Below are 112,872 nucleotides of genomic sequence, written 5' to 3'. Positions count from 1 at the left end.
CTCCCGAATGCGCGGTATATCTCCTGCCATCTTCTCACGGCTTCCACGGGAAGCGAAAGGGCAATCGCGGCAGATTTATACCCGTGCCCGAGCTCGAAGAGCCCTATGGCCGCCTTCCTGGCCTCGACATCATGCTTCACTCTCAAATCAACGCGCATAAAGAAAGCCTCCCATTTCTCATGTCCAAGAAATGGGAGGCAGTTCAGTCCGTTCTAGCGGGCTTAATCAGGTATTTGGGCCTCGTGCTCGAAAGCTCGGGCAACCTTTAAGCAAACAGGCCGTAGATGCTGATGTTGGCCTTGGCGTAGAGGCCGTTAGCATACTCGGTCCACTTGGAGCTGGCGCTCGAAGCCTGCGAGGAGTACTGCTGATAGGCGGTGTAATAGGCGGTCATGGCCTGCTTATAGGTAGCGCTATCGGCAGTAAAGGCATCGTCGGCAAAGGCCTTAGCGTAGGTGCCATCGGCGTCCTTCCAGGTGCCCTTCTCGCTATCCCACTCGTCGCCGGCAAGGTTGATGATGTAGTCGGCGTAGTCCTTACTCGCGGTCTCCTCGTTGCCGTCAGAAGGCTCGGTCGGGGCGGTCGGCATGCTTGCGGAGCTATCGCCCACCTTCTTCTTGTAGAGCTTCTGCAGCGTCGCGGACTGACGGACGATCTGCTTGGCCTGGTCCTTGGACACGCCATACTGCGTGGCCATGGTTTTGTAGTCGGAGGTGCCGATGGACTCCTCGGCGTACTTCTTCATCTCCTTGGAAGAGACGGTAATGCCCTCGTCCTCGGCAGCGTCCAGCAGAATCTGGTTGCGCACGTAGGACAGGATAACGTCGGCAGACGGAGCGGTGTAGTTGCCATCGCTATCCTTGACGGTGTCGAGGCTGTACTGACTCTCGATGGCCTCGCGCGCGGTGATGTCGCTCTTCTTACCGTTGTAGCTATAGCTTGCTACGGTCGAATCGAGCTGGTCCTCGGTCAGGGTCGCCGAGCCGACACCCTTGCCGCCAAAGCCGCCATTGCCAATAAAGAAGCCGACCACCGCAGCGATCACGACTGCAACCACGAAGGCGGCGATCATCGTCTTCTTGTGCTTGGACGCATGGTCGTCTTCGTCGGAGTCGTCGTCCTCGTCCTGCTCCTCGGGCATGAGGTTCTCGTCGGCGGCATCCGCAGCGATCTTTGCCTCCAGGCGAGCGTCTTCCTCCTCGGCGGTCGTACCGGCGGCAATGTGCTCGGCAGACGTACCGGCGACTAGATCGATCTTCTCGTTCTCGTCACCGTCGGGGCCTTCGCCGCGCTCGATGATCTGGATGCCGTCGATCTCGTCCTTCTCGTCCTTCTTTTGAATCAGACCCATATCAGCTACTCCTTGTTAGGAAACATAGTCCTCAATAGAATACGCCCGACAGAGCGCCGGACGTATTGATTCTTAGGTTATACGCAAACACTTAAGTACTATTTAGGCGTTTGCAGTGTGCATACCTTAGGCCAGGTGCGCGATAACGGCATCGGCAAAGGTCTGCGTGCCCACAGCGCCCTCGACGGAGCCGGTCTGGGCACGACGCACGTCACCGGTAACCTGCTCGCCCTCGTCGAGCGTGGCAGATACGGCGGCACGAATGCGATTGGCAGCGTCGTTCTCGCCCAGGTGATCGAGCATCATCGCAGCAGAGAGGATCTCGGCCGTGGGGTTGGCGATATCCTTGCCCGCGATATCGGGCGCGGAGCCGTGCGTTGCCTCGAAGATGGCGCAGTCGGCACCGATGTTGGAGCCGGGAGCCATGCCCAGACCGCCCACCAGGCCGGCGCACAGGTCGCTCACGATGTCGCCGTACAGGTTGGGCAGCACCAGGACATCGAAGTCGTTGGGGTTCTGGACCAGGCCCATGCAGGTGGCGTCGACAATCTTGTCGTTGAACTCGATATCGGGATAGTTGGCGGCCACCTCGCGCGCCACGCGCAGGAAAAGGCCGTCGGTCGCCTTCATGATGTTGGCCTTGTGCACGGCCGTCACCTTTTTGCGGCCGCAGCGGCGGGCATACTCAAAGGCATACTCCACAATACGGCGGCTCTTGGCGATAGAGATGGGCTTGATCGAGATCGCGGAATCCGCGGCGAAGGCCTTCTGACCCGAGCGCTCGACAAGCTGCGAGAGCTCCTCGACCTCGGCAGTGCCCTCATCGAACTCGATGCCGGCGTAGAGGTCCTCGGTGTTCTCGCGCACGATAACCAGGTCGACATCGCGGAAGCGCGAGCCGTCGCCCGGCTGCGACAGGCAGGGGCGCACGCAGGCGTACAGGTCGAAGTGCTTGCGCAGGGCCACGTTAACGCTGCGGAAACCCGTGCCGACCGGTGTGGTGATGGGACCCTTGATGGCAACCTTGGTCTCGGCGACCGCATCGAGCACGTGCTGGGGCAGCGGCGTGCCAAACTCGTCCATGACGCCGGCGCCGGCCTCCTGGACGTTCCAGTTGATCTGGACACCGGTGGCCTCGACCACGCGGCGCATGGCCTGCGTAATCTCGGGACCGATACCGTCACCGGGAATCAGGACTACATCGTGCGCCATAATCTGTTACTCCTCGTTTTCGGCGTCGTCAGATTTTTTAACGCTAGCACGCTTCTTCTTTTTGGAGAGATCAAGGTCAAAGCGTTTAACAAGCATTTCGCAAATCTCGCTAGAACGGGCTTTGAGATAGCTGCCCTTGCCGTTCTCGGCGTCGAACTTAAGGCGCAGCGCGAGCTTCTCGGCGACCTCGGCGTCAATCTCGCCCTGGCCAAACTCGTACAGGCAACCGAGCATGTCGCGATACTCGAGGTCGCCGTGGTAGCACTGGATGGCCTCGTCCAGGATTGGCCAAGCCTCGCGCGAACGCTCGACGCTCGTGGCGCCCCACACGCACAGCAGGCGGAAGGCAGCATAGCGCAGCGTGGAGGAGATCTCGTCGAACAGTGCGGTCTCGGCACCCTCAAAGGCATCGCCCAGCTGCTCGGGGCAGGTGGTGGCGAGCGCCGTCAGGGCATCGAGGGCCTCCCAGCGGGTCTGAGCCTCGGGGCGGTCGAGCGCCTCGATCAGCGCGGGCACGCAGGGCACGACGCGCTGCGGATCGCGCTCGGCAAGCAGGTGCAGCACGCGGGCGGCAAACTGGCGGATGCGGCGCGTGGGGCAGCCGAGTTCCTTGACCAGACGGTCGACGGCGTTCTCGTTCTCCTCTGCCAGCTGAAGCTGTGCCAGCTCCTCGTCGGTGAGCTGTTCGTCTTTGTTTTCTGCCATAGTTACCTCTTCTTACTATTTCTTAGCGTGCTTGCCAGCACCCTTGCTGTCATCGGTGACCGAGATGAGCTGTCGATCGGCCGCGCCATTGCGACGCGCACGGCGGCGTTCCTCGGCGTCGCCCGCGTCGGCGGCGGCACGGTGAGCCTTGTTGACGTTAAAGACCTCGTCGTGCTTGCGCCACGGACCGACGGACTCGCCAAAGCTCATCTTAAGGCCGGCGATAAAGCCGCCGAGCCAGCCGATCGGCGCAAACTGCACCAGCGGGAACAGTGAGAACACCCAGGTCAGCAGGACGACTGCCGCCGCTCCCGCAAAGTTGGCAATCCAGTAGTCGCGCTTGGTGATGACGCGCTTTTCGCACGCCCACTGGCCGCACAAAAAGCCAATGTAGATCGCAAAGAGAAAGAGCACCAGCGCAAGCACCACGAACGTCCAGCTCATGGGCGCTACTCCCCGTGATGGTGGCCGCAGCAGCACTCGTGGCCGTCATCATGGCCGTGGCCGCCGCAGCACTCGTGGCCCTCGTCGTGGTGGTGGCCACAACCGCACTCGTGATCGTCGCCATGCTCGCCGCAACCGCAGCCTTCCTCGTGAGCGCCATGCTCCTCGGGACGATACTGCGACCAGTCCAGACCGGCGGCGATGGCGTCGGCCTCCTCCTTATAGAGGACCGTGACGGCCTGGGTACCCAGCTTGGCACCACCGATGGCGTCGAGCATGTCGTAGAGCGTAAAGGCCACGTCGGCACCGGGCAGCGCAAGCTCGCGGTCGTCGGCATAGGCGAGCGCCAAGCGCAGGTCCTTGATAAAGTGCTCGACCATAAAGCCGGGCTTGTAGTCGCCGTCGAGCGCCTTGGGAGCCAGGCTCTCCATGGCGCCGGACTTGCCGGTGCCGCCCAGGATCATCTGGCGGGTCTTCTCCAGGTCAAGGCCGCTCAACTCGGCAAATGCCATGGCGTCTGCCATGCCGACCATGCAGGCGCCCAGCGACACCTGGTTGGCGAGCTTGGCAGCCTGGCCCTTGCCGGCGCCGTCGAAGCAGCAGATGTTGGCCGCAAAGGTGGCAAGGATGTCGCGGACCGGCGCGATGTCGCTCTCGGTAGCGCCCACGATAGCCGTGAGCGTACCGGCGATAGCGCCCGACTCGCCGCCGGTGACGGGGCAGTCAAACGCCATGCGACCAGAAACCTGGGCGGCCTCGGCAATGTCACGGGCAAGCTCGGGCGAGCTCGTGGTGAGGTCGATCAAGACCGCGCCGGGCTTAGTGCACGAGAGCAGGCCGTCGCCCGCCAGGTAGAGTTCCTCGACCTCGGAGGGATAGCCCACCATGGTAAAGACGACATCGGCGTTCGCCGCGGCATCGGCCGGCGTATCTGCCCAGACGGCGCCGCGCTCGATAAGCGCCGCCGCCTTGGACTTGGTGCGGTTGTTGACCGTGACGGGATAGCCGGCGTCCAGAATGTGGCCGGCGATGGGGGCACCCATGATTCCGGTGCCAATGAATGCGACGGAGAGCTTGTTTGCCATGAAACCTTTCCTTTTGGGTTGGGTGTTGTTACCAGGTTGAATACTCGGTGCCAGCGTTTGGGCTGTGAGTCGAGGGCGATTACGGACGCAGCGCTTGCCTACTGACCGCGCACGCGGCGGGCGATACGGTCGGAAAGCGACGCCTTGTCGGCGCGGTTCTTACCCCAAAACGCGCAGCCCACCATGCCGGGGCCCACGTGCGAGCCGATGGTGGGACCCACGGAGCCGCGAATGATCGTGACGTCGGCGCAACCCTCCTCCTTGCGGATGGCGGCTTCGAGCCAGTCGCCGTCCTTTTCGGCATCGGCCGTCATAATGGCGATGGGCATGGTGCGATCGGGCACATAGTTCTCGCGGAACGACTTGAGGATGGACTTGAGCGCCTTCTTGCGACCGCGGTTGACGCCGATCAGCGACAGCGAGCCGGCCAGGTCGTAGGACAGCTCGGGTTTGACGTCGAGCTTTGCCGTGAGCTGTGCCGCCGCGGGCGGAATGCGGCCGCCGGCAGCCAGCGCGTCAAAGCTCTCGAGCGTAAAGTAACCGTGGACATAGGTCTTGGCCTCGTTTGCCCAGTCGACCAGCTGCTTGGCGGTCAGTCCCGCCGAACGCTGGCGCACGGCCTCAAGCGCCAAGAGCTCGCCGGTCGCACAGGGCAGAGCGTTGTCGACCACGTACAGCTCAAAGTTGGGATACTCGGCGCGCACGGCGTCCGCCGCCTGGCACGCGGAGTTGTAGCTCGACGACAGTGCCGAGGTAAAGCACAGGTAGACCGTGGGCGTACCCTCTTTGGCGCACTCGGTAAAGAACTCGATATAGCGACCGAGCGACACAGCCGAGGTGGACACGCGGGCACCGGCGCGCATGCGGTCGTAGAACTCCTTGGGTGTGATGCTCGACCAGATGTCATCCGTGCGCTCCTCGCCATCGATAATGAAGGGGAAACCCAAGATATCGACATCGAGGTTCGCGGCGACCTCGGGGCTAAAGTCGCAGCAGGTATCGACGACGATGCGGCAACGGTCCGAATGACCGGCGGATGCGGCCTTGTCCATCAAAGCGACTCCTTACGTAAAAAGGCGGCCACCCGCATGGGATGGCCGCCAACCGTTAACTCATGCAAGTTAACGTATTTTACTCGTCAAGTGTTTCGATGCGGGGCTTGATGATGCCATATCCACCATTCTTACGGTGATACACCACATTGATGAGACCGGTCGTCGCGTTCTCGAACACGTAGAAGTCGTGGCCCAGCAGATCGGTCTGCACCAGCGCCTGCTCCTCAGTCATCGGGGTGACGTCGATAACCTTCTCGCGGACGAGCAGGTCGTCCTCCTCCTCGGGCAGCAGCAGGTCGGCCAGATCCTCGACGCGCTCGACCGGCGCGACATCCGCGGCGCTGGCACCGCCCTGGCGGTTGTCCACGACCTTAGTCTTGAACTTACGCAGCTGGCGGGTGACCTTATCGGCGGAGAGGTCGATGGCGGCGTACATATCTGCACCGTGCTCGGCAACGCGAATCACCGAACCGCGGGCACGAACCGTAACCTCGACGATTGCCGGGTTGGGGTTCGAGGGGTTCTTCTCATAGCGAAGTACAACGTCGACCGTCATGGGCTCGATATCGAAAACCTTGAGCGCCTCGCCGATCTTCTCATCCACATGCGCACGCAGAGCATCGGTTACCGTCGTCTTGCGTCCAGAAACCTTGATATCCATACGTGGCTCCAATCTGCCTCGGGGACTTACTGTACTGGCTATGTACCCATTGCCGTGCATTTAATCACGCGGATTCCCAAAGACCCGAATAACGATTGCTTGATACCGCATACCGAAGTCTCGCACTTTTCTGTGGCAAAGTGCGCTATAGGAGGGAGCCGGCGACTTTGTATTTGGTCCCGAAAATTGGCTTTGACCTGCTGGTTTTATGAAAACGAAAAAGCCGGGCTCCCCTGTTGGAAAAGCCCGGCAATGCGTGTTGAAACCGTGAAGAGGCGTCTCTCCTAGCGCATAGGTGACGCCACCCCTAGCAATAACTAGCTATTGAGCTTGTTAATGTCGTCGTCGGTGATGGTGTCTTCCTGGCTGGACGATTTGTCTTCGGAGGATGCGGTCTCATTGTTGGAATCGGAGGACTCGCTGCCGGAGGATGCGGTCTCACTGGACTCAGAGTCGCCCGGCTGCACGTTAGCGCCCGAAACCGTCTTAGTGGTGAGGTCGTAGGGCATCCTGCCATACCAGACAGAGTGGACCGCCTCGAGCGTGCCGTCGGCCGTAATACCGTCGAGGGCATCGCTCACGGCACGGCACAGTTCGTCATTGGACGAGAGGCCCGCAACACCAAGCGTCGAGGGCGCCTCGAGCGAACCGGCATAGGAGACCTCGCTCATCAGGCGTGCAAGGTAGCCGCCGGCCGTGGAGTCGCAGATTACATAGTCGACCTCGCCGGACTCGAGTGCCTCAAAGCACTCGTTGATGTTGGAGTAGGTCTTTTGGTTGGCGGTGATGCTCTGCTTAGCAAGCGCCTCCTGCGAGGCCGAGGACATCTGGACACCCAGAGTAGACGTGTTAAGGGTATCGGTGGAAACGCTTAGCGACCCACCATCGCTGGTTTTACCGAACACGGAAGCGGCATCGTACAGGCAGGTGCCGAGCGAGCTAACGTCCCCATCCGTGGAGTTGATCTCGCCGATAAAGATATCAGCCTTTTTGTCACCGAGCGCGGAACCTGCCGAGGACGCATCGACAAAGGCGACCTTAAGGCCCATGCGGCTTGCGAGGGCGCGGGCAGCGTCGACTGCATACCCCGTGAGCTCGCCGTCAGCGCCCTGCATGGCCTGCGGCGCATCGGAGGTATCGAGGGCAACCGTCAGGGTACCGGGGGTGACCAGGGCATCATCCGACACCGCGGGCGTGACGGTCTCGTACTCGATCTGGTCGATCGTGGGAGTCGTGAACGTAGACAGCGGGTTGAACGCGCATCCGCTCAGGCCCAAAACGGCGATGACCGCTGCGGTCCCAGCACCTAACCGAGCCGCGTGCATCAAGCTGCCCCTCACCATGTCCACTACCCTGCCTTCTGTGTCGTATACGATCCGTGCGTTGCACGAAATATCAGATTGTTCCCACCAGCTGACCTGGTATTTGACCCCACACTTGCGCACCGGGGTGTTTGCTCGGGAGGCCGCAGCCACCTTCACGACTGGCCCGCTCGCCCGCGAGGCGGTATTGCCCCAAAGAAAGTAGAACGGACGGTGCGGCTTACATCTAGGACGCGCCATGATCGCGCCGCGCGCACGCGGTCGCTTACGTGGATCCCTTTGACCGCGTCTGTCTTGGACTAGGACGGGCATTTCGTCCGTCCGCAACCACAGCCTGGTAGGAACGTAGCGCATTATAGCTAAGTTCAAGCTAAAGTTTAAGGTTAGGGGCGTCATTCGCATCGCGAGTACAGATTTCGCAGGTCGGAGTGGGCTATTCGTGCCTCTGTGAAGCCCGGAGCTCCCCTATGGGGAGCTCCGGGGCACCCTTCCTAGGGTGCCGTGGCCAAAAAATGGCAGATATGAGTACTGTCACCAATTTAGTAACAGGCAATTTTGGCCTCTCGGACAGATTTTGCGCTCAATGTCGCTAACCTGATGCTTAGTTATTCCACATTTGTTTATTATCTTCTTACTTTATGCCGCCTCCGAGTCCTAAATTCCTTGATTTTGCTGTTACTGATTTAGTGACAGTACTCATATTTGCCATATTTTGGCCAGGGCATATGATTAACCCCCTATTTTCGACGTGAATTAGACCGGCTTAAGCCCAAAACACGCCCGCAGCGTGTTAAGCAACGCCTCTTGCTTCTTCCTGCGGGCATCGACACGATTCCGGTACCGCTTTCGCATACGCTGGTGGATGCGCCATGCGAGCGCTTCCATCGCTTCCATGTCGCAGAGCATTTCGTTGTTGACCGTCGCGACCTCGATTCCCATAGTAATCAAGCCCGTGTTGCGTTTTTCATCATGGATACGTCCCCTCCGGGAGGAATGGCCCAGCTCACCGTTGTATTCAAGGTCAAACCGGGCTGCTTCCTGATACGCATCGCAAACTGCATGCGGCATCCCCGAGATTGCCTGCGCGCGGTCATCGAACTCGATCTTGTAGTCGGTCTTAAAGGGACCGCAGTCAAATCCGCCATAGGAAAACGGAAGCGAAAACAGAGCGAGCATGATGCACTCCATGGGCGAGAGCAGGTTTTCTGACAGGTAGGGACACAGACGCAGCAGCTGTTTGGCCACATTCCCCTTGCATGCCGCAAGGTAATCTGCCAGGCGATCGGGCGTCAGCACTGGCTCGACCTCAAAGTAGCCCACATCTGACGGCTGGTCCTTATCCTTTGCAAGCCTGTTCACGGTAGGCGAGCTGTAAGGGGGCAGATACTGCCCGCGATCGCTCAGCGAAATCTTGGAGCACAGCTCCTGGGCCAGGGCAAATGCCTGGATACAGCCGACTTCGCGCGCAACGGCGGCACAGAGGGCCTCGGGAGACAAGCTGTACACTCCCGGCTCCACCTCCAAAATCGAGGCGTCCGGCAGGTCTGTAGAACAAACGGACCAGCTTGCACCAGGCATGCGGCGACGCTGCTTCGCCGACCCCACCAGCAGGCACAAGTCTTCTTGGACCTCGCCACTCACGGCCCCGATCCGCACCAAATCGGGAAGATAAATGTCCTCGGCCGAGGGAGACGATGTATGCAGCACACGGCGCTCTTCATCGGGATCGAGGTCTCTCCAGCTGATGTAACCCATTTGTCGGCGCTCGGCGCGCATCATGCGCAGCGCCGAGGCACCGGTCAGGACTACGGAGGCCGCCAGTTGCTCGCTTGTCGGCTCGATGCGCCGCGCTATCTTCACTGCCACAAAACCACCCCCTACCAAACGCGTGCGATAGCGAGGCCATCGACTGCTGCGGCGCCGGCACGCTTGAGCTCCGCCGAGGCTGCTGCCATGGTCGCGCCCGTGGTAATGACATCATCGATGAGCAGCAGACGGCGGCCGCGCACATCCTCGACCGTCTCGTACATGCCCCGGGCATGCTCCCGGCGCTCATCGCGGCCGAGCTCTCGCTGGTCACCATGACCGTATTTGACCAGGGCGTCCAGCAACGGGACACCCGAAAGATCGCAAAACGAGCGCGCGATTGCTTCCATATGGTCGAATCCACGCCGCCGAAACGCCGCCGCAGTCGCGGGCACAAACACCACCGCGTCCGCACCGGACAACACACCGCCGTAGCGATCGGATGCTGCCACCTGGGCATGCAAGGCAGTGTCGTAGAGCAACTCCGCCAGATACGGTGCCAGACGGCGCTCGCCCGCATCCTTGTACGCCTTGATGATGCGCGGCAGCGGATGTGCATAGACGGCACACGCCAGGCAGCGATCGAGCGCCTCGGCCATTGCCGAAGACGTGCCCTCGACCGAGCACTCGGTACACAGCAAATCCCCAAACGGGGCGCCGCATCGGATGCAACTATGACACGGATCGATGAGCGCGAGCGATGCCAGACAATCCTGGCAGATCAGCGCACCGGAACGCTCGCAGCCAGCGCATCGCGTGGGCGACAACGCCTCGAGCGCCTCATACGTCGCGCGCTCGGCAAGCGGTAGCAATTCGTCCGCAAACGGTAGGACGCCTGCGCCCTGCAAGCGAGTCAATACGTTCAGATGTCTCTTCATGACACAACCCTCCCTACGCGAAGGCGAAGGGAGGGTTGTCGGTGTAGAGCCATGATACCCAGGGGTGCTGGGGTCAGGCGGGTTACATCCGCTTACGGACGTTATTCGCCGGCAGGCGGTTGCGGTACGGACGAGGTGCGGGTCGAGCCTTCGCCACCGTCCTGGCGCGGCTTGCGGGAGCGACGGCGACGGCGACGCTTTTGACCCTGGTCGGTCGAGCCCTCGCCGCCGCGATCCTCACGCGGTTCGCACTCGTCGCGAGCGCCGCCGTGCGAAGCCTTGGCGGCAGCTCCTCCGCCATCGCCGGGGCGACGGCGCGTGACCTTGACTTCGCCATCCGAAACCTGATCGGCCACAGAAGGAATCGAGGGTTTCTGCTGCGCGCCCGAGGAATGGCGACGACGCGGACGTGACGCGCGCTCCTCCTCGCCACGCGGCTTGCCAGCCTTGTCGGCAGGCGCGTCGGAGGCCGAGGCGCCCTTGGGAGCGGCACCGGCCTCGCGAGCAGCTGCGGCGCGGAAGGCGTCCTCGCGCTCCTCGCTCGACAGGTGACGGCGACGACGGCGCGTGGGGTTCATGCCACCGCCGCGATTTTGCTGCTGGGGCTGCTGAGCCTCGCGCTCGCGGGAAGCGTTCTTACCCGCGGCCTCGCCATTGTCGACGGACGCCGTGCGCTTGCGGCGGCGACGGCCATCGGCTGCTCCCTCGGTCTCGGGCGCCTCGGCCTTGCCGCGGCCCTTTCCACGGCCACGGCCCTCGCCCTGGCCCTGAGCGGTGCGAGCATCGGATTCGGCATCGCGACGACGGCGCTTGGGCATCGATGTGCCGGCCAGACGATCGGCGCTCGACAGGCCATCGCCCACGTCGACGCCGTTTTCGCGATCGAGTTCCATGAGCGCCAGACGCATCTCGGGCGACTCGATGCGCTCGAGCACGTCGCGCGTCACGCAGTCGGGGCGGCAGTTGCAGCCCTGCTCGGCGGCCTTCTTTTTGCAACCCTCCGAGCACGTCATATCGGCCAGGTTGACCTTAAAGACTTTGCCGTTCTCCAGGCGCAGCACCAGCTGCTCACGCGGCGTGTCATATTCCTGGATGCGCGCCTTGCCAAGCGGCGTATCGATAAGCGTCTTCTTTTTGGGCGCGCGGCTCTTAAAGTCCTTGTACGCCTCGAACTCGTAGCGCAGGCAGCACATCAGGCGGCCGCAGACGCCACTAATCTTGGACGAGTTGAGCGGCAGGTCCTGCTCCTTTGCCATGCGGATCGAAACCGGCTCAAACTGTCCGCCAAAGCGCGTGCAGCAGAGCTCCTGGCCGCACTGGGCATAGCCGCCCACCAGGCGGGTCTCGTCGCGCACGCCGATCTGGCGCATGTCGACGCGAATGTGCAGCGTCGAGGACAGGTCCTTGACGAGCTGACGGAAATCGACGCGCTCCTCGGCCGCAAAGTAGAACACAGCCTTCTCGCCGCCAAACAGGTACTCGACGCCGACCGGCTTCATCTCGAGGTCGAGCTCTTTGACCAGACGACGGAAATCGACCATGGCCTCGTCGCCCTGGATGGCCAGGTCGTCGGCAAGCTGCAGGTCGATGTCGCTCGCCACGCGCAGCACGGGCTTGAGCGGCTGGCCGATCTCATCTTGCGGCACCTCGAAGGGATCGGCCGTGACCAGGCCGATCTCGGTTCCGCGCTCGGTGGAGCAAATGGCATAATCGGCCTCGAGGATATCCAGATCCTGCGGATCAAACCACAGGTCGCGCGAGGCGTAGGTAAACTTAACGGGTACGACTAACGGCATTTCAGTGCCTTCCTGATATCGAACAGCATGACCTCGATGGCCAGCTGGGGAGTAACGTTTCTGGCGATGTTGCGCTCGGCGGTCGCGACCGCCTCGAGCGCCCGGGTGGCACCCGCAACATTCGTCGCGGCGGCAAGCCGCCCGATCGTGTCGCGCACGTCTTCGTTCACGACGTCGGCCGCCTCGTCCTGAAGTGTCAGCAGCACGTCGCGCATGAGCGTCCGCGCGCTCGCCAGCGCTTCCATGATACCCGAACGCTCGCGCGCGTTGAGTTCGCGCTTGTTGCGGTCCTCAAGCTGCTTCAATGCTCCACGCGACAGGTAGTCGGCGTTTTGCTCGAGCACCTTTTCCTGTGTGGACTTGACCTCGGCGAGCGGCGCCTTAACGGCGACGATGAGCGACTTGGCGCGGCTGAGCACATCAGCCTCGTCGGCAGCGATGAGCGAATCGATGGCGCGGACCATTTGGCGGCGAGCATCCTGGCGCTCGGCACTCTTAAGGAACTCGATGCCGCGTGTGGGGCTTCCCGCCACGGCGACCGCCATGCGGCAACGCGCGAGATCCTGACCCGTCGCGCGGCTCACGGCCTGCGCGGCCACGGTGGGCGACACCAGCCGAAACGGCACGCACTGACAGCGGCTCACGATGGTGGGCAACATCACGTCTGCCGAGGTGCCCAACAAGATGAACATAACGCCCTCGGGCGGCTCCTCGAGTGTCTTGAGCAGCGCGTTGGCGGTGTTAGCGCGCAGTTGCTCGGCACGATCGATGATGTAGACCTTGGCCTTGGCACGGATGGGCGCCAGCGGCACGTCATCGAGCAGCTCGCGGGTCTGGGCAATGAGGTAGCCTGTGGCGCTCTCGGGCGTGTAATAGTGCACGTCAGGATGCGTATGCCGAGCAACGCGTACGCAGCTGTCGCATGCTCCGCAGCCGTCCTGCTCGCACAGGAAGGCCTGGGCGAGCGCCCATGCGGCATCGAGCTTGCCGGCACCGGGAGCGCCCAAAAACAGGTAGGCGTGCGATGCGCGGCCGCTGGCGACGGCGTTGGTCAAAAAATCGCGAACGCGCTCTTGGGTGTCGAGCTTGGCCAGCAGGCTTGCCTGAGCGGGGGCCATGTTACTCGGCCTCCTTGGCAAGCGCGGCGACGACAGCATCTTGCGAAATGACGAGACCGTACGCGCGAATCTGCTCGACCGTCTTCTCGAAGACTTCCTCGACGGTCGCAGTGGCGTCGATGAGCTTTACGCGGTTTGGCTCCTCGGCAGCAATGGCGCAAAATCCCTGGTAAACACGCTCCTGGAATGTCATGCCTTTTGCCTCCATGCGATCTGCCGCGCCACGGGCTGCCATGCGTAGCGCCGCCTGCTCGGGCGTGATGTGGTAGACGAGCGTGAGCGCCGGGTGTGTTCCCGCGACGGCCAGGTTATTGGCATCGCACACTATCTGGCGATCGAGGCCGTCGGCAAATGCCTGGTAGCAGGTCGTGGAATCGTAGAAGCGGTCGCACAGGACCACCTTGCCGGCCGCGAGGGCGGGAGCTATGACCTCGTGCACCAACTGAGCGCGCGCCGCCTCGTAGAGCAGCAACTCGCAGGTGTCGCCCATCGCCGTATTGGCGGGGTCGAGCAGCAGAGCGCGGATCTTTTCGCTGATGGCGGTGCCGCCCGGCTCGCGCAGGCTCACAACCTGGTAGCCAGCGAGTTCGAGCGCGCGGGCAAGCAGACGCGCCTGCGTGGACTTGCCGGCACCATCGACGCCCTCGAGCGTGATAAAGCTATGTTGAGCGGGCTCAAAAGCCATGAGCGCAGCCCCTTCCTATAAGGCGCGTAAATGCAGATATATCAACCAAGCCATGATACCCCAGGGGCAGGCGCGCCCCAAATCGGGCCTAGTCATTGGGTAGTCATTGGGGACGCTCTTAAATGACTAGGCGACAGCTAGGGACGTTCCTAAAGTGCCGGCAGAAAAGGAACGTCCCTAGCTGCCGACTTTTTTGAGCGCTGGGTATAATCGTCGTATTGATTTGAAATGTGGCGAAAGGAGTGGCAATGTCTCGGTATTGCGCCTCGTGCGGCAAACTTCTTGCAGATGATGCCAAGTTCTGCACCTCATGCGGTGCACCCGTTGAGCAGACAACCGCAAGCAATGGCCAACCCGCGTTTGAGCAGACCGGCTTCCTCGATACGCCGCAAGCTAAGCCGGACGACCCCCTCGCCTATCGCCCCGACCCCGCCGCCAGCCCCGCAGCGGTCGAAACGACGCAGCGCATACCCGTCGCGGACACCCCGCCCCAACAGCAACCGGCATCTACGTACGCGCCTGATTCACCGCAGGCCCCCGCCGCCAAAAAGAGCAGCACCAAGGCGCTTATCGCCGTTATCGTTGTGCTCGTGGCAATTATCATCGCCTTGGTCATCTTTTTTGTGATCAAGCCTTTCGACAACGCCGCCACGCAAACGACTGCCGAGATTACTAAGCTGCACCATGATGTTGACGATGATGACCTCAAGCCTCTCGACGACCCCAATAGCCTTTTTGACGATGACGACGATGATGACGAGGATGGCAGCCAGGCGACCCTCTCCGAGCAAAACCTCTACCGTCGCCTGAGCGAATACTACGACCTGCTCGAAGATCTCGATAACCAGGTCCGTGCCTGCGCAGAGGCGTTCAATGGCGGTTATCTGGAAGAGGACCGTACCGCCCGTCAAAATCTCGCCGACGTCGCCGAGCGCACGGAAGACACCATCGAGCAGTACTACGATATCGTCGAGGACCTGGACGTCCCCACAAGCTCTAAGAACTACAGCTCGTGGAAGGACATCATTGCTCTGTACGACGACCTGGATCACCGCATCGATGCGATCTGCGATGCCTGGGAGATCAGCTTAAAGTACGCAAAGCCCGCAGACCATAAGAACGAGATCGTGGCGCCGCTGTCGCGCGACAACGTGGCGGGCACCAATGACAATAAGTACCGCCTAGACTTTGAGGAGCGCTATCCCGGCGCCAAACCCGTCGAAGTGAACTAACGCCTTGTCGTTTCCGAGCCGGCAGTTAGGGACGTTCCTAAACTGCCGGCAGAAAAAGGAATGTCCCTAACTGCCGGTCAAAAAACGAGCGAGGATCATGGGACCCTCGCTCGTTTTTTGGGCAATGTTTCGACTGCGCCGTTACTTGTCGGCGGCTGCTTTCTTGGCAGTCGACTTCTTCGCGGTCGTCTTCTTGGCGGCAGTGGCTTTCTTAGCCGTCGTCTTCTTCGCAGTCGAGGTCTTCTTCGCCGCGCTCGCCTTGGTCGTGGTCTTGCGGCCGCGGGCGGGCTTCTTCTCCTTGGTCGGGCAGTCCATGTTCACGCAGATGCGCCACGGGCCGCGCGCGGTGTTGACCACCACGATGGGGGCGCCGCACTCGGGGCAGGTCTCGCCCGTCGCCTCGAGCTTGCCACGCGCCGGCAGCGGATAGCTCACGCCGCAGTCGTCATAGTTGGTGCAGCGGATAAAGCGCTTGCCGCTCTTCTCGCTCTTGTGTGCGATCAGGTCGCCATGGCGTCCTGCCTCGGCGCACACCTTGCACTCGCCCACCTTAAGGTCGGGCTCGTAGTTGGTGGGGCATGTGGGGTTCACGCAAATCTCGAAAGCCTTTTGGCGGAACGGCTGGCACTTAATGCGCGGCGCACCGCATTCGGGGCACACAGCAGCCTCGCCCTCGAGCGGGCTCACCTTGACGCCGCTCGGCACCGGATAGGTCACATCGCAGTCGGGCCAGCCCATGCAGCCGATAAAGCTGCCGCGGGTCTTGGCGCTCGTCTTCATAACCAAGTCCTTGCCGCACTTGGGGCAGGCGCCCACGCGCGCATCGGCCGTGACGGCGTCGCTGATAGCATCGCCCAGTTCCTGCGTATGCTTGAGCAGCTCGTCGAGCACACCGGCCAGCAGCGCGCGCGAGTGCGTCACGACATGCTCTTCGGTGTCCTCGCCGCGCTCCACGCGGGTCATGTCGCCGTCGAGCTCGCTGGTCATATCGGGGCTCGTGATGCGCGGGGCAAACTGCGACAGTGCATCGATGATGGCGATGCCCAGCTGGCTCGGCTCCACGGGATCGTTTTTGAGATAGCGCACGGCGTACAGGCGCTCGATGATGCTCGCGCGCGTGGACTTGGTGCCCAGGCCGCGCTTTTCCATCTCCTGCACGAGCTTGCCCTGGCTGTAGCGTGCGGGCGGCTCGGTCTGCTTGGCCTCGAGCTTAATGTCGAACACGTCGACCGCATCGCCCTGCTCCAGCGGCGGCATCTGCTCGTCGCGCTTGAGTCCATACGGATACGCCTCACGGAAACCCGGGGTCACGAGCACATCGCCCGAAGCCACGAACGGCTCACCATTGACGTCGAGCTCGAGCTTGGTGTTCTCGATGGTCGCGGGACCCATGAGCGTTGCCAGGAAGCGACGGGCGATGAGGTCGTAGAGCTTGCGCTGGCCACCGTCGAGCGCGGACGGATCGCCCTCGCCCGTGGGATAGATAGGCGGATGGTCGGTGGTTTCGACTTTGCCGCGCGTGGGCTTCATGGGGCCGGCGAGCACCTTTTTGCACACGGGCGTCAGCGCCGGGTTGATCTTTGCCAGGTCGCTCACCACGGCGCCCAGATCGAGCGTCGCAGGGTACACGGTATTGTCGACACGCGGGTAGCTGATGAGACCGGCCATGTAGAGGGACTCGGCGATGCGCATGGTACGCGCAGGTGAGATGCCCTCGGCTGCGGCGGCAGCCTGCAGCGAGGTGGTCGCAAACGGCGTGGGCGGCTGCTGCTTGCGCGAACGCTTGGTCACCGCGGCGACGGTTGCCGTCGCAACGCCGTCAACGTGGCCGTACGCCGCCTCAGCAGCATCCTTGTCGGTAAAGCGCGCCGTCTTGTGCGCAATCTTAAAGCGGTCGTCCTCGGCAGCACCCTGTGCGGCGCCCATGCCGCGGATCTGCCAATAGTCCTCGGGCACAAACGCCATGCGCTCGCGCTCGCGCTCGACCACCAGGGCAAGCGTCGGCGTCTGCACACGGCCGGCAGAGCGCACGTTACCAAAGCCGCCAAACTTGGCGAGCGTCAGGTAGCGCGTGAGCACCGCACCCCAAATGAGGTCGATGTGCTGGCGGCTCTCGCCGGCGTCGGCCAGATTCTGGTCGAGCGAGACGAGATTATCGAAGGCCTGCGTGATCTCGGCCTTGGTAAACGAAGAATACTGGGCGCGGGCGACCGGCAGGTCGGGCGCAACCTCGCGCACCTTGTTGAGGGCGTCCGAACCGATCAGCTCGCCCTCGCGATCGAAGTCCGTGGCGATGATGACACTGTCGGACTTCTTGGCGAGGTTCTTGAGCGAACGAATGAGTTCCTTCTCGGCCGGTAGCTTAATGACGGGCGCCCAGGTGAGGTAAGGCAGGCTCTCGAGTTTCCAGCCCTTGATTGAGATGCCATCGGCAAGAAACGGCTTGCGCTTGGTGTCGTAGGGCGGACGCGCCAGGCCATCGGGTATGTCGGCCGGCAGCATCTCGCCGTCCTCGGTGACCGAATACCAGCCCAGCTTTTTATCGAACAGCACGCTGTCGCAAAAATCGGGCGCTAGGATGTGACCGGCAAGGCCGATGGTCACGCACTCCTCGCCCTTCCACTCAAAACGGTAGATGGCGGTGTTGTACACCTTGTCCTTTTTGGGCTTGCCCGTGGACAGACGCTCGGCAATCTGACGCGCGGCGTCGTTTTTCTCGGCGATGATGAGCTTCAAAAGAGGCTCCTATCTCGTATCTCTGCGGCTACGCCCGCCCGTATGGCGGCCGACTTACGCCCTTGCTTGCTCAATCTGCCCGATGAGCCAATCGCACCAGGCATCCATGCCCTCGCCCTTGCGCGCGCTCACGGCAAACCGCGGCGCCTGCGGATTGAGGTCATCGAGTGTCTTAGTATACCTATCCATGTCAAAATCGAAAGCCGGGGCCACATCGACCTTGTTGAGCAGCTGCGCGCCGGCGTGCTGAAAGATGCCCGGGTACTTGATGGGCTTGTCGTCGCCCTCGGGCACCGAGAGAATCATGATGGACAGGTTTTCGCCCAGGTCAAAGTCGACTGGGCAGACCAGGTTACCCACGTTTTCGATAAAGATGACGTCGATGTTTTCCAGACCCACGGCCTGGTCAAACGCGTCAACGGCCTCCATGATCATGTTGCCCTCGAGGTGGCACAGGCCGCCCGTGTTGATCTGGATGGCAGGCATGCCGGCTTCCTTCATGGTGATGGCGTCGACGTCCGAGGCGATATCGCCTTCGATGACGGCACAGCGCAAGCCGGCCTTGTCGCGCAGGCGCTCGTTGGTGCCCAGAATCGTTGTTGTCTTACCCGAGCCGGGGCTCGACAAGACGTTGATCACGTAGGTGTTTGTCTCATTAAATCGCTGACGCAGCTGATCTGCCAGGCGCTCGTTGCGCGACAGGATCGGCGACGCGATATCAATCGTTTTCTCGGCCATACTCGGCGCTCCTTACTTCTACCATTTATACCCCGTCCCCAGGTTGCTGGCGGGCTAATCGTCGGGGGTCTCGATCTCGATACTTGCGATGTCGAGTTCGCGGCCGTGCAGCAGACGCACGTTGGAGCCGCCACACTGGGGACAGCGACAATGGAAACGGTCGTGATCAAAGACCTCGCCGCAGTCCAGGCACTCGCTTTGTGGATGGACCTCCTCCACGGCAAGCTCGCAGCCGCGCGTGAGCGGGTCCTCGTCGCGAAACGTCTCCCAGGCAAAGTCGAGCGCCTCGCGCACGACCTCGGTCATATCCCCGATACGCAGCGTTACCAAAACGGCGCGCGAGGCCCCCGCCCCACGCGCCGCGCGAATCACTGTATCGAGTATGCCGTTGACAATGCCAACCTCGTGCATACCGATTTACTCCTCGTCGTCCTCTTCGTCGTCCGAAAACAGGTCCAGACGGCTCACAAACAAGCCCTCCTTGCCCTCGCGCGCGGTAATGACCACGCGAGCGATGGCGAGCGAAATCTCGTAGAGCGAGAGCAGGGCGCCATACATGAGCCCCAGCGTAACGGGCGAGCCGTCGGGCGTAATCACAGCCGAGCCCACAAGCAGGCCAACGTATACATAACGCCAGGCACTGCGGAAGGCCGCGTAGGACACGATGTGGAAGACGGACAGGTAGAAGATGATGAGCGGCAGCTCAAACGCCACGCCAAAGCCAATCATAAAGAGCAGCTCCATGTTGACGTAGTTCTCCAGATCGGGCAGCGCCGTAGCGACGGCCGAGGTCTCGCCGATGAGCCACTCAAAGCCCGCAGGAATGATGATGAAATAGCAGAAAATGGCGCCCAGGAAGAACAACACCGTCGAGGCGAGCACCGTGGGCACGACCCACTTGCGCTCGTTGGGGCGAAGCGCCGGCAGGAAAAACGCCAGAATCTGCCAGATGATCATGGGCGTGCACATGACCACGGCCATCTTGATGGCCAGCGAGAAGCGCAAGCCAAAGCCGCCGAGCGTGGTAGTGATGTAGAACTTACCGTCCGGCACAAAGGAGCGGATGGGATCTTCCAGGATGTCGAGCACTACAGGCGTGGCGAAATACAGCACGATAGCGGCGGCAAACACCGACACGACCACGATGGTCAGGCGGCGACGGAGTTCCCCCAGGTGATCGAAAAGCGGCATTCGCGCAGGTCCGATAGGCATTACTCATCGCCTCCCTTCGGGGCGTCGGCGGCAGCAGCGTCGTCCTCGGCCTCGAGCTCGCGAGCGAGCTGGTCGACGACGGCCTTGCGCTTACGGGGACGACGGGCGTAGAGGTCAGCCGTCGTGGGCTCTGCCGGCTCGGGCTTGGGCTCCGGCTCTGCAGCTGGCTCGGGTTCGACGGCGGCAGCAGCAGGCTCGGCCTTGGCGGGCTCGGCGCTCTCGGCCTCATCAGCAGCGCCTTCGCCCTCGGTGGCACCCTCGCTCGCAGCCTTCTCGGCGGCAAGGCGGGCACGGCGCTCGGCAAAGGTCTCCTTCTTTGCGGGTGCAGCCGTCCCGGCGGCATCCTCGTCCGCATCGGAATCGTCATCGACGACAGCCTTCTTGGGCTTGACCGGCGCCGACGCGGCCTCGCTTACCGGATCGATGATCTCGGACTGAACAACGGCCGTCATCTTTTCCTGCGTCTCGCGGAACTGACGGATGGCACGGCCGATCGTGCGGCCCATCTGCGGGAGCTTATCCGGGCCAAACAGCAAAAAGCCGAAGACCACGATGATCGCGAGCTCACCCTCTCCAATACCAAACACACATACCTCCAAGGCTCGATGTGAGTCGAGCCCGCACCGCGCCATTCGGCCGGAACTCGTCTATTCATTCGGTCAAGTATAGCGCCCGGACGCCAAAACGTCCGAGCGCATCACAAACATATGCCAAACGGCACGCCCTTTTGGGGGCAAAGATTATGCAGCGGTGATCGAAATCTCCTGGTCGACGCCCAACAACTGAACCACGCGCATCACCGGGGGCTGCACGTTGACGCAGCTAAAACGCTTACCATGATCAGCTGCGTGGTGCGCGGCGCCCACAAGCACGCCAATGCCCGTCGAATCGATGTAGCTCACCTGGGCAAAATCGAGCTCAACGGCCTCAGTGGGCTGCTCGAGCGCCAGGTCGATGGCATTGCGCAGGCTATCGGCGTTAGAGATATCGATCTCGCCGGTGACCTTAATGGTGTAGAGCTCTGGCGTGGGGTTGGTGGAAATACCCAAATCCATATATACGCTCCTTTACGTATCGAAAGTGCGGATAGTACTGGGCCGGACTTGCGGGGCCATACGCGCTAGGCGCGCTCGGCACGCGCAAGGTCGGCAGCGACGAGCTTGACGGCCAGCACCAGCACATCGAGCGCGGCCTCCAGGTCCTCGACCGTGGGATAGCTCGGCGCGATGCGGATGTTGGTGTCGCGCGGGTCCTTGCCATAGGGCCAGGTAGCACCGGCCGGCGTGAGCTTGACGCCCAAGTCGGCGCAGAGCGCGGCGACCTTTTGGGCCGAGCCCTCGGGACCATCGAAGCTCACAAAGTAGCCGCCGCGGGGATGCGTCCAGGTGGCGCAACCCGTGTCGCCCAGGCCCTCGGTGAGCTTGCGCTCGACGGCCTCAAAGCGCGGGCGCAAGAACTCGGCATGCTTTTTCATGTGCTCCTTGACCGCCTCGATGGTGGGAAGGAAGCGCACGTGACGCAGCTGGTTGAGCTTGTCGGCGCTGATGAGGCCGGCCTTCAGGCGCTTGGAGAACTCGGCGATGACCGCGGGGCTCGCACCGATAAAGCCGATGCCGGCGCCCGGGAAGGTGATCTTGGACGTTGAGGCAAAGGCCACCACACGATCCTCGGTGCCCGCCGCGCGAGCGAGGTCAAAGATGTTGGCGAGCTCGTCGGTCTCGTCGTACAGGTCGTGCACGCAGTAGGCGTTGTCCCAGAAGATGCGGAAATCGGGCGCGGCCGTGGGCATCTCAACCAGGCGGCGCACGGTGTCCTCGCTAAAGGTAATGCCCGTGGGGTTGGAATACTTGGGCACGCACCAGATACCCTTGATGGAATCGTCGGCGGCAACCAGGCGCTCGATCTCGTCCATGTCGGGGCCGTTGTCGGTCATCGCGACGGGGACGTTCTCGATACCCAGGTCGGCGGTAATGCCAAAGTGGCGGTCGTAGCCGGGAACCGGGCATAGGAACTTGACCTTCTTGCCGTCGTGCGCGGCCTCGTAGGCATCCCAGGGCTCGCTGCCGCACGAGCCGCAACGCCAGAACATGCCGGCGATGTCATGCTCAATCAAAAGGCTCGACGAGCCCAGCACGAGCGTCTGCTCGGCGGGGCAGCCCAGGAACTCCCCTGCCAACTTGCGTGCCGAAGGAATACCCTCGAAGCAGCCGTAGTTGGAGCAGTCGACGCTGCCGTCGTGTAGATCGGCGTCGGCATTGAGAATATCGAGCATGGGGCGCGAGATGTCCACCTGGGAAGGCGACGGCTTGCCGCGGGCCATATCGAGCGCCAGGCCCTTGGCCTTGACCTCGGCGACCTCGGCCTTGAGCGCCTCGATGGCGGCATCGAGTTCGGTGGTTTCCATCTTCTGGTAGATCGTCTGCATGGGTGCGACCTTTCGCGAAGCGGGACGTTGCAGTTCGTCTAAGTATAGACCGCCACCGCCGCAACGTTATGAAGCCGTGATAGATTAAGTTCATCGCAATAAATTACGAATCGCCGCGCATGCCGGCGTGGGGCGCCCAAGGAGGCACTATGGAGTACGGATTGTTCCAGGCCGAGGAATTCGGCGACCTGCAGCGCCTGGTCGACGGACTGTTTTACGACCGCCACGCCATCGACCGCCTGGATCTGATCGTACAGGCCGAGATCTTGGACCTGACGCCCGATCTCATGGAAATCGTCAACCTGCTACCGCCCGGCTATTACGACCGCCAGTCACTTTGCGACCAGCTCAACTCGGCCCTAGCCGCCCACGGCTGGGGCGCCGTCTACGGCACCGTGGAATAAACCCACTCATTGGGGACGTACTTAAATGAATAGAACCACTCATTTAAGTACGTCCCCAATGACTATCCAATGACTAAACGCCGCCTGTGATGGTGTTCACAGGCGGCGTTTTTAAACTTGTACAAACTTGTATGTGCTCTTACTCGTCCTTGGGCGCGGGGTGTTTGCAGACCACACTCATGTAGATCATGCCGAGCACGGCAGCGGTGACAGAGCCGGCAAGAATGGCGGCCTTTGCGGCCAGAACCTCAAACTGGGCCGTCGGGAAGGCAAGGCCACTGATGAGAATCGACATGGTAAAGCCGATGCCGCCCAGAATGCCCACACCGGCGATCATGTGCCAGTTAACGTTGTGCGGCAGCTCGGAGATCTTGAGCTTAACCAGGGCAAACGTCATGCCAAAGATACCAATCGGCTTGCCCAGCAACATGCCAAAGTACACGCCGAGCGTCACCGGGTCGGTGAGCAGCGTGCTCATGTCCACGCCCACTAGGCGAACCTGTGCGTTCACGAACGCAAAGATCGGCAGGATCACAAAGTTGACCGGCGTGGAGATCAGGCGCTCCATGCGAATGAGCGGCGGGGTCACGCGGTGCATGACGCGCTCGACCCTGGTGGTCGAGACGGTAAAGTCATGCTGACCCAGGATGTGCGCCTCGTCGTCGTAGCGGTCGTCGAGCAGCGGCAGGCACTCGCCCAGCCAATCGGTGAGACTATCGAGCTTGACGCCGCACTTGGCCGGGATGGTGAAGGCCAGGATGACGCCGGCAAGCGTGGCATGTACGCCGCTCTTGAACATGCAGAACCACAACAGCAGACCCAGTACCGAATACGGGGCAAGGCGGTAATGCTGCGTCTTGTTGAGCCACACGAGCGCGCAGGTCACGAGCGCGGCGGCGCCCAACCAAAACGGATTGGGGCTCTGACCGTAGAAAATGGCGATGGCGGCGATGGAGATGAGGTCGTCGGCGATGGCGAGCGTCGAGAAGAACACGCGCACGCCGTTGGGCACGCGATTGCCCAAAAGCGATAGCACGCCCAGCGCAAAGGCAATATCGGTTGCCATGGGGATGGCCCAACCGTTGCGGGCGCCGGCATGGTTAAAGATGAGGTAGATGCAGGCGGGAACGACGACACCGCCCACGGCTGCCAGCATGGGAAGCATGGCCTGACGCGGGTTTTTGAGCTCGCCGACCGTCATCTCATACTTGAGCTCGATGCCCACCAACAAAAAGAAGATCGCCATGAGGAAGTCGTTGACGAAAAGCTCGACGGTGAGGCCGGCCGTAAAATGTCCCAGGCCCACATACAGCGGGGTCTCCAAAAAGTGATGGATGGCCTCGTAGGCATCGGTATTGGCGCAGATGACGGCGGCGATGGCGGCGAAGACCATGACGGCGGCGGAAATCGTGCCGTTCTCGGCAATGCGCTCCCAGATGTCGTGACGTTCAAAGCGCTTGCGCTCACGAACGTTGAACAGCTGCTCAGTTGCTGCCATGGGCGGCTCCTTTCGCGGGAAGGCTCCCGTCTTAAAAAAGCACGGCCCGCCCAAGTGGCGGCGCCGCGCTCCAACGTATTACGCTTGCATCTAGCCTACCCTGCACGACGAGCACGCAGGCGTGGCCGAAAAGCGGAACCACAGGTTGAACATTATTTGCTCAACGGCACGGGCACGCCTGTCCAAGAGACGACGCGGCACCGTGCACAAAAAACGACCGGAGCGCGGGGCTTCCGCGATCCGGTCGTGGCGTTCGGTCAACTAAACCTAGCAGGCGGCCATGATGGGGGCAGCGACCTGCTTCTTACGGGAGAGGACGCCCGGCATCCAGACGCCGTCGTGCTCGTCGGCAATGCCCAGGCCCTTCTGAGCAGCCTCGGTCTCGCCCTCGAGCAGGACCTGCGAGCCCTCCTCCATGATGTCGGTGATGCACAGGACAATGCCGTCAGCACCCTTCTCGGCGGCGTAGGCGCGCATGGCCTCGCGGATCTCGTCAATCATGCCGAGCGCGCGGCTCTTGTCGACAGTCTCGTACTGGCCGATGAGCAGCTTCTTGCCGGCGGGCTCGAACATCTTGATGTCGTTGCCGACCATCTCGGCTGCGGTGAAGGAGCCGGACGGACGGGTGAGGAAGACCTCCATGCCGAACTTGACCGGGTCGACGCCCACCTGCTCGCCGAGCTTGGCGGCGACGGCGCGGTCGACATCGGTGGTGGTGGGGCTCTTGAGCATGAGCGTATCGGTCATCATGGCCGAGAGCAGCAGCTTGGCCTGGACGTCGGAAAGCTCAACGCCGAGCACGCCGGCGAGCTTGGTGACGATGGTGCAGCTGGAGCCCCAGGGCAGGCAGATGTAGTGCAGCGGGCCGGCGGTCTCGAAGTCGCCAATGCGGTGATGATCGACAACGCCAAAGACCGTGGCATCCTTAAGGCCGGCGACGGACTGGGCAGACTCGTTGTGGTCGGTGAGGACGACGAGCTGACCGGCCTCGACGGACTCGATCACGCGGGGCTCGGCGATGCCGGCGTCGGCGAGCAGCTTGGCGGACTCGGCCGGAAGCTGACCAAGGGCGCAGGCCTCGTAGGTGTTGCCGGCATACTCAACCTGGTTGAGCAGCTGGGACAGGACGACGGCGCTCATGATGGCGTCGTTATCGGGGTTCTGGTGACCAAAGACAAGAACGTTTGCCATGGATATCCTCCACTTGATATGTGTACTTGGACGTAGCTATGGTAGCACGCTGGCGCCGAACCTTATGAGACGCAAGGGCCGCGGCGCAATTTGGGGCGAGCCTGGGGGCGAAGTCTGCCCCCTTGTACCACCGCCCTCCTGCACCGACTATTTACCGGCGGCGCGCAGGGCTACGTAGGCGGCACCGATGATGCCGGCGTCGTTTCCGAGCGAAGCGACCTTAATGGGCGTCTCGCGCGAGGCAGAGAGCGCGTACTGCTTAAAGTGCTCGCGAACCTTGTCGAGATAAACATCGGCCGAAGCGGACGCGCCGCCACCGATCAGGAACATCTCGGGGTCGACCACGTTGGCGATAAGCGCCAGGGCGCGGCCAAGGTAGTCGGCCATGGTGTCGGCTGCGGCCAGCGCGAGCTTGTCGCCCTCGCGGCAGGCCTGGAACACGTCCTTGGAATCGGAGGGGCCGGTGAGCTCAATGGGCTCGACGCCCGCCTTCTTGCACTCGGCAAGGTAGTTGCTCACCACGCCGGTGGCGCTGGAATACTGCTCCAGATGGCCATGGCCGCCACAGCCGCAGGTGCGCTCCTCGGCCGGGTTCAGGCACATGTGGCCAATCTCGCCGCCGGCACCCACAACGCCCGATACCACGTCGCCGTTAACGATAACGCCGCCGCCCACGCCGGTACCGATGGTGACCATCACCACGTTCTGCACGCCCTTGGCAGAACCGAGCCAGGCCTCGCCCATGGCAGCGGCGTTGGCATCGTTCTCATACTTAACGACCGCATCGGGGCAGTGCTCCTGAATGGCGACCCTCAGCTCGGGCAGGTTAATGGCAATGTTGGCCTTGACCTTGGCATCGCCCGACGCCGGGATGGGGCACGGAACGGCCAGGCCAATGCCTGCCACAAAGGCACGCGGAATCTGCGCCTTGGCGACCACCTGGTCGATAGCCTCGGTCACCGCGGCAAAGCCCGCAGCGTCAACGATGGGAGGCGTGGGCACGCTGGCCTTGGCAAGCAGGTTTCCGTCCTCGTCGAACAGGCCCTCCTTAACCGAAGTGCCGCCGACGTCGATGCCGATGTAGTACTGTTTAGGTTCCATGGGAGCCCACCTTTCTCGTTTAAACATTGCCTGTATGGTACCGCTCCCAAGGCAAAAACCTACCAAAAAGAGACAGGTTTGTTTTGGCAGGTTTTATCTGGGAAAACGCAAATGGCTGCCCAACAGGCCACGCAAGACCATTCCCAAAAATAAGGGCGCCGGGAGGCGGTGACTCCCGGCGCCCGTCAAAGGGACTATGTTGTCTGTTGGACCGCACGGTCCATCGCGGCGATAACGCCGACTAGGCCTGAAGTGCCTGCAGCTGCTTGTGAACCTCGATGAGCTCCGTCGCCATGACTCGCATGGTCTCGGTACCGGCCATCTGGTCCTCGGCATGCAGCAGAATCAACGGGGCCTCGCCGTTACGCTCGCCGTTGGCCTCCTTCTTCAGAAGCCCCATGTGAACATCGTGACCACCGTTATAGGCCTCGTCGCCCTGCTTGATAAGCTCCTCGGCGGCGTCAAAATCGCCCTCCTTGGCCTTTTGCACGGCATTGATGTACATGCTCTTGGCGGTACCGACGTAGCTGATGATCTCAAAGCAGGTCATCTGCAGTTCGTTCATATCGTCCATGCGGAGCACCTAGCCCATCACGCTGACGCAGTGGTCGATGATGCCGGCAGCGTTCATGCGGCCGTAGTCGACCATGTTGATGACTTCGACCGGAAAACGACCGGCGGCCTCCTTCTCAAAATCGCCCTTGGTGTAGCCGATCTGCGGGCCAAGCAGCAACATGTCGCACTCGTCCAGGTGATCGTGGGCCTCGTTCATGGGACGAGCCTCGACCTCAATATCCAGACCACGGTTCGCAACCTCGGCCTGCATCTTCTGGACCAGCAGGCTCGTGGACATACCGGCATTGCAGCAGAGCATGATCTTCTTCATGGTTTCCTCCTTATAACTGCGCGGCGCGCAGACGACGACTGGTTGTATTCCTTGCGGTTATTGTGCCCTCCTTCTGCGCCCTTACGCAAAAGAGAGGTGCGGGCACCGGCACCGCGTACCGGCGCCCGCAAAGGTGAAAGGGAAAACGAACGTTTAGGCGTTCTGCTCGGCAAGGGCCTCCTGCTTGGCGATGGCCTTCTCGGAGATCCTCATAAAGGGCAGGTAGACAGCCATACCGATGACAAGCTCGATAGCCTGCCACACGCCGGCGCGCCAGTCAAAGCCCGTAGCGAGCAGGGCATTGATGACGGGAGGCATGGTCCAGGGCACCTGGGCGATGCAGGGGCTGATGATGCCTGCGCAGGTAAGGCCATAGGTGATGCCGATGAACAGATCGGGAAGAAGGACGAACGGGATCATGAGCGGCAGGTTGTACACGATGGGGTAACCGTAGATAACCGGCTCGTTGATGTTGAACAGACCAGGCAGGATAGCCATCTTGGAAACGGTCTCGGAAGCCTTGTTCTTGGAGAACAGGAGCGTGTCGAGCAGAAGCATGAGGGTGCAGCCCGAGCCGCCGATGAGGGCGAAGCTGTTAACGATCTGCATGTTCATGTAGTGATCGGGCTGGATGGTGCCACCGGCGGCAAAGGTAGCCATGTTGTCGACGATGAGCATGGTCAGGATCGGCTCGACGGTAGCGCCAGAGATGGTGGACTGGTGAATACCGACGCAGAACAGCAGGTTAGCAAGGGTGTAGATGAGGATAACAGCCCACGGACCGGCGTTCATGATGCTCTTGAGCGGGTTGGAGATGCACGTGGAGATGATGGTGCACAGATCGGTGCCGGCAAACACGGCGAGCAGAGCCGCGGCAATGGCGAAGATCGAGAGGTTGAGCAGCATCGGGATCATGACGTTAAAGGAGTTGGAGACCGCGGGAGGCACACCCTCGCCCAGCTTGACCTTGAGCTTCTCGACGCCGGAAATCTTAATGAAGAGCGTAACGGAGAGCAGGGCGATGATAATGGCCGCGAACAGACCGTTGGTACCGGTGTTGGCAGTCGAAAGGGCGCCCGTGACCTCGGCAGAGGTAATCTTGTCGGTGAGCAGCGGACTCGTGGCGGCAAGCGTGGCGGTGATCTGCTGCGGCATCATGATGACGAAAGCGGAGATGGCGACGACCACGCAAGCGAGCGGGTTATCGAAGCGCTCGTTCTTAGCGAGGCTGTAGCCAATCAGTCCAGCCAAGATGATGGCAGAGACGTTGAGGGTGCCCAGCGTAATTGCCGAACCCCACGTCTGAAGGTTGGCAAGGCCCGCCGCATCGAGCGGGAACAGAGGGAACACGACGTTGTTAATAAGAACCGCGATACCCGCAAGGATATAGAGCGGCGTGATGGTCGCGAAGGCGTCACGCAGGGAACGCAGGTGAACCTGGTTTCCCACCTTCGCAGAGACCTCGGCAAACTTGTCGAGGAAGCTCTTTCCGTTGTCACTGGCCATGATTGCTCCTAACTTTCAAATCCGGCCTTTTCCTATGCGCACGGTGGTCTGTCGCCCTCTGCCACCAGATGTGCCATGTGTTGCGCGCAGCGGCGCGCGGTCTGGGCGTTCGCCCGTTCGCTAATCAACCACGTGAGTCGTGGCGACCTGCTTGAGCCAAGCTGCCGACTTCTTAAGGCGGCGCTTGTAGCCGTCCATAAGGTCGACCTCGACAAAACCGTAACGGTTCTTAAAGGCATTCGCCCAAGACCAGTTATCGATGACGGCCCAATAATGGTATCCACGACACTTGGCGCCCTCGGCAATTGCCTTGGCAACCCACTCCAGGTGCTGGCGTACAAAGTCGACGCGGTAGTCATCCTGGATGGTTCCTTCGGCGTCTCGGTTCTTGTATTCGTCCATGATGCCGATGCCGTTCTCGGAAACGAACCACTCAAGATCGGGGTAGTTCTTAGCGCAGTCCATGCCAAAGTCGTAGAGGCCCTGCGGGTAGATCTCCCAGCCGCGGCTCTCGTTCATAACGGCGTCGGGCCACACGTACTCGTCGGCAAAGTGCGGCAGACCGTACTGGTCGATCTTGCTCGCCGGCGCCTGAACGCGCGTGGGGTGGTAGTAGTTGCAACCGAGCCAGTCGACAACACCCTGCTTAAGAATCTCTTGGTCGCCGGCACGGAACGGAAGCTTAACGCCGCCCTCGGCCAGGCTGTCGAGCACGTCGGCGGGAAGCTCGCCCTTGGTAATGAGGTCGAGCCACCAGCGGTTGTTGATGCCGCTGGTCATACGCACGGCCTCGAGGTCCGCCTCGCTGGGGTTCTCCTTGGTGTAGACCGGGGTAAAGCAGTTGATCATGCCGATCTTGGCATCGCTGCGAACGGCGCCCTCGTCATAGGCGCGACGGTAGTTGGCCACGGCCAGCGCATGTGCCAGCGAGATGTGATACTGCACGGTGCGAGCGCGGCTAAAGTCGTGGAGCTGCGGGAACCACACGCCCTCCTGATAGCGCTGCTCGGGCTCGACGATGGGCTCGTTAAAGGTGAACCAGTACTTGATCTCCTGGCCAAACTCGTGGAAGGCGACGTCGGCGTAATGTGCGTAAGCCTCGACAACCTCACGGCTCTCCCAGCCGCCACGGTTAAAAAGGTAGGTGGGCATGTCAAAGTGGTACAAGTTGACAAACGGCTCCAGGCCGGCTTCGCGAGAGGCGCGGAACAACTCGTGATACCACGCGGCGCCCTCCTCATTAAGGTTGCCGTCGGCATCGAGCAGACGGCTCCACTGGATGGAAGTGCGATAGGTATCCAGGCCCAAGTCCTTCAAAATGCGAAGGTCTTCCTGGTACTTGGCCATAAAGTCATTGCCGGCGTAAGAGCCAACGCAGTTGTAGAACGAGCCCAGATCCTGGATGGACCAGGTGTCCCACAGGTTCTCGAGCTTGCCGCCCTGGTTCCACTGACCCTCAGTCTGCGGGCCGGACATAGCAGCGCCAAAGAAGAAGTCGTTGGGCAGCTGATACTGTGCCATCAAAGTCCTCGCTTTCGTGTTCTAGAGCTTCCGGTTGGAGACGGGTTTGCTTTGGCAGGTTATCCGGCGCGGGCGCGCACCGGTCATACCGATATCCAACCCGCCAAAACAAAACCGTCCCCAAACGGTCGATCCTGTTCTGCGGAAAGATTCCGTTCGTTGCTTAAACTATAGCGCTCTAATTCTAAAAGTAAAGCGTCTTTTTCTTTTTTCTTTCTCGAGCTTCTTAGATAAAGGTTATATGGGTGCCTTGTTAAAGGTTATACTTACTTGCGTATTGATATATGTCGGAAAGGAGGTTCAATGATTCCCAAATACGAGGCGATAGCTGCAGATATTCATCGAAGCATCGAGGATGGCACTCTTAAACCGGGCGACAAGCTTCCCACCGTCGTTGAGTTCTGCGAGCTCTATAGCGTTTCCAAAATCACCGTCAAACGAGCTATCGAGCAAATCACCAAGGAAGGTCTTATTACCAGCCGACGCGGATCGGGTACCTACGTTAAGGACACGGCGGGACTTCCCGGTCAGGCGTTTTTCCAGGGCAAAAACGACCGTGCCCAGGGCTTTTCGTATGAGCACCGCGGGGAGAAGGTGACCTCGGTGGTCTACGATTTCTCGATTGTTAATCCACCAGCGGACATCGCAGCCCAGCTGGGAATTGCCGAGGATGACTTTGCCTATCACATCGTGCGCGTGCGTCAGGCCGATGTGGGAAGCCCATCGTTATCGAGTACACCTACATGCCCCTCGAGCTGATTCCAGGCCTTAAAAAGAAGGACCTGTACGGATCGGTCTACCACTTCATCCGCGAGCAATGTGGGCTGAAGATTTCGAGCTTCCACCGTACCATTCGCGCCGTGGCAGCAACCGAGGAAGAAGCCGAGCGCTTGGACACCAAGCCTGGCTCTCCCCTGCTCGAGCTCACCCAGATTGGCTTTTTGGACAGCGGCACCGCCTTTGAGTATTCGGTCTCGCGCAACGTTGGCGACCGCTTTGAGTTGCACAACGTAACGTTGGCATAGGTTTTTGTAGTCATCCGGGCGCTCGCTTTGAGCTGTTTTGTGCAGCGCCCGCGCAACACAATGGGGGTATGAACATGTCCGATTTGATTAAGCTGACGCCGATCTTCCACGAGAAGATCTGGGGCGGTCGCCAGCTCGGAACCGTATTTGGCTACGACATTCCCGATGGCCCCATCGGTGAGTGCTGGGCCATCTCGGCCCACCCCAACGGCGACTGCCAGATTGCGGAGGGCCCGTATGCCGGCCACACGCTGTCGTGGCTGTGGGCCGAGCATCGCGAGCTCTTTGGCAACTGCGAGGGCAAGGAGTTCCCGCTGCTCATTAAGATTCTGGACGCCAAGGACGACCTTTCGATCCAGATTCATCCCAACGACGAGTACGCTGCCGAGCACGAGAACGGTAGCCTGGGCAAAACCGAGTGTTGGTATGTGCTGGACTGCGAGCCCGACGCCACGATCATCGTCGGCCAGCGTGCCAAGGACCGCGCCGAGGCCGCACAAATGATCGAGGAAGGACGTTGGGACGACATGCTCAACGTGTTGCCGATTCACAAGGGCGACTTTTTCCAGATTGATTCCGGTACCGTGCACGCCATCAAGACCGGCACGCTCATTTTGGAGACGCAGCAGTCGAGCGACGTGACGTATCGTCTGTACGACTACGACCGTCCCGGCACCGACGGCAACCTGCGCCCGCTGCACATTGAGCAGAGCCTCGACTGCATCGACTTTGATGCTCAGGCTCCGACCGACGGCACGGTGACCGCGCCCGAGGTGGACGGCGTAACCGAGCTCGAGTCCAACCCCTGCTACACCGTCGATCGCGTGCGCGTCGACGGCAGCAAAACCATCGACCAGCGCTGGCCCTTCATGTGCCTGTCGGTCATCGACGGCGAAGGCACCGTCTGCGGCGACCCCGTCCACAAGGGAAGCCACCTGCTAGCTCCGAGCACCGTGGACCAGATCGAACTCGAAGGCAAGATGGAACTGATCGTCTCGCACCTCTAGGTCGCACCAACAACCCAAACGCAACAAGGGGCTCCCCCGTTCTTTAACGGGGGAGCCCCTACTCATATCTATTAATCTATCAGCCCACCCGGCTCTCCAGATCAAAAAGCGAACGAGCAGAGCGACGTTCGCAAGCAACGTTATCTAAGGACCTGGGCGGGCGTATAGGGCAACATCGATCGCGAGTTCCGCACGCAAAGGAGAGCACTTAATGTGCTCTCCGTCTTGCGCAGGACTGTCCGAGCAGGCGATGTTGCCCTATACGCCCGCCCAGGTCCGCCGGAATCACGACAGCTTGACGATCGGCGCAAAGCCCTTCATCAGCTTTTTGGTCTGGCCGGTCTTTTCGAACTGGACCTCGATCATGTCTCCGGCGACCGAGATCACGGTACCCGTGCCAAAGGTCTTATGGCTCACGGTATCGCCCGCGGCAAAGTCCTGCGATGCGCTGGCGCGATCGACCTTGCGCTCCACCGTCGGGGACACCTTGGACGACGGCTTTTTGGCTCGCGGCGCGCCCGAGCCAAAGGTCGATGCAACACGGCCGGCGTCGGGCGAGACCCCACGATGGCGCTCGGTCCCGTAGCTGCTGCCGCCACAGAAATCGTCAAAGCTCGATCCACCGCGCGAACCGGAACCGCCGGTCGAGCGCGTATGCGAGCCAAACACCTTGCCGCCATACATATCCGAACCCATGCCCGAGCCAAAGGTGCCGTGACGGTCGCCGCGCTTCTCCCAGCCCGTGCCTTCAAAACCGGCAGAACCGATACCGCTAAACTCGATATCCTCAAACGGAATCTCATTGAGAAAGCGCGAGCGTGGGTTGGCAGAGGTCGAGCCGTAGGTGCGACGCGTGGCCGCATAGGTCAGGAACAGGCGCTTGCGGGCGCGCGTGATGGCAACGTAGGCCAGGCGACGCTCCTCCTCGAGCTTGCCCGGGTCATCGCTGCCGCCAAAGTCGTGCACGTGCGGGAAGATGCCCTCCTCCATGCCGGCCACGAACACCGCAGGGAACTCCAGGCCCTTGGCGGAGTGGATGGTCATCATGGTGATGGCATGCGTCTCGCCGGCCAGGGAATCCAAGTCGGAGCGCAGGGCCAGCCACTCCATGAGTGCCGGCAGCGCCTTACAGGTGAGCGGACCGTAGGTGCGCTCAATCTCGTCGGCATGCACGGCACCCGCCGGCATCTCCGTCGGCGCGGCATACGCGTTGCCCGCGATGGCAGCAGCCAGGGCATCCTGCGGAGACAGCGCCGGAGCAGCCAGGCTATCGAGCGGATTGGAGCCCGCGGCATCGCGCGCGCCGACGAGTGCCTCAAACGAGGATGCCGGGGCAGATGGCCCCGGTTCGGGCGCAGGCGCGCTCACCACGACGGGCTCGGGCTCGGCGCCGGCAGGCACGTCGGCAACACCGGCTGCGCGCAGCTCTTCCAAGCTCTCGAGCGTACCCTCGATGTCCTCGTGCGTCTCCTCAAATTCGGCAGCGACGCCCAGGAATTCCTGGATGTTCTCGGCGCGGCTCTCGGACTCCATGGTGCCCTCGGCGCGAAACGCCTGCAGCAAGCCCGTCTTATCGACGATCATCTCGACAACGTCCTTGAGCTCGCCGTCCATGCGGCGACCCTCGCGCACCAGCGACACAAAGCTCGACAGGCCGTTGCGCACCTTGGCGCTAAACATGCCGGTTTCGGCACACGCGATCTCGCAAGCCTGGAAGAACGAGCAGCGGTTGTCGCGCGCCAGCTGCTCGATCTTTTGGATCGAGGTGGAACCGATGCCGCGGCGAGGTGTGTTGATGACGCGCTTGACGCTCATCTCGTCGGCCGGGTTCACGATCATCTTAAGGTAGGCCATGACGTCGCGGATCTCGGCACGGTCGAAGAATCGCGTGCCGCCCACGATCTTGTAGGGCACGCCCGCGCGCAGGAACATATCTTCGAGGATACGCGACTGGGCGTTGGTGCGATAGAACACGGCGATGTCGTCGTAGCTCGTGCCTTTGGCATGCAGTTTCTCGATCTCGCCGGCAATCCAGCGACCCTCGTCGCGCTCATCGCTTGCCTGGAAGGCCTGGATCTTCTCGCCATCGCCCTCGGCCGTAAACAGGCGCTTGTCCTTGCGCTGCGAGTTGTGGCGCACCACGGCGTTGGCGGCGCTCAGGATGTGACCCGTAGAGCGATAGTTCTGCTCCAGCTTGACGGTCTTGCAGTTTTTAAAGTCCTTCTCAAAGTCCAGGATGTTGGTGATGTCGGCGCCACGCCAGCTGTAAATGGACTGGTCATCGTCGCCCACGACCATGAGGTTTTGGTACTTAGCGGCCAGCAGGTTGGCGATTTCGTACTGGACGTGGTTGGTGTCCTGATACTCGTCGACGCTAATGTAGCGGAAGCGCTCTTGGTACTTATCGAGCACCTCGGGACGGGTGCGCAGCAGCTCGAGCGCGCGCACGAGCAGGTCGTCAAAGTCCATCGCATTGGCGGCGCGCAGGCGGCGCTCCAGCTCTAGGTAGACCTGCGCGGCCTTTTTGTCGTTGGGGCTATCGGCACTCTTGAGCATGTCCTCGGGGCCGATCATGGCGTTTTTGGCCGAGCTAATCTTGCTGCGGATCATGTTGATGGGGAACTGCTTTTGCTCGATGCCGAGCGCCTGCATAATGTCGCGCACCATGCGCTTTGAGTCATCGTCATCGTAGATGGTGAACTGGCCGGTGTAGCCCAACAGGTCGGCGTCCTCGCGCAGCATGCGCACGCACATAGCATGGAAGGTGCACACCCACATGCCACGGGTGCCGCTGGGAATGAGTGCCGCCAGACGCTCGCGCATCTCTGCCGCGGCCTTGTTGGTAAACGTAATGGCAAGAACCTGCCAAGGCTTAACACCCAGGTCGCCGAGCATATGTGCGATGCGGAAGGTCAAGACGCGGGTCTTGCCCGAGCCGGCGCCGGCGAGCACCAGCAACGGGCCCTCGGTGGACAGGACCGCCTCGCGCTGGGCGGGATTAAGGCTGTCGATGTCGACGAGCGGTTTGGCGGGCTTGGGCGCCGGCGCGGGAGCGTCGTAGATGTCGAGCGGAACGAGCTCGGGCTCCGGCGCAGCAGGGGCGGTGTATGCATCGAGCGGCACGGGTTCCGGCGCGGGCGGTACGGGTACCGCGGCGTTCTTTTCCCAGGGCAGGGGCTGGGTCATGGGCGACTCCTCATCTGACGGACGGCGCGCCTGCGGGCGGCGCCATAGTTTGAGCCGTACCAGTATACCGAGCCGCGCGGACACCGACGCAAATCACACCACGACTCCGTGCGCCACCGTCAGGCCCGCCCCATCGCCCAAAAAAGAGGACGGCATAGACCTTTTGGTCATGCCACCCCCTTTGAATGACAAGTTGTCGCCCTGGCCGCCGCGCAGCGTCGACTAAGTTAAAGGCCGAGCATCGGCTCCAGAACGAAGAAATATGCGAGCACTACGATGCCCAGGATGATGCGGTAAACACCGAAGCACTTAAAGTCGTGACGGCGGACGAAGCCCATGAGCCACTTGATGGCGATGAGCGAAACCACAAAGGCAACAACGCAGCCCACGCCCAAGATGGCGATCTCGTTGGTGCCGAACGTGCCGCCCTTGATGAAGTACTTGACCAGCTTGAGCGCACTCGCGCCAAACATGACAGGGATGGCCAGGAAGAACGTGAACTTGGACGCCACCGAACGCGTGCAGCCCAGCAGCAGGCCGCCGATGATGGTAGAACCGGAGCGAGACGTACCAGGCACCAGCGAAAGCACCTGGAAGCAGCCGATACCCAGCGCAGTCTTCCAGCTTAGATCCTCGAACGTGGCGATGGAACCAAAGTCCAGATTCTCGTCATCGTCCTCATCCTCAGCGGTAGCCGTGGCGGGCGCCGCAAAGTGCGCACCGGCGGGACGTCCACCCGACACCACGGCACGCGAACCAAACGAACCGGCAACGGCCATTTCCTCGCGCTTGCTCGCGCGCCAGTTCTCGATCACGATAAACAGCACGCCGTACACAATGAGCGCCAGCGCCACGACGGGAGCGTTGTAGAAATGCTCCTCCATCCAGTCGTTGAGCGGCAGGCCGATCGCCGCCGCAGGAATGCAACCGAGCACAATCTTGCCCCACAGCACCCAGGTGTCGCGACGGCCCTCCTTGCCCTTGCTGGGCGAGAACGGGTTGAGCTCGTGGAAAAACAGCACGCAGACGGCCAGAATGGCGCCGAGCTGAATCACGACCAGGAACATATTCCAGAACGTCTCGCTCACGTTCATCTTGACGAACTCATCCACCAAGATCATGTGACCGGTCGACGAAACAGGCAGCCATTCGGTGATGCCCTCGACCAGGCCCATGAAGGCAGATTTTAGAAGCTCGATAATATCCAAAGGGACCCCCTCGTTAGACACCCGCCGGTAGATGTTCTGCGGACGATGCGGGCGATGTCCCATTATCAACCGTTGGCGGTGCGACCGCGCCTACCCTTACCAAAAAACTCGCCCGTTCACAGAATTGCGAGCAGTCAAACCCAAATCCTTGGGTATAACTGCAACAAGATAAAGTGTCCGGCGGTCAACGCACCCGCGCCCGCCCGACGCACGAGCCCCGCGCCCGTGCGATAGACCAAGGAGGAAACCATGAACGAGGGCTACACCAAGGTATTTGTTTCACTCGACGGTACTGAGCAGCAGGATTTTGTGCTCGCACGCGCCATCAAGGTCGCCGCGAACAACGGCGCCAAGCTGATTATCGGCCACGTTATCGATTCCACGGCACTCGAGAGCGCCGGCTCCTATCCGGTCGACCTGGTCAACGGCCTAGAGGAGGCATTTAAGAACTCCATCGCCAAGCAGCTCGAAGAGGCCAAGGCCAATCCCGACATTCCCGAGGTCGAGGTCATGATTCGCGCCGGCCGCATTCGCGAGACGCTCAAGGACGAGATGCTCGACGTGGTTAAGCCCGACCTGGTGCTCTGCGGCGCCCGCGGCCTGTCCTCGATCAAGTATGCGCTGCTGGGTTCAATTTCGACGTTCCTGCTGCGCAATACGGACTGCGACATTTTGGTCGTGAAGTAGCGTTGCTCCCACCGGCCGCGGGGCCTGCGGGGTTTCCACGGGCACGTCCTCGCCGCGTTGCGGCTGCGGGATGTGCCCTTAGGAAACCCCTCCCGGCCCCGCGGCCTTCGCAGCCTTACTTCAGCGAGTTGGCTGATAAAAGATGGCGTGCCGCCCCGTTTGGGGCGGCACGTTTTGTTTGGGCTGCACGTTTTTGTTTGGGTGGGCGTCTGCCGCGTGCGTTACTCGAAATATTGAAACTTATTCGTTGAAAACGCGAATGTTACGACGAAGCCTTCGCCGGGCTCGGATGCCGCGGTGACGTCGATGCCCATCTTGGAGCACAGGCGCGCCACCAGGTAGAGGCCGATGCCCGTTGCGCGCTTGGTGGTGCGGCCGTTGTCGCCGGTAAAACCGTTCTCGAACACGCGCGGCAGGTCGGCCGCGCTCACGCCGCAGCCGTTGTCCGCGACGGTAAGCTCGATGCGTTCGCTCGCCAGGCCCTCGTCCAGCAACGCGCCCGAAAACACGATCTTTGCGCCGTCCTCGCGCGCATATTTGATGCTGTTCTGAATAAGCTGGCCTAGAATAAACTCGAGCCACTTCTCGTCGGTAAAGACCTCAAAGTCGAGGTTCTCGCACACCGGAGCCACGTGCGCCGCGATAAGTTCGCGCGCGTTGGCTTTAATCGCGCCCGTCACCAGGGCCTTAAGATTCCAGCGGCGAATCAGGTAGTCGCGCTCCACGACTTCCGAGCGCGCATAGTACAGTGCCTGGTCGATATAGCGCTCAACGCGAGCCAGTTCGCGACCCAGGTCATCCACACGCGACAGGTCGTCTTCGCTGCCGTCCAGGTTTTCAAGAATCAGATGGGCCGCCGCCAGGGGCAACTTGGCCTCGTGGACCCAGCTTTCGATATAGTCGCGATAGTCGTCGGTTTGACGTCGCCCTTCCGCTACCTCATCGCAAGCCGCCTTGCCCACGCGGCGCAGGACTTCGTATTCGAGCTCGCCCTCGGCATAGGTCGGACACTGCACCATCTCCTGCACCCACGCAGGGCTTTCCAGCTCCTCGGCCGCGCGCTCCAGCTGACGCAAAAATCGACGACGGCGCGCGTACTCGATCACGATGCCGAGCATGCCAAAGATAAAGGACACGCCGACCGCCACGACCACGATGGAAGCGGGGGCCCCGGCGACCGTCAGCACAAAGCAACTCAACAGCACGCCGCACGTCCACACGGCGACGGGAAGCAGCGCATCTTTAAAGAACTTGGCAAACGACATAACCGACACCTAGACCGAATAGCCCTGGCCGCGGTGCGTCGTCAAATACCCCTTGATGCCGATTTTTTCGAGCGTGGTGCGCAGACGGTTGATGTTGACAGTGAGCGTGTTGTCGTCCACAAAGGCATCGGAGTCCCACAGGTCCTGCATGATGGCCGAGCGCGAGACGATCTTGCCCGCGCGACTCAGAAGCAGCGAGAGGATACGCAGTTCGTTTTTGGTGAGTTCGGTACTGTCGCCGGTTTGCGTGTTGGTGACCATAGAACGGGCGAGGTCGAGCTCCAGCCCCTTGTGGACGAGCGTGCTGCACTCGCCCGCCGCCGCGGTGCGACGCAGCAAGGCATTGATGCGCGCCACGAGCACGCGCGCGCTATAGGGCTTGGGAACAAAGTCGTCCGCGCCGAGCGTCATGGCCATGACCTCGTCGATCTCGGTCGTGCGCGAGGTGAGGACGATGATGGGGACCTCGGATTCGCGGCGAACCTCGTGGCAGATATGTTGGCCGTCCTTGACGGGAAGCGTGAGGTCGAGCAGCACCAGGTCGGGCGCGGCGGCGAGAATATCGCGCGAGACATGCTCGAACGATTCGCAGGCCTCGACCTCAAAACCGGCACGGGCAAGGATATCGACAAGCTCGCGACGAATGGGCTCGTCGTCCTCAACGACATAAATCAGCGCCATGTGTCCTCCCGTTTCTCGTAACTTGCACTTTCCACACCATTATGCCCACGGCGTCGCAGCGATGCGACCCCGTGGGCATCTAATGTGACAATAGTGTTCGGTAGCCTTGAGAGAGAGTAGGGGCCCTCGGTCCTAAACCGATCGGCCCCATCACTTCGGCCTCGAGCCTCTACTCGAGCGTACGCATGTACGCCGAAATGGCATCCAGGCCCTTCTGCAGGTCATCGGTGTTGTCGGAGTATGCATAGCCGATGCGCATGCTCTTGGGTTCCTCGAAGCAATCGCCCGGGGTGACGAGCGCGCCGGACTTCTTAATCATGTCGGTGCAGAACGTCCTGGAGTCAATGTCGTAGTCGTAATACACGAGCGCGGTGCTACCCGCCTCGGGCTTGACGAACGACAGGTGCGGCTCGCTCTCGACCCACTTCTCCAGAACAGCAAGGTTCTGATGGACGATGCGACGGCTGCGCTCAAGGATCACGGAAGCGTTGCCCAGAATCAGCTCCGCCACCGACTCGCTGAATATGCCGGCGGAAATCAGGTTGTAGTCGCGATGCGAGAGCAGCGCGCGACGGAGCTCCGGGCTCTTGGTGACCGCCCAGCCCAGACGCAGGCCGGCGAACGACCAGACCTTGGACATGGATGCGGTGGCGACGGCCTTGTCGTACAGGTCGACCACGGACTCGGCGTACTCATCCGTCTGAGTAAGCAGACGGTAGACCTCGTCGCAGAGCAGCCACGCGTCGTGTTTGCGTGCGACCTCGACAATCGCCTTGAGCGTATCGGCGTCGAGCAGGGCGCCCGTGGGGTTGTCCGGGTTATTGATGCAGATGAGCTTGGTATCGTCGGTCACCAAGGCATCGAGTGCGTCGACGTCGACGTGGTAACCGTTCTTGCGATCGAGCTGAAGGATATCGACCTTCGCACCGCACATCTCGGGAATCGAATAAAGCTGCTGGTAGGTGGGCTTGACGGAGACTACATGATCGCCCGGTTCGACGAGCGTGGAAATAACCAGGGAGTTGGCGCCGGTCGCGCCGTGCGTGGGCACGATATGCCCGGGCTCGACCGTCTTATAGAGACGCGCGACCCCCTCGAGGAAGCCGGGCTGTCCCTCGATGTCTCCGTAGGTGAATCGGCGCGAGCACAGGCTATCGAGCCACGCCTTCTTGTCGGTGTTCGTAAGCTCGAACAGCTGGTCGAGCGTGAGGGAGTAGACGCACGTCTCCGCAACGTTGTGGGTGCACTTGGTCTCCCACTCGTTCATCCACTGCTCGACGGCGAAATCCTTGATCTGCATTGTCGTTTCCTTTCCTTGACTTTCTTACAGTTCCACCACGGTGCCCAGCCCCGCCTCGACGGCGCGGTCGTAGGCAATTTTCGATGCCGAAAGGTCTTGAACGGCGATGCCCGACGTATCGAACACCGTCACCTGCTCGTCATCCGAACGCCCCGTAGCCGTGCCGGCGATGACTTCGCCGAGCTCCGCTTTGATGTCCTCGGGTGTGATGGCACCCTCGGCAACCGGAATCTCCAGCTCGCCGGACGCGACCGATTGCTCGCGGTCGTCGACGTAAACAGCGGCACGGGCGACAAGCGCCGAGGCGAGCTCCTGCTTGCCGGGCATGTCGGCACCGACGCAGGAGATATGCGCACCGGGGCGCACCCATGCATCGGGGATGATGGGCTTGGTCGCAGGCGTGATCGTCACGATGATGTCGGCCTCTGCCGCGGCGCCTTGGCCGTCGGCCGTCGCCTCGATGGAATAGGTGGATGCCTCGCGAGCATGCTCGCAAGCGCCCAAGATATGGGCGAGCTCGTCTCGTATGCGCTCGACGCGAGCCTCGGGCGCGGCATCGGAAACCGGCTCCCACACCTTGACCTCGCTCACTTTGGGACAGGCGGCGAGCACGCCCGCCACCATATAGGTGCTCATGTGGCCGGCACCCGCAACAAGCAGTTTGGACGCATCCGCCCGAGCCAGCCACTTGGCGCCGAGCGCAGCGGCAGCACCGGTGCGAAGTCCAGTGACGGCGGAGGCATTGAGCAGCGCCAACGGCTCGCCCGTCGCGTTGTCGCACAGCAGCGTAGTGCCAAAGATCTCGGGGAGCCCCTTTTTGGGATTCTGAGAGAACCAAGCAGTGAGCTTCAGGCCGAAGAGGCCGCTTCCCGCCAACTCGCCCGAGCGGATATCCATATCGGCCACGCCGGGTTCGAACTGCTCATATACCATCGGCCACGCAACACCCTTGCCCGTTGCCTTCTGGCGATATGCCTCCTCCACGGCAGCGATTGCATCCTCGATCGTCAGCACCTTGGAAACTTCCTCGGCCGAAAGCACCACCATCTGCCCCATCATCGCTCCTTTCAGCGAAAGCTTTACGTTGCTTCACTGTACGGTTTAGTAACGATGCCGCCAAGGATCATTTCTTGTTGGAATCTACAACGATTCTCAATCTGATTTTTCGTTCCATCAGCATATATTTGAACTATTTCTCGCATCAACGGCATACGGATGTGCGATTATCCTTTTTATGCCGGTATTTATTGTAGTGATTTACAGGGTGATGTTGATGCTATACACCGTCTCGGACTTCTCACGGGAATATGAGGGGTCGGTCCGTCTAATCGCCGGCAGCGATGGCATCTCGCGTGCCGTCTCCGGCGTTGGGATCCTCGATTATGAACTCATGCCCGGCCTCAAGAACAAGTACCAGCGCGTCAACTTCAGCTCAGACGAGATCGTCCTCAGCACCTTCCTCTATGCGAAGGACGACCCGTACCTCATCACTGAAGCCGTGAAATACCTCGTCGCCAAGGGAACGAGCGGTCTCATCATCAAAAACGTCCTGCACATCCCGATTCCCGACCAAGCCATCCGCTACGCCAACGCGCGGCACTACCCGGTCTTTCTCACGACCGACGACTCACTGTTCTTTGACAGCGTCATCTATGAGGTCAAACGGCATATCGAGCAGCTCGCGTCCATCGACTTCGCACAGCGCGAGATCGATGCCCTGAGGACAGACGTATCGCCCGAGTCCATCTGCCGACGCATCCGAGGCCTCAACCCGTCATTTCTGGACGAAGCGGTCGCCCTGTTCACATCGTTTGCAGAGCCCCTCGACCCGCGTACGTTTTTGCAAATCGAACGTCTCTGTGCAAAATCGACCCTCGCCGGATGCCACAACATGCTGGCACCCTATGACGGAGGTCTGTTATTCGTAGCGACAAGCGACTCGGAGCAGACGCTCGATGTGGAGCGAATCGTGCAGGCGCTCACGGAGCTCATCGAGGCTAGCGGCATCGATGGCGGAGCGGAAGGGCTTGGCATCAGCGATATTCTGTTTGGAGACGAGGCGGTGGCGCAGGCGATCTCGCAGGCGATTTACGCACAGCGCCTATCTTGTCAACGAGCCGAGGGTCCCGTCCGCTATACGCAGCTCGGCATCCTGAGAACCGTGATGCCTTTTGCGGAAACCCCGGAGATGCGATCGTTCTCGGAGGCGATTCTCTCGCCGATACGCGAGCACGACAGTGAGCATGGCAGCGAGCTGGAATCCACGCTCGCCGCATTCATCGAGAACGACCGACGTATCGAGCGAACCGCCAAGCAGACTGGCCAGCACCCGAACACGATTCGATATCGCCTCGATAAGGTGACGGCTCTCACCGGACTGAGCTACAAATGCGCCCCGGAGATGGAGCAGCTGTCGCTCGCCTACGCCATCGAACGCGCTCGCTCGCTTCAGTAAGCCCACCCCACCTTGAGGTTAGGAACGGCGGGCACGGAGCTTTTCGTAGCCATCGGCGAAGAAGGCGACCGTGGCGGCGTCGGCCTCGGCGGCGTCCGTCTCGGTTGCGGGGACCACGCCGTGCTCGTCGCTCACCAGGAACAGCGCGCCCTTAAGCTGCGCGGGAATATCTACGCGCGCGACCGGGATGTCCTTGGTCTGGGCCAGCTGTTCGATGAGCGTCGCCGTGCCGCACAGGCACTCGTCCGCCGGCGCCACAAAGGCCAGCTCGCCGTCGTTGACGGCAGCAAGCAGCTCGGGCGCCACGCCGGTTTCGTCGGCCTCGGAACGGGCCTCGGCAGAGCGGGCACGCAGCGCCTTGGCTGACGTATCGGCGAGCGGCTCGTACTCCCCCACTGTCATGGCGGCGTTGCCGTTGATGTCGATCACCAGCATGAGCACGCCGTCGTGCGCAGTATAGTCGCCCTCGGCTAGCGACCACTCAACGTGCTGCTTGGCCCAGCTGAGCATGTTATGGGTAAGTGGCTCGCCCTGCACCAGACGCTCGGACAGCGCGCGGATGTGGCGGTTGAGCATGGGCACCTTTTTGTTGGACATGCGCCAACGGCAGACAAGCGCGGGCTTGTCGAGCGTAAACTTCTCGACCGCCTCCTGATTGGCGCAAAAGTCCTCGTACGCACGCTGATCCTCGGCATTGCCAAACAGCTCGGCATCATCCACAACGGCCATATCTAACCTTTCTCAAAAACATACACCGCACCGTTATACCCAAAAAAACCGCCCGCGCCAACCGGCGCAGACGGCAATAGATAGCCTTCGTTCGGAGCAAGCCAAGGCCACTGGTGGAGCATAAGCCAGCGAGCCGGCTCCAAGTGCCCCAGGTCGCCACGAAAGAGGAGCGACGCGTACTTCTTGTACGCGAGCGACGGTTTGAGCGGCGAGATGGGGTGCTTGGGGCCGGCGCAGCGTCGAGCAGTTACGCGGTTTGGTAAAACCGCGTAACGATATTAGTGCCTAAAATGCCTGGCTCCGGTGAAGACCATCGCAATACCATGCTCGTTGCAGGCCTGGATGCTCTCGTCATCGCGCTTGGAGCCGCCGGGCTGGATGATGCAGGTCACGCCGTGTGCGGCAAGCACGTCGACGTTGTCGCGGAACGGGAAGAACGCGTCGCTTGCGCAGGCAAAGCCGCCCTTCTCCACGCCCTCGCGCTCGCAGAAGTCCTCGGCGCGCTCGCAGGCAAGCAGCGCAGAGTCAACGCGGTTGGGCTGACCGGGGCCCATGCCAATGCCGGCCTTGCCCTTGGAGACCAGGATGGCGTTGGACTTGACGCCCTTGCAGACCTTCCAGGCAAACTCGAGCTCGGCCATCTCAGCGTCGGTGGGCTTGCGATCGGTGGGGAACGTAAAGGTCGCGGGATCCTCGGTCACGTGGTCGACCTCCTGCACCAGCATGCCGCCGTCGATGGAGCGCAGCTCCACCTGGGCACCGTGGTCCACGCCGCCGGTAGCCAGCACGCGCAGGTTGGGGCGCTTGACCATGCGCTCGAGCGCCTCATCGGTGTAGCTCGGGGCGATGATGACCTCGACGAACTGCTTGTTCTGGTCGGCGAAGTGCTCAACCAGCTCAAAGGGAACCTCGCGGTTGCAGGCGATGATGCCGCCAAAGGCGCTCTTGGGATCGCAGGCGAAAGCGCGGTCGTAGGCGGCCGTGATGTCCTCGGCAACGGCGGAACCGCAGGGGTTCTGATGCTTGAGGATCACGCAGGCCGGCTCGTCGAACTCGCGGACCAGGTTCCAGGCGGCATCGGCGTCCAGATAGTTGTTGTAGCTGAGCGGCTTGCCCTGGATCTGCTCGGAGCCCACAAGCGGGAACTGAGAGCTCGCGGTGTTCTCGCAGCCCTCGGCAAAGCGGTAGACCGTAGCCTTTTGCTGAGGATTCTCACCATAGCGCAGGTCGTCGACCTTCTCCAGCGAGATCTCGAGCTTGGCAGAGGTGTCCGCCACGTCGCTTGCCTGAGCGGCAAGCCAACGGGAGATAGCCGTGTCGTAGGCGGCGGTAGTCTGGTAGACCTTCACCTGCAGGCGGCGACGGGTGGAAAGCGTGGTGCAGCCACCGGTCTCGCGCATCTCGGCCAGGACGGCATCATAGTCGGCCGGGTCGGAGATGACGGTAACGCTCGCGGCGTTCTTGGCGGCAGAGCGCAGCATGGAGGGACCACCGATGTCGATGTGCTCGATGGCATCCGCAAAGGTGACCTCGGGGTTGGCGACGGTCTTCTCGAACTCGTACAGGTTGACGACGACCAGGTCGATCAGCTTAATGCCGTGCTGGGCGGCCTCCTGCATGTGCTGCTCGGAATCGCGGCGGGCCAGCAGCGCGCCGTGAACCTTGGGGTGTAGGGTCTTAACGCGGCCGTCCATCATCTCGGGATAGCCCGTGAACTCCTCGATGGGGGTTACGGGAACGCCCGCGTCCTCGATGGCACGAGCCGTGCCGCCCGTAGAGATGATCTCGACGCCAAAGTCATCAACCAGCGTCCGTGCGAAATCGACGACACCCGTCTTATCGGTAACCGAGATCAACGCGCGTGCGATCTTCACATCAGATCCCATGCAGTCCTCCTGTCTGGTACGCCGCCGTGCTCTGTGAGTCGGTGATACGTCGATCTGCAGCGCTCGCGCAGCGGCATTGAAAATACTGATTCAATGTAGCGCATCGAGCGCGACGTTGCATCCCGCAACGCACGGCTGTGCAGAAAAAGTTTGCGAGCGGGGGGATGGGCACGGCACCGGGCACGGTGAGTTCATGGAACACAGGGGCACCATAATTAGATGCCATTGGCGTGGTAGAACTGTGCTCGATATGCATCCGCAAAAGAAAGAGGCACCATGGTCTCGCGGGTTCTCTACCGACCGTTTGATACCGAAGACTTCGACGCCATCGCGCTGATTCTGCAGCAGCTTTGGCATAACAATTCGGATAACGATGAGTACAACCGCCTCGAGGCCGCGTGCGACCTCGCCTATTGCCTTTCGTCATCGACGTTTTCGCAGGTTGCCGTAATCGACGGTCAGGCGCGTGGCATTTCGCTCGCGCGTGCGGGACAGAGCTCCGGCGCCACCGTTAAGGAACATTGGATGGATACCGAACGCGCGCTGCTATCGCAGATGCGTGAACTGGAGCCTGATGCCTGCGCCGAGTATCTCTCGTTTGTGCGTGCAACCATCCGAACCAACAACCGCCTGCTCGAGAGCAGCCCGTTGCCGCACGACAACGAAGTCACGCTGCTCGCCGTCGATCCCGATGTCCACGGCCTGGGCGTTGGCTCGGTTTTGCTCGATGCCGCGGTCTCGTACCTGTCCTCGCGCGGGGCGACAAGGGCGCACCTGTACACCGACTCCAACTGCTCGTGGAAGTTCTACGAGTTGCACGGCTTTAAGCGCACGGCCACGCACCGCGCCAACCGCGAAGAGCGCCGTCACGACATGCCGCGCGAAAGCTTCCTCTACGAACTCGACCTAACAGCCTAGCCCAGGCAGCCACACCTAGTCATTTAAGTCTGTCCCCAATGAGTGGCCTAGGGGGTTTGTAGATAGCCCTGGTCAAAAAACATCAAATATGAGTACTGTTACCTTTTTAGTAGCAGCGATTTGGGACATTTTTGATGCTTGTAGGCATGACGACCAGCTGCATGAGCTGACGTAGCTCCCCAAATGTTCAATGAAATGGGCTCCTAACGAGAAGTACTCTCATTAGGAGCCCATTATTATGTGCAAACATATGTGACCAGCGCAGCAACAGTACTCATATTTGGCATTTTTTGTCCACTGCCCCTTGCGCGAAGGTCCTCAGCGGAAAGTTTGGCCCGTTTCGATGCACAAAAATGGGATGAATCTTCCCTGGCAACCGCCCAGAAAGATCCACCCCAAAGCAAGCGCTCACTAGAACGTTCCGCCGCCGCCTCCGCCGACGCCGCCGCCTCCGCCGCCCGAGAAGCCACCGCCTCCGCCGCCGCTCGAGCTGTCGGAGCTCGACGCCAGCTCACGGATGCTCTCGTGATACACGTCATCGAACGAATCGAGCGGAGACTCGATACCGTAATGATGGTAGTACCACCAGTAGCAGGGATAATTGTCGTAGAAGCCGTCGGCCTCGCGTACCTCGGGCGGCACGGCCTCGGCCAGCTGTCGCAGCACTTCTTTCGAAACGCCCAGGGCAACGCCCATCACCAGCAGCTTGTTCCACAGCACCAGATCGCCGGGGACGGCTTCCTTTAGACGCGTGAAGTCCTCGAGCCAATGCTTAAGTGCCTTGCAGCGAGCCGCCACCTCGGCGCCCTCCGGCGTAAAGCGGCGGAAGGTGCAGCTCAGGACAAAGCCCGCGATCGTAACGGGGATCGAGATCATAGCGGCACCGACGTTGGCGTCCGCAAAGTCGGTATAGAACAGAGAGCCCAGGATGCCAAAGACAATGATGATGCCGAGAACCAGGCCGGCCACCATCGCGATAGCGCCATCCGATGCAATAAGCTCGCGCGCCTCCAGCTTGCCCTTAACTGTGCTCTGATAGTCCTCGAGCTTGTCGCCAACAGATTCAGTACGCTCGCTGGCATACTCCTCCAGCTCGCTAAACGTGCGTGAACGGACGCCGTCTTTATCGGGCTTAACGCCGGCGAAGAAGACCTTGAGCACATCGCGATCGATGCCGTCCTTCTTGGCAGCCTTCCAGGCCTCGTCGGTCACTGTGATGCGATACGTCTGCTCCTCTTTTTCGCGACGGAGCAGACCCTTCTTCTTGGTCTCGGTCGCTTCTTCCAGCTTGATCACGCGGTCGTCGGTGAGCTTCATAAGCGTGGCGATATATGCCTGATCGGGCACGTCGTTCCAGCTCATGAGAGCTGCAAGCACCGCGGGATGGTCGGCCGAGGGCACATCGCGGAAGTACTCGTCCTGGAAGAGCGGCTTGGGCTTGGGCCTGCGCAGCTTAAGCATCACGATCACACCGGTATAGGCAACCGCCACGACAACACACACCACGGCAATCGCGCTGGCAACCGCACGCGCGTGCTCACGGCGGGCGTTAGCTTCGTCGGCCCATTCCTTCTCTTCGCTCAGGATCGTTGACATGCGCTCTTCGCCCGAGGCGGCAAGCTGCGGCACCCAGTCGCTGGGGAAGGCGATGCGTGCCTCGGCGAATTCGCCCTGATGCACGCAGGGAATGGTATAGATGACCATGGGCTCGTCCTCATCGAGCGACACGTCGCCCGTCAGCGGACCGTGGCCCCATGCGCGGAAGTTATCGCCCTTGACGGCAGCCGTCCCGGCAGCGGCATTTGCGAAATACACTTCCATCTCGACGTCATCGGAATCCGCCGACCAGCCGTCACCCACAAATTTCCAGTAAAGCTCGGCGGTATCGGCCCAGTTCATAACCGCACCGGTCATGGAATAACTCACGTAGTAGATTGCGCTGTCGCCGCTCTCGTGGGGGCTGAACACCTTAATCCTTACGCCGTCATCGGTCTGCTCGACCGTGTAGACGCCGTCGTCGCCTTTGTTTGCGCTGTCGACCTTGTTAAACGCAGTGTCGTCTTCCTCGACGCTTAGCACATTGACGACCACCGAGCCGCCTTGCTGGTTAGAGCCTGTATTGATATCCCAATACACGCCGTTGATGTCGTCGTCGAAATCGAACTGGCGTCCCTCGACAACGGTCAGCGAGCCATCGGCCTCAACCGTGGCGCCGATGTAGGTTTGGCTCATGGAGTAGCCGTCGGCGTGCGCGGCGGCAGGCAGCAGCAACAACGCAAGCGCGACGAGTGCGCAGACGGAAGCGAATCGCGCAAACAGGCGGCGCTGCCGACAGGGCTGGGCAACGGGGGCGTTCATAGGCACATCCTTTGTCTGTGGTACCAGTAGCGTCATTGTCCCACGTTTGCGGGCTCATGTGACGAACATCTAGGCCAGCGGAGTATCAAACGGGACGAAAGTCACGTCCACGGCCGGCACTTGGGGACGTTCCTTATCTGCCGGCAGTCTGGGACACTCCTTGCCATGGCCCGCGCCAACGATAGATACCACTTCACAGCTCCGTCACAGGTGTAGCGGCTTTGTGTGGGCGCGGCATACGCTGATTGAGCCGCCAGCCGAGGGGCATAAAGCAATTGAGCGAAAACGGTTTGCCCCTTTGCCGTTCGCTCGAGGATCATGTCCCCCTTTTCCGCGGAAACCCCGGCAGTTGCGAAGAGCTGCCGGGGTTTCTGTCGTCAAAGGTGCCGAGTTGATGGACAGGAATCAAAGCACCGAGTCTGCGGCCCGCCATACGCAATGCGGAGCCTCGACAACTTGCGGACCACAGTGACGCCTCCCCATCGTGCCCCGCGCTATACTCGTCCGCATGGATATCAACGCACGCAACATAGCAACGCCCGCCGCGGACGCGCTAACGACGACCCCCTCTCCCGCCCCCGCGCCCGTCGTGGGCCGCTTTGCCCCGTCGCCCTCGGGCCGCATGCACCTGGGCAACGTGTTCAGCTGCCTGTGCTCGTGGCTTTCGGCCCGCAGTCAGGGCGGCAGCATCGTGTTGCGCATCGAGGACCTGGACGATCGCTGCAAGCGCCCGGAACTTGCCGCTCAACTGATTGACGACCTAGCCTGGCTGGGACTCGAGTGGGACGAAGGCCCCTACTACCAGCACGATCGCCTCGACCTGTACGAGAGCACCTTGCGCCAGCTGCAAGACGCCGGCCTCACCTACCCCTGTTTTTGCACGCGCGCCGAACTCCACGCCGCGAGCGCGCCGCACGCGAGCGACGGCACGCCCATCTACCGCGGCGCCTGCCGAGGCCTTTCTGCCGAGGAGGTTGCCCGCCGCAGCGCCCTGCGCGCTCCCGCCACGCGCCTGCGCGTGCCCGCCGTCGACGACCTCGCAGACGATGTGGTCGAATTCGTTGACCGCACGTACGGAGCCCAATGCGAGGCACTCGCCACCGAGTGCGGCGACTTTTTGGTGCGTCGCAGCGACGGCGTGTTTGCCTATCAGCTGGCCGTGGTGGTCGACGACGCTGCCATGGGCGTCACCGAGATCGTACGCGGATGCGACCTGCTTGGTTCCACGCCGCGCCAGATCTATCTGCAACATCTGCTGGGACTGCCCACACCGCGCTACGCGCACATTCCGCTGCTCATGTCGCCGGACGGCCGCCGCCTTTCCAAACGCGATCGCGATCTGGACCTGGGCGAGCTCCGCACCCGCTTTGGCACACCCGAGGCACTGTTGGGATGGCTCGCCGGGCAAACAGGCATCGCACCGGACACCACGCCGCGCTCTGCCGAACAGCTGGTCGAGCACTTTAGATGGGACGTCATCCGTGCGCACCGCGAGAACATCACTGTAACGGTCGAGTAGCCAGCCACCCCGCCTCTACGCAACATCCCAGGGCTGGAGTTCGTCACCCAAGCGAATGATGCAGTCGTAGAGCACGGTATGGCGCTCGGCCGGGTTGGCATCCCGATGAAAATGCCCGTAATACCAGCGTTTGTAGTCCATGCGATCTTCCAGCTCATCGAAAAATGCCGTAAGTCGATCAACCGTGGGGCAATTCCAGCCGGGGGTCGGATAAAGCGTGGGCGAAAGCATGCGCGTAGAGCAGGTGTGGGTGATTACGTAGTCGACCTTCCAACCCACGCTGTCGAGCTTTGCCCGCGCCTCCTCAAAGTTGCGCTCGTCCGGCAGCTCCTGCGGCCACCAGCTGGAATACGGAATGCGGTATTCCTTATCCACGCTCGTGGCGCCGCCCATGGTAAAGATCGTTGAGCCGTCGAGCTCAAAAACCTCGCCGCGCGTCAGGCGTCGGATGGGCGAGGTGTCCGACAGGCGCTGCGTCAGGCCGCCGTGCCACAACTCCATGGGTCGCTCCGCCCAGTGATCGAAACGCTCGTGGTTGCCGTCGACGAACAGCACGGTATAGGGGCGCGACTCCAGCCAGGCGATATCGGCGCACTCCTCGGCAGAGAAATCCCAGGGAAAGCCAAAGTCGCCGGCGACGATGAGATAGTCGTCACTCGTCAGACTATCCCCAAGATCCCAGTCGCGCAGCTTTTGCATGTCGAGGCCGCCGTGAACATCGCCCGTCACATAGACCGTCATCGGATCACCACTTCCCTGTAAGTCGCTAGCCCGCATTCTGCACGATCGCCAAGCAAACCGCTCCAGCCCTTCCGTCCCTTAGGGCTTACCCTTCGTTCTTCCATCCAAACGGGTCGAGCACCAAAAAAATCAGATCGAGCACGCCGCCGGTCATCATGGCGCCGGCAAGGGCCATGCAAACGTGCAGAGAACTGGCACTTCGGAGCACGTCAAATGGCCCCAGAACAGCCAGCAGCGCGACCGCTGCGCCGGCTACGCACAGTGCGAGGCACGGCCCCGCGTCCTTGACGCACTTCTTTGCGAGATGCTTTGCGTTGTCACCCATCGATATCGAACTCCTTAGAGGGTCGTTGTTCAGATGCATGCCGCCGTGGCAGAACGAAGCGGCAGAGTAAGTGTCACATGCCGTGCAGACATCAATGGAGAAACCGCCTGCTCGACCAACCCTTGACGCCGTTTTGCACCGGCACCCCATCCCCCGCTATCGAGGTCTAATACTTTTCCCGAGAAGTGAACGGCTGTTTTTGGACCTCTGAAACAGCCGCATTTTTCGGCGGCAAAATCGTGGGATTTCAGCATTGAAACCGCGGGAAACGGCACCTTTAAAGTGTCGATGCTTCGGGGGTCCGTTTTAGCTCGTTCACTTCTCGGGAAAAGTATTAGACCTCGCTGCTAGCTATCCAGAAAGACACCTCCCCCTTCCCCACCGCCGCGCAAAAACTCATCCAACATTAATCTTGGCTCAAGAATCGCTTAATCTATAACCTGCACTATAGAGTTCGACCAAGGGCGGGGCGGCGTCACGCAGGCCGCCGAACGCAACGCTCGCGCCCGGGCAGATCGCCCGGCGTCGCGCCCATCGAACGAAAGGAACAGGTCATGGACGACCTCGAAAAAGTTGAAACCATCCGCACCAAGTGCAACGTGAGCTACACCGATGCCAAGGCCGCGCTCGACGCCGCCGACGGCAACGTCTTGGATGCCATCATTTGGCTCGAGTCGCAGGGCAAGACCCAGACCACGTCGGCGCACGCCGCCACCGAGTCCGCGCCAGTCGATGAGCCCTCAGCCGAGATGGTCGCCGCGCAGGCCGCCTACGAGAAGTCGAGCGAAAAGACCGACTTCTCCAAGAAGATGGACAGCGTGTGGGAGTACCTCAAAAAGCTCTTCCGCCTGAGCCTGGACACCAAGTTTATCGCCACGCGCCGCGACGCGATCATCCTCAACATTCCCATCCTGATCCCCATCGTCGCACTGTTTGCCTGGGGCGCCACGATATGGCTGATGCTGATTGGCCTGTTCTTTGGCATGCGTTACCGCATCGATAGCGACGGCGACGTACCCGGCAGCATCAACAACCTTATGAATCACGCTGCCGATGCCGCGGACGACATCAAGCAAAATCTCAACGACGACAAGTAATCGCAGACGGGGGCACGCATGGCACGGATCCTGATCGTAGAGGACGAGGAGAAAATCGCCCGCTTTGTGACGCTCGAGCTGGAGCACGAGGGCTACCAGGTGGAGCACGCCGCCGACGGCCGCACCGCCGTGGACCTGGCGCTGGAGCGCAACTACGATCTGATTCTGCTCGATGTGCTGTTGCCGCAGCTCAACGGCATGGAGGTGCTGCGACGCGTCCGCAAGCACAAGGATGTACCGGTGATCATGGTCACCGCGCGCGATGCCGTGATGGACAAGGTGGCCGGGCTCGATGCCGGCGCCGACGATTACCTGACCAAGCCGTTTGCGATTGAGGAGCTGTTCGCACGGATCCGCGTGGCGTTGAAGCGCTCGGAGGCCGTGCGGGCGGCTTCGGGCGTTGGCGGCGTTGGGGCCGGGACGGGCGCTACGGGCGCCGCTGCGATACCCCCGGCTGTCGACTCGACCCAGGCATCCGCCTCGCCCTCCCCCGCCGTGCTCACCGTGAGTTCGGTCGCGCTCGATCCCGACCGCCGCGAAGTCACGGTCGGCGGCTCGCCCATCGCGCTCACTGCCCGCGAGTTCGACGTCCTCGCCCTGCTTATGGCGCACGCCGGCACCGTGCTCACGCGCGAGCGCATCGCGCACGAGGCGCTGGGCTACGAATACGTGGGCGACACCAACAACGTCGACGTGCACATCGCGCACCTGCGCGCCAAGATCGAGGACGCCGGCGGCGCCCGCATCATCCAGACCGTGCGTGGGGTGGGCTATGTCTGCCGCGCGTAACGCCGAGGCCAAGCGCGTCACATCCATCGCCCGCGCCATCAACTGGAGCTATATGTGGCGCCGCTTGATGAGCTACGTCTGGCTCGATCTGCTGCTGATGGTGATTGCGGCGGCAATCCTCGTCTATGGATACAACCAGATGCTGCCCGACGGCGCGTTTACCGCAGGATGGATCCCCGGCGTCGCCGTTCACGGCATGTCGCTGGCGCCTGCGCGCGGCTGGGACCTGGCAACGCTCACCTATACCGTCGAGCTTGCGCGTACCACCAAGACTTTCCCCCTCGCGCAGGACCTCGTCGCGCTATGGCCTCTCTACCTTGTCGTTGTGGGTTGGCAGGTCATCAGCGTGCTCGACATGCTCGGCGGCGCCCGTCGCGTGCGCCGCACCATGGCACCGCTCAACGACCTGGCCTTGCGCGTGGACGAGCTCGGCCGTATGCAGCTCTCCGGCGGCAAGATGGAAACACTGGAGCAGGCCATCGAGCGCGCAAGCGTCGACTCGCCGAGCGTCACTACCGGCGACGCCGACCTGGCAAGCATCGAGGTTGCACTCAACCGCCTACTGCGCCAGATGCAAGAGGCCAAACTGCAGCAAATGCGCTTTGTCAACGATGCGAGCCACGAGCTGCGCACGCCCATCGCGGTGATTCAGGGCTACGTAAACATGCTCGATCGCTGGGGCAAAGACGACCCGGACGTGCTGGCAGAATCTATCGCGTCCCTCAAGGCCGAAAGCGAGCACATGCAAGAGCTCGTGGAGCAGCTGCTGTTTTTGGCGCGCGGCGATGCCGGGCGCACGGTCCTGCGGCGCGCAAATACCAACCTTGCCGCACTGGTCGACGAAGTATGCGAGGAATCGCAGATGATCGATACCGAGCACACGTATCGGCTGGCCTTTGACGCTGCGCTTGTCAGCGACCCGCGCTGCGACGCGCCCGTCGACGTGGCGCTCGTGAAGCAGGCTCTGCGCGTGATCGTGCAAAACGCCGCCAAGTACTCGGATGCGGGAACGACCGTCACATTTGGCGTAGCGCCGGATGCGGGCGCGGGCACGATCGACATAAGCGTTGAGGACGAGGGCATCGGCATGAACCAGGAATCCGCAGCTCACGCGTTTGAACGGTTCTACCGCGCCGACAACGCACGCGATGCCGGCGCGCAGGGCTCGGGTCTGGGGCTTGCCATTGCCAAGTGGATCGTCGACAGCCATGGCGGTGTCATTGGCGTGACCTCAGTCGAGGGCGTCGGCAGCCGCTTTACGATTCGCCTGCCGCGCTAGGAAGCCCCTCGGCATAAATAAAGGGATAGGGCCACACGGCCCTATCCCTTTTTGCTAGCTATGGCAGCTTGTGCGCTACTCGCGGCACAGATGCACGGCGAAGCCGGCGAACTCGCGCTTAAAGTACACGAGCTTGGTGCCGCCGTCGGGCAGCAGCACGCGCGACTCCTCGTTGACCTCGAGCCCGCGCTCGGCAAACCACTTCTCGGCCGCATCGATGTCGTTGACGGCAAAGCCAATGTGGCCCTTGGTGCCACGACCGTTCTGCTTCATGACCTCGATCAGCGAATCGTTAAAGTACGAAACCGGGGTCTCGATAACGGGCAGACCCATCATCGTCGAGAACAGCTCCGCGATCTCCAGGGCATCGGCCGGGTCGGTGGCGTTAATGCCCACGTGGGCGACGCGCATGCCAAAGAGCTCTACCGGGTTGGCGTTCTGCTCATTCATTACAGGCAGCGCCTACTGAGCCATAACGTCGAGAACGGCCTTCTCGGCAGCGACGCGGTTCATGCCGGTCATGAAGGACACGCCGCTCACGTACGGGCAGGTGAGGCCCTCGGGGGCAACGGTGGTGGCGATCAGCAGGTCGGCGCCCTCGTCGCAAGCGTCCTTGGCCTCAGAGATGGCGCACTGCACGATCTCATACTTGCCGGCATAACCGTTGGCGTCGAGCATGGTAGCGACCTTCTGGGCAACAAGCGTGGAAGTAGCAGCGCCAGCACCGCAAGCCAAAACGATCTTCTTCATAGGTAATGTCTCCCTTCATGGTTTACTTTAGGTAAGTGTACCGCAGCGAGCGATGGCACTCAGCCTCGATGAGCTTTTATGCCAGTTTGCTTGCGCGCTGCGTATAATACATCTAGTACGTGTTGTCATACCGCTCGCTATATGAGCGACTAAGGATCCCAATATGCCCGATTCCCGCACACTCTGGACCGCCGTCGTTATCATCTGCATCGGCGTGTCGGTGTTCTTTAGCGTCAAAAAACGCACCACGTTCAAGCGTCTGCAGCAGCTTATGGCTGCCAAGCAGTGGGACGAGTTCGATCGTTTGCTCGACGGCAAACTCACCAGCATGCTGTACCCGCGCTACAACCGCGACTACCTGCGTCTGAACTCCTATCTGCTGCGCGAGGACCACAAGCGCGCCGATGAGATGTTCGATTTGCTGCTGGGGCTCAATCTGCCCAAGATGCAGCGCGTCGACCTGGTGATTAAGGCCTTTAACTACTATGCTGGCCAGGAGGACCGCAAAAAGTCCAAGGAGCTTCTGCACGAGATCAAGGGCTTTGAGGGCGGTCAGGCCGAGGCGGTCGCACACGAATGCCAGCTGATGTACGACACGATGATCCTCAAGCGCCACAACGACATTCCCGAGCTGGAGCGCATGCTCAAGGAAGCCGGTGACGACAAGGTTAAGAGCTGCCGCCTGGAATACCTGCTAGCCCTGCAGTACCAGAACAAGGGCGACGAGGCCAAGTTCGCCGAGTACTTGGAAAAGTCGGGCCAACACTCGATGGCCGTCAACGCGTAACGGACGGCTTGTGCTAGACTTCTAGTCTCACGGGGGCGTGGCGGAATTGGCATACGCAGGGGACTTAAAATCCCTCGCCGCAAGGATTGTGGGTTCGAGTCCCACCGCCCCTACCATGTAGTGCTTACGAGCCCGTGTCCCCCAGGGATGCGGGCTCATTTCTTTAAGATGCCGGTGGGGCTCGAACCCGCGAGGGGGCGAGCGTCAAGCGGACGCGCAGCGTCCGTAGCGAGCCGGCGAGGACGCCGGCAGGCAGCCGAAGCCGGTGCGGATTTGCGCAACAAATACGCAGACGTCCCACCGCCCCGCGCTTCAGAAAGTCAACTAATTTAGGACGGGCTAAAAAGACAGCTTCGGTCCCTTAGAAGTTGCGGTGGAATGGATCCTGTTTATACCGTTTACCAGCTTATTTAGGAACTATTTCACCGCAACTTATTTAGAGGGTGCTGAGCTCTGGGGTCCAGGAGATGGTGGGGGTCGCACCGTCGAGAGCCTCGTTGATGGTGGCGGCCATGCCGGCGAGTAAGCTGTTCTCGCTTACAGTGAGCGTCTTGTAGCCGCCGGCTCGCATAAGCTCGCGGATTACCACGGCACCAGCCAAGATCACGCCCGCGCGTTTGGGCTGTACACCCGGTAGAGCGGCGATGCCGTCCGCATCCAACGCAGACATGCGCTCGATAGCGGCCGAAACCTGATCCAGCGAAAGCTCGCGCAGGTGCACAAAGCTCGAATCGTACGGTTCCAGCTCATGAACGAGCGCCACGAGTGTGGTGACGGTGCCACCCACTGCGACCAAGCGTTCGGCGCGCTCAAAATTGCTCGGCAGGCCCTCAAAATAGGCAGCGAACTGCTCGCCCGCCCACGCGGCAGCGGCAGTAAGCTCGCCGCGTGCGGGCGGCAGTGCCGAGAAAAATCGCTCCGTCACACGGCGACAACCGATGTCCAGCGAACGCGTGCCCTCCAGCGCAAAGACCCCACGCTCCGGCGCATAGACGCCCGTCGCGAGCTCCGTGGATCCGCCGCCCGAATCGGCAACAATGATGCGCTCGCCGGCAAAGTCGTGCGCCACGCCAAAAAACGTCAGGCGCGCCTCGACCTCGCCCGGAATCACCTGCGGTTCGAGCCCCAGCTCACGCAGACCGTCCAGCAGCAGTGCGGCATTGGATGCATCGCGCGCGGCGCTCGTGCATGTGGTGCAAATGCACGCGGCCCCAAAGGCACGCGCCTCGTCCACAAACATGCGGCATGCAGCGAGCACGCGCTCGACCGCCGCCTCGCAAAAGCGACCCGTCGCATCCACACCCTCGCCCAGGTCGGTAATCTCGGTATGCTTGGACGATTCCACGATCGCTCCGCCCTCGACCTGCGCCAGCACCAGTCGCGACGACACCGTTCCCAGATCGATCGCCGCCACCTTATATCGTTTGCAATCTGCCATTGCGGGCTCCCCTCCGGGCGCTATTTGCCGTTGGACACGACCGTCTGGCCCTCGACACCGTTAAACCCAAACAGCATGTCGAGCGCCTGGATGTACCACGGGGCGTCCTTACCGACTTCTTCGATTTCCTTGGCAACTTCGCTGGCCTTCTTGGCGTTCGACGACTTCTTGCTCGAAGACGAATCCGAATCGTCGTCCAGGCCCTGCACTTCAATCCTCTTCTCGCCGGGCATCACCAGGCCCAGATCCTCGGACGCCGCATCCTTAATGCCCTCCTCCGAGAGCAGTTTGTCGACGCTTTTTTGCAGCTCATCATTGTATTGCTGACGAATCTCGACCTGCTTGGCCAAGATATCGCTCGAACGCTTTGCCACGTACAGATCGCGCACGGGGAAATACAGGCTCACGAGCACCAGGGCAACGACGATGCCGATGAATAGCCCTCGCTGAGGACCGTGGGTAAAGTCGTAGATCGCCTTGACCACCGCGTTGTCGTTGGCGTAGTGCATAAAGTCCGAGCCCGAAAAACGGTTCGAAGGCCTGCTCGACCTATCGTGCGTTTGAGCCGACGAGCGCTGAGCATGCGACGAACGTGCCGGGCGCACTGGTCCATCTGTCGAAGTATTCACTTGAGCATTGGGGCGCGAGGTACTTGTCGGGCGCTGCATGGAGCGGTCGGCGCCGGCGTAGGCGGACCCACCGAGCTGCACCGTGCGCGCACGGCGAGGCGACGGCTCACGCGAACCGGCGGAATAGTACCTGTTGTCGTAAATCTGATCCATGTGCGCCTTGTGCAGTTGAGGTTTGTTTGCGCTAAGTATTCTAGTTATAGCACGAGCGCCCGCACCGCCTTCGCCAGCCTTTGCTCGACATAAAAAAGGCGCTGAGTCATATGGCCCAGCGCCCAATGGTGCTCAACAGCGCCCGGCTGGAGCAAGGCAAATCCGAGTCTTCCCCGCCCCCGCGACCTCCGCGTGCCTAGCGAATGTTGTAGAACGCGGCCTTGCCGGCGTAGCGCGCGCTGCCCTCGAGCTCGTCCTCGATGCGGATGAGCTGGTTGTACTTGGCGATACGGTCGCTACGGCACGGGGCGCCCGACTTGATCTGGCCGGCGTTGACGCCCACGACCAGGTCGGCGATCGTGGAGTCCTCGGTCTCGCCGGAGCGGTGGCTCACGATGCAGGCGTAACCGGCCTCCTTGGCGGTCTCGATGGCCTCGAGCGACTCGGTGAGCGTGCCGATCTGGTTGACCTTGACCAGGATCGCGTTGGCGGCACCCAGCTCGATGCCCTTCTTGAGGCGCTCGGTGTTGGTGACGAACAGGTCGTCGCCCACCAGCTGCACCTTGTTGCCAATGCGACGGGTGAGCTCGACCCAGCCGTCCCAGTCCTCCTCGGCCATACCGTCCTCGATGGAGATGATAGGATAGGTGTCGACGAGCTTCTCCCAGTAATCAACCATCTGGGCACTCGTGTACTCCACGCCCTCGCCCTTGAGCTCATACATACCGGTCTCAGCGTTGTAGAACTCGGTGGACGCCGGATCCATGGCGTACATGAAGTCGACGCCGGGCTTAAAGCCAGCCTTCTCGACGGCCTTGGTGATGTACTCGAACGGCTCGGCATTGGTCTTAAGGTTGGGGGCAAAGCCGCCCTCGTCGCCCACGCCGCCGCCCAGGCCGGCCTCGTGCAGCACGCCCTTGAGGGTGTGGTATACCTCGGCGCACCAACGCAGGCCCTCGGCAAAACTCGGGGCGCCCACCGGCATGATCATGAACTCCTGGAAGTCAACGTTATTGTCGGCATGCACGCCGCCGTTGAGGATATTCATCATAGGTGTGGGCAGCAGGTGGGCGTTGACGCCACCCAGGTACTGGTACAGCGACAGGCCCGCCGACTCGGCAGCGGCGCGGGCAACGGCCAGCGACACGCCCAAGATGGCGTTGGCGCCGAGCTTGGTCTTGTTGGGGGTACCGTCCGCGGCAATCAGCGCGGCATCGACGGCGCGCTGGTCGAAGGCATCGAGGCCCACGACGGCGTTGGCGCACTCGTTGTTGACGTGCTCGACGGCCTGCGAAACGCCCTTGCCCAGGTAGCGGCCCTTGTCGCCATCGCGCAGCTCGCAGGCCTCAAAGGCGCCGGTCGAAGCACCCGAAGGCACCATTGCTCGGCCAAAGCTGCCGTCCTCGAGCACGACCTCGACCTCGACGGTGGGATTGCCGCGGCTGTCGAGTACCTCGCGACCGTAGACGTCCAAAATATCGCTCATGTTGTCTCCCTCTCACTTGGAAACGTAGTGGATGCAAGCGACCGGCTGACCGTGCACCGTCGGTGCACCTCCGTAAGTTAGCCATGTCGCACTTTTTGCATTATGCCCTAAGTTAGCCGAGGGATACACTTGATTTTCGAAAAATTTAGCGGGAACGATGAGGCGCGTCAGCCCGTCGTTCCCGCAGTCTTACTCCTCCGCCTTTGCGGCATCCCACAGGTCGTTGAGGCCGTGGGTCGAGAGCTCGGCCAGATCCACGTGGGCATCGGCCGCCATCTGCTCCATCGCAGCCCAGCGACGGCGAAACTTGGCCGTGCTCGCGCGCAGGGCGCTCTCGGCGTCGATACCCTCCTTGCGCGCGACGTTGACCAGGGCAAAGAGCAGATCGCCAAACTCCATTTCGCGCTCGGGCGAGCCAGGGGCCTCGGCCTCAAACTCGGCACGCTCCTCGGCGACCTCGTCCCACACGTCCTGGACCGTCTCCCACTCAAAGCCCACGGCCGCTGCCTTGCGCGACACCTTCTGGGCCTGCATCAGCGCCGGCAGATGCGTGGGCACGCCATCGAGCAGACCCTCGGGCGCGGCCTCGCCCGCCGCCACGGCCTTGTCCTTGGCGGCTTTCTCGGCAAGCTTGACCTCGTCCCAAATCTTGAGTACCTCGTCGGAACTGTCGGCATCTACATCGCCAAACACGTGCGGATGACGGCGGATGAGCTTGGCATCGATATCACGCGCCACGTCGGCCAGTGTAAACTCGCCAGCGTCAGCAGCAATCTGCGCATGCAGCACGACCTGCATGAGCACGTCGCCCAGCTCCTCGCGTAGGTGAACCGCGTCGTCCGCCTCGATGCAGTCGAGCGCCTCGTAGGCCTCCTCGATCATGTTCTTGCCAATGCTGCGGTGCGTCTGCTCACGGTCCCACGGGCAGCCATCGGGCTGACGCAGACGCCAGATGGTCTGCACCAGATGCTGTAGCTCGGTCGACGCGTCGACTAGCGTGGACAGATCGCGCGAGCCCTCGGCATTTTGCTGAGCCATGTGCTGCGCCATGGTTAGTCCTCCTCCAGGATCACGTGGCGGAACGCGCCGTCCTCGTAGATGCCGTAGCTGTGCGTGCCGTCCTTGGGAATGCTCACGCTACCGGGGTTGAAGAGCCACAGGCCCGGGTGCGCGGCGCTTTCCTCGTTGACCTTGATGTGCGTGTGGCCGTAGACGAGCGCGGAGCCCTCGGGCAACGCGGGCGCATGGTCGACGCTGTTGTGCATGCCGGCGCCAAAGACATGGCCGTGCGTCAGGAACAGCTCGCGGCCGGTCTCGTCGAACAGCATGGCGTAGTCCGCCATGACGGGAAAGTCGAGGACCATCTGGTCGACCTCGGCGTCGCAGTTGCCGCGCACCGCGATGATGCGGTCGGCTAGGGCGTTGAGCAGCGGAATCACGCGCTTGGGAGCATAGTCGCGCGGCAGGTCGTTACGCGGGCCATGGTAGAGCAGGTCGCCCAGCAGAACGATGCGGTCGGGCTGCTCGGACTCGATGGCGGCACAGAGGCGCTCAGCCCAGTATGCCGAGCCGTGGATGTCGGAGGCGATGAGGTATTTCATGGTGGTCCTTTCGGTGAGGTTGATGGGGTGGGTGTGGCGCGTCGCCGACCGTGTCACTCAAATTGCAGAGCCGCGGCTTGTGCTGCCTGCATCACGCGCTGGAGCGGCACACCGTGCTCGCGGGCAAGGCGGGCGCAGTCCTCGTACTCGGGCGCTGCACGCTCGCTGCCGTCGGGCAGGGTGGCCACCTTGACGGGCACCTCGCCCCATGGCGTCGTCACCTGCTCAAAGCGGCGTGGCAGGCAAACGCGTTCCATGACCTGGCGACGGATGCCATTGGTCGTGGTTTCCAAAAAGATGATCGTCTGCAGGCGCTCGATGTCCTCGTGGGCGCAGATTACCTGCAGCTGCCAGCCGAGACGGCCTTTCTTGCAATAGACGGGCAGCCAGTGCACCTCGCGCGCACCCGCCTCGCGCAGGCGGTCGGCGGCGTAGGCAAGCACCTCGGGCGACGCGTCATCAATATCGCATTCCAGCTTGACGATGGTTTCGGGCGCATCGGTCTCGCGGGACAGCGGGGATGTGCTATCGCATGGCATACGGTCCGGCTCCTTTCCGCGCGGGCTCGTTTTGTTCATCCAAACGCTAGCACATCGCGGGCGGCGCAGGGGCGGCGTCATGGGATAGGTGCGACTTTTGCTGGGCGCAAGTGCTGGCGCGCTCCAACGCCGGCCCGCTCCACTCAAACGTGTACGTCAGCCTCCAAACATGTCATTTTTTGTCGGTTTTGGAGGCTGACGTACATGTTTTGAGGCAGGGTCGATGTCGTGCGGCAGCCCTTGCGCGCCGCCTGCCCTTTCCAGTCGGTTTCGACTTGTGGCGTTCCCGGCGCGCCAGGGGTCGCGCCATTACAATGGAGCGGATTCGCCAAATGCAAAGGAGTCGCCATGTCCGCCAGCCCGCTGGTCGATTGCCATACTCATACCTCGTTTTCGGATGGCCATGCCTCGTTTGAGGACAACGCCCGCGCTGCTGCCGCCACCGGCTGCCGCGTTATGGTCTCGACTGACCACCTCACCCTGCCCGCCAGCATGGACGCCAACTGCGAAGTGCAAGTTGTCGAGGGCGACCTGACGGCGCATCGCCTAGCATTTGAGGATGCCCGCAAGCTTGCCGCGCAGATCGCGTCGGAGCTCGAGCTTATCTATGGCTTTGAATGCGATTGGTACGAGGGCTGCGAGCCTTTGGTTGAGCGCTGGTCCCAGGGCGCCGTCGTGCGCCTGGGCAGTGTGCATTGGATTGGCAACCCAGGCGATATCATGGCCGGCGCCGCGGGTACGGCGGGAACGGAAAACGTCGCTCGTCCCGATACGCCCGATTCGCGCTGCGGTTGGATCGACGATGATACCGACCTGCATGTTTGGGAAAACTTAGGCGTGCGCGGCGTGTGGGAGCGCTATGTCGATGACTGGTGTCGCGCCTGCGAGAGCCCGCTCAACTTTGATGTGATGGCTCACCCCGACCTGGTCATGCGCTTTTCGAAGGAAGGCTTTGCGCCCGACTTTGACCCCGCGCCGTTCTGGGGGCAGATGGCAGAGTGCGCGCACGATACGGGCCGCCGCGTTGAGGTCTCGACCGCCGCACCGCGCAAGGGCCTCGACGACTACTATCCCGCGACCGGATTGCTGCGTTGCTTTGCCCACGCCGAGGTGCCGATCACTTTTGGCTCGGACGCACACCGCGCCTGCGACATCTGCTGGAACATCCGTGAAGCCCAGGCACACGCCTACGACTGCGGCTACCGAACCTTCGGCATCCCCCACGCCACCGGCGAATGGGAATCCACACCCCTCGCCTAAGACTAGTGGCGGCGGGCGTTGAGTTCGCCGGCTAGCTCGTCGAGGGTGATACCGTAGCGCTCGAGCGTCACGAGCAGGTGGTAGACCAGGTCGCCGGCCTCGTAGCGAATGTGATCGTGGTCGTTATCCTTGCAGGCCATGATGACCTCGCTCGACTCCTCGGCAAGCTTCTTGAGCAGCTCGTCCTCGACGTCGGTCAACAGACGAGCGGTGTAGCTCTCCTGCGGCGATGCGTCGCGACGGCCGTGAATCACCTCGGCGAGCCCCGTCAGCGTCTCACCGATATTTCCATCCTGAACGTTTGCGGTGCGCACACCCATAGTTCAATCCTTTCTGATTGGCCAAGCGCCTGGTCGAGCGCCCGCCCTACGCGAGTTTCCTAAAGAAGCAGGTACGGTTGCCGGTATGGCAGGCCGGACCCGGCGAGTCGACCTTGACCAGCAGCGTATCGCTATCGCAGTCGGCCCAGAGCTCCTTGACCTCTTGCATATTGCCGCTCGTCGCACCCTTGTTCCAGAGCTCCTGGCGACTGCGGCTCCAAAACCACGTGGTACCGGTCTTAAGCGTCAGCCCCACCGATTCCTCATTCATCCAGGCAACCATAAGCACCTCGCCAGTGTCATACTGCTGAACAACACAAGGAATCAGCCCGCGAGCGTCGTACGTAAGATCAGACGCTTCTATTACCTCAGTCATCATTTCTCCCAAGTAATTACCGTAAACCCCACAGGTCGGCGAGGGTTGTCCAGGTGCCCGAGATTCCGAGCGACAAGCCCGACGACGCGTACTTAAGTACGCGAGGAGGGTTGGAGCCGGAAGGTCGGGTGCCTGGGCAAGCCGCAGCATTAGAAGTCCAACCTCACAGGAATACCTTGAGAGGCCATATACTCTTTGACTTCGCGGATGCTGAAGGTTCCAAAGTGAAAGACGCTGGCCGCCAGCACGGCGTCGGCTTCGCCCTCGATCACACCCTCGGCAAAATGCTCGAGCGTACCCACGCCGCCGCTCGCGATGACGGGAATCGGCACCGCGCGCGCCACGGCGCGGGTGAGCGCCAGGTCAAAGCCAGCCTTGGTGCCGTCGCGATCCATGCTGGTCAGCAGGATTTCGCCGGCGCCGCGACGAGCCGCTTCATCGGCCCACGCCACCGCGTCGATGCCCGTGGCGTTGCGACCGCCCGCCGTGAAGACCTCCCACTTGTCGGCACCGGATGCGCCGGGCAAACCAACGCGCTTGGCATCGATCGCCACGACCACGGCCTGGCTGCCAAACGCCGCGGCAGCCTGGCTAATCAACGACGGGTCGCGCACGGCCGCCGAGTTGAGCGACACCTTGTCGGCGCCGGCGGCAACCATGGTCCGCATGCCCGCCAAGTCGCGAAAGCCGCCGCCCACGGTATAGGGAATGGCCAGCTCCTCAGCAGCATGCGCCGCCATCTCGATAGTCGTCGCACGATTGTCGCTTGTGGCGGTAATGTCCAGGAAGACGACCTCGTCCGCACCCTCGCGGTCGTAGGCGCGGGCCAGCTCCACCGGGTCGCCCGCATCGCGCAGGCTCACAAAGTTGACGCCCTTGACCACGCGGCCGTCCTTAACATCCAGGCAGGGAATCACGCGTTTGGTAAGCATGGGCTACTCCTCCCCTCGGACGGCGTCCAGTGCCTGGGCCAACGTAAAGTTGCCCTCGTAGAGCGCGCGACCGGTAATGGCGCCCTCAATCGCGTCCTCACCCACCGCGGCCAGTGCGCGGATGTCGTCGAGCGTCGAGATGCCGCCCGACGCCACGACGGGAAAGCCCGCGACCTCGGCCACGTGGCGATACGTCGCCACGTCGATGCCCGTCTGCATGCCGTCGCGCGCGATGTCGGTGTACACCAGGTGCTTGAAGCCCAGCTCGGTGAGCTGTGCCACGGCATCGTCGAGTGACACGCCCGCGCCATCACGCCAGCCGTTCACCTTGACCTGACCGTCGCGCGCGGCGATGTCTGCCACCAGCAACTCACCAAAGCCTTGGGCCGCCACCTCGGCAAAACCCGGCTCGGTCACGAGCACCGTGCCCAGTGCGATGCGACGCGCGCCGTAGCCGGCCAGCTCGTCGATGCGTGCAAGCGAGCGGACACCGCCGCCCACGTCCACAGACAGACCGTCGATGCCGCAGATGCCCTTAATCGCCGCCGAGTTGGCAGCGCACGTGTCCTCGTCCTCGCCAAAGGCAGCAGACAGGTCGACGACGTGCACCCAGCTCGCACCCTGCTCGGCAAATGAGCGGGCGACTGCCACGGGGTCGTCGGAATATACCTTGCAGCGGCTGCGGTCACCGCGCTCCAGGCGCACGACCTTGCCGCCAATCAGATCGATTGCGGGAAACAGGATCATCGGCCGGCCTCCTCGACGATGTTGACGAAATTCTTAAGGATGCGCTGACCCAGCGCGGAGGATTTCTCGGGATGGAACTGGCAGCCCCACACGTTGCCATGGCGCACGATGCATGGGAAGCTCCGCGTATAGTGCGTGCGCGCCAGCACATCGGCGGCATCGGCGTCGTCGGCCACCGCGTAGCTGTGGGTGAAGTACATATTGGCGCCCTCGGTAAAACCGGCGAGCAGCGGATCGGCCGCACCGGTGGGCGTCATGTGTACCTGGTCCCAGCCCACATGCGGCACCTTCAGGCGACTCGATTCCAAGCGCGTGCACGAGCCACGCATAATACCCAGGCCATCGACCCAGGGGCCGCCGACCCGCTCGGAGGCATCGTCGTCCGCGTCCGCGCCCTCGTCCGCAGGCACGCCCTCGTTGCCGCGCTCAAAAAATAGCTGAAGGCCCAGACAGATACCGAGCAGTGGAGTTCCGGCGGCGACGGCATCGAGCACCGCGTCCGCCTCGCCGCTCTGGCGCATAAAGGCAATCGCGTCATAGAACGCGCCCACGCCCGGGATGACCAGGCCGTCGGCATTGCGGATCTGCTCCGGATCGTCCGATGTGCAGGCGGCGGCACCGGCGCGCGCAAGCCCGCGCGCAACGCTCGACAAGTTGCCCTTGTGGTAGTCGACCACCACGACCTTCGGTTCGCCCACGCGACCCTCCTTTTCCCCATTCAAAACCTGTCCCTTTTTTGGCAGGTTACAGCGATCCCTTGGTGCTGGGGATGCCCTGCACGCGGGGATCGAGCTCGCAGGCGCGGCGCATCGTGCGGCCCACGGCCTTAAAGGCGGCCTCGATAATGTGATGCGAGTTGCCGCCCGCCAGCTCGCGCACGTGCAGCGTGAGCTTGGCGTCGCGCGCAAAGGCGTAGAAGAACTCGACGGCCAGCTCGGTATCGAAGCTGCCCACGCGCTCGGTCGGCACGGGCAGCTCGCAGTAAGCCTGCCCGCGGCCCGAAATATCAACAGCAGCCATCACAAGCGTCTCGTCCATGGCGATCGCCGCGTCGGCAAAGCGCGTAATGCCCGCCTTGTCGCCCAGCGCCTGGCAAAACGCCTCGCCCAGCACAATACCCGTGTCCTCGACGGTGTGGTGCGCATCGACCTCCACGTCGCCCACCGCGTGCACCGTCAGATCGAACAGACCATGGCGGCCAAAAGCGTTGAGCATGTGGTCGAAAAACGGCACGCCGGTCGAGATATCGCACACGCCGCTTCCGTCCAAGTCGAGCTTTACGACAATGTCGGTCTCGCCCGTCTTGCGGGTTACCTCGGCATAGCGGTCCATCTACATCTCCTCCTTCACCAGCGCGGCAAACGCAGCCAGCATCTCGTCGTTTTCCTGCGGGGTACCCACGGTAATGCGTAGGCAGTCCGCGAGCCCCGGCGCGTAGCTAAAGTCGCGCACCAAAATCGAATACTCGTCGCGCAGACGCTCGCGCACGCGCGTGGCATGCGGCGTGCGCACGAGCACAAAGTTCGCCGCGCTCGGCCACGCCTCCACGGGCAGACCCTCGGCAGCCATTGCGCGCAGGGCACACAGTTCGCGCTCGCGCTCGGATGCAACCTGTGCCACCACGGGCGCGTACGCATCGCGGGCACGCACGCAGGCAAGCGCGGCGGCCTGGCTCAGCACATTGACCGAATAGATCTGGCGAATCGCCGCAAACACATCGATGACCTCGGGCGCCGCGATCACATAGCCCAGACGCGTGCCGGCAGCGCCAAACGCCTTGGACAGCGTATGCAGAATCACCAGGTTGGGATGCTCGGCGATAAGCCCCTGCGCCGTGGTAGCCGCGCCAAACGAATCGTCCGCAAACTCAACGTAGGCCTCGTCGACCATGACCATGCCGGGGCACGCATCGCACAGGGCCGCGACAAAGTCGAGCGGTGCCACGTCGCCCGTGGGGTTGTTGGGCGAAGTCACGATGGCCAGGCTGCACTCCGGCGCCGCGGCAAGCACGGCTGCCTGGTCGAGCTCAAAGCTCGCCGGGTCGCGCCACACGTCGCGCACCTCGGTCTGACAGAGCGATGCAAAGAACGCGTACTCGCTAAAGCACGGCGGGCAGTTGAGCAGGGTCCGCCCCGCGCCGCCAAACGCCAGCAGGTAGTTATAGAGCAGCTCATCGCCGCCGTTTCCCACGCAAATATTCTCACGCGCCACGCCATGCCAGGCAGCAAGCTCATCGCGCAGCTCGTTGGACATGGGATCGGGGTAGCGGTTGAGCGGCGTGGCAGCCAAAGCCGCGTCGATCGCCTCGCGCACGCCGGCCGGCACGGGATAGGTGTTCTCGTTGGCCGAAAGGTTGATGCGCGTGGGCGTAAAGTTAGGATCGTAGGGCTCGATGCCGGCCAAGTAGGGCTGGACGAGCTCCTTCATGCGCGGCGTGAGTTCGGCCATGTTAGGCCTCCCCGCCGGTCGCGCCAGCGCCATCCGAGCCTGCAGCCGCCAGGTCCACACCCTCGGCGACCGTCGCCACAGCGTCGCCCGGCCAGGCGACCTTGGTCAGGTCGGCCGCGGCCAGTGACCCGACGCTCACGGCATCCTCGCCCTGCTCCAGCACGCGACGACGCAGGGCGGCAGAGAGCGCGTGCGCCCACAGGCCCTCGGCCTCGGCCAGGCGCTGCGTAGCGGGAGCATCAGAGAGCAGGCCTTCGGGCGTATAGCAAATGACACTCGAGCGCTTAACGAACTCTTCGACCGAAAGCGGGTTGGAGAACATGGCCGTGCCGCCGGTCGGCAGCGTGTGGTTGGGGCCGGCAACATAATCGCCGAGCGGCTCGGAGCTCCAAGCGCCCACAAAGATGGCGCCGGCGTTGCGAATGCCGCCAAGCAGGCCCATCGCATCCTTGCAGTGCAGCTCAAGGTGCTCAGGCGCCACGGTGTTCACTGCCTCGACGGCGGCAGCCATGTCGGCGGCCACCACGATGGTGCCTTCGTTGTCGAGCGAGGCACGCGTGATTTCGGCGCGTGGCGACTGCGCCACCAGAACGTCGATACCCGCCTCGACCTCACGCGCAAACTGCTCGTCGCAGGTCACCAGATAGCAGGCCGCCAGCGGATCGTGCTCGGCCTGGGCCATCAGGTCGGCCGCGACTACCATGGGCTTGGCCGTGACGTCGGCCAGCACGCAAACCTCGGAGGGGCCAGCGACCATGTCGATTCCCACGTCACCCGAGATGATCTGCTTGGCCGCGGCAACAAAGGCGTTGCCCGGTCCGGTGATTTTGTCGACGCGCGGAATGGTCTCGGTACCATACGCAAGTGCGGCCACGGCCTGAGCGCCGCCCACCATATAGATCTCGTCCACACCGCCGAGCTTTGCCGCGGCGAGCGTGTAGGGACTGATCAGGCCGTCTTTTTGCGGCGGGGTCACCATAACCACGCGCTTGACGCCGGCGACCTTGGCGGGAATGGCGTTCATGAGCACGGTGGAGGGATATTGCGCGCGGCCGCCCGGTACATAGATGCCGGCCGCCGCGAGCGGGGTCACCTTAACGCCGAGCATCGTGCCGTCCACACGCGTGGTAAACCAGCTCTGCTCGACCTCGCGCTGGTGGAACTCGCGAATCTGGCGCGCGGCCTTCTCAAGCGCGGCGACAAAGGCCGGGTCGAGGCCTTCGAGCGCGGCATCGATCTGCTCCTGCGGCAAGCGGAAGCTCTGCAGCTCAACGTCGTCAAAACGCTGACAGTAATCGCGCACCGCGGCATCCCCGTTGGCACGCACGTTGGCCACGATATCGCGGGCGGCGTCGACGATGTTTTGCGGCAGCACGCCCTTGCGGTTGAGCTGATTGGTAACGAGGCGCTCACCGGGAGCAAGCTTGATGGTCTTCATATCGGTATCCCCTATCGGTCGAGGTTGTGTTCGAAAAACGAGAGGCCGGGCGGCGGCGCCAATCGGCCCGCAGCCCGTACGTTGGGGCGCCCGTGCGCGCTCGCGCTATTGTGCCGAGCCCGCGACGGGCTCAAAATGCTTGTCCTTCACGGCAGCCGCCAGGCGATCGGCCAGATTGCGTACGCGCGGATCCAGGCGCGCAGCACCCGGATTGACAAAGAAGCGGGCCGTGCAGTCCATGATGCGGCCGGTGATGACCAGGTCGTTGTCGCGCAGCGTGGCGCCCGTGGCGGTGATGTCCACGATGCGATCGGTCATGCCGACGATGGGGCCCAGCTCGATGTTACCGTGCAGCGAAACGATATCGGCGTTCACGCCGCGCTCGGCATACCAGGCACTCGCGATGCGCGGGTACTTGGTGGCCACGCGAAGCGACCCGCGACGGGCATAGTTGCGCTCGGCCTGGCCAGCGCGCCACGCGGGCTCCGCCTCGATAAAGGTGCACAGACCATAGCCCAGGTCGACCAGCTGCAGCAGGTTGAGGTCTGCCTCGATGAGCGAGTCCCAACCGCAGATGCCGCAATCGGCACCACCGCAGCCCACAAAGGCAGGCGCATCGCTGGGACGCACGATGACAAACTCGATATCGCCGACCGCGCCCTCGCCGGCACGCGTGTCGCGGCCGCGCACGATCAGGTGACGGCCGGGGTCACGCAGCTCAGAGACGTCCAGGCCCGCGGCCTCGAGCACGTCGAGCGTGTCGGCCTTAAGCGAGCCCTTGGGCACGGCGATGCGCAGCGGGCCCTCGGCGCCACGGCCCGCGGCGTGATCGCCGTCGGAAGCGGCATCCTCGGCCGAGGTGCGCGCGGCCTCCAGGCGCTCGAGCGAAAAGGCGAAGCCCGCCGCCGGCACTTCGATGCCGTCGCCAAATGCGCCGGTAAAAATGGAATCATAGCGTCCGCCCGAACCGACCGGATCGGGCAGTTCGCCGGCATAGGCCTTAAAGACCAGGCCCGTGTAGTAATCGAAAGAGTTCATGATAGAGAAGTCAAACGACAGCACCTGGGCGTCCTCGGGTGCCAGGCCCTCAACCAGGGCACGCAGCTCGCGCGTCAGCGGCGCGACAATGCCCGCCGCCGCCAGCAACGCATCGACGCGGTCGAGCACCTCGGCGCCGCCGTGCAAGCGCGGCAGCTCGCTAATGGCGGCCTTGACGGCATCGGACTCGGTGCTTGCCGCCACGCGGGCATCGAGGCCCACAAAGTCGTTGGCGTGCACGCAGCGCAGGGCCTCGGCGGCCAGCTCGCGATCCTCGCACGCCGCGAGCAGTTCCTTAAACGGACGCACGCTACCTGCGATAATGCGCGCATCGAGCAGTACCAGCTTACGCACGGCCTCGGCCACGAGCGAGACGATCTCGACATCGCCCGCAGTATCGCCCGCACCGATAAGCTCAAAGCCCAGCTGTGTAAACTGGCGCGAACCACCGGCATTTCGCTGACACTCACGAACCACCGGCGCCTCGTAGCGAAGGCGCAGGGGCAGGTCGGCAGCGCGCATGCGGGTCGAAACCAGACGCACGATCGGCAGTGTGTTATCAGGACGAACCACCAGCAGACGACCATCGTCGTCAAAGAGCTTAAACGGCGTGTCTGCAATGCGCCCGCCTTCCTCGAGCGAACCCTTGTCCTCGAGCAGCGGCGTCTCGACCGGCAGGTAATAATGCTCCCTGAAGCAGCCCTTCACCGTCAGCGCAATCTCCTCGCGCGCCTGAGCCTCCTCGGGCAATATGTCCCGGAATCCCCACGGTGTGGCCGTCATCTGGTGAGCCTCCTCATGCTGTGTTTCATATAGAACAGAAGACCGGCGTAGCTCCGCCGGTCTTCTGGGTACTTTAGCATACTAGAGTGCTTGCGGGGAGAATCGTCTCTCACGGCTCACAGCGTATTCATTTGGAAACATTGGAACGGATTGCCCGCGGCCCGCCTCTACAGCGAAGGGCATCGACAGTCCATCCGAAAAAACGTCCGAGCTCCCGCTCGCTCAGCGGAAGAGTTTACAGACGAGGGCCGGGGAGGCGTGCTTTGTTTTGAGAAGTGGGCTCCGCGAACTTCTCAAAACAAAGCACGCCTCCCCGGCCCCGGCAATGTAATTTTTGCTGACCAAAGGAAGATGCGCAGCCCCAAGGCCGCAACAGCAAAGTCACCATTACATTAAAAAAATATCAGCCCCCGCAGATCGAAACGGTCGAGAGGGCCTTGCCCGGCTGGGCGGCCTTGCTCCGGGAAGTTCGCGAAGCCCACTTCCCGGAGCAAGGCCGCCCAGCCGGGCAAGGCCCCAGCGCGAGACCGTCCCGAATGCCTACCCGCACAGTGTGGCTACGAGTGGGATGGTCAAAATGGAGCAGATGATCGACAAAAACGTGCACTGCATCATGGGGCGTGCATCCTTGCCGTATTGTAGGCAGTACAGCGTACCGTTGCTGCCCACCGGCATTGCCATCTCGAGCACAAGCGTCGCGATAAACATGGGCGTCATGCCCGGCCACATGCGAGCCACGGCAAGACACGCTATCGGCACGACAACCAGGCGAAATGTCACGGCGACATACGCACGCCAGTTGGTGAGCATCTCGAGCGGACGGTACTTGGCGATAGACGACCCCATGAGCAACAATGCCGCCGGAGTGGTCATGGTGCCAACGATGGAAATCGAGTCGCCCAACACGCCCCAATCGGTCCATCCGGTTAGCACGATCCCAAGCACAACAGCACTTGCAATGAGACCAGGACTCTTGCAGCAGGCGGCAATATTGCGCATCTGCTTTTTAAGGCCTCCATCCATTCCGCTAAATAACATGGCACCGACGGTAAACATAAGAAGGTTTAGGGGGATAAGCGCAATCGATGCATACAACAGCGCTTGTTTTCCCAACACCGCCGAAATAACCGGAAAACCGATAAACCCGGCATTACCGAAAAGCACGGCGAAGCGATACGAGCATTCTGTCCCTTTGGGAACGCGAAGAGCAGCGGTGACAGCAAACGCGATAACGGTCGCCACCACATACATCACAAAGGACAGACCCATGAGCGAAAACGTCTCGGCAATGCTCGGAAGCTTCACATCATCGCCCAGCGCTGACGAAAGCACCAAGCACGGTAGCGCCACCTGCAACAGCAGATGCGACAGCTCGCGCTCGAACTCCGCTTTCATAAACCCCAGCTTGGCGATACACCACCCCAACAAAATAGGCAGCGAAACCGTCAACATCTGAAGCGCCACACTCGTAAAGCTCATGCTTCCCCCTTATCTATTCCACGAGGGCCGGGGCGCCTGCTTTGTTTTGAGAAGTGGGCTTCGCGAACTTCTCAAAACAAAGCAGGCGCCCCGGCCCCGGCAATGTAATCTTGGCTGACCAAAGTTAGATGCACGGTTTTCAGGGAAGTAGCAGCCGTGTCCCCATTACATAAAAAAATAATCAGCCCCCGCATATCGAAACGGTCGAGAGGGCCGCCTCCGGGCTGGTGCCCTTCCTCGGAAAAGTTCGCGAAGCCCACTTCTCCGAGGAAGGGCACCAGCCCGGAGGCGGCCCCAGCGCGAGACCGTCCCGGATGCCTATCTACTCGTTGTCGCCTGCGGTCATTTGCGTTGCGGAAAGCGCGCCGTCGGCAGCGGTTGCGGCCGCGGCGTCGGGCCAGACCCAGTCGGTGAAGGCCGGGTGATCGTAGCCCTCATCGCACGCGAACTCGAAGGCCTCGGTGCGGAATGCCTCCCACTTATCAATCTGCTCGGCAAACTTATCGGCGTCGACCATGCGCAGCACGTCGGCGGCCAGTGCCCAGCGGTCCATGTTGTTCAGGCGCAGCATGTCGAACGGCGTTGTCGTGGAGCCTTTCTCCTCGTAGCCGTGGACGCGGAAGGCATCGTGGCCGGGGCGGTTCCAAATCAGACGGCGAATCGTGCCGGCATAAGCGTGGAACGCGAAGAGGACAGGCTTATCGCCGCAGCCGAACAGCTCAGCCCAGCGCTCGTCACTGAGAGCCTGGTCGTTCTCGCAGACGTTCTGGATCTTGAGCAGATCGACCACGTTGACGAACCATACCTTGATGCCCAGCTCGCGCAGCATGTCGGTTGCAGCCAGAGCCTCGAGCGTCGGCACGTCGCCGCAGGTGGCGACCACGACATCGGCCTCGGCGAGCGAATCGGCGGTCGATGCCCACTCCCAGGTCGCAACGCCCTCGGCGAGCTCCGCCTTGGCCTCGTCGACCGTCTGGAAGGTCGGAGCAGGCTGCTTGCCGCAGAAGATGGCGTTGACGCAGTCGGTGGACTGGTAGACGCGCTCGGCAACGGCAAGGGCCATGTTGGCGTCGGCCGGATAGTAGGCGTTTACGATGTGTGTGTCGTTGGCCTTGTTGAGCAGCAGGTCAATAAAGCCGGGGTCCTGGTGCGAGAATCCGTTGTGGTCCTGGCGCCAGACATGGCTCGACAGCAAAATGTTAAGGCCGCTAATGGGAGCACGCCACGGAATCTCGCGCTTGGTAGCCTCGAGCCACTTGCAGTGCTGGTTGACCATGGAGTCGACCACATGGACAAAGCTCTCGTAGGAGCTCCACACGCCGGAACGGCCAGTGAGCACGTAGGCCTCGAGGAAGCCCTCGCATTGGTGCTCGGACAGCTGCTCGACGACCTTACCGGAGCCTGCCAGCAGCTCGTCGTTGGCCTCGTCCTCGTAGAAGCCGGCGTCCCACTGCTTCTTGGTCACCTTGTAGGCAGCCTGCAGGCGGTTGGACGCGGTCTCGTCGGGACCGAAGATGCGGAAGTCATCCATGTTCTTGGCCAGAACGTCGGCAGTGTACTCACCAAAGACGCGGGCGGCCTCGGTAGAGCCCCAGCCATGACCATTAGTGTCGACGGGGACCTCGTGGGCATGAATATCGGGCAGCTCGAGCTCGCGACGCACCTTACCGCCGTTCGCGTTGGGGTTGGCGCCGATGCGCAGCTCGCCGGTCGGCATAAAGGCCGTCACCTCGGGGCGCACCTGGCCCTCGGGCGTAAAGAGCTCCTCGGGCTTGTAGGAACGCAGCCACTCGCGCAGCACGCGGAAGTGCTCGTGGGTGTCCTTGGCACTCGCCAGCGGCACCTGATGCGCGCGCCAGGAGTCCTCGGTCTTCTTGCCGTCGATCTGCTTGGGGCAGGTCCAGCCCTTGGGCGTGCGGAACACAATCATGGGGTAGGCCGGGCGGACCACGGTCTCGCCTGAGGCGGCCTGGGCCTGCGCGGTGGCCTTGATGTCACAAATCTCATCGAAGACCTGCTCAAACAGGGCAGCGAAACGCGCATGAATGCTTGCGTGGCTCTCGTCGTCAAAGCCGGCGACAAAGAAGTGCGGCTTATAGCCCATGCCCTCAAAGAACTTGGTGAGCTCCTCATCGGACACGCGGGCAAGGATGGTGGGGTTGGCGATCTTGTAGCCGTTGAGGTGCAGGATCGGCAAAACGATACCGTCGGTTGCCGGGTTCACGAGCTTGTTGGATTGCCAAGAGGTCGCGAGCGGGCCGGTCTCGGACTCGCCGTCGCCCACCACGGCCACGGCCAACAGGCTCGGGTTGTCCATGACGGCACCGTAAGCGTGGCTGAGCGTGTAGCCGAGCTCGCCGCCCTCGTGGATGGAACCGGGCGTCTCGGGCGCAAAGTGGCTCGGGATGCCGCCGGGATAAGAGAACTGGCGGAAGAACTTCTGCAGGCCTGCCTCGTCATTGGTGATGTCGGGGCGAATCTCGCGGTAGGTGCCGTCGAGCAGCGACTGAGCAGTACCGGCGGGGCCACCGTGACCAGGGCCCATCAAGAAGATAGCATTCTGGTTGTGGTCGGCGATCAGTCGATTGACGTGACCGAACAGGAAGTTGATGCCGGGCGTGGTACCCCAGTGACCGACCAAGCGGTGCTTAACGTCCGGGCGACCAAAGTCGCGCACCTCACCGGTTTTCTCGTCGACAAAGTCAGTGCGCATCAGCGGGTTAGAGCGAAGGTAGATCTGGCCGACGGACAGATAGTTCGATGCGCGCCAATACAGGTCGACGCCCTCGAGCTCGGAAGCCGGCACCTCGTGGCCCAGCTTTTGCCACGGCGTCCCCAGTGTTTTAGCCATTGTTTGTGTCCCTTCGCTGCGTGGTCACCCTCCGATACGGCAACCTTTCGTTGGGACTAGTATATTTGCTAAAACGTTTTATCATGGTGAAAAAACGTTTTACCATCCTTATCAATCCCATCGATTGGCAAAACGTGACATTCACCTGCGGCATTGTCTGTCACAGCTGCTCCACATTCGGTTTCTGCAAATTGATAAACGTGTTTAGTTGTGTTTAGTAAGCTCGAGCACGCTGTCCTTAACGATAAGCGCCGGCTCCAGCACGACCTCTTCGGCACGTCTACCGCCCCTACCGGCAAGACGCTTGGACATGCAGGCAAAAGCATGCTCCGCAAGGACACCAGGATCCTGCTCAATGGCGGTCAGCGCCGGCTCAAAGAGAACGTCGGCCGCCGAGTTGTCATAGCTCACCACCGAGATATCGCCCGGAATGCTCTTCCCCATCTCGTGCAGGCGCTTGAGCAGACCGAGGGCAATGTTATCCGAGCTTGCGAACACGGCGGTGGCGTCGGTTGCGAGCACCGCCTCCGAAGCCTCGTATGCGCTCGAAATGTAGTACTCGCTCTCAAACTCCAAACGCGCGTCGATCGGCAGGCCAACCTCGCGCAGCGCACGCTCGTAGCCGGCAAGTCGTTTGCGGCCCGTATTGGAACGGCGCGCGTTAACCAAGCAGGCAATGCGACGGTGGCCCTGCCCGATCAGATAGCGGGTAGCCATGTAGCCACCCATCTCATGGTCGAACATCACCTTGTCGCACTCGAGTCCCTCAATGGCACGGTCGACCATCACGGCAGGGATAGGCAGATGGCTGACCTCTTCGCGCAGGGCGCGGTCGTCGGAGAACTCGTCACCCACCACCAGAAAGACGCCGTCGACGCCGCGCGTCACCAGCTGGCGCAGGAGCTCCAGATCGTCATCGGCACTTCCACCCGAGCTGGTAATAAAGAGCGCGTAACCGTCCTCGCGGCAACGCTTTTCCAAGCTGCCGGCAAGCGAGGCAAAAAAGCGGCTCTCGATATTGGGGACGATAAGGCCCAGCGTGCGTGACTCGCGCATGACCAGGCTACGCGCGATCTGGTTAGGAACATAGTGGTTGCGCGCCGCGACCTCCTTGATGAGCTTGCGGTTTTCTTCCGAGATGCGACAGGGCCGATTATTGAGAACAAGCGAGACCGACGAGGGGGAAAGCCCCACCTCCTGGGCAATCTGCTTGAGGGTGACTTTGTTGGCCATCTCGCTCCTTCCTGGTTTACGCGCAATCTCTTGAAAGTATAGCGACCGCCCCTCTACCTCGTTGATAAACACTTTACCAATCCGGTGGACGGCTGTTTTATCGCCGCCAGCGCACCAAATCCGCCCGGGTGGGGTATATTGCAATCGATTGATGACAACGACCACCAAAAGGCGGATATTCGTATGCACGAGAACGACTTTTTTAACGAGGACCTGCTGTGTGCGCTTGCTGGCGTTGCCGGCGAGGACAACGTGCTGATGAGCGAGCCCATGCGCGAGCACACCACGTTTAAGATCGGCGGCCCGGCCGACATCTTTGTCACGCCCGATACCGAACAGGGCCTCGTCGCCACGCTCGATACCTGTTATCGCTGCGATCTGCCCCTCACCATCGTGGGCAACGGCTCCGACCTACTCGTCGGCGACAAGGGCATCCGCGGCGTCGTCGTGGCGTTGGGCGAGGGCCTCTCCGACATTACGGTCAACGGCACGCACGTCACGGCAGCAGCCGGCGCCTTGCTTTCCGATGTCGCCGCGGCAGCAGCCGAGGCCGGTCTCACCGGCATGGAGCCCATCTCGGGTATCCCCGGATCGGTCGGCGGCGCCTGCTACATGAACGCCGGTGCCTACGGTGCCTGCATGGCCGATGTGCTGGAGTCTGTGCGCGTCTACAAGCCCGCCCGCATGCTCGACGACGGCACCCGCGGTAGCGGCAGCATCATCGAGTTCGATGTCGACGAGCTTAACCTGGGCTATCGCAAGAGCCGCATCGCCGACGACGGCTTCATCGTGCTTTCGGCCACTTTCAATCTCGCCCCGGGCAACACCGCGATGATCAAGGCCGACATGGACGACTACCGCCAGCGCCGCGAGGACAAGCAGCCGCTCGACATGCCGAGCGCCGGCTCCACCTTCAAGCGCCCCGAGGGCTACTTTGCCGGCAAGCTCATCATGGATGCCGGCTTGCGCGGCCACGCCGTCGGCGGCGCCCAGGTGAGCGAAAAACACTGCGGCTTCATCGTCAACGCCGACCACGCCACCGCCGCCGACGTCGACGAACTCATCCGCGACATCCAAGCCAAAGTCAAAGAGCAGTTCGACGTAGACCTAGAACCCGAAGTCCACCGAGTAGGCGAATTTTAATAGCCCGCTCGCCGCGGTCCACTTTAATTAATAACGGGACAAGTGATGTAGCTCACTTGTCCCGTTTTCATTTATTTGCGAAGAACATCGGCCATCCGCAGGATTGAAATCATCGACCGATAAGTGAGTTCCACCTTTTCGCCCGCAAGCAGTCGTTTCGAGCCAATCTCATCTAGCCCCACAAGCCGAGAAAACAGCAAGCTACTCATCGTGCCCTCGTCAATTGATTCCTTTATGGTCTTCAAAACGTCCGTATCATGAAGCGACGCCGAGCTGTAGGGGGCAACACGAGCGGAACTCTCAATTAACGACGAGACAAAAGGATGGAGATGCTTTGGACATAGTCCATCAAACACCACATCCCCATTGTCATCCGAGCCGACTAGTCGCCAACTATAATGATCGACCCAGTCGTCTCCGTCATATATGGTGTCCATGAGCAACTTCCCGTCTAGAGAGAAACCTGTTTGAACATCGGGGCGCAAGACCGCAATCCATATAGGACCCGCAGCAGCTCCAACCCAACGCACCACACGACAATTGTATATTGCGACTATTTTAGATCTACATGATCAGTTCGAGTTCGCAACAAGGCGATTATTGCAGCTAGGTTATATTTCATTTTCCACTTTGATGAGCCGTCGGCTCCAAATTCCAAAACCGAAGTCCACGGAGTCGATAATTTTATTTAAAAAGAAGGCCCCGAAAGGGGCCTTCGCCATCTTTATATCAGACAACCAGTCCGGTGTATCGCGCTTTGAACCCGGAAGGTCCGGGACTGCGGGCGAGGCATAAGGTTGGTCGCGAGTTCCGCACGCAAAGAAGGCCACTTAATGTGGCCTTCGTCTTGCGCAGGACTGTAGAGCAGGCAACCTTATGCCTCGCCCGCAGTCCCGGACCAACCAGCTTCAAGCCGCAGTTACGACAGCGCAATACCGCCAAGCCAGCCCCAACGCACGCCAGAGCCAGTGCCATAGAAGCTAATAAACGAATCGAGCGACTTCGATGTAATGGCTCCCTCATTGCTCATAACGATGCCGCCGCCAACGTAGATACCCACATGACCGTAAATAAGGCCCGGAGCACCCGTGCCGCTATGCGAGGAGTCGGCCACGATCATGCCCACCTGCAGCGCCGAGCGGTCGGAGCTATAGCACCAGGCGTTGAACATGTCACACGCGTTGCCGCCAAAATAGCCCACGCCGGCATTGCGGAAGACATTGGTAACCCACGCCGCGCACCAGTTCTGACCCGGCGAAGGCGTGGAGTAGCACGCGTTGACGACGGCCTGCTGCTTGCCCGAGCCGGCATTCTGCTGCGGAGTTCCGGGCGCATACGATCCACCGCCCGAGCTCGAACCACCCGAGTAGGAATTGTTCTTGTTCGCGGCGGCCGCGGCAGCGGCGGCCTTCCTAGCGGCCTCCTCGGCCTGGGCGGCAGCGAGAATCTCGGAATCGCGCTGAGCCATGAGCTCCTTGACGTCGTCGGAAAGACCGTTCAGCACGGTCTGGACTTCTTGCTGCTTGGCCTGCATATCCTGCATCTGAGCCGTCTGCTGGTCCTTGAGTTTCTCCAGGTTGGCCTTTTGTGCTTCGAGCTCGGTCTTCTGCGCGTCGAGCTCAGCCTGAATCGTCTGGATATCCTCGATGGCATCGCGGTCGCTCTTGTTGATCTTCTCAACGTAATGCGCGTTGGCGACGAGTTCCTCAAACGAGCCAGAGGCCAGCAGCAGCGACAGGATGTTCGTACCGCCGGACTTGTAGCTGGCGGCCACGCGATCGGAAAGGTCGTTGCGCTTCTTCTTGAGCTCGGCCTTCTTTTCATCGATCTGGGCCTGCGTGTCGTCAATCTTGCCCTGGACATTCTCGATGTCGTTGAGGGTCTGGGCATTCTTGTTGGCCAGCGCCGCATACTCATTTGCGATGCTGTCGAGCTGGGCCTGAACCTCGTCGAGTTGGGCCTGGGCGGCATTCAATTTATCGGTGGTTTCTTTGGAAGCCTCCGCCGCATGGGCGCGAGTGGGCAGGCCAAAAAGAACTGCCGCAGAAGCGGCGCCGAACAGGGCCTTAAGGGCAGTGCGGCGCGAGAGCTCCTGGGAAAGGATGGAATCGCTGTTTGGTGACATATGTACTCCGTTACATGCTTATTTATATGTCGCTCAACTCATACATATTAGCGTACATATGGCGCGTCCCAACGATTTCCACGAACGGCAGGAAACTACAAGGTCGGCGGCTCGTAAGCAATTGTCAAATTTGAGGTAACAATTGAGCAAGCTCTTATATGAGTACGTTAACATAATCCTCTGCTTTTCCTACAGTGCACCATTTGGGCGTCCCCGCCTGCGCTATACTCCCCTCTAGAAGTGTTCCTGATTCGATAGGAGACTACATGTCCAAAGCACTCGACCCCAAAGACACCTGCGTCCTCGTTACCGGTGGCGCCGGTTTTATCGGCTCGCACACCGTCGTTCAGCTGCTCGAGGGTGGCTACCAGGTCGTCATCGTCGATGATCTCTCCAACTCCAGCGCCGTCGCCGTCGACCGCGTCAAGACCATCGTGGGCGACGAAGCCGCCAAGAACCTCACCTTCTACAAGGCCAACGTGCTCGACCGCGATGCGATGAACAAGATCTTCGATACCCATCAGATCGACCGTGTCATCCACTTTGCCGGCTTTAAGGCCGTCGGCGAGTCGGTGAGCAAGCCCGTCGAGTACTACCACAACAACATCGAGAACACCCTGGTGCTCATCGACGTCATGCGCAACCATGGCTGCAAGTCCATCATCTTCTCGAGCTCCTCGACCGTCTACGGCGACCCGGACAACCCGCCCGTCACCGAGGAAGACCCCAAGAAGCCCGCAACCAACCCCTATGGCTGGACCAAGTGGATGATCGAGCAGATCCTTATGGACGTCCACACCGCCGACCCCGAGTGGGACGTCGTGCTGCTCCGTTACTTCAACCCCATCGGTGCTCATCCGTCGGGCCTGATCGGCGAGGACCCCAAGGGCATCCCCAACAACCTGGTGCCCTATGTCGCCCAGGTCGCCGTGGGCAAGCTCGAGGCCGTTCAGGTCTTTGGCAACGACTACCCCACCCCCGACGGCACCGGCGTGCGCGACTACATCCACGTGTGCGATCTGGCCTCTGGTCACGTTGCCGCCCTTAACTGGATGAACGGCAAAACCGGCGTCGAGATCTTTAACCTGGGCACCGGCACCGGCACCTCGGTACTCGAGGTCGTCGCCGCCTTCTCCAAGGCTTGTGGCAAGGAGCTGCCCTACGTGATCCGCGAGCGCCGCGCCGGCGACATCGCTGCCAACTGGTGCGATGCCTCAAAGGCCGAGCGCATGATGGGCTGGAAGGCCCAGTACGACATCGCGGACATGTGCCGCGATAGCTGGAACTGGCAGAGCCACAACCCCAACGGCTTCGCCGACGCCGAGTAGCAAAAACCTACATACCGTTCTTGCCCCGATCTCACGTTGTGAGGTCAGGGCTTTTTTCATGGCATGTAGCCATTCGCCGAAAATCGACCAACTTTTTTATCTTGCCTGTACATGTTTAAACAACATGTTTTACAATAGGCGTATCGAATCAGAACATCGGAGGCGGACTGCACACCCATCGGCAGGCCGACCCCACAACAAGAAGGTTGGTGAGCGCATTCATGGAGCGTGCAAGCGGCGTCCTCATGCCCGTCTCATCTCTGCCCGGACCATACGGAATCGGCGGCTTTGGCTGGAATGCCTACGACTTCGTCGATTTTCTCGCCTCGTGCAAACAACATTACTGGCAGATTCTGCCCCTTACGACGACCAGCTATGGCGATTCGCCTTATCAGTCGTTCTCGGCCCGCGCAGGCAACCCCAACTTTATCGACTTTGCCGAGCTTATCGAGGCAGGGTATCTGGAGCAGCGCGATATCGATGGCGTGTATCTGGGATCCGACCCCAGCAATGTCGACTACGGTGCCATCTTTGGCGGCCGCCGTCAGATTCTCGACCGCGCCGCCGAGCGCTTTGCTGCCGACAAGCCGGCCGATTTCGATGACTTTATCCAGGCCAACGAGGACTGGCTCATCCCCTACTGTGAGTTCATGACCGTCAAAGAGGAGTGCGGTCTCAAGGCGTTTTGGGAGTGGCCCGCGGAGCTCCGCACCCGCGGCGAGGCTTCCGCCAAGGTCTGCACCGACCATCCGGCGCGTATGCTCTACCACCAGATGACGCAGTACTTCTTCGATCGCCAGTGGAGCCGCCTCAAGGCCTATGCCAACGAGCGCGACATTCTCATCATCGGCGACCTGCCCATCTATGTCTCGCGTGACTCCGTCGAGATGTGGGCGACACCTGAGCTCTTTAAGATCGACGCCGCCGGCAATCCCGTGAGCGTCGCCGGCACGCCGCCCGACCAGTTCTCGGCCACCGGCCAGTACTGGGGCAACCCCATCTACGACTGGGACGCCATGGAGGCCGACGGCTTCTCCTGGTGGGAGGGCCGCATTCGCGCCGCCCTCGACATGTACGACGTCATCCGCCTGGATCACTTCCGCGGCTTCGAGGCCTATTGGGAGGTGCCGTTCTCCTCGCCTGATTCGTCCTACGGTTCGTGGACGCAGGGTCCCGGCCTCAAGCTCTTCAAGACGCTCGAGGAAAAGCTCGGCACGCTGCCCATCATCGCCGAGGACCTGGGCTTCCTCACCCCCGGCGTCATCGATATGCGCGACAACTCGGGCTTCCCCGGCATGAAGATCCTGCAGTTTGCCTTTGAGGGCACCAACTCGTACTACCTGCCGCACAACTACATTGCCAACACCGTCGCCTACGTGGGCACTCACGACAACGAGACGGCACGCGGCTGGTTTGAAGGAACGGCTACCCCGCGTCAGCGCGAGCAGACAGCCCTGTACACCCATCAGCAGGCCGGCGAACCCATCGCCGACGCGCTCAACCGAACCATCGCAGCCAGCGTGAGCGACACGTGCATCTACACCATGCAGGACCTGCTCAACTTGGGCAACGAGGCGCGCATCAACACCCCTGCCACGCTGGGCGGCAACTGGACCTGGCGCATGCTCGACGGCGCCATCACCCGCGAGCTCGAGCACAAACTCACCGACTGGACCGAGACCTACTTCCGCATCCCGTCGGAAGCCGAAATCGAGCTTCCTCAATAGGAGCTACCGCGCCCGACCCCTCCCCACCGTGCGGACGCGCTTGCTTACCCGCGCGAGGCCACCCCAATCCCCTCGCGCGGGATTCTTATGAATTGCAGACATGTAATCAACCCATTACAGGAGGAAACATGCCCCAAATTAACCTCATGGAACTCGCCGAGCAGTCTTTTGGCACCTCGCTCGAGCAGCTCGACGACCGTCGCATTTACAAGCTGCTGGTCAAACTCGTGCAGGAGCGCTCCGCCGCCTGCCCGCTCAACAACGGCAAGAAAAAGCTCTATTACATTTCCGCCGAATTTTTGATCGGCAAGCTGCTCATCAACAACATGATCGACCTCGGCATCTACGACGAGGTTAAGGACCAGCTCACCGCCGCAGGCCACGACCTCAACAAGATCGAGGAGTTCGAGGTCGAGCCGTCGCTCGGCAACGGCGGCCTGGGCCGCCTGGCCGCATGCTTCCTGGATTCCATCGCCACGCTGGGCTTGACCGGCGATGGCGTGGGCCTCAACTATCACTACGGCCTGTTCCGTCAGCGCTTTGTGGACAACCAGCAGAAGGCCGTCCCCGACGAGTGGCTCGGTGAGCAGGACATCCTAGTCGACGACGACCGCTCCTACACCGTCGAGTTCGGCGATTTTGCCGTTACCTCCAAGCTCGTCAACATCGACGTGCCCGGTTACGGCCAGCCCACCAAGAACCGTCTGCGCCTGTTCGACCTGGCGAGCGTCGACGACGGCCTGGTCCCCGGCAGCTCCATCGACTTCGACAAGACAGAGATCGCCAAGAACCTCACCTTGTTCCTCTACCCCGACGATTCCGACGAGCAGGGCCGCCTGCTTCGCATCTACCAGGAATACTTCATGGTGAGCAACGCCGCCCAGCTCCTGATCGACGAGGCCATCGAGCGCGGCAGCAACCTGCACGATCTGGCCGACTACGCCGTGGTCCAAATTAACGACACGCACCCCACCATGGTCATCCCCGAGCTCATTCGCTTGCTCACCACCGAGCATGGCATCGAGTTTGACGAGGCCGTGACCATCGTACGCTCCATGGTCGCCTACACTAACCACACGATTCTTGCCGAGGCGCTCGAGAAGTGGCCGCTCGTCAGCCTGCAGAAGGTCTCCCCTGCCATCGCCGACATTATCGTCAAGCTCGATGAGATCGCGAAAGCCGAGCACGATGACCCGCGCGTCGCCATCATTGACGAGCACGACACCGTCCACATGGCCCACATGGACATCCACTTTGGCTTCTCCATCAACGGTGTAGCCGCCCTCCACACCAAGATTCTGGAGGACACCGAGCTTCATCCGTTCTACGAGATCTATCCCGAGAAGTTCTCCAACAAGACCAACGGCATCACCTTCCGCCGCTGGATCCATGGGGCCAACCCCGCGCTCGCCAGCCTGCTCGACGATGTGATCGGCACCGACTGGCGCAGCACCGGCGATCTGAGCAAACTCGCCAAGTTCGCCGACGACAAGAATGTTCTTGAGCGCCTGGCCGCCACCAAGACCGAGGCCAAGGCCATCATGCGCCAGTTCATGGCGCTCGAACAGGGCGTGACGATCCCATCCAACGCCATCATCGATGTTCAGGTCAAGCGTATCCACGAGTACAAGCGCCAGCAGATGCTCGCGCTCTACATAATCTGGAAGTATCTCGACATCAAGAACGGCAATAAGCCTAAGCACCCCGTCACCATCATCTTTGGCGGCAAGGCGGCCCCTGCCTACACTATCGCGCAGGACATCATCCATCTGATCTTGACGCTGTCGCAGTGGATTGCAAACGACCCCGACGTGGCTCCCTACCTGCAGGTTGTCATGATCGAGAACTACAACGTCACCGCCGCCGAGCGCGTGATCCCCGCCGCCGACATCTCCGAGCAGATCAGCCTGGCCTCCAAGGAGGCGAGCGGCACCTCCAACATGAAGTTCATGCTCAACGGCGCCCTAACCCTGTGCACGCTCGACGGTGCCAACGTGGAGATTGCCGAGCTCGTGGGCGACGAGAACATCTATACCTTTGGTGCCTCGTCCAAACAGGTCGAGCAGCTCTACGCCGACGGCACCTACAACGCCGGTGCGCTCTACCGCAAGCCCGGAATTAAACTGCTGGTGGACTTCATCACCAACCCGGCCTTTATGGCAACCGGCAACGCCGAGCGCCTGCAGCGCCTGCACGACGACATTAAGGGCAAGGACTGGTTTATGGCCCTGCTCGACATTGAGGAGTACATCCAGACCAAGGAGCGCGTGCTGGCCGACTACGAGGACCAGGACGCCTGGATGCGCAAGGCGCTCATCAATATCGCCAACGCCGGCACCTTCTCGTCCGACCGTACGATCTCCCAGTACAACGACGAGATCTGGCACCTGAGCTAATTCGGTTTCATCGCCCATCCTCTTGAAAACGGAGCCACGGCAACGCGGCTCCGTTTTTTGTGCCCGCACGTTACCCTGTGATCCGACTCGGCCAAACAATCTCGATCCATAACAACTACTCAACCAAAACGGTCCCAGCTGTTACAGATTGAGACATACCGGCCCCTCCCCTTGGGTTTATCTCAATCTGTAACATCTAGCAGGTGAAATTCGCCTTCGGTGTTACAGATTTAGATGAAATGGTTGGCACAGCGGAACCGTCTCGATCTGTAACATCTAACGTCCGAAATCGGCCCTACCTGTTACAGATCAAGACAAACTGACAGACGGAAAGCCCCAACACAAAGAAAGGCTCCCCTCTCGCCCAGTGGACGGGAGGGGAGCCTTATATGTGACCGCGGCAAAAGGATGGCAATACCGCAGTCGCCCAAAGGGAGGGCCTGGATGAACCGGGCCTAGATAAGGTTCTTGCCAGACACCTTATCGAAGAGGTGGGTCGCGTTCTTCTCGAACTTGAACCAGATGGGGTCGCCCGCCTTGAGCGCACCCTTGGCCTCAAGGTCGACAACGGGAATGATCAGGACGAACTGGCCATCGGGAGCGGTCACGTGGACATGCTCGGTCGAACCCATGAGCTCGGTCACCTCGACGGTACCCTGGAGCGCGCCCTCCTCGTCCTTGTCGGCAAGCAGAATCTGCTCGGGACGCACGCCGGCCGTGATCTCCTTCACGTCGCCGCCGTCCCAGTTGAGAGCAAGCTGAGCGCAGGTCTCGGGGGCGAGCGCCACGTTCATATCCTCGGTCTTGACGGTAAAGCCGTTGCCCGAGCGCACCAGCTGGGCATCGAAGAAGTTCATCTGCGGCACGCCGATAAAGCCGGCGACGAAGATGTTCGCGGGATGGTTGAAGACCTCCTGCGGGGTGGCGATCTGCTGGACGACGCCGTCCTTCATGACCACGATACGGTCACCGAGGGTCATGGCCTCGGTCTGGTCGTGGGTGACGTAGATGAACGTGCCCTTGATCTCGTGGCGCAGCTTGATGAGCTCGGCGCGCATCTGGTTGCGCAACTTGGCATCCAGGTTGGACAGCGGCTCGTCCATCAGGAAGACCTTGGGGTCACGCACGATGGCGCGGCCGATGGCGACGCGCTGGCGCTGGCCGCCAGAGAGCGCCTTGGGCTTACGGTCGAGGTACTCGGTAATACCCAGGATCTCGGCAGCGGAGCGAACCTTGCGGTCGATCTCGTCCTTGGGGACCTTCTTGAGCTCAAGCGTAAACGCCATGTTCTCGTACACCGTCATATTGGGGTACAGAGCATAACTCTGGAACACCATGGCGATGTCGCGGTCCTTGGGCGCCACGTCGTTGACGCGCTTGCCATCGATGAACACATCGCCGGAGGTGATGTCCTCCAGGCCGGCGACCATGCGCATCGTCGTGGACTTACCGCAGCCAGAAGGGCCAACGAGGACGATGAACTCCTGGTCGTGAACGGTGAGGTTGAAGTCCTCTACAGCGAGCACACCGTCCTCGGTAACCTTGAGGTTGTGCTTCTTCTCCTCGGTCTTCTTCTTTTTGCCAAAGAAGCCCTTCTTTTTTGACTCGTTGTTGGGATACACCTTCTGAACATGTTTGAGAACGATCTCGGCCATGTCTTTACCTTTCGATACGCGGCGCCGCGCTGAGAGGCGCCGCCAAAACTTGCAAAACAGTTACGGCATCAGCCCTTGACGGCACCTGCCACCACACCGTCGATGATGTACTTCTGGCAGAAGATGTACATGATGACGATGGGGATGACGACCATCATGATGCACGCCATCATGGGGCCGAGCTCGACGTGGCCATAGCCGCCACGGAAGTACTGGATCAAGATAGGAATGGTCTTGTACTTGGTGGAGTCGAGCGTAAGGTAGGGCAGCAGATAGTCGTTCCAGACCCACATGGTCTCAAGGATGCCGACCGAAAGATAGGTGGGCTTCATAATGGGAAGGACGATCTTAAAGAACACTTGGACCGGGTTGCAGCCGTCGATCATGGCCGCTTCCTCAATCTCGAGCGGGATGTTCTTGACGAAGCCGGCGAACATAAAGACCGCGAGGCCCGCGCCAAAACCAAGGTAGATGAAGCAGATGTTAAACGGCGTGTTAAAGCCGATGCGGTCCGCGAGGTTGGACAGCGTGAACATGAGCATCTGGAACGGTACGACCATCGAGAAGACGAACAGGTAATAGAAGAAGTTCGAGATCTTGCTGTTGACGCGCACCACGTACCAAGCGCACATGGAGCAGCACACCAGAATCAGCACGACCGACGTGACCGTGATGATAAGCGAGTACATAAACGCCGAGGCAAAGCCCTGCTCGTTCAGAGCGTGCACGTAGTTTGCGAGGCCGTTGAACGTCTCGGGCGTGAGCAGATCGAACGCCGTGGTGGTGCTGATTGCGGTCGCTTTCTTAAAGGAATTGAGCGCAATCATGAACACGGGGTAGATCCATGCGAGCGACAGGATCGTAAAGAAGATCGAGAGCGCGCGGTTGATAGCCTTATCGCGTTTCATTACTGCTGCACCTCCTTGGACCTCGTGGCCTTAAGCTGGATCATAGAAATAGCGACAACCAGGATGCAGAAGATAACTGCCTTGGCCTGACCGATGCCCTGCCATGCGATGCCAGCACGCGAATAGAACGTGTTGTAGATGTTCAGGGCGAGCATCTCGGTGGAGTGCGCCGGGGCGCCACCGGTAAGGGCGAGGTTCTGGTCGAACAGCTTAAAGCCGTTGGTGATGGACAGGAACAGGCAGATGGTGATGGTCGGCATCAGGTTGGGGATCTTAACCTTCCAAAACGTCTGCCATGCCGTAGCGCCATCGACCTTGGCGGCCTCGATGTAGTCAGACGGAATGGACTGCAGACCGGCGATGTAGATGATCATCATGTAGCCGACCTGTTGCCACAGGGTCAGGATGATAAGGCCCCAGAAGCCAGCGGCGGAGTTGAGGGCGATAAGCTGGGCACCCACGTTGGAGAGCAGGCAGTTGATCAGAATCTGCCAAATGTAACCCAGTACAATGCCGCCAATCAGGTTAGGCATAAAGAAAATCGTACGGAAGATGTTGGTGCCCTTGAGCGCCTTGCGAGTGAGCGCCTGCGCAATGGCCAGCGCGATCACGTTGATGAGCACCGTCGACAGGAAGGCAAACGCCACGGTAAAGAAGAACGACGTGGAGAACTGCGGATCGGACAGCGCGCGCACGTAGTTCTCGATACCGACAAAGTGCGCGTTATTGATGGTAATAAACTGGCAGAACGAGAGATAGAAACCCTGGATAAAGGGAATCACGAACCCGATCATAAACGCCAGGCACGTGGGCAGCATAAAGAGCGGCCACCAGCGCTTGAGTGCTTTGCCCATAGAAGGGTCCTTTCAATATGCAGGGGGCGGGCAAACCTACGTCTGCCCGCCCCCTGTCGCTAATCAGATAGCTTGGGCAGCAACTGCTTACTCGGAAGCAGCCTTCTCGGTCTTCCAGCCATCGACGAAGGCGTTCTTGACGCCGTCCCACTTGGTGTTGTCGGCAGCATAAGCGATGAGAGCCTGCTTGAGGTTCTTCTTCCACTCCTCGGAGGGGATGTAAACGAAGTCCCAAGCGACGGTCTTCTTGCCGTCCTTGGCCATAGCAACGGCCTGCTGAGAGAAGACGTTGGTGGTCTCCTTAGCGCTCTTGAACGGGGCGGTCAGACCCATCTTGTCAGCGATGATGCTGGTGGCGGTGTCAGAAGTGACGCACCAATACATGAAGTCCTCGGTGGCCTTCTGGGCATCCTCGGAAGCCTGGGAGCTGACGCACCAGTAGTTCTCGCCGCCGGAGCACAGGCCCTGGTTCTCCTCGCCGTCGACGCCGATGTAGATCGGCAGCATGCCGAGCTGGTCGTCGGTCATACCGGCCTTGGTGAGGTCGGCGTAGGCCCAAGAGCCGTTCTGATAGAAGACGGCCTTGCCGGTTGCGAACTCGTTGGTGGCGTCGTCACCGGTCTTGGAGGCGAGCTGCGAAGGATCGCAGGTGGAGTCGGTGATGTACAGGTCGAAGATCTGCTTAAAGTTGTCGAGATACTCGCCCTTGATCTCGTCGTCCTCCTGATTGTGCTCCTTCTCGAACTCGTAGTAGAGCGGGAGGTTGGCGAGGTGCGTGGTGTAGCGCCAGCTGGAGGAGTCATCCATACCGGCGGAAGTGAAGGCACCGTCAACGCCGAGCTCGTCCTTGCGGGCCTGGATGTCATCGGCGCAAGCCTTCAGCTTGTCGAAGGAGTTGATGTCCTCGGCCTTGTAGCCGGCCTTCTCGAGGAGCTCCTTGTTGTAAATGATGCCGTAGCTCTCCTGAACCCAGTCGATACCCAGATCCTTGCCGTCGGACTGCAGCGCCAGGGAGTCGTCGATGAGCTCGCCGCGGAGCTTGGTGTCGGAAAGATCGGCGCAGTAGTCCTTCCAGTTCTTAAGGCCGGTGGGGCCGTTGACCTGGAACAGCGTCGGAGCGGAGCTCTTGGACATCTCGGACTTGAGCTTCTCCTCGTAGGTGTTGGAGGCGGCGGTCACGATCTTGACCTCGACGCCCTTCTCCTTCTTGTACGCCTTGGCGATCTCCTTCCACTCCTTGTCGACCTCGGGCTTGAACTGGAGGAAGTAGACCTCGGCAGCGTCACCAGAAGCAGAGGAGCCAGAGCCGGCAGAACCACCGCAGCCCACGAGGCCCAGACCAAGAACCGCAGCCGCGGAACCAGCAAAGCCCAGGAACTGCCTTCTGCTCATTTCGTTCTTCATTACAATCCACCCTTTCACACCGTGGCGGCACCCTTTGCCGCCGCCTTCGGAGATTGGCTCGGGGACTTTGCCCCTTTTGCTGATTTGTACAATACGCTATTTGGCTAGTTGTTTGAACAAGTATTACTAGAGCGGTAGAAAAACTTCGGTGAACGGTAATTTCGACTTGATACTTGACAAGTTTTGTATAAACAATTATCTGTTATCGAATGCAGAGAAAACGCCCGATCAAGCCGATGCATCGTCGGTTTGACCGGGCGTTTTCGCTTTGAGGGAATGAGTCTCGTCAGGCTGCGAGCTAGCCGGCTATCGCTTGGAATTGACGCGGTAATGGAAGATCTCGGGGTGTGTGCGGGCATGCGTGACCTCGAACAAGATGCCGTCCGAGGTGTACGACTGGCTCTCCATAACGGCGACGCAGTTGTACTTGCCGAGGTCCAGATAGCTGCAGTCTTCATCGTTGGCGAGCTCGACACTCACCGTACGACGGCTCGCCATCACTTTGACGCCGCGCTTGTGCTCCAGATAGCCGTAGATAGAATCCGCCGCGATCTCGGGGGTCAGGCCCTTGGCGATCGACGCCAAAAAGTAGCCATGGTCCACTTGGCGCGCGCTGCCGTTGAGGCTTCGGACACGCACTACGCGAATCAGCTCCTCGCCCACCTTAAAGCCCAGGCGACGTGAGAGTTGCTCAGTGCAAATCAAATGTTCAAAAGACTTGACCTCGGTCGATGCGACGGCATTGTTGCGTTTTGCGAACTCGCCAAACGACTCAACCTCTTCGAGTGCGCCCAGCATGTCGGTTTCGCCCTTAAGCCAAATAACGCGCACGCCCTTACCGTGTATAGGCTGCACAAACATCTGGTCGGTCAGCATGCTCAAGGCGCGTCGAACGGTATTGCGCGTGCAGCCAAACTCCGCGGTCAGCTCGGCTTCGGTTGGCAGCATCTCCTGAAACGCATAGGTCCCGTTGATGATGCGCGAACGGATCTCGCGGTAGATTCCTTCGTAAATCGCTTTTGGCATGATTTCACCTCTAATGAATATGTATGGCTAGGCACGATAGCATTTCTTAAAGTTGTTTAAACCGATTATCGGTAAAGCACGGATTATTTACCGTCGACGGTTCCCCCGAAACCCAAATCGGACCGAATCAAAGCCGTCAATGCGGCAAGCAGCCAGTCCTCTACAATGAGTTCATTGTTTAAACGTTCTCGCTCGCACAGCATGTTGCATCCGAAAGGCATATTATGCTGCAGAAAATCCAACGTTTTGGCGGAGCCATGTTCGCGCCCGCCATGCTGTTTTCTATATCAGGCCTCATGGTCGGCATCTCCGCCCTCGCAACGACCGTGGATATCGTCGGCGACCTCGCCGTATACGGAACCCCCTGGTACGTTTTCTGGACTATCATTCAGCGCGGCTCGTGGACGGTCTTTAAGCGCCTTCCACTCCTTTTTGCCGTAGCGCTGCCTATCGGCCTTGCCCAAAAGCAACCGGCACGCTGCTGCCTCGAGGCGCTCGTAGCCTATTTTGCCTACTGTTTCTTTTTGAGCGAGATCATTAAGCTGAGCGGAGACAACCTTGGGCTTAAGTACCCGTCGTCTTTAACCCCCGCCAGCGGCATCACCGTCATCGACGGCATCAAGACGCTCGACACCGGCATTATCGGCCCGCTGGCGGTGTCGGCAACCGTCGTCGCGATCCATGACCGCTTCTACGATGCCAAGGTTCCCGATTGGCTCGGCACCTTCTCGGGTTCCTCGCTGGTCTACCTCATCAGCTTTTTTGCCGTGTTTGCCCTTGCCGCCATCTCGGCCGCCATCGTGCCTTTCGCATACGCTGTGACCGAAACGCTGCGCCACGCACTTGCGGGCGTCGGCCCCTTCGGCGTGGGCATCTTTGTGTTTTTGGAGCGAGCGCTCGAGCCCATGGGGCTGCACCATCTGCTCTATATGCCCATCTATTACGACAATCTGGTCATTCACGACGGTATTTACGCCACGTGGACCAACCTGCTCCCCATTCTCTCCCATAGCACGCGCCCTTTAAATGAACTTGCGCCCTGGGCAGGTTTTACCGCCACCGGCTGGGGCAAGCTCTTTGGCCTTCCCGCCATCGCGGCAGCATTCTATTTCACCGCCAAACCCGAACGCCGCGCCGGCCTTAAGGTCATCCTTTTGCCCGCCATCGTCGCCTCGGTGGTCTGCGGCGTCACCGAGCCGCTCGAGTTTCTCTTTATGTTCACCTATCCCGGACTCTTTTTGCTCTACGCCGTCCTGTCCTCCTGCCTTGCCATGACCATGAACTTCTTTGGCATCGTCGGCATCTTCTCGGGCGGTCTCATGGAAATGACGGCCTTCAACTTCATCCCACTCATGCGAATGCATGCCGGCTCCTACCTTTTGGCGCTCGGTATCGGTCTGATGTTTAGCCTCATCTTTTTTGTTAGTTTTCGAGCACTCATCTTGGTCTATGACCTTAAGACGCCGGGCCGCGAGGATCATGTCTCCAATCGCGCGGCAATCGATCGTTTAACGGGAAGCGGCTTTGCCAAAGAGCAATCTCCCAATGGCGAGGTCAGTATTCAATCCGATCAAGATCACGTCCTCGCTGAGCGGGTAATTCAGCTTTTAGGTGGCGTTGGCAATATCGTGGGCGCAACCAACTGCGCCACGCGCCTGCGCGTCGAGGTCGCAGACCCTTCCATCGTTGCAGATAACGCGTCGTTTGTCGCGGTGGGCGCCAAGGGCCTCATCATTACGGGCAAGACCGCCCAGGTGATTATCGGCATCTCCGTTCCCCGCGTTAAAGAGCATTTTGACCAGATCATGGGCCTCGAGCCGGGATTTGTGCCCACCACCTCGGCCTCCCCTGCCGCCAGCGCAGCCCATAAGCGCGGCGATATCTGCTTCTTCGATATCGACGGAACACTCGCCTGGCAAGACCCTCGAGTGGCACAAGAGCTTCCCGAGAGCGAGCGAGACCTCTCCCCCTATCCCAATGAAGCGGTCTCGCAAGCCATCCGTAATTTTGTCGCCAAGGGCAATATGGCGTTTATCTGCACAGGGCGCACGCTGAGCTGCATCCATCCAAAGCTGCTCGAGCTGCCTTGGACCGGCATCGTCTGCCTCGCGGGTGGCTATGTCGAACTTGAGGGACACGTGATTCGCGATTTGGCGATGACGCCCGGCATGCTGCAGCGCCTTGCTCCCATTCTTGAGCAATCGGACGAAGTGATTCGTTTTGAGGGACTCAATGGCGTCGTTCGCATGAGTGCCGATGCGCCCGACGCCCCCGGATACGCCCGCACCGTGGGCGATGCAATTACGCAGCTGCAACATTACAGCGCCTACAAGATCTTAATGTCCACGTCGCTTGCCAACCGCATCGCTCAGGATCAAGCGTTTGAGCCGCTGCTCTGCTTTAACGAGCTCGAGCTCGAAGTGACCGAGATTTCGCCTCGCGAATGCACCAAGCGCGAGGGTATCCAGTCCGTACTCGACGCTCTCGACCCCAACCATGGAACGGTGTATGGCATCGGTGATGCCAGCAATGACATCTCGCTGATGAACGCCGTCGACGTCGGCATCGCCATGGGCAATGCACCGGACTATCTCAAAAAGCGCGCGGACTACATCACCGACTCGGTCGACAAAGATGGCGTCGTCAAGGCGCTCGAGCACTTTGGACTGGTCTAACTACGAAACTCGTCCGACATGCGCCGTTGCCTTAAATCCCCAAACCTGCCACGCAGGCAGGCACAATGTGGCAATATGTTGCCTGCACACTACATCGATGCAACCTAAGAAAGAATGCGAGAACCCGTGTCCAGTCCGTTTACCTGCTTTTTAGCCCAGCACTTTGACCAGATTAATGCCTATCTGGCCACGTTCTTTGACGGACAGGCGACCTCTGCCGATATCGAACGCTACCTGTACGCGCCGCTCTCGGCTTTTACGGCCAACGCCGGCAAGCGCCACCGCCCGCTTATCTGCATGCTCGCCGCAACCGCAGTGGGCGGTAGCTTTGAGAGCGCCCGCAGCGCCGCGGCAGCTATCGAGCATTTCCAGTCGGGTGCGCTCATCCACGACGACATCGCCGACAACGGACAGCTTCGTCGAGGCAAGCCCTGCATGCACCTTACCGAGGGCACGGGGCTCGCCATCAATTGTGGCGACCTGGCGCTCACCATGGTCACCAAGACGGTTCTCGACGATCCCACGCTCGAGTCCGACGTGAAGCTGCGTGTGCTCCACGAGCTTACCGAGATGATCGTCCGCACCATCGAGGGTCAAGCGCTTGACCTGGGTTGGGTCCGTGACGAGCGCTTTGATATCTCGGTTGATGACTACCTGGACATGGCGACGCACAAGACCGCGTATTACAGCGGAGCCACGCCGCTTGCCGCCGGAGCCATTATCGGCGGCGGCAGCGAAGAGCAGGTCGAGGCGCTACGCGCCTTTGGCCTGCACACCGGCCTTGCCTTTCAGATTCAGGACGACCTGCTCAACTTGGTCGGCACCAAAGAGGCCGCCAACAAGGACTTCCGCACCGACATCACCGAGGGCAAACGCACGCTCGTTGCCGTGCACGCCCTGTCTGATGAGCGCCATCACGACGAGGTCGAGGCAATCCTTTCCTCGGGCACCGAGGACCCCACGCAGCTCGCGCGCGCCGTGGAGATCTTCCAGCAGACCGGCTCCATCGAATATGCTCACGCCTACGCGCTGGACCTGACCGCAAAAGCCAAGGCTGCCATCGAGAACGTTGAGCTTGACCCGCACGCACGCGAACTGTTCCTCTCCATGGCAGATTTCTTTGTGGAGCGCCTCAACTAGCGGGGGTCACAAAACCTGTGGGCAGCGCGTTTGGGTACAAGTTGCTACACTGTTGAGTGCATGTTTATGCATTGTCTCGCGTTGTCTATCCGACACGCGCTCAAAATAGTACGAATCGTACGCCGAAAGGGGTTCGTTCATGGAACCTATTACCACGGGCATGCAGGGAGCAGCCGTCGAGGATGTTCAGTCCCGCCTTCTGCAGCTCGGTTACGCCATCGATGCCGACGAGGTCGCCGACAAGCGCTTTGGCACCACCACCGAGCAGGCCGTTGGCACGTTTAGGCTCGATAGCGGCCTTGCGGCCGGTTATGCCGTCGATATCCCCTGTTGGAGCGCCCTGGTCGACGCCTCGTATAAGCTGGGCGACCGCACTCTGTATCTGCGCATGCCCAATTTCCATGGCGCCGATGTGCAGGCCCTGCAGCGCGCTCTCAACGTTTTGGGCTTTGCCTGTGGCGAAGACGACGGCTACTTTGGTCCGCATACCGAGGCCGCCCTGCAGCAGTTCCAGGAAAATGTCGGCCTGTTTGCCGACGGCATGGCCTTCCAGGACACCTACGCCTACATCAACCGCCTGCACCATGTGTGGGAGGGCAAGCCCTCGGTCACCGAAGCCGAGTCTCGCATCGGTTTTGCGCGCGCCGCCAACGTGCTCGAGCGTTTCCAGATTGCCGTCATCGGCGAGGACCCTATCGCGCGCAGCGTAGCATCGCGCATGTGGAACATCGCCACGGCGACGACCGACAGCAGCGGCATGATGCTTTGCGATTCCGAGGTTCCGACCGATGTCGACCTGGTGCTCGAGATTGCAAGCGACGAGTTGCCTGCAGACGCCGCCCCGCGCGCCACGATCGCCCTCGCCGAGTGCCACAACCTGGCCCAGCGCATCCGTACCGCCAATGTCGCCGCGCAGCAGAAGCCGGCTCGCATTCGCATTGAGCTCACGGGCATGACGCGCTACAACGGCACCTTCACGGCCAGCGACGCGCAGACGCTCGCCGTACGCCTACTCGACGGCGTTTGCGATGCCCTCGCAGATTAGGTAAACTAGACGAGTTGCTTTTGGGCAACACCACACATTGGGACGTAGTTCAACGGTAGAACTCCGGTTTTTGGTGCCGGCTGTTGGGGGTTCGAATCCCTCCGTCCCAGCCATTAAAACTGAGCGCCCTAAGCCCATAACGGCCCAGGGCGCTTTCTTGTGGGCAAGCGGAGGAATTCGAACCCGCAAGGGTGCGGAGCTGAGGAAACGCGAAGCGTTTTCCAGCGCAGCACGCAAGGAGCGAAGCGACGCAGCGGGGCGCGGCCGCCGACCAGGCGGACGCGGAATCCCTCCGTCCCACACCAGCCAAGAGCCCCTCACGTCAAGCAAATCGAGCCAACGCCGCCAAGCGGAGGAATCCGAACCCGCAAGGATGCGGAGCGACGCAGCGGGGCGCGGCCGCCGCAGGCAGACGCGGTGTCAGCACTTGGGGACGCTCCTAAGTGCCGACATTATAGGAACGTCCCCAAGTGCCGGCTCGGGACTATTTTCGAGGACCCTCCAAAGGACTGTGGCCAAAAAACGGCAAATATGAGTACTGTTACCGTTGTAGCTACATTATTTCCGTTAATAAAAGAAGATCTTAATGAGACTTATTCGCATCAAGGTCTTCCTTTAATGAACACTTGAGGAGATACGGCAGCTTATCTGCTCGATCGACACGTCAAATCACCTTAAATGTGGTCAAAATTACTGCTACTAAAAGAGTATCAGTACTCATATTTGATGTTTTTTGGCCACGGCTCTTTATAGACACCCTGCACAGCGACGGTGGTAGATTTCGGAACGTGTCCGTCAGCCCCGTTCCGAAAAGCGAGCCGCGTGCAACGGCCAAGCCACGACAGCCTCCGGGAGAGCGGGGACACCGGCTTAGGTTTATCGCGAGTTCCGCACGAACAGGAGGCCACTTAATGTGGCCTCCGTCGTGAGCAGGACTGTAGAGCAGGAAACCTAAGCCGGTGTCCCCGCTCTCCCGGGGCCGGCGGAATTTAGTTGTTCAGCATGCGGTCGAAGCTTCCCGAGTCGCCATCCCGATAGTCGGCGGTCATCAGAATCTCCTGCGGAATGCGCCCGCCCTCGCGCAGCACATTGCGGAACTGCACGCGCGTGACCATGGGCAGATCCTTGATCGTCGCCGCCAAGTTCTGCGGCACGCCCTGGTTGGCAGCCGCGGGCTCGCACTCGCCGCCGGCCTTCACGCGACGCTTATGCTCGGCGAGCATGGCGCGGTACATGCCGGCATGCAGGCGAATCTCAACCACATTGGCATTGCGAGCCTGCTCGACGATGCGCGCGCCCTCGCGGTCGATATCGCCCACGTAGTAGACGTAGTTAAAGCGATAGCCGATCTCAGCCAGATAATCGTCCAGGGCATGCGAGACGCTCGCCTTGCATCCGCCGCCAAAAATCACGCCGCCCACCTTGATGCCAAAGAGCTTAGCGTGCTTGCGGCCGCGCAGGAGCTTGACGATCTCGTCATAGGTGTCCAGGTTCTCGACCATAATGAACGGCTTATCGGCACCCAGCGTAAAGAAACCCGTAAAGTGCACGGGGCGGTTGGGGGCGACCTTAATCGCCTGCATGCTGATGCCCTTTTCGGTCATACGCCGAATTAGACGCTCACCGTGCTTGCCGTCAAAAGCCTTCTCGTCGTTAAAAATCTGGTAGGCACGCTGGCGGCGCGAGGCAACCGGCGTATCGGCACCTCGGTTTTGCTCGATCCAAGCCTGGATGATTGCGATTTCCTCGGCAATCTTGCGGTTGGACATCTCGTTGTGCTGAGTGCGCTGCGGAGCCTTTTTGCCGTCCTTGCCCTCGACCTTTACGATCTGTGTCTGCTGCTCCTTGATCTTAGAGAGCGCCGTAGGCGTAGGAACAACTTTGAGCAGCTGCCTGCCTAAAACGCGGGCAAGGGCAAACGCCGATACCTCGCCGTGGACGGCCGGCTCGGGCTGCTGGGCAGCAGTACCTGCTGCGGAAGACTCCGGCTTCTTCTGAGACTTGCGTTTAGAATCGCCTTGGGAATTGCGCTCGCGCTTCGGCATAGACGCCTGCTTCTGCGGACGATCGGACTTGCTCTCCTTCGCCGGCTGGCGCTTAGGCTGCCCCGAAGAAACCTCGGCCTTCGCATCCTCGTCCTGCGGCGTGGTCCTCTCGGCTGCAGTCTCGGCATGGGAACTGCGGCCCCCACGATGGCGACGGCGGCGAGGCTTGCTCGACGCGCCCCGCTCCGTCTGCTCATCAGTAGGCTGCTGGCCCTTGGCCTCGGCATCAGCCTCAAGCTGCGGCTCAACAGGCTTTTGCTCGCGAGCCGCCGGCTCAACGGCCTTCTCGTCCTGGGTGGTCGAAACCGACTCGCCCTTCTCCTGACGCTTTACGGGATACGCGCGTCCCGCAAAACCGCGGCCGGGACGACACGAACCCGGAGCCTTCTTGGCAGACTCCTCAACATCGTCTGCAACCTCAGAAGACTCTTCGACCTCACGCGCGGCACCCTGCTGTGCAGCCTTAAAGTGAGCACCGCGGCGGCGCTTGGGCTCTTGGGCCTCCACGGGCTTTTGCTCCTTCGTGGGCTTCTGCGACTCGGCAGCAACCTCGGCCTCAACAGCCTCGGCATCCGTCTCGCCCTTTCGAGCAACGGCGCGACGGAAGCGCTCCTGCTGGGCGCGGCGCTGTGCATCGCGCTTGCCGCCCCCGCCAAAACCGCCGCGTCCTGCCTTGGCCGTAAAGGCACGCACAACGTTCTCATCGAGCAACTCATCGGTATCGACATGCTCACGCGGAGCAACTTCTTCCACAGCAGGCACGTCAGCGGAATCCTCGACGACAAAATCTTCGACGGACTCGGCAGGTTGCTCCTGGGCATCGCGGATCTCGGCATTGATGGTATAGAACGCCGGGCGCCCGTTAATGCCACTACCCTCGATCTTGGTCACGATATTTGCCGCGATAAGCTCATCGCGCATCGCCTTGGTGTCGCACTCCTTATCGACGGAGCGGAAAATCTGCGCCAGCGCACTCGACTTAATCTTGAGCGCCTTGCGGCAAAGCAGGTCGTAGGCAACCAGCTTGGCACGCTCGGCAGAAAGCGATGTCTGGCTGCTCAGACGCTCAGCCAGGGCATCGACATTGTTTTGATTATCGGAATATACCGTCTTGGCCACGGGGCCCCTTTCATATGCACACATATACGTCCATATGGTACAACGCACGAGCCTATCCACGCAAAACATCTGCGAGAACGCCCTTGCACCACCTGTTCTCACAAGAAAAAAGACCGGGTCCGCTTGATTGCGGACCCGGTCTTTCCGAGTCAAATAGACGGGAGATTCAACCCGTCCGACCGACTAGGCCTTGGCGGCCTCGGCGTCGGCAGGAGCTTCAGCGGCAGCGGCGCGACCGTACTCGGCCTTGCCCATCTCGGACCACTCGGGCTCCTCATCAGGCATGGAGCCAGCCTCCTTGCCGAAGAACTCCTTGAGGCAGTTGACGGCGACGATGAGGCCCAGGACCATCAGCAGAACGGCAAAGACGAGCTGCAGGCCCTTGGTGGCGGCGACGGAGACGGCGGCCGTGGTGGCGGTAGCCGGGATGGTACCGAAGAAACCGTAGGCCTGGACGGCGGTCATGCAGCCCATGGCGCTCTGGACCAGCGAGGTGAAGGTGCAGCAGAGCAGGAAGGCGACGGGCACGTAGAGCATCCAGCCCTTGCGACCGGTGCACTTGCAGAACACGGCGAGGGTGATCATGGTCATACCGCCGAGCAGCTGGTTGGAAGCACCAAAGAGCGGCCAGATGTTGGCATAGCCACCAAAAGCGAGGGCGAGACCGGGAAGCAGGGTAACGACCGTGGCGAACCAGGGGTTGCCGAGGACCTTCATATAGCCGGCCTTGGACTCGATGGCCAGAGCATCGTTGGTCTGGGCAAAGAACTCGGAGAACGAGGTGCGGGCGATGCGGGCGACGGCGTCGAGCGAGGTCAGGGCCAGAGCGGAGACGTTCATAGTCATGAAGACGGTAGCGAGCGTGCCGTCAACACCGAAGGCCTGCATACCGCGGGAGATGCCAGCGGCGAAGATCTGGAACGGGGTGGAAGCGACACCAGCGTTGAGGGCGCCGGTACCGGCGGTGTTCATATCGGAGAACATGATGCCGGCGACGATGATGGCAAGGATGCCGACGAAGGACTCGACGATCATTGCGCCGTAACCGACCTTGACGGCGTCCTGCTCCTTCTCGACCTGCTTAGAAGAGGTGCCGGAAGAAACGAGGCTGTGGAAACCGGAGAGAGCACCGCAAGCGACGGAGACGAACAGGACCGGGAACATCATGCCGGAGGCAGTGGAGAAGCCGGTGAAGACCGGAGCGGTGATGGTGGCCTGACCGTTGACGCCCAGGACGACGATGCCGAGGACAGCGCAAACGATCATGACGATCATCATGATGGAAGTGAGGTAGTCACGCGGGGTCTTGAGCATCTGGATGGGCATAGCGCCAGCGAAGACCAGGTAGACCATGACGACGGCGAACCACTGGAACTTATCCAGGTAGACCGGGAACTGCATACCGACGGCAAACATGAGAACCATGAGGACCACGCCGGTGACGAACTCGGTAGCACCGGTGAGGTTGAACTTCTTCTGGGCCCAACCAAAGGCGATAGCGACGAAGGTGAACAGGATGGAGATGGTACCAGCGCAGCCGGCGGCATAGGACTTGGTGAAGTCGATGGCACCGGTAGCAGCACCAGAAGCGTCAACGGCCGGGGTGAACATGAACGTCTTGCAGACCATGTCGGTGAAGGCGGCGATGACGATGATGCAGAACAGCCAGCAGAACAGCAGGAACAGGCGACGGCCGGTCTTGCCGATGTACTTCTCGATGAGCTGAGCGAGCGACTTGCCGTTGTTCTTCATCGAAGCGTACAGAGCACCAAAGTCGTGGACGGCGCCAAAGAAGATGCCGCCGACGAGGACCCAGAGCACGACGGGCAGCCAGCCAAAGGCCATGGCGACGATCGTACCCGTGACAGGGCCAGCACCGCAGATCGAGCTGAACTGGTGCGAGAACGCGGTAAAGGCGGAGACGGGCGAGAAGCTCTTGCCGTCCTTCATGCGCTTGGCCGGCGTGAGGGCCTCTTTGTCAACGCCCCACTTGTTGGCCAGCCAGCGGCCGTAGCCCAGATAGCCGCAGGCGAGCACCGCCGCGGCCACAACCATGAGCAAAACTCCGTTCATTACATTTCCTCCTCTAAAAAGAACTTCCTAGACATAAAAAATGAGGGCCGTCGGTTGCGCTCGACGGCCCTCATCTTCATCAGCCGCCCGTTATCGTACGGGCTAGCTGTATGTGCTAACCCGCATCAGATAATTACTACGCTGATAATGTTTAGCTGATGCGTGAACATGTCTAAAAAATCCTCTTCAATCATGATGCGAACGATCCGTGCGTGTTCACATCCCCCAGTGGATGAAAAGGAGTATGAAACTTTAGTTACCTAAAGTCAACGCAAATATGTAATGAATTTTCAACTTTTTTGAATTTCTCGGTATAAAACGCCACTGACCTCGGACTTTACCGAACGACAGTTTTTGCTTAAGAGATGCCCCTGAGAGCCGCGGGAGCCGGGCGGCGCATTTGAACTTTCCTGCTCTACAGTCCTGCGCAAGACGGAAAGCACATTAAGTGCTTTCCTTTGCGTGCGGAACTCGCGATAAAGTTCATATGCGCCGCCCGGCTCCCGCGGCTCTCAGGGATTCCCATCCCAAATGTGCGGAGCAAAGCTCCGCACGCCAACTTTTTCTTTCAGCTAAAGAACGCCGGAAATTCGACACTGGCTTGTTAACCTTGCTGGACGTTGTCGACGCCAAACCAGCTCAGAAGCTACATCAATACAGAAAGGTCCCCGGCCGGAGGGGCCGGATATAAGGTTTATCGCGAGTTCCGCACGCAAAGAAGGCCACTTAATGTGGCCTTCGTCTTGCGCAGGACTGTAGAGCAGGAAACCTTATATCCGGCCCCTCCGTCCGGGGACCGCGCCGTACCAGCTACAGCGTCATGTTTGGATCGGCGTCGACGTCGAACGGCGAGATTTCACCTCGGTCGAATTTACGGCGAGCGACCTCCGCGATCATGGCTGCGTTATCGGTACAGGCAGACAAAGGTGGCACCGTTACGCGGATCCCCTGACGCCCAAGCTTCTTAATCATCATCTCGCGCAGATGCGGGTTGGCCGAGACGCCGCCGCCGATGCAGTATTCCTTGCATCCGGTGGCATGCAGGGCGTTTTTGGCCTTCTTGTACTGCACGTCAAAGACAGCTGCCTCAAACGAAGCCGCCAGATCGGGCAGGTGAATCGTGCGCCCGGCTTTGGTCTCCTGTTCAATGTAGAGCGTCACGGCCGTTTTAAGACCCGAAAGCGAGAAACGATAGTCTCCCCTGCTGTTAAGCGCGCGAGGAAAATCGATCGCGCGGGGGTTGCCCGTCTCGGCCAGCTTGGAGATGATGGGGCCACCGGGATAGCCCAGACCCAACGCCTTGGCTACCTTGTCGAAGGCCTCGCCCACAGCATCGTCGAGTGTCTCACCAAGTACCTCGTAGTCGCCCCATGCCTTCACGTGCACGAGCATGGTATGACCGCCCGAGACGAGCGTGAAGATAAACGGCGGCCTGAGATCGGGCTGCGCCAGCAGGTTGGCGAACAGATGGCCCTCCAGATGGTTGACGCACACGAGCGGCTTGCCGGCGGCATAGGCAAAGCCCTTGGCGAAGGCGACGCCCACTACCAGAGCACCCACCAGGCCCGGACCCTGTGTCACGCCAACAGCGGCGAGTTCGCTCGGCGCGATGGCTCCACCCTCAAGACCAAGCGATGCTGCGGCATCCTCGAGCGCCGCATCCACGACACTCACAATCACCTCAACGTGTTTGCGCGAGGCGATCTCGGGCACCACGCCGCCAAAGCGGGCGTGAAAATCAATCTGTGTCGACACCTGGTTGGCCAGCATATTGCCATCCGCATCGATAATCGCCACGGCCGTCTCGTCGCAGGAGCTCTCGATAGCGAGCACTAGGCGGCGGCGCTCAATTTCGGCACGCTCCCCCTCGGAGCGCCCAGGCGCAGGCAGCGGCCATACGCGCTGCTCTGCCGCCGTCGGCTCGGGCGAAGCATTGTCGACCGGAAGCACCAGGGGCAGCGGAGCCGTCATGACGATGGCGTCCTTGCCGGCACCATAGTAGCCGCGGCGACGGCCAGCCTCGGTAAAGCCCAGAGCGTTATAAAGCGCGGTCGCTCCCTCGTTACCGTCCTCGACCTCGAGCGAAGCCGTAGTGCAGCCGAGCATCTGGGCATCATAGCTCACATGCGACAGCAGCTTGCGGGCAATGCCCTCACGGCGATGTGCCGGGTCGACGGCGACATCCAGAATCTGCACATCACCGTCCACGACCATACCGCCGGCAAGGCCCAGCAGCTTGCCGTCGTCGTGTGCCACCCACCAACTACGCGGCGCAGCGACGTCCTCGCCCAGTTCGGACAGGAACATGCCCGGCGTCCACGCCTTGTGTCCGGCACCTTCAAAGCAGGCAGCCTCTAGCGCGCTCGCGCCCTCGGCATCCGCCGCGCCCATGGGACGGAACTGCAGATGACGACCGGCGAGCTCATCGGCAACGCCCGTAATTTCGCTCTGTGCACTCTCAGCAAGACCAAGACGCTTGCGCTCGTTTTCCTCGGCATCCGAAAGGCGCGTGTAAATCGGCAGGACGCGAGCCGGATCGCCGTCACCCGCAGCGTGCGCGAGCAGCAAGCCCTCGCCCGAAGGCCACCACAGGTCGCGCTCCACGCAGCGGACGGTCTCGTCCTCACCCAGCAGCTTGCCATAGCGCACGAGACCGTCACCGGTCAGCTGAACCTGGTCCCAGTCCGCTGCTCGGCGCCACTCATCGAGCGCCACGGCGGCCTTGACCACGTGTTCGCGCTCAAATTGACGCTCGGGGCCCTCATCGACCAGCATATACAGCGCCGGATATACCTCACCGCGCATAGCATCGGCCAAGATACCAAGCTTGCCGCGCACGCCAGCCTTCCACGCCGTCCAAGCGCAAGCATCGAGCGTCGACACGCCCAGCAGCGGAACATTGGCACCACGCGCGAGGCCCTTGGCAGTGGAGATGCCGATGCGCACACCCGTAAACGACCCCGGGCCGCGGCCGACCACGTAGCAACCAACATCGCTGCGATCCAGACCGGCTTGAGCCAGCACGCCATCAACGGTATTCACGAGCTCAACGTTGGCGTGACGGCGACACATGTGGTCGCCACTCACGAGCTTCGTCTCGCCCGTCTGCCCATCAATCCATCTTGCCGCGCAGGCAAGCATGTCGGTCGAGGTATCGAGCGCCACCACCAGCGCGTTGTCGTTATGCAAGCTCATCTTGTACAGCCTTATCAATCAAATGGGAAAGCTCCATTGCGCGGTCACCGTGCGCCTCGAGCGTTATCGTTCGCACGTCGCTGTCGCCCTCATCACGCCTGAGCGTCACCGAAAGATACTCATCCGTCAGCTCGTCCTGGAATTGTTCGCCCCATTCCAGCAGGCAAGCACCCTCATAGCCCAGCACATCGAAAATGCCCGTATCCTCGAGCTCGTAGGCATGCTCCAGGCGGTATAGATCAAAGTGAAACAGCGGAATACGACCTTGATCGTGAACGGCCATGAGCGCAAACGTAGGGCTCGTAACCATATGCCCATCGCCCAGCCCGCGCGAGACGCCCTTGGTAAAGTGAGTTTTGCCCACTCCCAGGCCACCGGTCAGGATGAGCACATCGCCGTCCTCAAGGCACGGTGCAATTAGCTCGCCAAAGTACTCCGTATCGGCAGCACTAGCCGTTTTGTAAGTGCCTACCCCCAGGCGCTCCAGGGACATATACGCTCCTTATTATTCCGAGGCGTCCTCTGGCGCGGGATGTCGCTCCAGATAGTCGCCCAGCATCTTAAAGTCTTCCTCCAGCAGCTCCTGCCATGCCGGATTGCGCAGCGCTGCTGCCGGATGGAAAGTGGGCATTACTACAAAATGCCCCATCTGGTGGAACCTGCCGCGCAGCTTAGTAATGCCAATCTCGGTCTTAAGCACAAAGTGCGTCGCGGGGTTGCCGAGTGTCACGATAATATCGGGCCAGATGCTTCGAATCTGCTCACGCAAAAACGGCGAACAAGCCAGCACTTCCTCGGGACGCGGATTGCGGTTTCCCGGCGGGCGGCACTTAAGCACGTTGGCAATGTAGACGTCTTCGCGTTTGAGCCCCGCCAGCGACAAAATGCCGTTGAGGTCCTCGCCTGCCGCCCCCACAAAGGGCTCGCCCTGCAAATCCTCATTGCGGCCCGGCGCCTCGCCAATAAACATCACGCGGGCGCTGGGGCTTCCCACGCCAAACACGATATTGTGGCGCGACTGGTAAAGCTGGCAAAGGTGACAATCGCCCAGAACGGCCTCGATCTCCTCGAGTGCGACCTCACGCGGCGCCTGATGGCTATGGCCGGGGATGTGCATGACGCCCATAGCGGCTCCTACACGTAGACCTTGTCGAGACGCATGCCAAAGCCGCAGGCGACCTCGTAGTTAATCGTTCCGCGCAGTCGGGCCATCTCGTCCATAGTGATCTCGGCGTCGCCATCGCGGCCGACAATGATCATCTCGTCACCATACTCGGCCTCGGGAATCTCGTGTGCCGGGTTGGACTGAATGGCGACCATAAACTGGTCCATGCAGATATTGCCAACCTGATGCACGCGCTCGCCGCGATACAGCACATCCATACGATTGGAAAGCGTACGCGATAGGCCATCGGCATAACCGATCGGCAGCGTGCAGATCTGAACGCGCGTACGCGGTACGCGGTAGGTAAAACCGTAGCCCACGCCCTCGCCCATCGCAGGGTGTGCCACGCGCGTCACGCGCGCATGGACGCTCATAACGGGATCAAGCTGCATCACGCGGCCACTCAGCTCGCACGGCTGCATGCCATACAAGCCGACGCCGGCGCGAATCATATCAAAATGCATCGAGGGGTCGAGCATCGAGGACGGCGTGTTGGCGCAGTGCACGATACCGCACTCAAAGCCCGCATCCTTAATGGCCTGAACGGCCTCGGTAAAGCGCTGACACTGCAGTTTGTAGTCCCAGCCCGAAGGTTCATCGGCCGTGGCGAAGTGAGTAAATACGCCGTCGCACTGAATACCGCGATGGAAATTAATACCGCGGACAAAGTCGAGCACCTGCGTGTAATGTACGCCAATGCGGTTCATGCCCGTCTCGATGGCGAGATGATACTTGCCCACCTTGCCCGCCGCGACGGCACATTCGCCATACGCAAGAGCAAAGTCAGACGTATAGACCGAGGGCATGATATCAAACTCGAGCAACGTCGGAATAGCCTCGATAGGCGGCTCGCTTAGGATGAGGACGGGTTTCGTAATCCCGCCCTGTCGGAGCTCAACGCCCTCGTTAACCGTCGCCACGGCAAACATGTCGGCACCGGCCGAATACATGATCTTGGCGCACTCAACAGCTCCATGACCATAAGCATCGGCCTTGACCACGCAGCACAGGCGCTGACGCGGATTCAGCAAGTTCTTATAGGCCCTCGTGTTGCGACGGAGCGCCCCGCGGTCGATCTCGACCCAGGACCAGCGCGTCAAATCGGCTTTATTCATGATTAGTCATCCGACCCTTCGTCCATGATTCCCAGATCTTCGAGCGCATCCTTTGCCGCCAGTTCCATGGCAGGACCGATCAAGTCGATAAGATCGGTCGCGATGACGCTCTTCTCACCATACTCCGTCGCCGCGGCAAAACCGGCGTAGCTGTGAAGTGCGACGGCGTACGAATACAGCAACTCCCAACGATCCATCTCGTCGCGCATGGTGGCAAGCGTGCCGGCCAAAATACCCGCGAGAACATCACCCGAACCGGCAGTTGCCAGAGAAGCCGGACCCGAGAGCGGCAGCAGCACACGCTCAACGCCACAGATAGCCGTCGTCGGCCCCTTGGCAATGACCACCAGATTGTCGGAGCCTGCAGCCCAGACAACCTTCTGCGCGGCCGCAATCGCGGTACCGAGGTCGTTCACCTCGTCACCGGCAACCAGACGCGAAAGCTCACGATAGTGCGGTGTCATAACCAACGGCTGCTCGCGACGATACATCTCGGGGTTACTATCAATACCGTCAATGGCAATCTTAGCAAGGCAGTTGAGTGCATCGGCGTCCAAAATTAGCGGTACATCAAGCTCGAGCAAGCCCGAAACCACCTGCATAGCGCCGGCAGACGTCGTCATACCGGGGCCGCACAGCACGCAGCTGTACTTCTTTGCGATCTCGCACACCGTCATGCGCGCAGCGGCGCCAAAGGAGCCGCGGGAATCAGACGGAATAGCAAAGACCGGAATCGAAGGAAGTGCCATGCGAATGAGATTGGCGCAGGCGTCAGGAGCCGCGACTGCCACGTAACCAGCACCCGCGCGAGCTGCAGACTTGGCCGCCATAATGGCAGCACCAGGATATTGCGCTGATCCGGCGACAATAAGCACGGAGCCACGGGAATACTTATCGATATTCGATGGTAGCGGAGCAAAGTAATCAACTAAGTCACCGGGCTCGACAATCTCGGCGGCGTGGTCGACATCATCGATGACCTCGTCAAGACGGTCGTAAAGATTGCCGCAGATCAAATCGCCGGCATACTCAGGACCATCAGCGCTATACAGACCAATCTTGGGCGCAATCATCGTCACCGTGCGCTCGGCACGAATGCAGTCGTCATCAACAACGCCCGTCTCGGCATTCAGGCCCGAGGGGACATCAATGGATACGACACAATCGGCGCATTCATTGACCGTAGGAATCCAAATGGAGAACGGCGCACGCAGATTCCCGTGGAAACCGGTACCAAAAATGGCATCGACAACAACATCGGCCTTATCGATCAAAACCTCGAGTTCGTCACGCGAGGGACCGACGCAAACGTGCACATCGCGGCCGGCAGTTCGACGAGCAACATGACGTGCCAGAGCAGCAGGAATCTCATCCGGCTCAACCGGAGAAACGATATCCACGTCCACACCCTTGTGGCTCAGGATATCGGCGGCAACCCAACCGTCGCCGCCATTATTACCAAAACCGACCAGAACGAGAACCCGATCGGGATTGAGCTTCAAGACCTCGTTGGCGGCAAACTCACCCGCTAGCTCCATAAGCTCGGCCTTCGAAGTCCCTTCGCGTTCGATGATATCCTCGAGACGAACGACTTCTTCGGTACTCAAAACCGGTTTCATCTATGCTCCTAGCGTATCTTGCGAAGCATCGCCCAGGTGCTCCGTCAATGCTGAATTCTGCAGCTGTTCAAGCTCATCTAAAACAGAGCGAGCCTCTTTAAATGTCTGCGCAACGCGTTTCTTGTTGCTCACTTTTTCTTCCTTAGGCTTAGGTCGAGCATCTTCGGTAATGGCGATGGCATTCGCAACGGCTAAGTCTCCTGTAAGCGTAATGGAAAGAGCGACCTCAACAACACCCAGCTCTTGAGCGATCTCGAGTGCACGGCCCGAAAGCAGCGCCTTCGGCTTGCCGAGTTTATCACGCGTTACCGAAACATCCTGGCGACCCACGCCTTGACTAAAACCCGTGCCAAGAGCTTTAAGCACCGCCTCGCGCGAAGCAAAGCGGCTCGCATAGTGAGCAGCGGGACGCGATGATGCATCGCAATACGCGCGCTCTTCTTCGGTAAACACACGCCGAGCAAACGACGGCGTCTTTTCAAGAATTGATTTCATACAGGAAATCTCGACGATATCAACGCCGATACCAGCTTCAGCCATGTTCACCTCCATATCGCACAGACTAAGTTATTGTAGCCCGTTCACAGAAGATGCGACAAACGAGGGTTATAAAACACAGCTACTATGTGAGACAAAACCCGTTAACGCAAAAAAGGGGGAGGCCGCGAGGCCTCCCCCTTCTTCAAGTCATCCGACGGCTCGGTGCCGTCCACCGGTCAGCGGCGCCCTGGCCTCCCACGGGCTGGCCCCGCAGTACTCTCGGCGCGATGGGGCTTAGCTTCCGGGTTCGGAACGGGACCGGGCGTGCCCCCCATGCTCTGGCCGCTGACCGGTGGGCGGCGCCCACCGTTACGGTGTCCTGGGTCTCATCTACGTGCCCTGGGGGCCGCATGGCGCATAGGGGAGATGACTCGGGGGCATCCTCGTGCCCGGACCGCGCGCATGAGCGCTGGGTCCCGCGGGCCGCGAGGTGCGGTTCCGGAAGAGCTCGGGCGATTAGTGCGGCTCGGCTGAGGACGTCGCCGTCCTTGCACCTGCCGTCTATCGACCAGGTAGTCTACCTGGGCCCTTACCGGAAGGAGAACTAATCCCTGGAACGGCTTCCCGCTTAGATGCCTTCAGCGGTTATCCGCGCCGCACGCGGCTACCCGGCCGTGCCGTTGGTCGACAACCGGTTCACCGGAGGTGCGTCCACCCCGGTCCTCTCGTACTGGGGGCAGCCTCCATCGATTCTCCTGCGCCCACGGAGGATAGGGACCGAACTGTCTCACGACGTTCTGAACCCAGCTCGCGTACCGCTTTAAACGGCGAACAGCCGTACCCTTGGGACCTGCTCCAGCCCCAGGATGCGATGAGCCGACATCGAGGTGCCAAACCTTGCCGTCGATGTGGACTCTTGGGCAAGATCAGCCTGTTATCCCCGGAGTACCTTTTATCCGTTGAGCGACGGCCCACCCACTCGGGGCCGCCGGATCACTAGAGCCTGCTTTCGCACCTGCTCGGCTTGTGGGCCTCGCAGTCAAGCCCGCTTGTACTCTTGCATTCAAAAGGACGGTTGCCGACCGTCCCGAGCGGACCTTCGCGCGCCTCCGTTACCCTTTAGGAGGCGACCGCCCCAGTCAAACTGCCCGCCTGGCACGGTCCCCGAGCCGGTTGACGGCCTCGGGTTAGGACGCCGGTCGCGCGAGGGCAGTATTCCAAGGGCGGCTCCCCGGGGGCTGGCGCCTCCGGATCTGTGCCTCCTGCCTATCCTCTACACGCGGGACCAGCGGCCAATGCCAAGCTGCAGTGAAGGTTCACGGGGTCTTTCCGTCCTTCCGCGGGTAAGTCGCATCTTCACGACCAGTGCAATTTCACCGGGTCCATGGTCGAGACAGCGCCCAAGTCGTTGCGCCTTTCGTGCAGGTCGGAACTTACCCGACAAGGAATTTCGCTACCTTAGGACCGTTATAGTTACGGCCGCCGTTTACCGGGGCTTGGCTTCGGGGCTTCGCCTTGCGGCTAACTCCTCCGCGTGACCTTCCGGCACCGGGCAGGCGTCAGACCCTATACGTCGCCTTGCGGCTTCTGCAGAGTCCTGTGTTTTTGGTAAACAGTCGCTTGGGCCTCTCCACTGCGGCCCGCCTCCGCTCCCGGAGCAAGTCCGTTCACGTACGCGCGGGCACCCCTTCTCCCGAAGTTACGGGGCCATTGTGCCGAGTTCCTTGACCATGGTTGACCCGATCGCCTCGGTATGTTCTACCCACCCACCTGTGTCGGTTTGCGGTACGGGCGCGCACGCGCCTGCCTAGGGGTTTTTCTAGGGACCTCGGGCTCACTCGCTTCGCTTGATCGCTTCGTCCGGAGCCTCGCCCTCGTGCGGACCGGATTTCCCTGGTCCGCGGGCCGCGCTCCATCACGGGGACGTCCAGAACCCCGCCGAGCCACCCCCATCCGTCGCCCCGTCGGTCGTAGCGCCGCGTGCGCGGTGCAGGAATGTCTGCCTGCTGCGCGTCGGCTACGCCTACCGGCCTCGCCTTAGCCCCCGACTGACCCTGGGAGGATTAGCCTTGCCCAGGAAACCTCGGGTTCACGGCGGACGAGTTACTCTCTCGTCTCTCGCTACTCATGCCAGCATTCTCACTCCCATGCGCTCCACCGCCGGTCGCCCGGCGGCTTCACCGCCCATGGGAAGCTCCCCTACCGATTCTGAAAATCAAAATCCCGCCGCTTCGGTGTCCAGCTTAGCCCCGTGTATTGTCGGCGCATGTCCACTCGACCAGTGAGCTGTTACGCACTCTTTGAATGGATGGCTGCTTCTAAGCCAACATCCTGGTTGTCTGGGCGGACGCACATCCTTTGCCACTCGGCTGGAACTTGGGGACCTTAGCGGGCGGTCCGGGCTGTTTCCCTCTCGAGCACACAGCTTAGCCCACATGCTCTGACTGCCGCGCTCTGGGCCGCCGGCATTCGGAGTTCGGTTGGATTCGGTAGGCGGCGAAGCCCCCTCGTCCATCCGGTGCTCTACCTCCGGCGGTGAACGCGCGACGCTAGCCCTAAAGCTATTTCGGGGAGAACGAGATATCTCCGGGTTTGATTGGCCTTTCACCCCTATCCGCAGGTCATCGCCGCCGTTTTCAACCGACGTGCGTTCGGCCCTCCACGGGGTCTTACCCCCGCTTCAGCCTGCCCACGGATAGCTCACCCGGCTTCGCGTCCGCGGCGCGGGACTCAAGTCGCCCTGTTAAGGCTCGCTTTCGCTCCGGCTCCCTTTCGGTTAACCTCGCCCCGCGCCAGCGACTCGCTGGCTCATTCTACAAAAGGCACGCCGTCACACCGTATAGGTGCTCCGACTGCTCGTGGGCGCACGGTTTCAGGTACTGTTTCACTCCCCTCCCGGGGTGCTTTTCACCTTTCCCTCACGGTACTGGTGCGCTATCGGTCACAGGGTAGTACTCAGGCTTGGATGGTGGTCCACCCAGGTTCGGACCGGGTTTCACGTGCCCGGCCCTACTCAGGGACCGCGTCGCGCCGTCCGGTCTGGGTTCGCGTACGGGGCTGTCACCCGCTGCGGCCGGCCCTCCCATGCCGTTCCGCTCCCCAGCCGGACCTGCGCCCGGGGGCGGCAGCCCCCGGATGCGCGGCCCTGCAACCCCGTCGGCGGAACCCCTGCCGGGTACGCCCGCTCGACGGTTTGGCCATCGGTCCCCTTTCGCTCGCCGCTACTCGGGGAGTCTCGAGATTGATTTCCTCTCCTCCGGGTACTTAGATGTTTCAGTTCCCCGGGTTGTCCTCCCCGCCCCTATGTGTTCGGGGTGGGGATAT

Annotated in this window: 94 protein-coding genes, 2 tRNA genes and 2 rRNA genes; 23 read left to right on the top strand and 75 right to left on the bottom strand. The window is 61.1% G+C overall.

Annotation, left to right across the window (positions count from 1 at the left end; translation table 11 throughout):
* Nucleotides 1-265 precede the first annotated feature (265 nt).
* The 13 genes from AAAT03_RS06195 to tmk form a co-directional block, all read right to left on the bottom strand.
* Nucleotides 266-1,351: a hypothetical protein gene (locus AAAT03_RS06195; protein ID WP_349102866.1), complete on the bottom strand. Its 1,086-nt coding sequence runs from the start codon at nucleotides 1,349-1,351 to the stop codon at nucleotides 266-268.
* A gap of 126 nt (nucleotides 1,352-1,477) precedes the next feature.
* Complete coding sequence (locus tag AAAT03_RS06190) at nucleotides 1,478-2,563, bottom strand: isocitrate/isopropylmalate family dehydrogenase (RefSeq protein WP_349102865.1); 1,086 nt, start codon at nucleotides 2,561-2,563, stop codon at nucleotides 1,478-1,480.
* A gap of 6 nt (nucleotides 2,564-2,569) precedes the next feature.
* On the bottom strand, nucleotides 2,570-3,268 hold the full coding sequence (locus tag AAAT03_RS06185) for a hypothetical protein (protein ID WP_238023032.1): 699 nt from the start codon (nucleotides 3,266-3,268) through the stop codon (nucleotides 2,570-2,572).
* A 15-nt stretch (nucleotides 3,269-3,283) separates the two neighbouring features.
* Nucleotides 3,284-3,712 carry a hypothetical protein gene (locus AAAT03_RS06180; RefSeq protein ID WP_055310425.1) on the bottom strand — a complete coding sequence of 143 codons (429 nt, stop codon included), beginning with the start codon at nucleotides 3,710-3,712 and terminating at the stop codon, nucleotides 3,284-3,286.
* A gap of 5 nt (nucleotides 3,713-3,717) precedes the next feature.
* Nucleotides 3,718-4,797 (bottom strand): NAD(P)-dependent oxidoreductase, encoded by a 1,080-nt coding sequence (locus tag AAAT03_RS06175; RefSeq protein ID WP_196022283.1) that lies wholly within the window; start codon nucleotides 4,795-4,797, stop codon nucleotides 3,718-3,720.
* A 98-nt stretch (nucleotides 4,798-4,895) separates the two neighbouring features.
* The gene (locus AAAT03_RS06170; RefSeq protein ID WP_349102863.1) at nucleotides 4,896-5,849 is read right to left on the bottom strand and encodes a DegV family protein; all 954 of its coding nucleotides are present in this window, start codon (nucleotides 5,847-5,849) and stop codon (nucleotides 4,896-4,898) included.
* 79 nt (nucleotides 5,850-5,928) lie between these two features.
* On the bottom strand, nucleotides 5,929-6,513 hold the full coding sequence (gene raiA / locus AAAT03_RS06165; RefSeq protein ID WP_035137685.1) for a ribosome-associated translation inhibitor RaiA: 585 nt from the start codon (nucleotides 6,511-6,513) through the stop codon (nucleotides 5,929-5,931).
* 317 nt (nucleotides 6,514-6,830) lie between these two features.
* Complete coding sequence (locus AAAT03_RS06160; protein ID WP_349102862.1) at nucleotides 6,831-7,838, bottom strand: transporter substrate-binding domain-containing protein; 1,008 nt, start codon at nucleotides 7,836-7,838, stop codon at nucleotides 6,831-6,833.
* Nucleotides 7,839-8,588: 750 nt separating this feature from the next.
* Nucleotides 8,589-9,701 (bottom strand): hypothetical protein, encoded by a 1,113-nt coding sequence (locus tag AAAT03_RS06155; protein WP_349102861.1) that lies wholly within the window; start codon nucleotides 9,699-9,701, stop codon nucleotides 8,589-8,591.
* A gap of 11 nt (nucleotides 9,702-9,712) precedes the next feature.
* The gene (locus AAAT03_RS06150) at nucleotides 9,713-10,519 is read right to left on the bottom strand and encodes a phosphoribosyltransferase family protein (protein WP_118081562.1); all 807 of its coding nucleotides are present in this window, start codon (nucleotides 10,517-10,519) and stop codon (nucleotides 9,713-9,715) included.
* Between the two features lie 101 nt (nucleotides 10,520-10,620).
* Nucleotides 10,621-12,315 (bottom strand): regulatory iron-sulfur-containing complex subunit RicT, encoded by a 1,695-nt coding sequence (ricT, locus tag AAAT03_RS06145; RefSeq protein WP_118081560.1) that lies wholly within the window; start codon nucleotides 12,313-12,315, stop codon nucleotides 10,621-10,623.
* Nucleotides 12,306-13,433: a DNA polymerase III subunit gene (locus AAAT03_RS06140; RefSeq protein WP_118081558.1), complete on the bottom strand. Its 1,128-nt coding sequence runs from the start codon at nucleotides 13,431-13,433 to the stop codon at nucleotides 12,306-12,308. The genes ricT and AAAT03_RS06140 overlap by 10 nt, the downstream gene beginning before the upstream one ends.
* A gap of 1 nt (nucleotide 13,434) precedes the next feature.
* Nucleotides 13,435-14,118, bottom strand: a complete 684-nt coding sequence (tmk, locus tag AAAT03_RS06135) for a dTMP kinase (RefSeq protein ID WP_118081556.1) — start codon at nucleotides 14,116-14,118, stop codon at nucleotides 13,435-13,437.
* Nucleotides 14,119-14,366: 248 nt separating this feature from the next.
* Between tmk and AAAT03_RS06130 the strand changes: the two genes are divergently transcribed.
* Nucleotides 14,367-15,350: a zinc ribbon domain-containing protein gene (locus AAAT03_RS06130; protein WP_118081554.1), complete on the top strand. Its 984-nt coding sequence runs from the start codon at nucleotides 14,367-14,369 to the stop codon at nucleotides 15,348-15,350.
* Nucleotides 15,351-15,491: 141 nt separating this feature from the next.
* On the opposite strand, the gene AAAT03_RS06125 is transcribed toward AAAT03_RS06130, so the two are convergent.
* The 7 genes from AAAT03_RS06125 to AAAT03_RS06095 form a co-directional block, all read right to left on the bottom strand.
* Nucleotides 15,492-18,086, bottom strand: a complete 2,595-nt coding sequence (locus tag AAAT03_RS06125) for a DNA topoisomerase I (RefSeq protein ID WP_349102860.1) — start codon at nucleotides 18,084-18,086, stop codon at nucleotides 15,492-15,494.
* 54 nt (nucleotides 18,087-18,140) lie between these two features.
* Nucleotides 18,141-18,824, bottom strand: coding sequence for a hydrogenase nickel incorporation protein HypB (gene hypB / locus AAAT03_RS06120; protein ID WP_006235936.1), 684 nt, complete (start codon nucleotides 18,822-18,824; stop codon nucleotides 18,141-18,143).
* A 54-nt stretch (nucleotides 18,825-18,878) separates the two neighbouring features.
* Nucleotides 18,879-19,235, bottom strand: a complete 357-nt coding sequence (gene hypA / locus AAAT03_RS06115; RefSeq protein ID WP_117769919.1) for a hydrogenase maturation nickel metallochaperone HypA — start codon at nucleotides 19,233-19,235, stop codon at nucleotides 18,879-18,881.
* A 6-nt stretch (nucleotides 19,236-19,241) separates the two neighbouring features.
* Entirely contained in the window at nucleotides 19,242-20,036 is a 795-nt protein-coding gene (tatC, locus tag AAAT03_RS06110) for a twin-arginine translocase subunit TatC (RefSeq protein ID WP_199574408.1), read from the bottom strand.
* Nucleotides 20,036-20,623, bottom strand: coding sequence for a twin-arginine translocase TatA/TatE family subunit (locus AAAT03_RS06105; RefSeq protein ID WP_199574406.1), 588 nt, complete (start codon nucleotides 20,621-20,623; stop codon nucleotides 20,036-20,038). The genes tatC and AAAT03_RS06105 overlap by 1 nt, the downstream gene beginning before the upstream one ends.
* 153 nt (nucleotides 20,624-20,776) lie before the next feature.
* The gene (locus AAAT03_RS06100; RefSeq protein ID WP_089572422.1) at nucleotides 20,777-21,091 is read right to left on the bottom strand and encodes an STAS domain-containing protein; all 315 of its coding nucleotides are present in this window, start codon (nucleotides 21,089-21,091) and stop codon (nucleotides 20,777-20,779) included.
* Nucleotides 21,092-21,156: 65 nt separating this feature from the next.
* A complete protein-coding gene (locus AAAT03_RS06095) occupies nucleotides 21,157-22,461 on the bottom strand; it encodes an aminotransferase class I/II-fold pyridoxal phosphate-dependent enzyme (protein WP_349102858.1) in 1,305 nt (434 codons plus the stop codon).
* 149 nt (nucleotides 22,462-22,610) lie between these two features.
* Between AAAT03_RS06095 and AAAT03_RS06090 the strand changes: the two genes are divergently transcribed.
* On the top strand, nucleotides 22,611-22,865 hold the full coding sequence (locus AAAT03_RS06090) for a hypothetical protein (RefSeq protein ID WP_117794131.1): 255 nt from the start codon (nucleotides 22,611-22,613) through the stop codon (nucleotides 22,863-22,865).
* Nucleotides 22,866-23,004: 139 nt separating this feature from the next.
* Here AAAT03_RS06090 and nhaA read toward each other — a convergent pair whose 3' ends face one another.
* The 7 genes from nhaA to AAAT03_RS06055 all read right to left on the bottom strand — a co-directional run bounded on the left by nhaA (nucleotide 23,005) and on the right by AAAT03_RS06055 (nucleotide 30,568).
* Nucleotides 23,005-24,363 carry a Na+/H+ antiporter NhaA gene (nhaA, locus tag AAAT03_RS06085; RefSeq protein ID WP_349102857.1) on the bottom strand — a complete coding sequence of 453 codons (1,359 nt, stop codon included), beginning with the start codon at nucleotides 24,361-24,363 and terminating at the stop codon, nucleotides 23,005-23,007.
* Between the two features lie 267 nt (nucleotides 24,364-24,630).
* Entirely contained in the window at nucleotides 24,631-25,554 is a 924-nt protein-coding gene (locus AAAT03_RS06080) for a manganese-dependent inorganic pyrophosphatase (RefSeq protein WP_006235927.1), read from the bottom strand.
* Nucleotides 25,555-25,701: 147 nt separating this feature from the next.
* On the bottom strand, nucleotides 25,702-26,655 hold the full coding sequence (locus AAAT03_RS06075; RefSeq protein WP_117820909.1) for an ROK family protein: 954 nt from the start codon (nucleotides 26,653-26,655) through the stop codon (nucleotides 25,702-25,704).
* Between the two features lie 241 nt (nucleotides 26,656-26,896).
* On the bottom strand, nucleotides 26,897-27,229 hold the full coding sequence (locus AAAT03_RS06070; protein ID WP_199411361.1) for a PTS lactose/cellobiose transporter subunit IIA: 333 nt from the start codon (nucleotides 27,227-27,229) through the stop codon (nucleotides 26,897-26,899).
* A gap of 9 nt (nucleotides 27,230-27,238) precedes the next feature.
* Nucleotides 27,239-27,541, bottom strand: coding sequence for a PTS sugar transporter subunit IIB (locus AAAT03_RS06065; protein ID WP_035137700.1), 303 nt, complete (start codon nucleotides 27,539-27,541; stop codon nucleotides 27,239-27,241).
* A gap of 153 nt (nucleotides 27,542-27,694) precedes the next feature.
* Nucleotides 27,695-29,047 (bottom strand): PTS transporter subunit EIIC, encoded by a 1,353-nt coding sequence (locus tag AAAT03_RS06060; protein ID WP_117769924.1) that lies wholly within the window; start codon nucleotides 29,045-29,047, stop codon nucleotides 27,695-27,697.
* 120 nt (nucleotides 29,048-29,167) lie between these two features.
* A complete protein-coding gene (locus tag AAAT03_RS06055; protein WP_117769925.1) occupies nucleotides 29,168-30,568 on the bottom strand; it encodes a glycoside hydrolase family 1 protein in 1,401 nt (466 codons plus the stop codon).
* Nucleotides 30,569-30,871: 303 nt separating this feature from the next.
* Between AAAT03_RS06055 and AAAT03_RS06050 the strand changes: the two genes are divergently transcribed.
* The 3 genes from AAAT03_RS06050 (at nucleotide 30,872) to manA (ending at nucleotide 32,600) form a co-directional block, all read left to right on the top strand.
* Complete coding sequence (locus AAAT03_RS06050; RefSeq protein ID WP_349102855.1) at nucleotides 30,872-31,327, top strand: GntR family transcriptional regulator; 456 nt, start codon at nucleotides 30,872-30,874, stop codon at nucleotides 31,325-31,327.
* A complete protein-coding gene (locus tag AAAT03_RS06045; protein ID WP_349102854.1) occupies nucleotides 31,312-31,593 on the top strand; it encodes a GntR family transcriptional regulator in 282 nt (93 codons plus the stop codon). Before AAAT03_RS06050 ends, AAAT03_RS06045 begins: the two co-directional genes overlap by 16 nt.
* 68 nt (nucleotides 31,594-31,661) lie before the next feature.
* Nucleotides 31,662-32,600 carry a mannose-6-phosphate isomerase, class I gene (manA, locus tag AAAT03_RS06040; RefSeq protein ID WP_118081533.1) on the top strand — a complete coding sequence of 313 codons (939 nt, stop codon included), beginning with the start codon at nucleotides 31,662-31,664 and terminating at the stop codon, nucleotides 32,598-32,600.
* A 285-nt stretch (nucleotides 32,601-32,885) separates the two neighbouring features.
* Here the strand turns inward: manA and AAAT03_RS06035 are convergent, their stop codons facing one another.
* Together AAAT03_RS06035 and AAAT03_RS06030 are read right to left on the bottom strand one after the other, a co-directional pair.
* Complete coding sequence (locus AAAT03_RS06035) at nucleotides 32,886-35,786, bottom strand: UvrD-helicase domain-containing protein (protein WP_118081531.1); 2,901 nt, start codon at nucleotides 35,784-35,786, stop codon at nucleotides 32,886-32,888.
* Nucleotides 35,787-36,013: 227 nt separating this feature from the next.
* Nucleotides 36,014-36,994, bottom strand: a complete 981-nt coding sequence (locus AAAT03_RS06030; protein ID WP_349102852.1) for an undecaprenyl-diphosphate phosphatase — start codon at nucleotides 36,992-36,994, stop codon at nucleotides 36,014-36,016.
* A gap of 249 nt (nucleotides 36,995-37,243) precedes the next feature.
* Between AAAT03_RS06030 and AAAT03_RS06025 the strand changes: the two genes are divergently transcribed.
* Nucleotides 37,244-37,681 (top strand): universal stress protein, encoded by a 438-nt coding sequence (locus tag AAAT03_RS06025; RefSeq protein WP_006235921.1) that lies wholly within the window; start codon nucleotides 37,244-37,246, stop codon nucleotides 37,679-37,681.
* A 221-nt stretch (nucleotides 37,682-37,902) separates the two neighbouring features.
* Here AAAT03_RS06025 and AAAT03_RS06020 read toward each other — a convergent pair whose 3' ends face one another.
* The 4 genes from AAAT03_RS06020 to AAAT03_RS06005 form a co-directional block, all read right to left on the bottom strand.
* A complete protein-coding gene (locus AAAT03_RS06020; RefSeq protein WP_349102851.1) occupies nucleotides 37,903-38,946 on the bottom strand; it encodes an ATP-binding protein in 1,044 nt (347 codons plus the stop codon).
* Between the two features lie 9 nt (nucleotides 38,947-38,955).
* Entirely contained in the window at nucleotides 38,956-39,627 is a 672-nt protein-coding gene (locus AAAT03_RS06015) for a response regulator transcription factor (RefSeq protein WP_349102850.1), read from the bottom strand.
* Nucleotides 39,628-39,796: 169 nt separating this feature from the next.
* Nucleotides 39,797-40,927, bottom strand: coding sequence for an aminotransferase (locus AAAT03_RS06010; protein WP_349102849.1), 1,131 nt, complete (start codon nucleotides 40,925-40,927; stop codon nucleotides 39,797-39,799).
* A 24-nt stretch (nucleotides 40,928-40,951) separates the two neighbouring features.
* Nucleotides 40,952-41,983 (bottom strand): ornithine cyclodeaminase family protein, encoded by a 1,032-nt coding sequence (locus AAAT03_RS06005; protein WP_253057254.1) that lies wholly within the window; start codon nucleotides 41,981-41,983, stop codon nucleotides 40,952-40,954.
* 217 nt (nucleotides 41,984-42,200) lie between these two features.
* On the opposite strand from AAAT03_RS06005, the gene AAAT03_RS06000 reads away from it, so the two are divergent.
* A complete protein-coding gene (locus tag AAAT03_RS06000; RefSeq protein WP_253057252.1) occupies nucleotides 42,201-43,382 on the top strand; it encodes a PucR family transcriptional regulator in 1,182 nt (393 codons plus the stop codon).
* A gap of 18 nt (nucleotides 43,383-43,400) precedes the next feature.
* On the opposite strand, the gene AAAT03_RS05995 is transcribed toward AAAT03_RS06000, so the two are convergent.
* Both AAAT03_RS05995 and purH read right to left on the bottom strand, forming a co-directional pair.
* Nucleotides 43,401-44,111, bottom strand: a complete 711-nt coding sequence (locus AAAT03_RS05995) for a hypothetical protein (protein WP_253057250.1) — start codon at nucleotides 44,109-44,111, stop codon at nucleotides 43,401-43,403.
* A gap of 278 nt (nucleotides 44,112-44,389) precedes the next feature.
* Entirely contained in the window at nucleotides 44,390-45,997 is a 1,608-nt protein-coding gene (gene purH / locus AAAT03_RS05990) for a bifunctional phosphoribosylaminoimidazolecarboxamide formyltransferase/IMP cyclohydrolase (protein WP_253057248.1), read from the bottom strand.
* A gap of 276 nt (nucleotides 45,998-46,273) precedes the next feature.
* Between purH and AAAT03_RS05985 the strand changes: the two genes are divergently transcribed.
* Nucleotides 46,274-46,915 (top strand): GNAT family N-acetyltransferase, encoded by a 642-nt coding sequence (locus AAAT03_RS05985; RefSeq protein WP_117640393.1) that lies wholly within the window; start codon nucleotides 46,274-46,276, stop codon nucleotides 46,913-46,915.
* 411 nt (nucleotides 46,916-47,326) lie between these two features.
* Here the strand turns inward: AAAT03_RS05985 and AAAT03_RS05980 are convergent, their stop codons facing one another.
* On the bottom strand, nucleotides 47,327-49,273 hold the full coding sequence (locus tag AAAT03_RS05980) for a DUF2207 domain-containing protein (protein WP_349102847.1): 1,947 nt from the start codon (nucleotides 49,271-49,273) through the stop codon (nucleotides 47,327-47,329).
* Between the two features lie 508 nt (nucleotides 49,274-49,781).
* Between AAAT03_RS05980 and gluQRS the strand changes: the two genes are divergently transcribed.
* Nucleotides 49,782-50,792, top strand: a complete 1,011-nt coding sequence (gene gluQRS / locus AAAT03_RS05975) for a tRNA glutamyl-Q(34) synthetase GluQRS (protein WP_349102846.1) — start codon at nucleotides 49,782-49,784, stop codon at nucleotides 50,790-50,792.
* A gap of 15 nt (nucleotides 50,793-50,807) precedes the next feature.
* Here gluQRS and AAAT03_RS05970 read toward each other — a convergent pair whose 3' ends face one another.
* Together AAAT03_RS05970 and AAAT03_RS05965 are read right to left on the bottom strand one after the other, a co-directional pair.
* Nucleotides 50,808-51,533: a metallophosphoesterase gene (locus tag AAAT03_RS05970; RefSeq protein WP_349102845.1), complete on the bottom strand. Its 726-nt coding sequence runs from the start codon at nucleotides 51,531-51,533 to the stop codon at nucleotides 50,808-50,810.
* An 85-nt stretch (nucleotides 51,534-51,618) separates the two neighbouring features.
* Complete coding sequence (locus AAAT03_RS05965; RefSeq protein ID WP_349102844.1) at nucleotides 51,619-51,858, bottom strand: hypothetical protein; 240 nt, start codon at nucleotides 51,856-51,858, stop codon at nucleotides 51,619-51,621.
* A gap of 554 nt (nucleotides 51,859-52,412) precedes the next feature.
* Between AAAT03_RS05965 and AAAT03_RS05960 the strand changes: the two genes are divergently transcribed.
* The 3 genes from AAAT03_RS05960 to AAAT03_RS05950 are packed head-to-tail and all read left to right on the top strand — an operon-like array spanning nucleotide 52,413 to nucleotide 55,023.
* Nucleotides 52,413-52,955: a uBA/TS-N domain protein gene (locus AAAT03_RS05960; RefSeq protein WP_022093856.1), complete on the top strand. Its 543-nt coding sequence runs from the start codon at nucleotides 52,413-52,415 to the stop codon at nucleotides 52,953-52,955.
* Between the two features lie 18 nt (nucleotides 52,956-52,973).
* Nucleotides 52,974-53,744, top strand: a complete 771-nt coding sequence (locus AAAT03_RS05955; protein WP_349102843.1) for a response regulator transcription factor — start codon at nucleotides 52,974-52,976, stop codon at nucleotides 53,742-53,744.
* Nucleotides 53,728-55,023 (top strand): HAMP domain-containing sensor histidine kinase, encoded by a 1,296-nt coding sequence (locus AAAT03_RS05950; RefSeq protein WP_195232720.1) that lies wholly within the window; start codon nucleotides 53,728-53,730, stop codon nucleotides 55,021-55,023. Before AAAT03_RS05955 ends, AAAT03_RS05950 begins: the two co-directional genes overlap by 17 nt.
* Nucleotides 55,024-55,098: 75 nt before the next feature.
* Here the strand turns inward: AAAT03_RS05950 and AAAT03_RS05945 are convergent, their stop codons facing one another.
* On the bottom strand, nucleotides 55,099-55,473 hold the full coding sequence (locus AAAT03_RS05945; RefSeq protein WP_117779021.1) for a VOC family protein: 375 nt from the start codon (nucleotides 55,471-55,473) through the stop codon (nucleotides 55,099-55,101).
* 12 nt (nucleotides 55,474-55,485) lie between these two features.
* Nucleotides 55,486-55,773 carry a PTS sugar transporter subunit IIB gene (locus AAAT03_RS05940; RefSeq protein WP_349102842.1) on the bottom strand — a complete coding sequence of 96 codons (288 nt, stop codon included), beginning with the start codon at nucleotides 55,771-55,773 and terminating at the stop codon, nucleotides 55,486-55,488.
* Between the two features lie 163 nt (nucleotides 55,774-55,936).
* Between AAAT03_RS05940 and AAAT03_RS05935 the strand changes: the two genes are divergently transcribed.
* Both AAAT03_RS05935 and AAAT03_RS05930 read left to right on the top strand, forming a co-directional pair.
* The gene (locus AAAT03_RS05935; RefSeq protein WP_117776842.1) at nucleotides 55,937-56,560 is read left to right on the top strand and encodes a hypothetical protein; all 624 of its coding nucleotides are present in this window, start codon (nucleotides 55,937-55,939) and stop codon (nucleotides 56,558-56,560) included.
* Nucleotides 56,561-56,591: 31 nt separating this feature from the next.
* A tRNA-Leu gene (locus AAAT03_RS05930) sits at nucleotides 56,592-56,676 on the top strand.
* Between the two features lie 320 nt (nucleotides 56,677-56,996).
* Here the strand turns inward: AAAT03_RS05930 and AAAT03_RS05925 are convergent.
* The 6 genes from AAAT03_RS05925 to larC all read right to left on the bottom strand — a co-directional run bounded on the left by AAAT03_RS05925 (nucleotide 56,997) and on the right by larC (nucleotide 62,406).
* Complete coding sequence (locus AAAT03_RS05925; protein WP_195232716.1) at nucleotides 56,997-57,998, bottom strand: hypothetical protein; 1,002 nt, start codon at nucleotides 57,996-57,998, stop codon at nucleotides 56,997-56,999.
* A 20-nt stretch (nucleotides 57,999-58,018) separates the two neighbouring features.
* Entirely contained in the window at nucleotides 58,019-58,780 is a 762-nt protein-coding gene (locus AAAT03_RS05920; RefSeq protein WP_349102841.1) for a hypothetical protein, read from the bottom strand.
* Nucleotides 58,781-58,976: 196 nt separating this feature from the next.
* Nucleotides 58,977-60,266, bottom strand: coding sequence for a phosphopyruvate hydratase (gene eno, locus AAAT03_RS05915; RefSeq protein ID WP_117564903.1), 1,290 nt, complete (start codon nucleotides 60,264-60,266; stop codon nucleotides 58,977-58,979).
* Between the two features lie 189 nt (nucleotides 60,267-60,455).
* Nucleotides 60,456-61,316 carry a nucleoside triphosphate pyrophosphohydrolase gene (gene mazG / locus AAAT03_RS05910; protein WP_195193097.1) on the bottom strand — a complete coding sequence of 287 codons (861 nt, stop codon included), beginning with the start codon at nucleotides 61,314-61,316 and terminating at the stop codon, nucleotides 60,456-60,458.
* Nucleotides 61,317-61,318: 2 nt separating this feature from the next.
* Nucleotides 61,319-61,867, bottom strand: coding sequence for a phosphodiesterase (yfcE, locus tag AAAT03_RS05905; protein WP_349102840.1), 549 nt, complete (start codon nucleotides 61,865-61,867; stop codon nucleotides 61,319-61,321).
* Between the two features lie 53 nt (nucleotides 61,868-61,920).
* Nucleotides 61,921-62,406 (bottom strand): nickel insertion protein, encoded by a 486-nt coding sequence (gene larC, locus AAAT03_RS05900; RefSeq protein ID WP_349102839.1) that lies wholly within the window; start codon nucleotides 62,404-62,406, stop codon nucleotides 61,921-61,923.
* Nucleotides 62,407-62,754: 348 nt separating this feature from the next.
* Here larC and AAAT03_RS05895 point away from each other — a divergent pair, with 348 nt between their 5' ends.
* The gene (locus AAAT03_RS05895) at nucleotides 62,755-63,666 is read left to right on the top strand and encodes a PHP domain-containing protein (RefSeq protein ID WP_349102838.1); all 912 of its coding nucleotides are present in this window, start codon (nucleotides 62,755-62,757) and stop codon (nucleotides 63,664-63,666) included.
* Between the two features lie 2 nt (nucleotides 63,667-63,668).
* Here the strand turns inward: AAAT03_RS05895 and hisE are convergent, their stop codons facing one another.
* The 12 genes from hisE to AAAT03_RS05835 form a co-directional block, all read right to left on the bottom strand.
* On the bottom strand, nucleotides 63,669-63,986 hold the full coding sequence (gene hisE, locus AAAT03_RS05890) for a phosphoribosyl-ATP diphosphatase (protein ID WP_148332629.1): 318 nt from the start codon (nucleotides 63,984-63,986) through the stop codon (nucleotides 63,669-63,671).
* A gap of 46 nt (nucleotides 63,987-64,032) precedes the next feature.
* Nucleotides 64,033-64,362: a phosphoribosyl-AMP cyclohydrolase gene (gene hisI, locus AAAT03_RS05885; protein WP_349102837.1), complete on the bottom strand. Its 330-nt coding sequence runs from the start codon at nucleotides 64,360-64,362 to the stop codon at nucleotides 64,033-64,035.
* A 149-nt stretch (nucleotides 64,363-64,511) separates the two neighbouring features.
* Entirely contained in the window at nucleotides 64,512-65,294 is a 783-nt protein-coding gene (hisF, locus tag AAAT03_RS05880; RefSeq protein WP_349102836.1) for an imidazole glycerol phosphate synthase subunit HisF, read from the bottom strand.
* Between the two features lie 3 nt (nucleotides 65,295-65,297).
* Complete coding sequence (locus tag AAAT03_RS05875) at nucleotides 65,298-66,041, bottom strand: HisA/HisF-related TIM barrel protein (protein ID WP_349102835.1); 744 nt, start codon at nucleotides 66,039-66,041, stop codon at nucleotides 65,298-65,300.
* Entirely contained in the window at nucleotides 66,038-66,739 is a 702-nt protein-coding gene (locus AAAT03_RS05870; RefSeq protein WP_349102834.1) for an imidazole glycerol phosphate synthase subunit HisH, read from the bottom strand. Before AAAT03_RS05870 ends, AAAT03_RS05875 begins: the two co-directional genes overlap by 4 nt.
* 46 nt (nucleotides 66,740-66,785) lie before the next feature.
* The gene (hisB, locus tag AAAT03_RS05865; protein WP_117757617.1) at nucleotides 66,786-67,373 is read right to left on the bottom strand and encodes an imidazoleglycerol-phosphate dehydratase HisB; all 588 of its coding nucleotides are present in this window, start codon (nucleotides 67,371-67,373) and stop codon (nucleotides 66,786-66,788) included.
* Nucleotides 67,374-68,489, bottom strand: a complete 1,116-nt coding sequence (gene hisC / locus AAAT03_RS05860; RefSeq protein WP_349102833.1) for a histidinol-phosphate transaminase — start codon at nucleotides 68,487-68,489, stop codon at nucleotides 67,374-67,376.
* A 1-nt stretch (nucleotide 68,490) separates the two neighbouring features.
* On the bottom strand, nucleotides 68,491-69,927 hold the full coding sequence (gene hisD, locus AAAT03_RS05855; protein ID WP_349102832.1) for a histidinol dehydrogenase: 1,437 nt from the start codon (nucleotides 69,925-69,927) through the stop codon (nucleotides 68,491-68,493).
* Between the two features lie 105 nt (nucleotides 69,928-70,032).
* Entirely contained in the window at nucleotides 70,033-71,748 is a 1,716-nt protein-coding gene (hisG, locus tag AAAT03_RS05850; RefSeq protein ID WP_349102831.1) for an ATP phosphoribosyltransferase, read from the bottom strand.
* Between the two features lie 540 nt (nucleotides 71,749-72,288).
* Nucleotides 72,289-73,227 carry an AEC family transporter gene (locus tag AAAT03_RS05845; RefSeq protein WP_349102829.1) on the bottom strand — a complete coding sequence of 313 codons (939 nt, stop codon included), beginning with the start codon at nucleotides 73,225-73,227 and terminating at the stop codon, nucleotides 72,289-72,291.
* A gap of 322 nt (nucleotides 73,228-73,549) precedes the next feature.
* On the bottom strand, nucleotides 73,550-76,078 hold the full coding sequence (locus AAAT03_RS05840) for a phosphoketolase family protein (protein WP_349102828.1): 2,529 nt from the start codon (nucleotides 76,076-76,078) through the stop codon (nucleotides 73,550-73,552).
* A 204-nt stretch (nucleotides 76,079-76,282) separates the two neighbouring features.
* Nucleotides 76,283-77,311 (bottom strand): LacI family DNA-binding transcriptional regulator, encoded by a 1,029-nt coding sequence (locus AAAT03_RS05835; protein WP_349102827.1) that lies wholly within the window; start codon nucleotides 77,309-77,311, stop codon nucleotides 76,283-76,285.
* Between the two features lie 183 nt (nucleotides 77,312-77,494).
* Between AAAT03_RS05835 and murB the strand changes: the two genes are divergently transcribed.
* Nucleotides 77,495-78,454 carry a UDP-N-acetylmuramate dehydrogenase gene (murB, locus tag AAAT03_RS05830; protein ID WP_349102826.1) on the top strand — a complete coding sequence of 320 codons (960 nt, stop codon included), beginning with the start codon at nucleotides 77,495-77,497 and terminating at the stop codon, nucleotides 78,452-78,454.
* Between the two features lie 71 nt (nucleotides 78,455-78,525).
* Here murB and AAAT03_RS05825 read toward each other — a convergent pair whose 3' ends face one another.
* Complete coding sequence (locus AAAT03_RS05825; protein ID WP_147350683.1) at nucleotides 78,526-78,891, bottom strand: hypothetical protein; 366 nt, start codon at nucleotides 78,889-78,891, stop codon at nucleotides 78,526-78,528.
* Between the two features lie 482 nt (nucleotides 78,892-79,373).
* Nucleotides 79,374-80,579, bottom strand: coding sequence for a hypothetical protein (locus AAAT03_RS05820; protein WP_117564857.1), 1,206 nt, complete (start codon nucleotides 80,577-80,579; stop codon nucleotides 79,374-79,376).
* A 266-nt stretch (nucleotides 80,580-80,845) separates the two neighbouring features.
* On the opposite strand from AAAT03_RS05820, the gene galE reads away from it, so the two are divergent.
* The 3 genes from galE (at nucleotide 80,846) to glgP (ending at nucleotide 86,030) form a co-directional block, all read left to right on the top strand.
* Nucleotides 80,846-81,907 carry a UDP-glucose 4-epimerase GalE gene (gene galE, locus AAAT03_RS05815; RefSeq protein WP_117736891.1) on the top strand — a complete coding sequence of 354 codons (1,062 nt, stop codon included), beginning with the start codon at nucleotides 80,846-80,848 and terminating at the stop codon, nucleotides 81,905-81,907.
* A 209-nt stretch (nucleotides 81,908-82,116) separates the two neighbouring features.
* Entirely contained in the window at nucleotides 82,117-83,634 is a 1,518-nt protein-coding gene (gene malQ, locus AAAT03_RS05810; RefSeq protein WP_253057195.1) for a 4-alpha-glucanotransferase, read from the top strand.
* Nucleotides 83,635-83,762: 128 nt separating this feature from the next.
* Nucleotides 83,763-86,030: a glycogen/starch/alpha-glucan family phosphorylase gene (gene glgP / locus AAAT03_RS05805; protein ID WP_271728952.1), complete on the top strand. Its 2,268-nt coding sequence runs from the start codon at nucleotides 83,763-83,765 to the stop codon at nucleotides 86,028-86,030.
* A gap of 455 nt (nucleotides 86,031-86,485) precedes the next feature.
* Here the strand turns inward: glgP and ugpC are convergent, their stop codons facing one another.
* The 5 genes from ugpC to AAAT03_RS05780 form a co-directional block, all read right to left on the bottom strand.
* Nucleotides 86,486-87,685: a sn-glycerol-3-phosphate ABC transporter ATP-binding protein UgpC gene (gene ugpC, locus AAAT03_RS05800; RefSeq protein WP_117636044.1), complete on the bottom strand. Its 1,200-nt coding sequence runs from the start codon at nucleotides 87,683-87,685 to the stop codon at nucleotides 86,486-86,488.
* 68 nt (nucleotides 87,686-87,753) lie between these two features.
* Nucleotides 87,754-88,593 carry a carbohydrate ABC transporter permease gene (locus tag AAAT03_RS05795; protein ID WP_117584245.1) on the bottom strand — a complete coding sequence of 280 codons (840 nt, stop codon included), beginning with the start codon at nucleotides 88,591-88,593 and terminating at the stop codon, nucleotides 87,754-87,756.
* On the bottom strand, nucleotides 88,593-89,447 hold the full coding sequence (locus AAAT03_RS05790; RefSeq protein ID WP_055252174.1) for a sugar ABC transporter permease: 855 nt from the start codon (nucleotides 89,445-89,447) through the stop codon (nucleotides 88,593-88,595). Before AAAT03_RS05790 ends, AAAT03_RS05795 begins: the two co-directional genes overlap by 1 nt.
* A gap of 87 nt (nucleotides 89,448-89,534) precedes the next feature.
* Nucleotides 89,535-90,851: an ABC transporter substrate-binding protein gene (locus AAAT03_RS05785; RefSeq protein WP_055252173.1), complete on the bottom strand. Its 1,317-nt coding sequence runs from the start codon at nucleotides 90,849-90,851 to the stop codon at nucleotides 89,535-89,537.
* A 306-nt stretch (nucleotides 90,852-91,157) separates the two neighbouring features.
* Nucleotides 91,158-91,877: a GntR family transcriptional regulator gene (locus AAAT03_RS05780; RefSeq protein WP_349102825.1), complete on the bottom strand. Its 720-nt coding sequence runs from the start codon at nucleotides 91,875-91,877 to the stop codon at nucleotides 91,158-91,160.
* 224 nt (nucleotides 91,878-92,101) lie between these two features.
* Here AAAT03_RS05780 and AAAT03_RS05775 point away from each other — a divergent pair, with 224 nt between their 5' ends.
* The 4 genes from AAAT03_RS05775 (at nucleotide 92,102) to AAAT03_RS05760 (ending at nucleotide 96,850) form a co-directional block, all read left to right on the top strand.
* Nucleotides 92,102-94,552: a PTS transporter subunit EIIC gene (locus AAAT03_RS05775; protein ID WP_349102824.1), complete on the top strand. Its 2,451-nt coding sequence runs from the start codon at nucleotides 92,102-92,104 to the stop codon at nucleotides 94,550-94,552.
* 126 nt (nucleotides 94,553-94,678) lie between these two features.
* The gene (locus AAAT03_RS05770) at nucleotides 94,679-95,692 is read left to right on the top strand and encodes a polyprenyl synthetase family protein (protein WP_349102823.1); all 1,014 of its coding nucleotides are present in this window, start codon (nucleotides 94,679-94,681) and stop codon (nucleotides 95,690-95,692) included.
* Nucleotides 95,693-95,831: 139 nt separating this feature from the next.
* Complete coding sequence (locus AAAT03_RS05765; RefSeq protein ID WP_192934558.1) at nucleotides 95,832-96,737, top strand: peptidoglycan-binding protein; 906 nt, start codon at nucleotides 95,832-95,834, stop codon at nucleotides 96,735-96,737.
* A gap of 38 nt (nucleotides 96,738-96,775) precedes the next feature.
* A tRNA-Gln gene (locus AAAT03_RS05760) sits at nucleotides 96,776-96,850 on the top strand.
* 876 nt (nucleotides 96,851-97,726) lie between these two features.
* On the opposite strand, the gene AAAT03_RS05755 is transcribed toward AAAT03_RS05760, so the two are convergent.
* From AAAT03_RS05755 to AAAT03_RS05710, 10 genes are all read right to left on the bottom strand, one after another.
* Nucleotides 97,727-99,901 carry a hypothetical protein gene (locus AAAT03_RS05755; RefSeq protein WP_349102822.1) on the bottom strand — a complete coding sequence of 725 codons (2,175 nt, stop codon included), beginning with the start codon at nucleotides 99,899-99,901 and terminating at the stop codon, nucleotides 97,727-97,729.
* A gap of 183 nt (nucleotides 99,902-100,084) precedes the next feature.
* Entirely contained in the window at nucleotides 100,085-101,974 is a 1,890-nt protein-coding gene (locus tag AAAT03_RS05750) for a carbon starvation CstA family protein (RefSeq protein ID WP_118227263.1), read from the bottom strand.
* Nucleotides 101,975-102,784: 810 nt separating this feature from the next.
* Nucleotides 102,785-105,169, bottom strand: coding sequence for a tRNA (adenosine(37)-N6)-threonylcarbamoyltransferase complex transferase subunit TsaD (gene tsaD / locus AAAT03_RS05745; RefSeq protein ID WP_349102821.1), 2,385 nt, complete (start codon nucleotides 105,167-105,169; stop codon nucleotides 102,785-102,787).
* On the bottom strand, nucleotides 105,156-105,662 hold the full coding sequence (tsaE, locus tag AAAT03_RS05740; RefSeq protein WP_349102820.1) for a tRNA (adenosine(37)-N6)-threonylcarbamoyltransferase complex ATPase subunit type 1 TsaE: 507 nt from the start codon (nucleotides 105,660-105,662) through the stop codon (nucleotides 105,156-105,158). The genes tsaD and tsaE overlap by 14 nt, the downstream gene beginning before the upstream one ends.
* A gap of 12 nt (nucleotides 105,663-105,674) precedes the next feature.
* On the bottom strand, nucleotides 105,675-106,295 hold the full coding sequence (locus AAAT03_RS05735) for a uracil-DNA glycosylase (protein ID WP_273377370.1): 621 nt from the start codon (nucleotides 106,293-106,295) through the stop codon (nucleotides 105,675-105,677).
* Nucleotides 106,296-106,303: 8 nt separating this feature from the next.
* A complete protein-coding gene (gene alr / locus AAAT03_RS05730; RefSeq protein WP_117774251.1) occupies nucleotides 106,304-107,449 on the bottom strand; it encodes an alanine racemase in 1,146 nt (381 codons plus the stop codon).
* A 2-nt stretch (nucleotides 107,450-107,451) separates the two neighbouring features.
* Nucleotides 107,452-109,068 (bottom strand): NAD(P)H-hydrate dehydratase, encoded by a 1,617-nt coding sequence (locus AAAT03_RS05725; protein WP_082435564.1) that lies wholly within the window; start codon nucleotides 109,066-109,068, stop codon nucleotides 107,452-107,454.
* Nucleotides 109,069-109,608: a holo-ACP synthase gene (gene acpS, locus AAAT03_RS05720; RefSeq protein WP_349102819.1), complete on the bottom strand. Its 540-nt coding sequence runs from the start codon at nucleotides 109,606-109,608 to the stop codon at nucleotides 109,069-109,071. It lies immediately after the preceding gene.
* 174 nt (nucleotides 109,609-109,782) lie between these two features.
* Nucleotides 109,783-109,898 (bottom strand): 5S ribosomal RNA (rrf, locus tag AAAT03_RS05715).
* A gap of 146 nt (nucleotides 109,899-110,044) precedes the next feature.
* Nucleotides 110,045-112,872: ribosomal RNA gene (locus tag AAAT03_RS05710) — 23S ribosomal RNA — on the bottom strand; the annotation flags it as partial.

This window comes from Collinsella sp. CLA-AA-H167 (genome assembly GCF_040095305.1).
Lineage (GTDB): Bacteria > Actinomycetota > Coriobacteriia > Coriobacteriales > Coriobacteriaceae > Collinsella.
Note: the sequence above shows the minus strand (reverse complement) of the source record. Positions and strands in the feature narration are given on the sequence as shown.

Coding starts and splice junctions, on each gene's coding strand:
- AAAT03_RS06195 (WP_349102866.1), bottom strand. CDS start 1,351: ATGGGTCTGATTCAAAAGAAGGACGAGAAGGACGAGATCGACGGCATC.
- AAAT03_RS06190 (WP_349102865.1), bottom strand. CDS start 2,563: ATGGCGCACGATGTAGTCCTGATTCCCGGTGACGGTATCGGTCCCGAG.
- AAAT03_RS06185 (WP_238023032.1), bottom strand. CDS start 3,268: ATGGCAGAAAACAAAGACGAACAGCTCACCGACGAGGAGCTGGCACAG.
- AAAT03_RS06180 (WP_055310425.1), bottom strand. CDS start 3,712: ATGAGCTGGACGTTCGTGGTGCTTGCGCTGGTGCTCTTTCTCTTTGCG.
- AAAT03_RS06175 (WP_196022283.1), bottom strand. CDS start 4,797: ATGGCAAACAAGCTCTCCGTCGCATTCATTGGCACCGGAATCATGGGT.
- AAAT03_RS06170 (WP_349102863.1), bottom strand. CDS start 5,849: ATGGACAAGGCCGCATCCGCCGGTCATTCGGACCGTTGCCGCATCGTC.
- raiA (WP_035137685.1), bottom strand. CDS start 6,513: ATGGATATCAAGGTTTCTGGACGCAAGACGACGGTAACCGATGCTCTG.
- AAAT03_RS06160 (WP_349102862.1), bottom strand. CDS start 7,838: ATGCACGCGGCTCGGTTAGGTGCTGGGACCGCAGCGGTCATCGCCGTT.
- AAAT03_RS06150 (WP_118081562.1), bottom strand. CDS start 10,519: ATGAAGAGACATCTGAACGTATTGACTCGCTTGCAGGGCGCAGGCGTC.
- ricT (WP_118081560.1), bottom strand. CDS start 12,315: ATGCCGTTAGTCGTACCCGTTAAGTTTACCTACGCCTCGCGCGACCTG.
- AAAT03_RS06140 (WP_118081558.1), bottom strand. CDS start 13,433: ATGGCCCCCGCTCAGGCAAGCCTGCTGGCCAAGCTCGACACCCAAGAG.
- tmk (WP_118081556.1), bottom strand. CDS start 14,118: ATGGCTTTTGAGCCCGCTCAACATAGCTTTATCACGCTCGAGGGCGTC.
- AAAT03_RS06130 (WP_118081554.1), top strand. CDS start 14,367: ATGTCTCGGTATTGCGCCTCGTGCGGCAAACTTCTTGCAGATGATGCC.
- hypB (WP_006235936.1), bottom strand. CDS start 18,824: ATGGCCGAGAAAACGATTGATATCGCGTCGCCGATCCTGTCGCGCAAC.
- hypA (WP_117769919.1), bottom strand. CDS start 19,235: ATGCACGAGGTTGGCATTGTCAACGGCATACTCGATACAGTGATTCGC.
- tatC (WP_199574408.1), bottom strand. CDS start 20,036: ATGCCTATCGGACCTGCGCGAATGCCGCTTTTCGATCACCTGGGGGAA.
- AAAT03_RS06100 (WP_089572422.1), bottom strand. CDS start 21,091: ATGGATTTGGGTATTTCCACCAACCCCACGCCAGAGCTCTACACCATT.
- AAAT03_RS06095 (WP_349102858.1), bottom strand. CDS start 22,461: ATGCAGACGATCTACCAGAAGATGGAAACCACCGAACTCGATGCCGCC.
- AAAT03_RS06090 (WP_117794131.1), top strand. CDS start 22,611: ATGGAGTACGGATTGTTCCAGGCCGAGGAATTCGGCGACCTGCAGCGC.
- nhaA (WP_349102857.1), bottom strand. CDS start 24,363: ATGGCAGCAACTGAGCAGCTGTTCAACGTTCGTGAGCGCAAGCGCTTT.
- AAAT03_RS06080 (WP_006235927.1), bottom strand. CDS start 25,554: ATGGCAAACGTTCTTGTCTTTGGTCACCAGAACCCCGATAACGACGCC.
- AAAT03_RS06075 (WP_117820909.1), bottom strand. CDS start 26,655: ATGGAACCTAAACAGTACTACATCGGCATCGACGTCGGCGGCACTTCG.
- AAAT03_RS06070 (WP_199411361.1), bottom strand. CDS start 27,229: ATGGACGATATGAACGAACTGCAGATGACCTGCTTTGAGATCATCAGC.
- AAAT03_RS06065 (WP_035137700.1), bottom strand. CDS start 27,541: ATGAAGAAGATCATGCTCTGCTGCAATGCCGGTATGTCCACGAGCCTG.
- AAAT03_RS06060 (WP_117769924.1), bottom strand. CDS start 29,047: ATGGCCAGTGACAACGGAAAGAGCTTCCTCGACAAGTTTGCCGAGGTC.
- AAAT03_RS06055 (WP_117769925.1), bottom strand. CDS start 30,568: ATGGCACAGTATCAGCTGCCCAACGACTTCTTCTTTGGCGCTGCTATG.
- AAAT03_RS06050 (WP_349102855.1), top strand. CDS start 30,872: ATGATTCCCAAATACGAGGCGATAGCTGCAGATATTCATCGAAGCATC.
- AAAT03_RS06045 (WP_349102854.1), top strand. CDS start 31,312: ATGCCCCTCGAGCTGATTCCAGGCCTTAAAAAGAAGGACCTGTACGGA.
- manA (WP_118081533.1), top strand. CDS start 31,662: ATGAACATGTCCGATTTGATTAAGCTGACGCCGATCTTCCACGAGAAG.
- AAAT03_RS06035 (WP_118081531.1), bottom strand. CDS start 35,786: ATGACCCAGCCCCTGCCCTGGGAAAAGAACGCCGCGGTACCCGTACCG.
- AAAT03_RS06025 (WP_006235921.1), top strand. CDS start 37,244: ATGAACGAGGGCTACACCAAGGTATTTGTTTCACTCGACGGTACTGAG.
- AAAT03_RS06020 (WP_349102851.1), bottom strand. CDS start 38,946: ATGTCGTTTGCCAAGTTCTTTAAAGATGCGCTGCTTCCCGTCGCCGTG.
- AAAT03_RS06015 (WP_349102850.1), bottom strand. CDS start 39,627: ATGGCGCTGATTTATGTCGTTGAGGACGACGAGCCCATTCGTCGCGAG.
- AAAT03_RS06010 (WP_349102849.1), bottom strand. CDS start 40,927: ATGCAGATCAAGGATTTCGCCGTCGAGCAGTGGATGAACGAGTGGGAG.
- AAAT03_RS06005 (WP_253057254.1), bottom strand. CDS start 41,983: ATGGGGCAGATGGTGGTGCTTTCGGCCGAGGAAGTTTCCAAGGTGCTG.
- AAAT03_RS06000 (WP_253057252.1), top strand. CDS start 42,201: ATGCTATACACCGTCTCGGACTTCTCACGGGAATATGAGGGGTCGGTC.
- AAAT03_RS05995 (WP_253057250.1), bottom strand. CDS start 44,111: ATGGCCGTTGTGGATGATGCCGAGCTGTTTGGCAATGCCGAGGATCAG.
- purH (WP_253057248.1), bottom strand. CDS start 45,997: ATGGGATCTGATGTGAAGATCGCACGCGCGTTGATCTCGGTTACCGAT.
- AAAT03_RS05985 (WP_117640393.1), top strand. CDS start 46,274: ATGGTCTCGCGGGTTCTCTACCGACCGTTTGATACCGAAGACTTCGAC.
- AAAT03_RS05980 (WP_349102847.1), bottom strand. CDS start 49,273: ATGAACGCCCCCGTTGCCCAGCCCTGTCGGCAGCGCCGCCTGTTTGCG.
- gluQRS (WP_349102846.1), top strand. CDS start 49,782: ATGGATATCAACGCACGCAACATAGCAACGCCCGCCGCGGACGCGCTA.
- AAAT03_RS05970 (WP_349102845.1), bottom strand. CDS start 51,533: ATGACGGTCTATGTGACGGGCGATGTTCACGGCGGCCTCGACATGCAA.
- AAAT03_RS05965 (WP_349102844.1), bottom strand. CDS start 51,858: ATGGGTGACAACGCAAAGCATCTCGCAAAGAAGTGCGTCAAGGACGCG.
- AAAT03_RS05960 (WP_022093856.1), top strand. CDS start 52,413: ATGGACGACCTCGAAAAAGTTGAAACCATCCGCACCAAGTGCAACGTG.
- AAAT03_RS05955 (WP_349102843.1), top strand. CDS start 52,974: ATGGCACGGATCCTGATCGTAGAGGACGAGGAGAAAATCGCCCGCTTT.
- AAAT03_RS05950 (WP_195232720.1), top strand. CDS start 53,728: ATGTCTGCCGCGCGTAACGCCGAGGCCAAGCGCGTCACATCCATCGCC.
- AAAT03_RS05945 (WP_117779021.1), bottom strand. CDS start 55,473: ATGAATGAGCAGAACGCCAACCCGGTAGAGCTCTTTGGCATGCGCGTC.
- AAAT03_RS05940 (WP_349102842.1), bottom strand. CDS start 55,773: ATGAAGAAGATCGTTTTGGCTTGCGGTGCTGGCGCTGCTACTTCCACG.
- AAAT03_RS05935 (WP_117776842.1), top strand. CDS start 55,937: ATGCCCGATTCCCGCACACTCTGGACCGCCGTCGTTATCATCTGCATC.
- AAAT03_RS05925 (WP_195232716.1), bottom strand. CDS start 57,998: ATGGCAGATTGCAAACGATATAAGGTGGCGGCGATCGATCTGGGAACG.
- AAAT03_RS05920 (WP_349102841.1), bottom strand. CDS start 58,780: ATGGATCAGATTTACGACAACAGGTACTATTCCGCCGGTTCGCGTGAG.
- eno (WP_117564903.1), bottom strand. CDS start 60,266: ATGAGCGATATTTTGGACGTCTACGGTCGCGAGGTACTCGACAGCCGC.
- mazG (WP_195193097.1), bottom strand. CDS start 61,316: ATGGCGCAGCACATGGCTCAGCAAAATGCCGAGGGCTCGCGCGATCTG.
- yfcE (WP_349102840.1), bottom strand. CDS start 61,867: ATGAAATACCTCATCGCCTCCGACATCCACGGCTCGGCATACTGGGCT.
- larC (WP_349102839.1), bottom strand. CDS start 62,406: ATGCCATGCGATAGCACATCCCCGCTGTCCCGCGAGACCGATGCGCCC.
- AAAT03_RS05895 (WP_349102838.1), top strand. CDS start 62,755: ATGTCCGCCAGCCCGCTGGTCGATTGCCATACTCATACCTCGTTTTCG.
- hisE (WP_148332629.1), bottom strand. CDS start 63,986: ATGGGTGTGCGCACCGCAAACGTTCAGGATGGAAATATCGGTGAGACG.
- hisI (WP_349102837.1), bottom strand. CDS start 64,362: ATGACTGAGGTAATAGAAGCGTCTGATCTTACGTACGACGCTCGCGGG.
- hisF (WP_349102836.1), bottom strand. CDS start 65,294: ATGCTTACCAAACGCGTGATTCCCTGCCTGGATGTTAAGGACGGCCGC.
- AAAT03_RS05875 (WP_349102835.1), bottom strand. CDS start 66,041: ATGATCCTGTTTCCCGCAATCGATCTGATTGGCGGCAAGGTCGTGCGC.
- hisB (WP_117757617.1), bottom strand. CDS start 67,373: ATGGACCGCTATGCCGAGGTAACCCGCAAGACGGGCGAGACCGACATT.
- hisC (WP_349102833.1), bottom strand. CDS start 68,489: ATGGCCGAACTCACGCCGCGCATGAAGGAGCTCGTCCAGCCCTACTTG.
- hisD (WP_349102832.1), bottom strand. CDS start 69,927: ATGAAGACCATCAAGCTTGCTCCCGGTGAGCGCCTCGTTACCAATCAG.
- hisG (WP_349102831.1), bottom strand. CDS start 71,748: ATGACGGCCACACCGTGGGGATTCCGGGACATATTGCCCGAGGAGGCT.
- AAAT03_RS05845 (WP_349102829.1), bottom strand. CDS start 73,227: ATGAGCTTTACGAGTGTGGCGCTTCAGATGTTGACGGTTTCGCTGCCT.
- AAAT03_RS05840 (WP_349102828.1), bottom strand. CDS start 76,078: ATGGCTAAAACACTGGGGACGCCGTGGCAAAAGCTGGGCCACGAGGTG.
- AAAT03_RS05835 (WP_349102827.1), bottom strand. CDS start 77,311: ATGGCCAACAAAGTCACCCTCAAGCAGATTGCCCAGGAGGTGGGGCTT.
- murB (WP_349102826.1), top strand. CDS start 77,495: ATGCACGAGAACGACTTTTTTAACGAGGACCTGCTGTGTGCGCTTGCT.
- AAAT03_RS05825 (WP_147350683.1), bottom strand. CDS start 78,891: ATGGACACCATATATGACGGAGACGACTGGGTCGATCATTATAGTTGG.
- AAAT03_RS05820 (WP_117564857.1), bottom strand. CDS start 80,579: ATGTCACCAAACAGCGATTCCATCCTTTCCCAGGAGCTCTCGCGCCGC.
- galE (WP_117736891.1), top strand. CDS start 80,846: ATGTCCAAAGCACTCGACCCCAAAGACACCTGCGTCCTCGTTACCGGT.
- glgP (WP_271728952.1), top strand. CDS start 83,763: ATGCCCCAAATTAACCTCATGGAACTCGCCGAGCAGTCTTTTGGCACC.
- ugpC (WP_117636044.1), bottom strand. CDS start 87,685: ATGGCCGAGATCGTTCTCAAACATGTTCAGAAGGTGTATCCCAACAAC.
- AAAT03_RS05795 (WP_117584245.1), bottom strand. CDS start 88,593: ATGAAACGCGATAAGGCTATCAACCGCGCGCTCTCGATCTTCTTTACG.
- AAAT03_RS05790 (WP_055252174.1), bottom strand. CDS start 89,447: ATGGGCAAAGCACTCAAGCGCTGGTGGCCGCTCTTTATGCTGCCCACG.
- AAAT03_RS05785 (WP_055252173.1), bottom strand. CDS start 90,851: ATGAAGAACGAAATGAGCAGAAGGCAGTTCCTGGGCTTTGCTGGTTCC.
- AAAT03_RS05780 (WP_349102825.1), bottom strand. CDS start 91,877: ATGCCAAAAGCGATTTACGAAGGAATCTACCGCGAGATCCGTTCGCGC.
- AAAT03_RS05775 (WP_349102824.1), top strand. CDS start 92,102: ATGCTGCAGAAAATCCAACGTTTTGGCGGAGCCATGTTCGCGCCCGCC.
- AAAT03_RS05765 (WP_192934558.1), top strand. CDS start 95,832: ATGGAACCTATTACCACGGGCATGCAGGGAGCAGCCGTCGAGGATGTT.
- AAAT03_RS05750 (WP_118227263.1), bottom strand. CDS start 101,974: ATGAACGGAGTTTTGCTCATGGTTGTGGCCGCGGCGGTGCTCGCCTGC.
- tsaD (WP_349102821.1), bottom strand. CDS start 105,169: ATGAGCTTGCATAACGACAACGCGCTGGTGGTGGCGCTCGATACCTCG.
- tsaE (WP_349102820.1), bottom strand. CDS start 105,662: ATGTCCCTGGAGCGCCTGGGGGTAGGCACTTACAAAACGGCTAGTGCT.
- AAAT03_RS05735 (WP_273377370.1), bottom strand. CDS start 106,295: ATGGGCGTCATGCACATCCCCGGCCATAGCCATCAGGCGCCGCGTGAG.
- alr (WP_117774251.1), bottom strand. CDS start 107,449: ATGAATAAAGCCGATTTGACGCGCTGGTCCTGGGTCGAGATCGACCGC.
- AAAT03_RS05725 (WP_082435564.1), bottom strand. CDS start 109,068: ATGAAACCGGTTTTGAGTACCGAAGAAGTCGTTCGTCTCGAGGATATC.
- acpS (WP_349102819.1), bottom strand. CDS start 109,608: ATGGCTGAAGCTGGTATCGGCGTTGATATCGTCGAGATTTCCTGTATG.